This window comes from Streptomyces sp. ISL-43 (genome assembly GCF_018614195.1).
Taxonomy (GTDB): domain Bacteria; phylum Actinomycetota; class Actinomycetes; order Streptomycetales; family Streptomycetaceae; genus Streptomyces.
Map to the genome: position 1 here is coordinate 1 of NZ_JAGGOT010000037.1, position 113438 is coordinate 113438.

Genomic DNA, 113438 nt, shown 5'->3' on the forward strand with positions numbered 1-113438 from the left:
GGCGCGGGGGTGTGCGTGGGGGTGGTCATGGCTCTTCTCTCCTCCTTCAGCCCGCGAACCAGCGCACAGGGCGCGGGGCGAGGTTCTGGTACACGTGCTTGGTCTCGCGGTACTCGGCCAGGCCCGACGGGCCGAGCTCGCGCCCGATGCCGGACTTGCCGAAACCGCCCCACTCCGCCTGCGGGAGGTACGGGTGGAAGTCGTTGATCCAGACGGTGCCGTGGCGCAGCCGGCCCGCCACGCGGCGGCCGCGACCCGGGTCGGAGGTCCACACCGCGCCGGCGAGGCCGTATTCGGTGTCGTTGGCGAGCGCGACGGCCTCGGCCTCGGTACGGAAGGTCTCGACGGTCAGGACCGGCCCGAAGACCTCCTCCCGTACGACGCGCATCCCGCGGTGGCAGCGGTCGAGCACGGTCGGCCGGTAGAAGTAGCCGGGCCCGTCGGGCCGCTCGCCCCCGGAGCGGAGCACGGCTCCCTCGGTGAGGGCGGAGGCCACGTACTCCTCGGTTCGTTCGCGCTGGGCGGCGGACACCAGCGGTCCGCACTCCACGGCCGGGTCGGTGCCGCGGCCTAGGCGGATCCGGTCGGCCCGGCGGGCGAGTTCGGCGACGAAGCGCTCGGCGACGCTTTCCTCGACGATGAGCCGGGAGCCGGCCGAGCAGACCTGGCCGCTGTGCATGAAGGCGGCGTTGAGGGCCTGGTCGACGGCGGTGTCGAAGCCTTCCTCGGTGGCGCAGGCGTCGGCGAAGACGACGTTGGGGTTCTTGCCGCCGAGTTCGAGGGCGACCTTCTTGACGGAGTCGGCGGCCGCGCGCATCACCTTCGTACCGCTGGTGAGACCGCCGGTGAAGGAGACGAGGTCGACATCGGGGTGGGCGGCGAGGCGCGCGCCGACGGGGTCTCCGGGGCCGGTGACCAGGTTCGCGACGCCGGCCGGCAGTCCGGCCTCCGCCAGCAGGCCGATGAGGGCCACCGTGGACAGCGGGGTGATCTCACTGGGCTTGAGCACGAAGGTGTTGCCCGCGGCGAGGGCAGGGGCGATCTTCCAGGAGGCCTGGAGGAGCGGGTAGTTCCACGGGGTGATCAGGGCGCAGACCCCGACGGGCTCGTGGACGACGACGCTGTGGACGTCGGGGGTGCCGGCGTCGACCACGCGGCCCGCGCTCTCACCGGCGACGAGGTCGGCGAAGTAGCGGAAGGCGTCTGCGACGCAGTCCACGTCCACGCGGCCCTCTTCCATGGTCTTGCCCGCGTCGCTGCTCTCCAGCAGCCCGAGGCGTTCGCGGTCGCGCTGGAGCAGGTCGGCGGTGCGGCGCAGCAGTGCGGCCCGCTCCAGGACGGGGGTCTGGGGCCACTCCCCACCGTCGAAGGCCGCGCGGGCGGCGCTGACGGCCGCGTCGGTGTCCGCGATGCCGCCCTCGGCGACGACGGCGAGGACCGTGGCGTCCGCCGGGTCGAGGACCTCTCGGGTGGCTCCTGATACCGCGGAACGCCAGGTTCCGGCGATGTGGATGGTCGTCTGCTCGGACACGACTCGCTGTACCTCCGATTCCGGCACCACGGCTTACCCGCGGTGGTGTTGCTCGTGCCCGCTTGCCCCGGTTCATGCAAGCCATGCCCCATCCGTCACCAGAAGTGACGGGAGTCACTCCCCGTCACCTTGGGGAGATATGGCATTAATCGGGGCATATTCGATGCCTCTGGAGGGCGCCGGGACGGCCCGTCACGGGTGGGCGGCGCACCGCGTCCCGGCCGGGGGACGATCGAGGCCAGGGCAGCGAGCGGGGAGCGCCGGCCCGGGCCGGCCTGGCGGTACCGCCCGCCCGGTCCGCCTCGGAACGCACCAGCGGCGCCGGGGCGACGTCCCCGGCCGAGCAGAGCGGGAGCAAGCGGCTTGGCACCAACCGGCTTCAGGGCACATAGGTCGGCCATCGACATATGCCGGTGACCGAGCTATGGTTCACTCGTGAACGATCAAGCTCTGCGCGAGCCGACTCTCCTCATCCTCACCGCGATCGCCGACGCCCCACGGCACGGATACGCGATCGCGCAAGAGGTCGAGAAGATCTCGGAAGGCCGCATGAAGTTGCGTACCGGAACGCTGTACGGAGCCCTGGAGCGGCTCCTCGAACAGCAACTCATCGCCGTCCACGAGGAACAGGTGGTCGACGGCCGCAGGCGGCGCAGCTACGCGCTGGCGCCGCACGGGCGCGAGGTGCTGGCCGCCGAGGCGGCCCGTATCGCCCGCACCGCCCAGGAGGCCACCCGGCGTCTGGGGCTCGGCGCGACGGCCGTGCCCGGCGTGCCCGGCGTGCCCGGCGTGCTCGGCTTCTCCGACGGGACGGTGACGGCGTGACCGCGCTGCTGAAGCTCTACCCGGCCGCCTTCCGCCGGGAGTTCGGCGACGAGATCGCCGAGGCCTACCGCGAGGCCACCCACGACGCGGGCCGGGCGGCCCGGGTACGGGAGGCCCTGGATGTCACGGGGCACGCGCTGCGCATGCGCCTCGGGCTCAGCTCGGCACGGCGCGCCGGGCAACTCATGGCGGTGCTGGCCCCGTTCGCCGCTGTCGCGGTCGGCGCGAGCGCGGTCTGGTGGATGGGACTGATGGTCCCGGCCGCCCAATCACCCGCGATGCCCGAGCAGCTCGCCGTCCCCTACGCCTTGCTGGCAGCGACCCACTTCGTCATGGTGCTGGGCGCCGCGATCGCCCTGAGCGGCCGCTGGGCCGCGGGCACCTGGACCGTGCTGACGGGCTTCATGGCGACGGCCGTGGTCGACCTGTTCCGGTTGGGCGGTGGCCTCGAGGTCACGGCCTTCTTCAGAACGCCCCTGCTCCTCTTCGCACTTGTGGCCCTGCTTTGCCCGGCAGACCTGCGCCCGCAGCCGCGCGTCCGTACGGCGACCGGGCTGGGCGCCGTCGCGCTGTGGACGACGCTCCTGACCGCCGTGCTCACGCTGGGCCCCCTGCCCGACACGGTCGGCGGACTCCGGTTCGCCGTACCGGCAGCAGCCGGACTGGCCCTGGCCGGGCGGCAGGCGTTCGCGCGACTGTGTACGGCGCCCGCCGTCCTCCTCGCAGCCCTGCCCTTCGCCGTCCTCGGCATGGCCGTCTGGAGCTGGGACGTCTTCACCGGCCCCGTCCTGCTCGGCCTCCTCCTCGCCGCCGCGGCCTCGGTGAGCATCCGCCGGCGCCGCAGCGGCCGGCACCCGGTCACCGAGGCCTGACAGCGGGCGGGAGCCGCCCCGCGATCAGCCGTGGGCGGGCGAAGCGGGGTGGCCGTGCTGCTCGTACAGGCGGATTGCGAGCAGGGCGTGCGGGAGCATGCCGCCCGGCCGTACGTGCTGCCGGGCGCGGACGGGGCCGTCGTGGATCCGGTTGGCGCGTTCTTCAACGCGCGCTCCCCGCTGGGGACCTCAGCGGGGAGCCGGTGCGGCCGGTCCCCGCCGTCCTGACCACGCTCGCTGCGGCGGCCGGCCTCCTGCTCCTCCCCGGCCGTGCCCTGCGCCTGCTCAGCCCGCTCCGCCGGCAGTCGCACGTGAACCGCACACCCCACGGCACCGCGCGCGCCCGCCCGAGGGCCGACCCGGTGGAACTGCTCGTGCTGCGGGGCTGGTTGCGCACGGCGAAAGCGGACAAGAGGCCGACCTCCGAGGCCCTCGCCCGCCCGGCGGGCAGGACTACACGGTCTCCCCGTGCACCCCGCGCCGGGCCCTGCACGGCCTACTGCCCACCGGGCGCACCATCCGCGACCCTGATCAGCCCCCGCGCACCCCTTCCAGACGCGCCACCCGCCCCTTCTCCCCCGCCGCCCAGCAGCCACCATCCGCCGTGCAGGCGACCGTGTCGAACGACCCCGGATCCAGCGCCCGCCAGGTGCGGCCACCATCCCGGGTCACGTCCGTGCCCGTCGGGCCCACCGCCAGGGCCGTGCCGGCGCCGTACGGGAACCAGGCCGCGCCCGAGCGGTAGGCCGGCGGCGGGGTCGACGCCTGGCGCCAGGTACGCCCCGCGTCCGAGGACACCGCCGCGGCTTGCGGGGAGGCCTGCCCGGTGCGGTAGTCACCGCCGACCGCGAGGCCCCTCGTTCGGTCCCGGAAGGCGAGGGCGAAGACCCCGCGAGCCGGGTCGCCCGCCGGGACAGTGGAGTCGGCGACCTGCCAGCTCAGGCCGCGGTCCGCCGAGTGCAGCACCCGCGCGACCGCGCCCCCGCCGGTGGCCAGCCAGACGTCGCGCGGCCCGGCGGCCACCAGGCACTGGCCGCTCGCCGCGAAGCCCGCCTCACCCGGCAGCGCGTCCGGCATCCCGGCACTCGGCAGCACCCGCCAGCTCCGCCCGCCGTCGTCCGTGGACAGGATGCGGAACTTCCCGTCCACCGGGTCGCTCATCGCGAGCCCGTGCCGGGCGTCGAAGAAGGTGAGGCAGTCGTAGAAGGCCCGCGGGTCGGGGTTTCGGAAGGCCTCGGTCCACGTAGCGCCGCCGTCCTCGGTGCGCAGCACCCGGGAGGCCTCGCCCTCCCCGATGGACAGGGCCACGGCGCGCCGCCCGTCGAAGGCCTCGATGTCCCTCAGCTCCAGCCCCTCCGCGACGGCCCCCGGCGGCGAGACGTCCCGCCAGCTCCGCCCTCCGTCCGAGGTGCGCAGCACGGTCCCCTTCGAGCCGGCCACCCAGGCCGTGGACCGGCTGACCGCCGCCAGCCCCCGGAAGCGGGCGTCCTTGCCGGTCTCCTTCAGCGCCCAACCCGCGCCCCGCAGGTCCCGTAACTCACCTGCGGCCTGCGCCGGGGAGGCCACCACCCCCAGCAGCAGAGCCGCCGCGCACATGCCAACTCCCATTAGTCTCATGGCGTCGGAAGCTAACGCACCCCGGATTCACCGTCCAGGGTGCGTCGCGGCCGCCGGCTTCCAAGGGTGGGCCCATGCCTCCAAGAAACCCAAGGCCTACGACGGCAAACACGTCGTCGCCCGGGAGGACCTCGACGAGAAGGCCGCCCTCCGCGTGACCGGGCCACAGGGAGGCCCCCAACCCCTGGCTCCTGATCCGCCTGTGCCGCAGCCGTCGGTGTCGCCACGAGGCCGGCGAATTCACCGGCCAGCACCTGCGCCAGACCTGCATCGCCGTGAACCGGTGCTCCGGCGTCGTACAGGCCCGCAGGGGCAAGCCCCGCGCCCCGGGGGAAATCTTTCTCTTTCGGCCGTCATCCCGCCGGGTGCGCAGCGGATGCCTTCCGGCGCGCGGCACGCCAGGCTGCGGTCAAGGGCAGCCATCACTGGACAGACGAGGACCGAAACCATGTCCCACCTCCGGCATATCGGCGTCATCACCGGGGCAGCACTGCTGCTGCTCACGGCCACGGCCTGCTCGGCCGGCAAGACCACCGTGGGCACACTCAGCTTCCGCGCCCACGACTCCCCGATCGAGGTCACGTATTCGAACACCCCCGTGCAGGGCTGCCACAAGGTCGGCCTCGCGCACGGCGCGGCCCACGTGGAGAACAACACCCTGGTCGACGTCGTCCTGTACCGGACGCCGGGGTGCCAGAAGGCCGACAAGGCTGACGGAATCTACGTCCCGACCTCCACATCGAACGTGACCGCCCCCGGCAGCCTGCCGTGGCGCAGCTTCACCGTCGTCCACTGACCGGTTTCAAGGCCGGGTGCCGTTGGGGGGCGGACGCCCGTTGATGCCGTGCATCCTCGGCGGCTTCGGCGGGCGCGTGACGCGGTCGGAACGGACCCGCCCGACCAGCTCGACGGGTGGGTCTCGCAGAGCCCAGGCGAGACGGGTGACGTCGTAGCCGGCATCGCTGAAGATCACGATGTCCGGGTCCCCCGTCCTGCCGCTGCCCCGTGGCGATGAGTCTTTCGACGACTCCTCGTAGCTGGGGCGCGGTGACAGCGGTCGCGTCGTCCACCGGTCCGAGCCGCACCGCGCCGCACCGCACCGCACCGCACCGCACCGCACCGCACCGCACCGCACCGCACCGCACCGCACCGCACCGCGTCCAGGATCACGGTCCAGGAGGTGGCGCACGGTTCCCCACGTCCGGTGAATCCTCAGGTGAGCGACTCAGTCCGCAGGCGCCGTCGTGGATGCCGATGACGTTGACGCCTGACAGCTCAGCGAACAAAAAATCGGTTGCCCATTGGCGATGGTGATGGATCCAATGACCGGCATGATCACCCGGGCGCACCCGCCGCGGCGAGACGCGGTGAACGCGAACCGCCGGCCCCGGCCGGCACGCGATCCGGGCGGCGCGCGACCGCATCGCCCCAGGAGAGACGCCACCCCATGAACACGCCACCATCGCCGTCCGGAGCAGAGCACACAGACGGGTCCTCCGTCCGCCTGGGCGCTCTCGTCCCGCTGACGCGGCCCGGCTGGGTCGAGGCGGGCCGACACCTGCTCGCAGGACTCGACCTGGCCGTTCGTGAGGTCAACGACGCCGGCGGGATCGATGGCAGACCACTGGAGCTGTTGGTCCGGGACACCGCGGCCGATCCGGAGCGGGCCGCGGCGGCCGTGGACGAACTGGCCCGCTTGGGCGTGGCCGCCGTGGCGGGCGAGTACCACAGCGTCGTCGCCCGCGCCGCCGCTGCCCGGGCCGACGCCCTCGGCGTCCCGTTCCTCTGCTCGTCCGCGGTGCTCGACGCGCTCACCGAGGAGCCGACGCAGTGGGTCGCGCGCCTGGCCCCGGCCCAGTCCCAGGGCTGGCGGATCTACGCGGACTTCCTCCTCGGCGCGGGCCGGCGCCGGATCGCCGTGGCGACCCAGCCGAGCGTCTACTGGGCCTCCGGGACCCGCGTCCTGCGGGACTACCTCACTCCCCGCGGCGGCAGCGTCGTCGAACTCGACACGAACGCGCTCACCCCCGAGGCCCTGTGCGACGCGCTCGTCGACCACGGCGTGACGGCGCTCCTCCTGCTGGTCGGCCAGCCGGAACCGGCGGTGCCGATCGTCAAGGCCGTCCGGGGGGACCGGCGGCTCACGGAGATCCTGATCGGCGCTCCGGCCGGACAACCGGAGTTCGCCGAATGGGCCGAGACGCTGGGCGCGGACGGAGCCGGGATCCCGTTCCTGCGCTACCTGCCCGAGCTCCTCGGTCCGCTCGGCGAACGCGTCGGGAAGGAGCTCCGCGAACGGCTGGGCGAAGCGCCCTCCTTCGTCGCCTTCGAAGGCTGGGACACCGTCGCCGTCCTCGCCGAGGTGCTGCGTTCCCACGGCACGGACCGCGCGGCCATCGCCGGGTCATGGCCGCGCGTGGCGGTCGAGGGCACCCGCGGGCCGATCCAGTTCTCCCGCACGCCGGGCATCAGCGTTTGGCAATGGGCTTGGACACCGATCCAGGTCGTCGATCGGGACCCGGCGGACCCCGATCACTTTCGGATCCTCCACGCCGGCTGACAGAGCAGGGAATTCCGACTGCCCCAGCCCCCGCGCGGGCAGCCCTGGTCAAGCAGGTGCTCCACCGCGCCGGCCACGAGGTCGAGCCCGCTCTCACCACCGGTCTGCATCATCGCGGCTGGAATCGGCATCGGGGGGCGCGCAGCCTGGCCGTCGGGGGGGCGCTGCCGACCCTCGCCACGCCCGTACGGCCGGCACCTGTGAGCCGTCGGGTGCGCGTGGTCCGTTGGAGCGGCGATGCGGCCGGCTCTTCCGTCTGCTAGCGGCTGGTATCAGCAGCTAGCTATGGTGGTGGGTATGGGGAAGCAGACGAACATCCGGCTGGACGATGACATCAAGGCCGCCGCCGAGGACCGGGCCAGGCGCCGCGGCTTGAGCCTGCAGGGGTACGTGGCCGATCTGATCGAGCAGGACGTGAACGAGTCACGCGCCGCCTTCATGGCCGGCGCCGCCGCGTTCCTGGCCTCGTACGCCGACCGGTTCGAGGCTGAGTTCGGTGAGGACCGGTACCCCGGCCTCCCGGCGGGGCCGGCAGAGACCGCGCCGAGGGACGCAGCGTGAACCTCAAGGGCGACCTTCTTGGCCGTGGCCCAGCAGATCCCTGGGGACCCCCAGGTCGTCGACTACGGGGTGCCAGTGGCAGGGGAGGCACGCCACCGTGCGGAGGTCCTGGACCGCGAGGTGTACCCCGAGCCGCATCACAAAGCGGCGGCGCTGCTGTGCGAGCTGGCGAGGAACCCGAGCCTGGAGGTGAGGAACCTGCTGTTCGCGGCCACGGTGACCGCGGCCTACCTGTCGGCGTGCGGCCTCCCGGTGAGCGCCGGCCTGGACACCGTTCTCCCCCTGGCCCGCGCGGCCCGGGACGGGCTCCCGGTGCGGGAAGTCGCCACTCGGCTCAAAACCTGGACGAGCTGATCCACCTGCCCCGAACACCCACCCGCCCACCGCGGCCCGGCGTAAACGTGCTGGTCGAGAACGCGGCGTAGGGCGCCGGTGTCCGGGTGCTGCCGCGGGCCGGGGCGTCGGCCCACAGCTGCCGGACGACTGACGGGCGGCTGTCAGGTGGTGCAGAATTCGGCCGCCAACATGCCGTTCAGGGCTGTACATCTCCCAGAGCGGCCAGTCGCCGTTCATGTTGAGCACGATGGCGTGGCTGCCGTCCGCCGTGGAGTAGAGGTAGCTCAGCGAGCCGAATCCCCCGCCGTTGTGCCCGTACAGGACGACGGTGGAGCCGTTCGCACAGGTGATCGCGCGGCGGGTGAGACCAAGTCCGTAGTCGGCCTGAACGGCCTTCCAGGGGCGGCTCGCGTACCAGTAGCCGGGCGTGGCCTTGTCGCCTGAACTGGCCGTAATGATGGCCGGATTGACGATGCACTCGGGCCAGGACCGGACCGGGTCGCAGGGGACGCCGGGGAGTTGGGGGCCGGGGGTTCCAGCCCCGGTGGGGTTCAGGTCGGTCATCCTCTGCGCGAGCTGTGCCGGGGGCAGGAGTTGGCCCGCGAGCAGGGCGCGGATGAAGGTGATCAGGTCGCCGCTGGTGGACACGACGGCTCCGGCCGCGCCGCCGACGGGGCCCGGGCGCGTTCTCGACCGGCGTATCACCCAACTCGGCGCCCAAGACCAGTGGAGCGCCCGGATGCTCGGTCTGCCCGGTGAGCTTGTGCTCCGGGTCCTGGCCTCCTGCCAGTTCATCCTCGCGGTGTCGGGTCTCATCAGCCCGCGACAGCTGTGGATCTTCGCCGCGCTGTTCGTCATCGAGCTACTGATCCGGCCGCTGATCTCCCCCGGCCTCGACGGGGCCGACGAAATCCTCCGCCTCGTCATCGCCACCTGTGCCCTGCGCAATCTCAGTGACGCGCCGCTCGTCCAGCTCGCGGCAGCCGGATTCCTCGCCTCCCAGACCGCATTGGCCTACCTGACCTCAGGACTGTCCAAGACCCAGTCGATCACGTGGTGGAACGCCTCGGGACTGCGCGGCATCATCGCCACCGAGTACTTCGGTTCCCCAGCGGTAGCCCGGTTCCTCGATCGCCATAGGCCCGCAGCCTTCCTCCTCTCCTGGTCCGTCGTCGCGTGGGAGTCAACTTGCCCCTGGCGCTACTGGCACCCCAAGAGGTCACCCTTTTCGTCCTGGCGGCCGGCCTCGCCTTCCACCTCGGCTGCGCGTTCACCATGGGCCTGGACGCCTTCCTCCTTCCCTTCGCCGCCACCTACCCCTGCGTCCTGGTTGCCCAAGGCCGGCTTGCCGACCATCTCACCCACGTCGAGCGCGCGACCATCGCCGGCGCGGCGGCCTGCGCCATCACCGGCTTCGCGTTCTTCCACCTCGGCAAGGAGCGCCGACTGGCATGAGACGGACGCGACATCGGTAGGGCGGGCGGCGGTGCGGAGTGTGGCCGGCGGCTTCCGGGAGCTCGAGGCGAGTCCTCGCCCCCACTCGGCACCGAAAGGGGCTCCTCCAGGCCGTCGCGACGCTCAGCCCTTACTCAAGACCGAGGGCCGGCCCTCCCACTGGGGGAGAGCCGGCCCGGTGCCTTACCTGCCGCTGGATCAGCGGTTTTCGTACAGGCCGAACATGTCGATCACCAGGTCGGTGGGCTGCCAGCTGCGGTTCCACCAGTCGATGACACCGTTCTTGCCGGTGCTCGCCTGGACCAGGTTCGGGACGGTCGTGCCCTTCGTCCAGTTCAGGTTCGAGGAGTTCGGCGGGGTCGGCCGGACCTGGGCGAGCGCGAGGTACTGGTCGCGCGTGTTCGGGTCCGGGGCCACGGAGAGGTGGCCTTCGCCCTGCGTGTTGGTGACCGTCGTGTTGAGGACGTAAGCCGTGACCGCGGGCCTGTCGTAGGACAGCCACAGGTAGCGGTAGTCCTGTGCGGCGAGCGGCCAGGACCAGTCCCGCGAGTCGTGCAGCCGCGTCGGCGTCACGGGCAGGTAGGACGCCTTGCTGTCGGCGCTGTAGTAGCCGACGACGTCCACGATCACGTCGGCCGTGTTCCAGGAGCCGTTGCGGAAGCTGAGCCAGCCGTCCTGGCCGACCGGCACGATCACCGAGTTGGCCACCGTCTGGCCGGCGGTGAAGTTCACGTTCGACGTGGACGGAGCCTGCTGTCCGCCCGGGAAGACGGTCAGGTGGCCGGCGGCCTTGGGGTTGGTGACGGTGACGTTGAGCGCCACGGCCGTGACGCCCGTGGCCGGGACACCGGCCTGGCCGGCGACCCGGAGGCCGGACGTGCTCCCGCCGGGGAGCCCGCCCCACTGATCGCCCCACCCGTTCCGGCTGTCCACGAGGCGGGCCGGGTCCAGCGAGGTGTAGCCGTTGGCGGCGGAACGGGTGAAGTACCCCGTCACGTCCGCGATCAGGTCCACGTTGCCCCAGCTGCGGTTGGCCAGCTCGACGTATCCGTCCGCGCCGACCGGCACGATCGTCAGGTTCGGGACGGTCTGACCCGCGACGAAGTTGACGTTCGACGCCTTGGGCTGCTCCGTGCCCGACGCGTAGGCCGTGATGTGCCCGTCGGCGGCGGCGTTGGTGACGGTGACGTTGAGAGCCACGGCGGTCACGTCGGCCGGAATGCCGCTGTTGCCTCCGACCTTCACCCGGGTCGTGCCGTACGGGGCGACGGCCTGGGCGCTCGCCGCGCCGGTGCCGTCGCGGGTGTCCAGCAGCCTGGTCGGGTCGTGCGGGACGAACTCCGAACCGGCCGAGGTGACGCCCATGCTGTTGGTGACGCTCACCTCGTTGTTCAGGTCGGTCACCGTGACCGTGATCGGGTGCGCGCCGACCTCGGCATAGGTGTGCTTCGAGGACAGCGTCTTGCTCTCGACGGTGTACTCGGTCTCGACCTCGCTGCCGTCACCCCAGTTGATCTCGATCCGGATCGCGGAGGCGACACCGGTGGAGACGTGGGACGTCAGCTCGATGCCGCGCGCGCTGGTACCCCTTGCGCCCAGCGAGAGGTCGAGGCCCGGATTCTCCTTCGCGAGCGGAGCCGCGTCCGCGGCAGCGGCCGCCTTGCCCAGCCCCGCCGCCTTGTTCAGCTGGGCCGCCTTGCTCCGCTCGGCCGGCGAAAGGGCAACGGACTTGCGTACGGAACGCTCCGCGGAGCTCTGGAAGGTGTTGGCCTTGGCCGCCGCTTCCTTCGCGGCATCGACCTTGGCGGACACGTCCTTCGCGGACACGTCCGTCGCGGCCGGGTCGGCGGCATGCGCCACACCCGGAACGAGAGAAATGGTGGCTGCGACGACGGCAGCGGAAATGATCAGAATACACAACCCCGAGGGCAAGCCCCTGGAAATAACCTGGTCAGGGCCTGCTCACTCACAAAAAACCCCGGTCCGGTGGGCATCCGATACCCCGTGTTGGCGAGCTGTTCCGTCAGCCGCCACAACCGCTGGGCCGTAACGGAGTCGTGGAGGGCACGCTCCCGGCTGCGCAGGGCGGACTCGCCGCGGAGCCGGATGGTCCGTCGGGCACGACATTGACCGCCGGACGACTCCCCCGGGCAGGCCGCGTCTCGACTTCGCCATCAGCCCGCCCGGTGGCGGATCAGGGGAAGGGGAAGGGGACGAGGAAGGGGACGGTGTGGGCGAAATGCTGCGGTCCGTGCGCGAGTTGCTTCGCCGGAAGTGGTGGAAACACTCCAAGATCGGCTCTTGATCATTGTCCCTGGAGGGGCCACTGCCCATGTCCGTGCTGTCGCAGACTTGCAGGACGTGGTGGCCCGGCTGGTCGCCGCGTCTTCGTCCCAGCCGAACCAAGGACTGCAATCGTGAGCGAGCGTGTTCTCACCCCCCGCAACCGGGGCTTCCTCTTCCTCGACTCCCACCCGGCGGGCTGCGAGCAGCTGGTGGCCGACATGTGGCAGGCATGCCCGGCACCCTCCGGCATGCCGGAGGGTGCCGGGCCGGTGGCTCTGATCATCGGATCCTCGGCCGGATACGGCCTGGCGGCCACTCTCGCGGGGCTCAAGCGCGCAGGCATCCGCGGCATCATGATCTCCTTCGAGAAGGCCCCCACCGAGCGGCGTACCGCTACGGCCGGCTGGTACCGCACCGCCGCCACCGCCGACATCGCCCGCACCGCCGGGCGGGATCTGGTCTTCCTCAACGGCGACGCGTTCTCCGACACGATGAAGAACCAGGTCGCCGACCTCATCGAGCAGCGCTTCGGCGGCAGGCTGGACTACCTGGTCTACTCGGTGGCCGCGCCCCGGCGCACCGACCCCGGAACCGGCACCACGTACGCCTCCGTCCTCAAGCCGATCGGCCAGGCGAACCGCACCAAGACCCTCCTTTTCGACGACCAAGGCGTTCCCGAGGTCCGCGAGGTCGAGACCGGGCCGGCCGAGGGCGATGATGTCGAGCAGACCGTGGCCGTGATGGGCGGCGCGGACTGGGAACGCTGGATCGACCACCTCGCCGGTCGGGGGCTGCTCGCCGACGGCTTCGCGACCGCCGCGCTGTCGTACATCGGCTCGCCGCTGACAGCGGCGATCTACCGGCAGGGCACCATCGGTGCGGCCAAGGCGCACTTGGAGGCCACCGCCCGCACCCTGAACGAGCGGCTCGACAAAACCGTGGGCGGGCGGGCCGTGACCTCCGTCAACGGCGCTGCCGTCACGCAGTCCTCCACCGCCATCCCCGGCATCGCCCTGTACACCGGCCTGCTGCGCGGCGTCCTCGGGGAGGACCTGGTCCCGCCGGTACACCAGCTCGCCGCCCTGTGGGACCAGCTCACCGGCACCGCTCCGCCCACATTGGACGACGAAGACCGAATCCGCCTGGACGACTGGGAACTCACCGACGACGTCCAAGCGGCCGTCGCCGAACGCTGGCAGGCCGCCACCACCGACACCATCGCCGACCTCGCCGACCTCGCCTGGTTCCGCGCCGAAGTCCAACGCCTGTACGGATTCTCCGTGCCGGGCATCGACTACACCGCCGCGGTCGCCACCGACGTCCCCTGGCCCGACCACACCCCCTGACCCCGGCCCGGAGAACCCCCATGCGAGCCGCCGGGGCCGCGCCTCGGTTTCGCGCCCCGGCCCGTCGTGTCCGTCGCCGGCGGTCAGCCGCGCACGTGCAGCCCGAAGCCCGTCCGGCCGGCGGGCTCCAGTCCCTCCTTCAGGTGCAGGGAGGGGATCTCGTAGTCACCGAAGTTCTGCCGCCTGAACGCGATCGGCTCGGTCGACTCCAGGGTGAGCAGGCGCTGTTCCCAGGCCTTGGCTACGTCCCCGTAGTCCTCGCCGGTCATCCGGTCGGTGCCGTACAGCACGAACGGCGGCAGTGCCTCGATGCCCGGGTAGTAGAGGATGCCGTGGTGGATCGGGAACAGCAGGTCGTCGATGGGGCCGTTGATCCCGCGAGCGGCGTAATGGGACTCCGGGCCGCCGGCGGTCACCGACAGCAGGGCCTTCCTGCCCGCGAGGGTGCCTTCGCCGAAGCGCTCGCCGTATTTGGTGTCGCTGTGCTCGCCGACGCCGTACGCGAAGCGGTAGGTGAACACCCGGTCCACCCAGCCCTTGAGGATCGCGGGCATCGAGTACCACCACAGCGGGAACTGGAAGATGATCGTGTCGGCCCACAGCAGCTTCTCCTGCTCGGCCAGGACGTCCGGGGTGAGCGTCCCGGCGTCGAAGGCCCGGCCCGAGTCCAGGGCGACCTTCAGCGGACTCGAGGCGTCGGGGCCGTAGTCCGCGGCGTCCACGACCGCCTTCCAGTTCATCGCGTACAGATCGCTCACCCGCACCTGGTGCCCGGCGCCCTCCAAGGTGGACACCGCGAGGTCCTTCAGCGAGCTGTTGAGCGACTTCGGCTCGGGGTGGGCGTAGACGATGAGCGTCTTCACGGGAACTCCTTCAGATCGGATGCCTTCGATCCTGGGCGCTATGGCGCCCGGTGTTCAGGGGCGCCGCATCCATCGGACGGGACTTCCTGGTATCGGCAGGACCACCCTCGCGGGGCACCGCCGAGGCCATACTGGGGGGCATGAACGATCTTGCGGGCTTCCTGCGGACCCGGCGTTCCCGGGTCGACCCGGCGGCCGTCGGCATCCCCACCGACAGCCGCCGCCGCGTCGAAGGGCTGCGCCGCGAAGAGGTCGCGCACCTGTCCGGAGTCAGCGTCGACTACTACGTACGCCTGGAGCAGGGCCGCGCGACCCAGCCCTCCGAGCAGGTCCTCGACGCGCTCGCCCGCGTCCTCGGCCTCGACGGGACCGAACGCGAGCACCTCTACCGGCTCGCCCGCCAGCGCCGCCGCCCCGCGAAGGCGCCGGGCGGGCGGGTCCGGCCGGAGCTGCTGCGCGTCCTCGACCTGGTCGCCGACGCACCCGCGCTGATCATGGACCACCGCCTGGACGTGCTCGCCGGGAACCACCTCGGCAGGCTCCTCTTCGGCCGGCCGATGCCGGGCCTGAACATCGCCCGGCACATCTTCCTCGAGGAGGCCGAGCGCGGCCTCTACGCGGACTGGGAGAAATGCACCCTCGACGTCGTCGGGCACTTGCGTCTGGCCGCCGGCCAATACCCCGACGACCCACGCCTGGCCTCGCTCATCGGCGAACTGGCCATGGGCAGCGAGCGCTTCCGCCGCCTTTGGGCCCGCGCGGACGTACGCGCCCGCACCCATGGACTCAAGGCGTACCGGCACCCGCTCGTCGGACTGCTGGAACTGCACCAGGAGAACTTCGCGCTACCGGACGCATCGGGCATGGAGCTGCTGGTGCTGTCCGCGGCCCCCGGCAGCCCCGCCGAGGACGGACTGCGCCTGCTCGCGGGCCTGGGCACGGACAGCGCTGACGCGCATCCCACAGTGAACGCTCAGGTCCGCGAGTAACGCGACGACGCCCATCCAGCGCCGGGAACCGGAGGACGGACCGTCGTGTCCGTGGGTTCGGGGTTCGGGCTTCGGGCTTCGGGTTCGGGCTTCGGGTTCGGGCGAACACGCGGGGTGGGTTCCGAGCGCCGCGCCTGGCGCGGCGCCACGCTCTGCGCCGGCTGGCGGCGAGGTTCGTCGATGGAGAAATCGCTCCCGCCGAACTGGCATCAGATGCCTGGTGGGAGACGGAGGTCGAAACCGCGGAGGAGCGATCGTTCGTGTCGCTGATCCCGCAATACGGGGTGCAGGGAACGCGGCTCGGCAACGACTACACCCGCCCTACCTTCCCCTGGTTGTTCGCCGACGCGCCCGAACCGCACGCCCCTGCGCCCCTTCGAGGAGGCGGGCCGACCGGGCCGCGCGCCGTCGTTTCCGGGCGCTGCTGGCCACCTGCCGCGGCTGCGGGAGCGGAGCCATGCACGGTTCGACGAAGACTTCGGCCGGAGGTGAATCCTTTCCGGATCTCCCCGCCTCTTGTCTGTGTACCGGCCGAACGGGCCGGCAGAACCGGGAGGAAACACCAATGATGATCACTGGCCTCGTCGTGATCGGAGTCCTGCTCGTGGGCGCGTGCAGCTGGCACCTGATGCGGCGCTACAAGAGCCGAAGCTGACCAGTGCCTACACGCGGGACGCCTCCCGGATATGAGGAGCAGATGAAACAACGATTCTCCTGGCCCGACGAGCGGCTGATCAAGGCCGCTCAGGACGGCGACGTCACTTCGCTCACCACCGTCGTCATGGAATCACAGCCTCATGTGCGCAAGTTCGCCCTATCTCTGTGCGCCTCGCCGCAGGACGCGGAGGACGCGGCACAGGAGGCGCTGATCATCCTCTACCGGAAGATCGGCACCTTGCGGGCCACTGGCGCGCTTGCCTCATGGATGTACCGGATCGTGCGCAACGAATGCCTGCGGCAGGTACGGCTGCTCGTCTCGCGGAGCGACGAGTCGTCGGCTGAACCGGAGGCGTCCGCGGAATCGTCCGCCGAGGACGCGGTGCTGCACAGGCTGGAGGTGGAGCGGATCGCGGCTGCGGTCGGTGCCCTTCCCCGTGACCAGCGGCAGGTCCTGATCATGCGGGACGTACAGGGCCTGCCCGGCAAGACCGTCGCCCATTCGCTCGGTCTGAGCAGCACCGCGATGAATCGCGGCTGCACAGAGCACGTGCGGCACTGCGCCATTCGCTGGCAGTGACCGGCCAAGCGCCCGATCAAGCCATAGACCGACACGTCGGAGGAGACTCACCACCGTGACCACAGTGACCACCGTGAAGCCCGCGCAGGGTGTTAAGGCCCGGGCCACCGCACAGTCCGCGGCGCCCGAGATGGGCTTCGCCAGCAAGTCCGTCCCGCGCCACCTGGCGCGCGGCGCCATCGGCTTCGGGCTGATCATCGGCTCGATCGGCCTGGTGCCCGTCGCCGGCCCGGCCACCCTGCTGGCGGCCCCGTTGGCCCTGATCGCCTTCCGCGGCTGCCCCACCTGCTGGATGGTCGGCCTGGCGCAGACAATCTCCCGCGGCCGTCTGGAGCGCCAGTGTGCGGACGGCGTCTGCACCCTCACCAAGGCGCACCCGTCAGCGAAGGCCACGGACGGGCCGACGGCCGACAGGAACGTCCCCGCCTCTGGCAGGGCCTCTGCCCCCGCTGCCTTCGGCACCATCGTCCGCACGGGCGACGCCCCGTCGACGCCCTCGATGCCGCCGCCGTAGCCCGCCGGGCACCCGGGCTGGAACCACTCACCCGCCTGGGCCCGCATCGATGGCCGCCGCGAAGGCATCTCCGCGTTCAAGATCACCCTGACGGTCACCGCCCCACGACCCCGCCGCCGGCGTCCGCGACAGTTCGGCCGCGCCAAGGCCGCGTCGAGGAGGTCGCCGGTGTCACGACACCCCCACTGGACGCGGCCTGCTCGGCTCAGGCCTGGGTCGGGTCCTCGGGGATCGGGTGCACTTCGACCGGGTCGCTGCCGGGCTTCCCGCCCGGGCCGGGGCACGCCGATGCCCGTGCGGCGATCTCCAGGGCCCGGTCCTCGCTCTTGACGTCGACCACCCAGTACCCGGCCAGGATGTGTCCCGCCTGGGCCGGCCCGTCGGTGACCTGCGGTTGTCCGTCGCTGCCAGCCCGCACCGTCTTGACCAGCGAAGGGCCGCCGAGACCCTGCCCGTCCACCCATTCCCCCGCGGCGGTGAGGTCGTTGTTGAGGGCATTCATGTGGGCGAACATCGCCTCCATGTCGTCCTTGGAGTACGACGACATGATGGCGTCCCACTCGGCGGCCGGCACGTTCATCTGGATCATGTACTTCATGTTCCTCACCCTTCCGGGGTGGCTGCTGGGCTTCTCGAGCTTACGAGAAGGTAGACAGCCTGGCGCCACGAAACTCATCGGCGCCGCGGCATCGAATCGATGGAAACAGCTGAGGGGCACCCCGAAGCCGGGGCGCCCCTCAGCGACGCCGGGGCTCGGCCATCCCGTCCCAGGAACGTGTGGCCCAACCAATGGGCATCCTCGGCCCTGCGACAACACGGTGCGGTGCCAGGCAGCGCGGGCCATCCGGGCGGGACGCCCCGACCCCTGCGGCATGGCACCCGGGGCCGCCGCGCCCCGCAGGGGATGCTGGTGTCCCCCCTGCAGGAGAGGTCCGTGAGTGATTCCAGCCCCCGAGTGACCCCGAGGCCGGCATCCGCCGTAGCAGGCGATGACATTCCCGCTCCCGGTGTCATCGGCATCGGACTCGCCGCGGTGCTGACGTTCGCGCTCGCCCAGGGCTCGTGGCAGTGGTTCGCCACGTTCATCGGGGTGACGCTCCTCTCGGTGATGCTCGCCTTCCAGCGACGGGCTCGGTGGACGCCGCGCATCCGCTCGGCGTACCTGCGCGGCTTGGTCGCGTACGCGCTGGTCATCGGCCTGTGCGTGGCGATCGCGATCGCCCCCCTGCTGCAGCGCCGGGCCTGGCTGTTCCCGATGCCGGGGACGCGCAGCGACTGCGAGCTGCTGGGCAGGTACCAGGCCATCCAGACGGAGGCCTCACTGGGAAGCCTGGCCGGCAGTGATGCCACTGCCCTGGCGTTCGTGCAGGAGGAACAGGCCCGCAAGGCCGTTGCCGAGTGCCTCGCGGCCACGACGACCCTGTGGCTGCCGCTGTACGGGGTGGGGGTGGCCGTGCTGGTGGGGACGTACGTCTGGTTCCGCGACCGGGCCCGAGCCCGCCACCGGCCCGACGCCGTCGCGGAACCCGCGATGTCCGGTCGAGCCGAAGAATGAGGCCGACGGCCAACCGCGGGGCCGTCGGTGAGAGCGAGGGCACGACGCTCCCGCTCTGCCCCTTCCCCGTCGCCGAAGGCCTCGTCGACCGCCTTCATCAGCCGCATCGACCGTTCCCGGTCTCGGCGAGCTCCGCGTCGGTCACCGTTTCGGGTGTGTCCATCAGGCTGCCGGCTCCGGTCGTGCCCGGTAGGTCGCCGACTCCAGCACCGCCATCGTGAGGTGGCCCGCGCCGGCCGCAGCGCTCAACGACTGGCTGCGACCAGCACTCGCGAACCGACCCTAGATGAGTTCCGCGGCCAGCAATGCGGCGGTGTTGGCCACCAGCGGGTGGTCGGCAGCCGCGTCTTCCTCGCGCTGGGTCGTCAGGACGGCCATGACGATCGGTGCGCCATCCGGCGGCCAGGTGATGCCCGCGTCGTTGTTGCCCCCGTACCTCCCGCCACCGGTCTTGTCGGCGAGAATCCAGTCGGCGGGCAGGCCGGCGCGGAATCTGTCGCCGCTGGTCGTGTTGGCGAGCAGCCAGCCGGTGAGCCGTTCCCGGTCCTGGGGTGTGAGCGCGTCACCGAGCGTGAGGCGCGCGTAGGTCCGGCCGATGGCCCGGGGGGTGGTCGTGTCGGTCACGCGCCATGGTTCTGCCGAGTTGAGTTCCGGCTCCCATCGATCGAGCTGGGTCCTGCCGTCCCCGATCGAGCGGCAGAAGCGGGTGATGGCGGTCGGTCCCCCCAGCTCGCGGAGCAGCAGGTTTCCCGCGGTGTTGTCGCTGTAGCAGATGGCTGCGTCGCACAGTTGGGCGACGGTCATACCGCTTTCTAGGTTCTCGGCTTTGCCGGTGCGGGGGGAGTAGCCCGACTTCGCGACGTACTCTGCGGTGTACCGGATGCGCTTGGCCAGGAACTCGCCGTCGTGGTCGAGGTCGCGCAGCACGGCCGCGGCGGCGATCGTCTTGAACAGTGAGCACATCGGGAAGCGTTCGTCCGCGCGGTACGCCACCGTCCTGCCTGTGCGCATGTTGCGGGCGAATACGCCAAGGCGGGCAGAGTGCTGCTGCTCGAGCTCCCTCAGCGGCGAGGTGATGCCGTCCCCGGCGGGTAAGGCGTGTGCCGTTCCGCCGAGGGGCAGCGCGGTGGAGAGTGCCGCACCGGCGCCGAGAGCGAGTGCGGTGCGGCGGGATGGGCGTGGTCCTGTGGTGCGCAAGGCGTTCCCCTTCTGAGGCGGTCATGAGGTGCGTCGACAGACGTGGCTGCCGGGCTGGATCCGCTGCGGATGCGACACCTGGTGCGAGGCGCCCGTCTGCATGGCCCCTGCCACCCTCGCGCGCCTCGTACGCGAATGCATGAGTACCCATACTCATGGGCCGGCCGTCAACCGTGGTCATGCGTGGCCCGGGCCTGCACCCCTCGACGTTCCGCGCGCACCGCTCGCTCATGCGCGTCGGGAGATCAATTCGTGTCGGGAGCTGGTGGTTGTTTCGGCTTCGCCGGCGTCAACCAAGGACAATGGGACCGATATTCGTACGCTATAACCCTTTACGCGCGTACGTCCGGAAGAATTGCGGAAGTAGCCGTTACAGGGCCTTGAACCCGTTCGGCGCAGTGGCGGCGGGTGGCAAAGAAGCCGGGCGGCGTGGAGGGGGACGCTGCGGCCCGTGGGCCTCCTGGGCATCAAGTGGAACTACCGCCTCCGAGAGTCAATGCGCCGTGACGCATGCCCCCTACAAGGGAGGGTTACGGACATATCCGGATTGGGCAACACGGGTCGTTTTCGTTGCTTTCGGGCATGTTTGGGGGCCAGAGTATGGCTCCTCGGCAGGACGCCGGGAACCGTTCGGAGTCCGCCCGGCTTGCACGAGGCCGGGCCGGGCTGTCTGTTGAAGGGGTCTTCCGCATGTCTGCTTCTCTCGCCACCCGCCGCACCCTCGCCGGCCTCCTGGCCGCCGGCGCCCTGATCGGCGCCGCGGCGGTGCCGGCCGCCGCCGACGACCACCGGCGCGACCACCGCGGCCCCCACTCCTCCATCGTCATCGGTGACGTGGAGAACGCCGGCCGCGGGCGCGACAACCGCGCCCTGAACGGCGAATGGGTCGAGGTGAAGAACACCGGGCGCCACAGCGTGGACCTGCGCGGCTTCACCCTCACCGACAAGCAGGGCAACCGCTACCGCTTCAACCACCTCCGCCTGGACGGCCGCTCCAGCGTCAAGGTCCACACCGGCAAGGGCCGCGACTCCCACCGCGACGTCTACCAGGACCGCCGCCAGCAGATCTGGGACGAGCGCGACACCGCCACCCTCCGCGACAACCGCGGCAACGTCATCGACACCGAGTCCTGGGGCCGTCGCGGACACCACCACGGCCGCTAGCCCGCTCCGGCAGCCATACCCACAGGGCCTGTGAGCTGCTACCAACCGAACCGAACGGCGTGCCACGGCAAACCAGCCGCGGCACGCCACACCCACGCAGACCGGCACCCGACAGCCTGGGCGACGGCCCCCCGCCGCAAGCGCCGTTGAGGTCCAGCGACTGCCCGCCCTCGGGGGCCGGCCACCTCCCGTAGCTCGTCGTGTGCCTTCCACCCGTCGACCCGCACTGCACGCCGCCCGGCGGAACGGTCAGGCTGCGCGGCAGAGCTCCGCGAGGCCGGCCGGGGCCGAGGCGCGGACCACGGTCGCGTGCACGGGATGCGCGGCGCGGACGGTGGCCTGCGAACGGTTCCGCGCGAACACGACGAGACGCAGCACCGCGAACCGTGCGACACCGGCGAGTGCGGAGGCCGCCAGGTAGACGACCTGGTCGAGCACCGCCCCGGGCGCCGCCACCAGCTGATGCAGGACGAGCATTGCTCCGCAGGTCAGCGCATACGAAGCCGTCGCGGACCCGGCCGACTGCACATGTTGGCGCCAGGTCGCGCGCCCGCCCGCACCGAAGGTGAAGCGGGCGTGCAGCTCGGTGGCGAGCAGCGTGGAGACCACGGTGATCAAGGCGTTGGCCAGGATCCAGGGAATCCAGGACGCGAGGGCCGTCACGGCGAAGCTGGAGGCGACCCCCATCCCTCCGCCGCAGAGCACGAAGCGGGCGAAGGCGGTGAGCGCGCCGGGCGCCGCCCGCTCCTGGCTCTGCGCTGTCTCCATGATCCGACCCCCCATTGGCTCGCTCCGCGACGCGACGCCCCTCTGCCTACTTCACCAAGGGGGGCGCGCCGCCCATGGCGTCATAATGACAGAGGCGTGGCGCCATCGCGAGCCACATTAGGCGCCACTTGCGCCACCAATGGCAGCGCGGGGCGCATGGAGGGGCGAACGTCCAGGTCAGCGCCTCAGCGCAGCTCGGTGCGGGCCAGTCGCGTGGTATCTGCTTGCGCACACAGCCGAGGTGCTCCTGTCTCCCCGACGTCGGCTGATGCCGGCCTGGGTCGGTCGAGAGGGTTCCTTCCGACCCAAACCAATGCCCCTGCGATGCCGTTGAGCCCGCAGGTGTGCGGCATCCTTGCCGCCTGGCCGGCTGCCGCTTGACCACGCGCTCGAGGGAAGCAATGTATGCAGTGGCCACTCGGCCCCGCCTGCGGCACCTGCTACACCCGGGTCCGCCGCACGCCAAGCGCCTGCCACGACTGCGGACAGATAGGGCCGCTCGTCGGGCATCGTCCCTACTCCCCACAGTCCTATCGACGACTCAAGTGATCGCCAGGGCACTGCCTGGCCGCTCCACGAACCCGTCCATCACAGCGGGCGCCGACAGGCGGACAGCAGCGACGGCTCGGTGTGCCGCCGGTGGCGAGGAAAAGGGCAGCGAGAGCGGACGTTGAGCCTCTCCTGAGCGGTGCACAGATGAGCCCTACGGGACAGACACTACTCACGCTTGTCGCGGCATGCAATACAGCGATGAAAGTTTTCTGAAACTGCGTCAATCTTCCGTTGCAAGCTGACAGTTGGTCCCAGATTTGTTCGCGCTGCTCCAGGCGTGGTCACCCCGCCCCGGCCGCCTTGGCAGAGCAGGTGCCATCCGGCCGTATCGAGCCGCTGACCTGCCGATACGCGGCGTCGCCCAGGCCGATGCCGTCGGGTCCAGGCGCGCCGAGGCAGCGCACCTGGACCGCGACACCCGGCCCGCACTCGAGCGAAGCCGGCACGGTCGAACCGATCACAACCATTGACAGCACTTCTCAATAGGCAACACAGTTCAACTTCTTCCAACATGGCGTTCGATGAAAGGAGTTACCCCTGCCCGCCGCCGCGTCCGGTGCGGCGCACGCTCTTCCCTCTCCCGCGCTCCCTCGCTTCGGCATCGCGAGGGCCGTGCGGAACCGCTTCGATGCCCGGGCGCCCGTCGTCTCGATCCTTCCGGCCCCGCCCTGCCGGATGCGAAGCAGCGGCGGCAAGCAAACTCGAGCGACCGCGAGTACGGCTCAGGTGACCTCGCCCGGCCAGAGGCACCCCGGCCGCGCTTCGGCATCGACGCGATCACAGGCGGTCGCACCGCAGTCACGATGACAGGGCTCCGGAGTCGCCCTGTACCGCCCGGTCGGTCGACTTCTTCGGGACAACGTGATCGGCGGCGTGCGAAGGCGGGTGGTCCGGACCGCCGGCAGCCGCTCGGACCGCTCTGTCCCGGCATGTTCCACACCGTCAGAGATGGGCGGTCGAGGTTGACCGTCCTCGAACAAGGAACACCCCCACTCGAAAGGATCAATCACACATGCGTCGTCTCGCCTGTGTTCTGTCTGCCGTGCTCGCAACAGCCGGCACCGCAATTGCCATTCCCGGCACGCCCGCGGTGGCGGGGGCAATGACAGGGCCCTACGTGATCGAAGTCGAGAACATGTCGCTGACCAATTTCGCGACGGACACCGTGAACCACACCTGGAACGACACGCCAGTCGACAACGTCACCTATGCCCGGGGCGCGTCAGGACAGACGAGCACCGCCCGAACGACCTTCAGCGGCTCTGACGGAACCTACGACCTCATCACGCGCTACAACGGCAAGACCGCAAACGGAGTGACGTACAAGATCTCCGTGAACTCCACCCCCGTGGATTCATGGGCCACGTCCCAGCGGTACGGCCGTGACTACACCGACCCGATGAGCATCGACACCCGTACGTCGAGCAAAGTAGCGCTCAAGGCCGGTGACATCATCGAGCTGGTCGCCACGTCCGCCGGCGAGGTGCCGCGCGTCGACAGGATCACGATCCAAAGACACGTGGGGGCGCCAACCAGCACCCTGACCATAAATTCTCCGAACGCGACACTGAACGACGGCTTCAAATGGGGCAAGGACCGGGCCCTGGCCATGACGTTCTACCCGGGGAACCCGATGATGGGGCACGAACCCGAGTGGTGGCGCCTCAAGAATTCCACGCACACGACGGTGGAACCGGGCTACTGGGGTGCCTACACCAACCGGGAGTCCTACTACAACCGGGACATCGCCCACCAGTCGGACGGCGCGCACGCGCTCGGCCTGGACGCCGAGACGTTCCACATGGTGAAGACGTTCGCGGCCGATGCCGACGATCCGGGTCAGAACGGCTGGCCACTGTGGGCTCACAGTTCGTCCGGGGCCATATACTACATCGACGGCACCGGCTTCCGGGAACTGCCGTCGCCGTTCAACCTGATGACCAAGGCGTACAAGCAGTACCAGTGGACCGGCAACTCGGACTGGATCAACGATCCGGCCCTTTCCGCGTACTACGATTCGACGATGGGCTCGTTCCTGACCAACCACGGGGTGACGTGGAACGACGCGAACCCGTCCAGCGAGCAGCCGGTTTCGAAGAAGCAGCCCGGAGAGTACACGGCGACGTTCTTCGAGTTCCCGAACGAGAATCTCGTCTCCGCAGGCGATTCGCTCGGGTACCAGTACCAGTCGATGCTGGCCTATTCGGAAATCCTGAAGGCGAAGGGTGACAACGCCAACGGCGCCAAGTGGGCCGATCGCGCGAAGCGGGTGCGCGACCACTTCGAGACGAACTGGTGGGACGCGTCGAACAACCGGTACGTCCGGGGCAAGGACGCCGCCGGCACGGGTTACAGCAGTTGGGGGCACGAGGCCAGCTTCCTGACGATGCTGACCGGGCTCGGCGACCACGGCGCCAGGACCAGCAGCAACCTGGACTACATCGCGGCCAACGATGACGCTCTGAATGTCGAGGCGACCTCCTACTTGCCGGAGATGTACTACCAGTACAACCGGTCCTCGGAGGGCTGGGCGTGGCTCAAGAAGCTCATGACCGGCAAGGACACCTATCCGGAGATCTCGTTCCTGGCGGTCAGCAGTGTCATCGACGGCATGATGGGAGTACAGCCGGACGCCCCGAAGGACAAGGTGGCCACCGTCTCCCGGCTGACGTCCGAGACGCCCTGGGTGGAGATCGACCACCTCAAAGTCGGTGACAACGACCTGAAGCTCAAGCACACCGGTACGACGGGTTCCACGTTGACCAACAACTCTGGTGGCACCGTCAACTGGGAAGCCCAGTTCTACGGAACCCCCGCCGCGATCACCGTGAACGGCACGGCGTACACACCGCAGACCAAGTCGCTGTACGGCAAGACCGTGTCCTACGTGACCGTACCGGTGGCCGGCGGTGCAACCGTGACCGCGAGCGCCGGGACCGCAGGAGGCGACACCGCGGCCCCCACCGCGCCGACCAACCTCGCATCGAGCAATGCGACGTCGAACAGCGTGGACCTGAAGTGGACGGCGTCGACCGACAACGTCGGCGTGACCGGCTACAACATCTACCGAGGTACCACGCTCGTCGGCTCGTCAACGGGTACGAGCTTCACCGCGACGGGGCTGTCGGCCTCGACGCCGTACACGTTCACGGTGAAGGCGGTTGACGCCGCCGAGAACGTCTCCGGGGCCAGCAACGCCGTCGACGTCACCACCGCCACCAGCGGAAACGGACAGACGGTCGATCTGAGCGATCTCACCTGGAGCAACGCCAGAAGCGACTCGGGCACCGTTCAGAAGAACAAGAGCGTCGATTCGAACCCGATCAAGCTGAACGGCACCGCGTACGCCAAGGGCATCGGTACGCACGCCAACAGCACGATCACTTACTCCCTGAACGGTGGCTACGCACGGTTCCAGTCGGACGTCGGTGTCGATGACGAGGTCGGGGCGAACGCGACGGTCAAGTTCGAGGTCTGGGGCGACGGCGTCAAGCTGTACGAGAGCCCGGCGGCGATGACGCCGTCGAGCGCGACCCAGTCCATCGACGTCAGCATCGCCGGCGTGAACTCGCTGGTACTGAAGGTGACGGACGCGGGCGACGGCATCAACAGCGACCACGCCGACTGGGCCGGGGCCAAACTGGTGCGGTAACACCGATCCCCAAGCCGGCGGGAGCCCTCCCGGCGACCCGCCGGCTTGTGGCCCGGGCACCCGCACCCTGCCCACCCGTGGCGGGGCCGCGTCCTGACGGGCGCGGCCCCGTCGTTCTCTCCTCGACCTTTCGTGAGTCGTCGATTTCTTCGGCGGGCCGTTTCGGGTCTTCGGGCCGGCAGTCCGACTGGCGGGGCTTCCGTCGGATTCGTCTGCGCCGCGGGACCGTACAAGGAACTGCTGGTGGGCCGGAACGGCCGCTCCGGGGCACCGCCGTGCGCGGAGCCCCGGGGTCGCATCGTCACCTGGCGCGAAGATCGACGCCGCCGCCGGCCCTTGCCCACGCCGCGGTGCCGTTCGCGCTCGCCCGGATCGCCTCGGCGTTCGACGTCGGCCGGCCGGTGCTCGTGGACCGGAAGCTCAGCGCCATCGGCCCCACCCCGAGGAACCGCGTGCCGGCGGACGCGCCTTCGCGTGGACGGAGCAACCTTCGGCGCGAGCGCTTGGAATGCGCCGGCTGTGCGGACTGCGCTCAACGCACCTGCCGCTGCCTGGAATTCCCCCCTCGTCTTCAGCCCTTGAAGCGCTGGCACAGGTTGAGGAACAGGTCCAAGTTCGCGATGTTATGCATTCCCACACTGTCCACGGTCGTACGCTTGAGGGACCCGTTGAAGATCAGGGTGCCGCTGTACGAGGAGATGTCAGTGATCTCCGACCAGGCAGCCGCGTGCTTCCTGCCCGCCAGGCCGCGCCGGTCGACCTTGTCGGGGCCGAAGTCCACCGTCTCGCCGCGTTCGATACGCGCGAGGACCTTCGGCAACTGCACGCGGGTGACGGCGTTTTGAATGTGCTCCCCCCAGGCATTGGGCCAGAGGAACAGCGCGCCCTGCACCACCGAAGTGATACCGAGGGCCTGCCTGTCCTCCTTCAGGAAGACCCGAGTGCCAGGGCCGATGTTCACGGCGGCGCCGCTCGGGTCGAGGAGGGTGTACCGGGCGTCCCACGGGGCGCCGTTGCGGGTGCTCAAGTACCGCAGGACCCGCATCGTCTCCCAGTCGTGCGCGGCCTCGAAGCCCTCGGGGCCCGTCACGACCGCACCTCCGGCGTATATGTAGAGCCGCGAGGCGTTGTGCTTGCCGAACATCCGGCTCTGTTTCATCCGGAACGTGCGGAGCCAGTCCCCGAGACCGCGCCCAGCGGCGAGTTCGGCGGCAGACGCGGTCGGCTGTTCGTAGGTGTCCTTCTCGTCCATGTGGCCCCCTGAAGTCCGAAGTTGACGATAAGTCAGGGTAGTCATGTTGCCATGGAGACGGGCGTGGACCCCGAGATGGATCCCGGATCACGTGGGCGTTGCCTCAGCATGCGAAGGGGCCGGGCCGCACCTCTCGGGGTGCGGCCCGGCCCCTCGCCCTCCTCGCCTTCGGATGGTCCAACCGGGCAGCTCGCGCCGTCCGTTACCCGTCCAGGTGGGTCGCGATCCGCGCGGCCTCGTCAACGTCCAGCGGGTAAGGGGTTCCGTGCAACATTCCGCCGGTGACGACGGCGGGACCGGTGACGGTGACTGGTGACGAGCCGTGCTCGGCGGCGAGCCGGCTCGCCGCAGGGTTGGGCGTGCCGGGGCGCGCCCGACCGGGTTCGTCCTCGGCGTACCAGAGAGTCAGATCGTCGCTGAGCTTGGTCGACCGTATGTGCTCGGATCCGAGCAGGCGGCTCACCTCCTGCACCAGGTCCATCCCGAAGGAGGATGTCGGCACGTGCTTTACGCGGCTGTCCTTCACAAGCAGCATTCTGTGTGTCCCCTTGCTGCTTGCCTTGCGGCGGCTGAAGAGTCCCATCCGGCGATGCTAAAGGCGCGACCCAGCCGTTCGTAAGAAGCCGTGTCAGTCCTCTCCCAGCCGGCCACCTCCATTCGCCGGTTCATCTGGCGGGACGCTTCGTGCCGTCGGCAGACGTTCGCCGAGCAGGTTGGGGGCTGCGCCGCCACGCGTGGCTTCGCCAGGGCGGGGCGTCCAGGGGGATGTCGTTGCGCACGTAGCAGTCGTCGCAACCGGCCTCCTGCACCCAGACGTACCCACGGTTTTCGAGGAAGGCCCTGATCTCGGACCGGACCGGCAGCCAGTTGTGCTCGACGGTCAGTACGCGGAAGGAGTACACGTCGAAGGGAAAGCTCCGCAGGAGGGCCAGTTCCGACCCTTCGGTGTCCAGACTCCAGTAGTCGATCACGGCGGGCGCCCGGTACTGGTCGAGGACCGAGCGGATCGTGCGCGCGGTCTTGGGGACCGTGGGGAGCCCTGCGCCGTCCGCGACTCGGAGGCGGCGCCTGGCGAGGCGGAGGAGGGACGGGTCGTATTCCTGGACGATGCCCCCGATCGTGTCGGCCTCCAGGAAGTCGATGCTTCCCTCCCGGTCGTACAGGCAGCAGTCCAGGCAGGCGCACCGGCGGTTCCTCACGAGCCGGTCGTACAGTTCCGCGTTCGGTTCGACGCAGATTCCGGACCAGCCGAAGGACGTCTCCAGGAGGCGGGTGTTGCTCGCCTGCACACCGTCCGATGCGCCGGAGTCGAGGAAGAATCCGTTCCGCATGCCCCGGAGGCGTTCAACGACGAATCGGTCCTGCCCGTACTGGGAGGTCACGGCCGGATGCCGCGGTGGCGGGTGAAGACCGGGGAGCGCCAGGCGGCGGACGGCCTTCCCGCACCCGGAGAAGCATGTGCGACGTCCCGATGGAGGTCGTCGTCGGCCCGCTCGCCGTAGAGCATGGTGATGTTGACGCGCCGGTTCGTGAACCCCGGACGGAAATGCAGGCCGTCCGTGCCGTGGAAGAGGTCGGAGTTGAACAGGATCGCCCGGTTCTGGCGGTAGGGGATCCTGAACGGCTTGGCGTGCTGCTGCCGCAGGTAGGGCTCGATCACCTCCCGGCGACTGTTGTAGGTGGCGAAGTCCCAGTCGGGCGGGGCGTCGACCCCGTACACGACGAGGCCACCGCTCTCGGTGTCGAGGTTGGCGTCGGTCGGGGTGATCCAGAAGTTGAGGTTGACGGCGGCGAAGTCCGCGTGCGTGTTGGAGTCGGCCGGGAAGTCGTTCTCGTTCTTGAACGCCCACAGCTGACGCAGCGGGTGGCGCTTGCCGATCACACGGGGCAGGGCGTCCCTGACTTCTTCGGCGATCTGGAGGAGGAGCGGGCAGGTGAACCCGTCGCGGAAGAAGGCGCCGAGGCGCCCGTGCGCGTAGCGGTTCCCCGTCCAGACCGTGGACTCGAGGCAGAACGACCGGAGGCTCTCGAGCGCCTCGGGCGACAGGAAGTCGTCGATGACGACCACGCCCGGCGGCTGGTCGATGTACCGGCTCTCCACCTCGACGGGGTCCCAGGCGTCCGACAGCGCCCGCGGGAGGCGCGGGGTGTCCCGTACGTGGACGATACGGCCGTAGACATGGCCGATGGTGCGCTGCGCGATGGCGTCCATCGGCACCGGTCCGTGCTCCCCCGCCGACTCGAGACGGGAGATCGTCTCCTGGTACGCCGTGATGACGGAGGTGAACTCCTCACCGAGGAGAGCCCGCTGCTGCAGGTGCCGGAACTGCTCGATGTCATGGCGCAGTTTGGGAATCGTGAGACGGATCTCCGGGGCGGCGGTCCGGGGCGGCGGCGAGGACCGCGGGTACCACTCGCTGCCGAGGCGGACCGCGGCGTGGATGCGCGCGTACTCGCCGGCGTCCGGGAGGTTGTGGGCCAGCAGCGCGAGCCATGACTGGCGGTCCAGCCAAGCGACGTCTTCGGCGTCGGGCGAGTGGTCGGTGCACCAGAGGCCGATGCACTCGTCGCTCCGGCCGAGCCGGACAAGGCACGTGGTGAGGTTGTGGCGGGCGGCCCGCAGCCGGGGGTCGAGGCGCAGCGCTTCCCGGTAGCACGTGACCGCGCCCTCGGGATCGCCCTGCTCCTGGCGCACGCAGCCGAGGTTGTTGTGCGCGGACGGATCGTCGGGGGCGATCCCGACGATCTTGAGGTAGCCGAGGTACGCCTCGTCCAGCCTGCCAGACCGGAAGAGTTCGTTCGCCCGCGCGAGCAAGTCGGCGGAGAGGTGGGGGCGGCTCGTGTCAGCGACGACCGACAGGGGCTCCATTCACTGGCCCCCGACGCTGTCCAGCAGCCCGCGGTCGCGTAGCCGGCCCGCGTACTCCACGAGCGCCTCCACGGCGGGAACGAACTGGTCGGAGAAGAGCCGCGGCCCGGTGCTCACCTGCGTGCCGCTCACTTCCGTACCGAACTGCGTACCCGTACTCACCTCCGTACCGGAGATCACCGCGGCACCCGTGCTCATGTGCGTACCGCTCACTTCCGTACCGAACTGCGTACCCGTACTCACCTCCGTACCGGAGATCGGTCCGCCGTCGAACAGCCCGCTCTCGTTGAGGATCTGCAGCAGAGACCCGTCGGCAACGGGCATGGCCTCCTCTTCCAAGGAGAGCCTCAGGAGGGCGAAGACGACATGGGCCGCCTGCTTCTCGGTCACGGCCCGCCCGAAGTCCGTCATGAACTGTGCACGGGAGACCGGGGTCTCACGGTACGTCAGCGCATAGCTCCGCACCCAGAGGAGCACGTCCGTGGTGGCCGCCACCGCATAGACGAGCTGGTTGAGCGCGGAGGCCCGCTGCGGCGAGAGCCTGCTGCCGTCGACGTACTCGGACAGGATCTGCGCCGGATCGGTGACGAACTGCTCCCGCAGCAGAAGGTCCGTCGACATCGCCCTGAACAGGGCATTCACTCGCCGGCCGACGGCAGCCGTGCGGAGCGGGTCCATTCTGTCGAGATCTGCACCGACGCCCATGTGACACCCCTCAGGTCCGGGAAACCGTGGCCGTCGTCCACGGAAGCGCACGGGAGTGCGGAGATCCGGGACCGCCTCCGGTGACACGCCCTGCCCCACCCGATTGCCGGACGACCGGAATCTGCCCGCTCACCTCCTTCTGGTCCGGCGCCCCCCGTCCGGGCGGATTCCAGAGGCCGGGCCGCCGGGATGTCCGGTGGGGTGTCAGGCGCGGCAGCGCAGCATCTCCAGCGGGGGGTTGGCGTGGAAGTCCGCCCAGAAGTCCGCACCGAACGCGCGCACGCCGGCCTCCGACACTTCCACCGGGACCCAGGTGATCTCGCTGAATCCGGCCGCCTTCAGGCAATCCTCGTAGACCTCGCGGCGCGGGCGGTTGGCGATGAACGAGACCGGCGGGTCGAGCAGCGCCGTGATCCGGACTCGCGGTCCGGTCTCGACCTCCTCGCCGGTGAGCTCGCTGCGGAAGCCGTACTTGTCCGGGGACGGCCCGTCGAAGCGGAAGTCGGGCGACTGGTTGAGCACGAAGAACTCGCCGCCGGGATTCAGGCTCCGGTGCGCGTTGCCGCACATCCGCTCCGTGGTGGCGATGTCCTGCGCGTAGCTGAGCAGCTGGACCGCCAGGCCGACGTCGAAGCGATGCTCGAGGGGCCGCAGTTCGGACACGTCGCCCACCTCGTAGCGCACGCCCAGCGGATTGCGCTCCTCCAACTGCTGTGCCACGGCGACCATTTCACCGGAGATGTCGATTCCGAGCACGTCCCCCGCGCCGCGTCGCTTGAACTCCCTGCTGTAGAAGCCGGTGCCGGAGGCCAGGTCGAGGACCGACCTGCCGCGGACGTCCCCGACCATGGCCAGGAAGCCGGGCACCACCGCGTACTGCTCCAGCGGCAGGGCCTTGAACCCCTCGTATGCCTCACCGATCTCGTCGCTCGGCACCGACGGCCGGCACCGGATCGCGCGCCGGCCGTTCGCCGTGTGCCCCCGGTGCGCACCGGAGGGTACGGGCATCTTGACGCAGCCGTACCCTGCACCTTGAATCAAGTACTGAACAAAGGTGCCCGGACGGCCCGCTTCCGCGTTCATTCGCTGACAGCTGGTTGTCATGGGCACGTCTCCACATGTCCCCCCACAGCCGAAACGATGTGATGACCGTGCACCCCACCTGGCACCGGCGCGCGCTCTTATGTGCCCTCGCCCTCGTCTGCTGGGGCGGTCTGGCCGCCCCCGCCACCGGCGCCCCCGAGCCCGCCCCCACGCCGCTCGCCGGCGCGGCCGCGGCCGTGACCTTCTCCGACGACTTCGACGGACCCGCCGGAGCTGCCGTCGACACCGGGAAATGGCAGATCGAGACCGGTGACAACGTCAACAACCATGAGCGGCAGTACTACACGGCGGGCAACCGCAACGCCGCCCTCGACGGGCAGGGCCACCTGGTCATCACCGCCCGCCGGGAGAACCCGGCCAACTACACGTGCTGGTACGGCCGCTGCGAGTACACGTCGGCCCGCCTGAACACCGCGGGCCGTTTCACGCAGACGTACGGACACGTCGAGGCGAGGCTCAAGGTGCCACGGGGCCAGGGCATGTGGCCCGCCTTCTGGATGCTCGGCAACGACATCGGCCAAGTCGGCTGGCCGAACTCCGGCGAGATCGACGTGATGGAGAACGTCGGCTTCGAACCGTCGACCGTGCACGGCACCCTCCACGGGCCGGGCTACTCCGGCGCCGGCGGCATCGGGGCCGCGTACTCCCTCCCCGGCGGCCAGGCCTTCGCCGACGCCTTCCACACCTTCGCCGTCGACTGGGCCCCCGACTCCGTCACCTGGTCCGTCGACGGCGTCGTCTACCAGCGGCGGACCCCCGCCGACCTGGGCGGACGCAGCTGGGCCTTCAACAAGCCGTTCTTCCTGATCCTCAACCTCGCGGTCGGCGGCTACTGGCCGGGCGACCCCGACGGCAGCACGGCCTTCCCCCAGCAGCTGGTGGTCGACCACGTCCGCGTCACCTCGTCCGACGGCGGTCCCGGTGGTCAGCCCGGCCAGATCAGCGGGCTCGCCGGCAAGTGCGTCGACGTGGCCGGGGCGAATCCGGCCAACGGCACCCCGGTCCAGCTCTACGACTGCAACGGCACCGGTGCCCAGCGGTGGACCCTCGGCTCCGACGGCACCGTACGGGCACTCGGCAAGTGCCTCGACGTCGCGAGCGGCGGCACTGCCGACGGGTCCCCGGTCCAGCTCTACGACTGCAACGGGACCGGCGCCCAGCGCTGGGCGGTGTCCGGGGCCCGAGACATCGTGAACCCGCAGGCGAACAAGTGCCTCGACGTCGCCGGCGGCAACTCCGCCAACGGGACGCGGCTGCAGCTGTGGACCTGCACCGGGGCCGCCCAGCAGAAGTGGACGGTCCCGGCCGGCTGATCCGGCCCGAGCGCCGGGCCGGCCGGGGCCCGGCGCCGCAGAGCAGGATGGTCTACCGGCCCCGCCCCAAGTAGGTCGTTCGAGCGCGCAATCGCCCGGCTCGGCGTCGCCTTCCGACACCATGAAAGCCAGTCGGCTGGTTCCTTGTCTTCTTCACGGAAGGGGTCGACAAGGGCTCGTTCGCTCGGGTCACGGACCGATTCGCTCGACTTCGGTCGGATCGATGCGTAGTGCTGATCCACTTTCGAAGGGCGTATCGGATGCCAGAAGGCCGACGACGACCTCCGCCACCCTGTCGGCGGAGGTGACCTGTCGGCTCGGACAGACCATCTCGGCGATGGCCGTCTTGGGGGCGCCTGCCATCTGCGAGATACGGTCGATCATCGGGGTGTCGACAACTGCCGGACAGATGGCGAAGACCGAGATCCCCTGCTCGGCAAGCTCGGCGGCCGCCGAACGGGTCAGGCTCACCAGGGCGGCCTTGCTGGCCGCGTAAGGTGCGGCGATAGGCATGGGAATCATCCCGAGCCAGGAGCTGCTGTTCACGATCACCGACCCGGATGCCATGCGCGGCGCGGCGTGTTTCATACACAGGAACGCGCCTTTGACGTTCACGTCCAGCACCGCATCGACAACGTCAGCAGACCACGCGGCCATAGGCCCCGCAGTGCCTTCGATCCCGGCGTTGTTGAAGAGGCAGTCCAGACGCCCGAAGCGTTGGACCGTGGCCTCGACAGACGACGCGACCGATGACTCGTCGGTCACGTCCAGTTGGTGGAACGCGGCTCGCGCGCTGCCGAACTCGGCAACGACGCCCTCGCCCCGCTCTCGGTTCCTGGACGCCATCATGACGCTGCAGCCCTCGGCCAGAAGCCGACGAACCGTGGCGAGCCCGATACCGGAGGCACCCCCCGTCACCAGGGCGACCTTCGACTGGAGCCTGTTGTCCATCTCAGCCCTCACTGTCCGGTGCCGGCAGGAATGATGCTCAGCCGCGCCGTCCGCTCGTCGGCTCAGGTCCGTGGGCGCGCCATCCGACCTCGGATCTGCGGAGCGCATGCCGCGGCCTGCTCACGACTCACTATTGAGCCGCGCCACTCCTCTCGCGACCCGGGAGCCCGCGTCCGGCAGCCATCCGGAGTAGGCGCGGAGACTGTGCGGCAGGCCCTGGCGTCTGTGCCTGCTTCTCGGCACACCGTGGTGATCTCGGCTAGGGAACGCGGCGATGGTACGCAGGCTGTCATCCAGTGCAGTGAGAAGCTCGGTCGGTCCCTCCGCGATGGCATGCTCCGCGAAGAACGCTGCGACCTGGAACCTGTGCGGTCGTCACACCCGACAACAAGACGAAAACCTCAGTGACGGGGGTGGCGGACGATGAGGAGCGCTTCGACGTCTCCCGAGGGGGACTCGTACAAGTGGGGGACGTCGGCGTCCCAACTACCGTGTTCGCCCGGGCCGAGGGCGAGCACGGGACCGGCGACCGCGCCGACGCGTGCCGTGCCGGACAGGATGAAGATGTGCTCTGTCGTTCCAGGGCTGTGAGCGGCGGACTCCTGTGCCGTTTCGGCGCGAATGCGCACCCGGTAGGTTTCCGTGACGGCGGTGGCGTCTTCGAATCGCTCAGTGAGGACCGCGTCCACCGCGGTACCGGAGATCGTGGCGGCCAAGCCCGTGGTGTGCAGGGCTGTGCTGAGCGGTACTTCCAGCGCGGTCGTGAGCGCGTAGAGCGTTTCCAGTGTGGGGTTGCGCCTCCCGCTCTCGAGCTCCGAGAGCGTCCCCTTGCCGACCTGGGACCGGCGCGCCAGTTCCGACAGCGACATCCCGCGTTCGACGCGCAGTGCGCGCAGTCGCCCGCCCACCTGACCTGCCAGATCCATGGTCTCCCCCGTCCCGCCCCGTAACCACTTGATCCACCGTCTCGCGCACTCTATCGTTCCACAACCAGAACGTTCTGTTTACAGAACGCCGGATGTGAAGGAGCCCCATGGAGTCCCGAAGCGGCACGCCGTCGTCCCTGCCTGACCGCAGTGCGCAAGTGGCTCGCGCCCTCGCATCGGCCGGCATCGCCGGCCAGGTCCGCGAACTGACCGCTTCCACGCGCACGGCCGCCGAGGCCGCCGCCGCACTGGGCTGCGACATCGGCGCCATCGCCAACAGCCTGGTGTTCCTCGCGGGCGACGTACCCGTGCTGGTACTGACCAGCGGCAGGCACAAGGTGGACACCGAAGCACTCGCGGCCCGATGGGGCCGCCCCGCGCTTCGCCGCGCCACCCCCGAGCAGGTACGCGAAGCCACCGGCCAGGCGATCGGCGGCGTGGCCCCAGTCGGCCACCCGCGCCGACTGCCGACGGTCGTCGACGAAGCCCTCGGCGACTACCCCACGGTCTGGGCCGCCGCCGGAACCCCCCGCACGGTGTTCCCCACCACCGCCGGCGAACTCCTCCGCGTGTCCGGGGGCCTCATGCTCCCCGTCGGCCCGTGAAGAGCCGATCGGCCGGCACCGGTACGGACCTGACCGGTCAAGTCGCCGTCGTCACCGGTGGCACGAGCGGCCTCGGACGCGCCATCGCCGAGCGCCTCTCATACGCCGGTTGCGCCGTGGTGGTCTGCGGCAGGCACGTGCGGGCATGCCGACGCACCGCTTCGGAGATCGCGGACCTGACGGGCGGGCCAGTGCTCGGGTCGGCCTGCGAGGCGACCGACGAAACAGCGGTGCAGGACCTGGTTCGATCGGTGCAGGCCGAGTACGGCCGCCTCGACATCCTCGTGACCAGTGCCGGCATCCAGGCACGCGGCAGCCTTGCAGCACTCGACGCGGCCACGCTGCGACACTGCCTGGAGGTCAACGTCGTCGGTACGTTCCTCGCCTGCCAGGCCGTGGTCCCGTTGATGCGTCAGGCCGGCTACGGCCGCATCGTCACCATGGCCAGCGCTCTCGGGCTCGTCGGCGCCGCGGACCGGACGGCCTACGCCGCCGCCAAGGGAGCCGTGGTCCAGCTCACCCGAAGCCTGGCCGTCGAGCTCGCGGGGACCGGCATCTGCGTCAACGCCCTGGCGCCCGGACCGTTCCGCACGCCGATGAACGACGGCGCTGAGGACGACCCACGCGTCCGGGAGTTCCTCGACCACCAGGTGCCGATGGGCCGCTGGGCCGATCCGGGCGAACTCACCGACGCGGCGCTCCTGCTGGCCAGCCCGGCCGCCTCCTTCCTCACGGGCGCGGTACTCCCGGTCGACGGCGGTTGGACCGCCCGGTGACCGCCGCGTCCCCAGCGGCAGCGTGACGGGCCGCGGCTCGCGGACGCGACCGCCTGCCTGCCTGCCTGCCTGCCAGGCTCCACGTCGCCGCCCATCTCATCTGGTCAGCAAGGTGATCCCGGAGCAGCGTCCTGCACGCCTTCCGCTTGAGCGGTGAGCGAGCTGGTCACGGTACGGGCCATGGCATGGGCCATGCGCTCGTAGAAGCGCCACAGGAACGGGTCGCGGGGGCTGGGTGCGCCGAAGTAGCCCTGCGGCGTCACCCTGCGGGCGTGTTCGCCGCCTTTTCGCCATTCCGCCAGGTCGGCCGGCCCGAGGCCCGTCGGCTGGAGTTGGGTCATGACGTCGTAATCTACGAGCTCAGGGAACCAGCGCATCATCAGGGCGCTCTCGATCTCCTCGGCGTGGACACCGAGTTCACCGGTCAGTTCCAGGCCCTCGAACAGCGGCCGCATGGCGAACGCGGCCAGCGCGGGCGCCTTCGCCGCCTCGCCCAGGCGGTCAGCGATGAAGTCGGGCTCGATGAGGACGACTCCCGTACTGCCCTGCTCGTGTCGGGCTGTCACGACGTCAAGGAGCATCCGATTGTGAGCGATGTCGCCCTGATGGTTGATCACGAAGATGTTCCGGAACCCGTCCGTGGCGAGCGATTCCATGATGTCGAAGTGCAGTGCGGCCGCAGTCTCCGGACGTGTGCGGAAGGTCCCGGCAAACGCACCGGAAACCTGGTTGACCCCCCAGAACACCGGTGGGGCGATCAGCGCCGGTACCTTCTGCCGGTCGAGCTCGTCCCTCACCATCCGGCACAGCTGGTAGGCGCCGTAGGCGTCGGTGCCCAGCGGCAGATGAGGGCCGTGCTGCTCTATGACGCCTGTTGGCAGCAGGACGCATGCGCCCGCGGCAGCCGCCGCCTCCACCTGCGGGTATGTGAGGTCGGCCATCGTCCCGGCGAAGACAGAGTATCCAGTGTGCATGCAATTCCCCCGTGCTCGATGTCCTGACCGGCCTGACCGCCGATCATGATCATTTTCACCAGGCCGCGCTGCCTCTCACGAGCGGCACCTACGCCGGAAATCACGCCTGCACCTTGTAGGGAGATCACAAATGGCCTCCGCAGGCTTACTCTCCGGACTCCGCCGCCCCGCCGCCGGCCGGCCGTCCCCAGGAGCAGCACTGAGAAGCCACCGGTGGTGCCGCTCAGGGGCGGTCGGCCTCGTCCCGCTCGGCCCAGGTGAGGGCAGCGGCGAGGGAGCGGAAAGCGTTGCGGTAGATGCCGGGGGTGGTGCCGGTGCAGCGGTGGAAGTGGTGCCGCAGGTTCGCGGGGGTGCCGAGACCACTGCGGGCGGCGATGCGCTCGATGGGGTCGTCGGTGCGTTCCAGGAGCCGCTGAGCGAGCTGGATACGGGCGCGAAGCACGTACTGGAGCGGGCTGAGTCCCGTCTCGGTGCGGAAGCGCCGGGTCAGAGTGCGGATGCCGAGCCCCGTGCGGTCGGCGATTTCCGCGAGGGTCAGCGGACGTTGGAGGTTGGCCTCCATCCACCGGATCGCCTCATCGAGGCTGCCGTCCGAGGCGGCGAGGACTGTGGCCGCGACGTCGCCGCCGGCGTCGTCGGCCGGGGCGTGGAGCTGGAGGAACGCCTGCCTCTCGGTTTCGATGACCACGGATTCGCCGTGGTCGAGAGTGATCAGGCGGAGACAGAGGTCGAGGCCTCCCAGGACCCCGGCCGCGCTGTGGAAGAGGCCGTGCGACACGACCGCGCCGTCGGGGTCGACCTCGACGCGGGGGTGCAGGCGCGCCAGCTCCTCGGTGTGCCGGCGGCTGGTGGCGGCGCGCCATCCGTCGAGCAGACCGGTGGCGGCGAGGACGAACGTGCCGGTACCGACCGCGCCGATGCGGCAGCCGCGCGCGGCAGCGGCACGCAGGGCATCGGCCACGGCGGGCGCGGGTTCGTCTTGGAAGCCCGCGCAGCCGGGCAGCAGCACGGTGTCGGCGTCGTCCAGTCCCTCCAGACCCCACGGTGTCTCGATACGGAAGGGAGCGGGGCCGCCCGTGCTCTCGAAGCCCGGCGCGGCGCAGATCCGCAGGTCGTAGTCGACCCATGGGTGGTGCCTGGCGGCGGCGGTGAACGTCAGTCCGGGGGTGGTGAGCTGGTGCCCCGGAACTCCGTCGAGCGCCAGGACAGCGATCAGTGACATGTCCCGAATTTAGCCCAGAGTGACATTCGAACGACTGTTTCGCGGCGGGGCCCGGCCCGGAGGATGGGGCTCAGCACGGAGCCGGACGCGAGGGACCGCCCGGCCCGTGCCCATCCCTTTGCCCCTTCCGAGAGGACCGACATGCGCCTTCCCCCTGCCCACCGCCCCACCCCCGATCCCCGTTCCGCACGCCGCCGCGGCCGCGGCCTGACGGTGCGAGCCGCGGCCGCGGCCGGCGCGGCCGCCGTGCTCGGCGTAACACTCATGGCCGGCAGCGCGGAAGCCATCGTCAACGGCGAGGATTCCAGGGAGCGTTACACCTTCATGGCGTCGATCCCCCTGTCGGCCACCCTGGAGGACGGGGTGGTACTGAAGGCCCCGTGCGGGGCGACGCTGATCGACCGGCAATGGGTGCTCACGGCCGGTCACTGTGTGGACCCGGATCTCGGGGTGACCCCGGACGGGCTGGTCCGCGTCGGCAGCGAGCACCGCACGTCCGGCGGTAGTGTCCGCAGGATCGACAAGATCGTCATGCACCCGGGCTACGCCCAGGGCAAGGCCGGCGCTCCCAACCAGGACGACCTCGCCCTGGTACGACTGGACCGCCCGGTCGCCCAGAAGCCCATCCGGATCGCGAAGCAGGCGGGACCGGTGGGCACGCCCACGCGGATTCTCGGCTTCGGTACCGTCGTCGGCGCCGATTCCCCGGAGGACTGGGTGTTCCCTGAGCGGCTCCAGCAGTTGGACACCCGCAGGGGATCCGAGGACGAGTGCTTCGATCGTGCCGGGGAGACCCGGCTGTGCACGGTGAGCCCCAAGCCGGATGCCATGGCCTGCAACGGGGACTCCGGCGGCCCGCAGCTGCAGCGTGCCAGGAACGGCCGCTGGGAACTCATCGGTACGACTTCGGGCGACGGTGACAACGACCCGACCTGTTCCACGGGGCCGGGCCTCTACACCAATGTGCCGGTGTACGCGGACTGGATCCGGGAGACGATCCGCCAGTCCGGCTGACCTGGTAGGCAGGCCCTGGGTAACCGGGCGCGAACCTGACGGCGGCACCCGCGCCGACCTGGCTATATTCCGGATGTGTCAGTCATCGCTGTCCTCGCGCCCGACGGGGTCCCCGGCCCTCACCTCACCACCCCCGGAATGGTCTTCGGAGCTGCGTCCCGTGACCATCCGGGGGTGGAGTACGAGGTGCGGCTCTGCGCCGCCCCCGGATTTCGGGTGGTCCCTTCGCCCGATCCGGTACGGGTCAGCCCGCCCTGGGGTCCGGAAGGCCTCGCGGGCGCGGACGTCGTACTGATCACCGGGCACCCCGACCACCATGGCGAGCCGTCGGCGTCCCTTCAGTCCGCGCTGCGGGCGGCGGCAGGCCGAGGAACCCGTGTCGCGGCTGTCGGCACCGGTGTACTCACCCTCGCGGCGACCGGACTGTTGGACGGGCGCCGCGCCACGACCGGCTGGCGGCACACCGCGGAACTCGCGGCGCGCCATCCTCGGATCCAGGTCGACCCGCTCGGCACCGTGGTCGAGGACGGCTCCTTCCTCACGGCTGCGGGGATGTTCGGCGGACTGGACGTCTGTCTCCACATCCTCCGTAGTGACCACGGTGCGCGAATGGCGGGAGAGACCGCCCGGGAGCTGATCACACCACTGCAGCGCGATGCGGACAGGGTCCAGGACACCATCGAACGGGAGATCACGGACAGCGCGGGGCTCGAACCGACTCTGCGGTGGCTGGAGACCCGGCTCGACCGCGCCGTGGCGCTCCCGGACATTGCCGCGCACGCGCGGACCAGCACGAGCAGCCTCACCCGTCGCTTCCGCACCCATACCGGTCACACCCCCCTCCAGTACCTGCTCCATGCGCGCATCTCCGAGGCCCAGCGGCTGCTCAGGGAGACCGGGATCCCCGTCGAACAGATCGCCGCCCGCACCGGCTTCACCTCACCGGCCGTCCTACGCCGTCACTTCCGCGCCCTGACCGGCACTACACCCCGCGCCTACCGCCAGGCCCATCGCGGCGAGCGCGCTCAGGGCGAACGGGAATGACCGGGGCGGCCGGCAGCCGCTTGCAACTCCTGTGCCGAAACCTGCCCCGATCGCCGAGCGGGCCTGTGAGCGGCTGATCGTCGAGTTCGTCCGCCGGCTCGACCTCGGGGACCCGAGCTCGGTGGCGGACCTGTTCACGCCGCACGGGATCTGGGAATGGCCAGTCGGCGATCGGCACATAGCCGGCCGCGATGCTCTTCGGGAGTACTTCGGCGGCCGACCCGCGGACCGGCTGTCGCGTCGCATCTGCACCAACATCCTGGTCACCGTGACCTCTCCGGAGACGGCCGCCGCCACCACCTACTTCACCACGTACCGGGTCGACGGCTACTCCGAGGGCATGGTGTCGCCCCGGCCCCCGGCCCAAGTGGGGCACTACGAAGACACGTTCCGCAAGGTGGACGGCACCTGGCTGCTCGCCACCCGGACGACGTTCCTGTCCTTCGCCGGTCCCACGGAACGCCTCGACGACCCTGGCGCGTCCCCGCTCGACCCACCGAACTCGTCGTGCCGGTAGTCGATGCCGGCGTCCGGCTCCGGCCTACGCCGCCGCCCGGGAGCGGCCCTCAGCGCGGCCGGTACACCCGTAGCTGCGCGACCTCGTAGGACAACTCCGTGACCCCGGGCTCCGGCGCCGGGTGGAACCTGCCCGCGCAGACCGAGAGGTTGACGATGAGGTAGGCGGACCAGCCGCGGCCCACTCCCCTGCCGTCGCCGAAGACCCGGGCGCCGTTGACCCACCAGACGACCGAACCCTTCCCGAACTCGACCTTCAGGTCGATCCATGCTCCGGGCCGGATCGCCGGGTCGCGGTGGTAGCGGTGCGCCTCCCGGACATGGTTGGAGAGTTCCAGCAGGTCCGGGTTGTCGGGGTGGTACTCGAAGACGTCGATCTCCTGGCCGCCGTCGCGCCAGGTCCAGATGGCAGGCCAGGCGCCCCGCTGCACCGGCAGTTTCACCCGGGCCTCCAGCACGTCGCCGGTGCGCACCGCGAAGCCCTCGTCGCTGCCCTCGGTGGTGAGCAGCCCGCTGTCCCAGTAGCCGTCGGGGCGCAGCGTCGCCCGGAAGATCCCGCCGCGGCTGTAGGCGGGGTCGGCGACGAGGTGGTCCAGCTTGTTGTCGCCCGGGTTGACCGGGCCGCCGTCGGGATACGCCCACGAGCGGCCGGCGATCCACTGGGCGGGCGAGGTGAAGTCGGCGGTGAAGACGGGAGCGCGGCGCGGGCGGACCAGGTGCCGCAGTCGTTCGAGCATGTCCGAGACCATGACTGTGATGTGCCCGCCAGGAGTCCCCGCACACTCGAATCTTCACTTACGGCAATCGCACGGCAACTCTCGGTTTCCACGGCTGCGCCAACTTCAGCGGCCCCCACCCCTGTCGGCGCCGTGCCGTGCGGGTCCGGTGGTGCCGCAGCCGGTTCCGCACGGATGGGTGGTGCGGATGGTCAGAGTTTGGTGGCCGCGTGGACCTGGTCGAGGTGGATGAGGATGTCGTAGGCCTGGCCGATCGCGAGGGTGGGAAGTGGGTCGTTCTTGAAGGACGAGCCCGCTTCGTAGACGGGGCGAGGGGTGTTCAGCCAGGCCCGGCCCGCAGCCGGCAGCGTCCGCAGGTCGAGGTAGTAGTCGCGGTAGCGGACCCGGTCGAGGGTGTACTCCTGCATGTCGGGCGTGGCCGCGGGGACGGTGACCTTGTCCCAGGCCCCGCCGAAGGTGGCCGCGGTGAGGAATGATCCCCGGTCGAAGGTGAAGCCGATGGCGACGTAGTCCCGGCCCAGGGCGTTGCGCAGGAAGACGCCTTGCGTCGTGGGGTACATCACGGGGTCGGTGGCCAGATAGCCCACGTGGCCGTTGTGCGCCGACAGCAGCATCTTGTCGCCGGTGCGGCGGTGCCACCAGGCGGTGTTGTCGGCCATGACCCGGTCGCGAAGGTGCTCCGCGGCGGACACTGACTCCGGATCGGACAGGTCGAGGGAGGCGAAGGCGAAGGTCCGGGCGATGTTGCGGGCGTGTTGTTCGGCCCATTCATAGGCGTCACCGCCGGTGCCCTTGTTCGCGGTGACCAGGTCGAGTGCCTGCTGCGCGATGGTGGCGTTGTGGCGTCGTTCGGTGAGGGGCTCGCGCAGATAGGCGAAGACGTCGTCGAGGGGGCGCAGGCCCGCATACAGGCCTTCGAGGCGCGCGAGGTCCTGGGGTGGGTCGCCCGGACGTGGGAGGCGACCCGGTCGAAGGCGGCGTCACCGAGCTTCGGCGCTCCGACGTCGTTGCCCATGAAGTGGACCTTCCGGCCGGGGTGCCGGTCGTTGTACCGGCGCATCCAGGCGATGAGGCTGACGAACTCCTCGCGCTCCCACGGGGATCCGGTCAGTGTCTCTACGGCGATCTGCCGGGCGTCGCCGGCGCCGCCCTGGAGGTACTCGTCGATCCGCAGGCCGGCGGTCCAGCTCATCTCCAGTGCGAAGGTGGTGAAACCTTTCTCCTCGACGAGATGTCGGAATACGCGTTCCTTCATGGCGAAGAACTCGTGCGAGCCGTGGGTGGCCTCTCCCAGTCCGACCACCTTGGCGTCGCCCATCATGGCTGCCAGCGCCCGCAGGTCGGTAGTGCGGCCGCCGGGTTCCGTCGACCGCAGCGGGTGGGCGGCGCGCTCCAGCGCGCGGAGCGCGGCGGCCGGCCGGCCGTTCGTCTCCGTGGTGGTGGGTGCGGCGGAGGCTGCCGGGGCCAACAGGGCGGTGGCCGCGAGCCCGGCCGTCGCGGCGAGCAGTCTCCGTCGGCCGATGGCCTGCTTGTGCGCGTTCATGCCGGTCGCTCCTCGGTCCGTGTTCCACTGGGGTGAAACGATCACGACCCGGGGCGAAGCGTGCCGCGCTGGGGTACTCCGCCGACTTGCCCCGGGGGAAACCCCCAGCTCAATACGGTGGCCAGCCACCGGGAGCAGTCCGGGGCGGGAGCCGGCGCGGGCAGATGGCCCGGACGGCCGCCGGGCCCGCGGCCCTCGTCATGCAGGTGCGGGCGCGTGACCAGAGCGCAGCAGCAGCCACTCCCCCGGTCGCAGCACTAGGGGATGCGGTTGACCGTCTCGCACCGTACGGCGGTGTCACCGTTGCCTGCCTCGCCGTCGCAGTCGTCGGTTTGCGGGCCGCCGTCGAGGTGGTCGTTGGCCGGGCCTGCCCGGAGCGTGTCGTTGCCGCGGCCGCCTTTGAGCCGGTCCTGCCCACCCGCGGCGCCGACGGTCTCGGTGGCATCGAAGTCGGTGTTGTCGCCGAAGAGCGTGTCGTTGCCCCCATGGCCTTCGATCCGATCGTGGCCGGCGGCCGTGGCGGCGGCATCGACGACGGCGCTGTCACCGATGAGGACTTCGTCCGCGCTACCGCCGATGATCCTGTCGTTACCGGCTCCGGTGGCGCTCCCCCCTGCAGGGTCGATGATGTTGTGGTCCCCGACTGCGCCGAAACCGCCGTCGGGACCCAGGCCGATCAGGTCGTTCCCACCGCTTCCCTCCGCGTGGTGGGCGGCCTCGCTGTCGCCGACGATGAATTCGATTCCCGGGCCCCCGAGGAGGACATCGTCACCGGCGCCCGTAGCGGATCCTTCGATTGCCATCGAATCACCGGTGAGATGGTCGTCGCCGCCTCCGCCTTCCATGCGGTCGTCGCCACCGCCGCCGGCGTCGCCGCCCGCAAAGCTGACGCTGTCGCCGTACAGGCCGTCGTTGCCGTTGCCGCCGAAGACCTCGTCCTTCCCTCCGCCCGTGGCACTCCCCCCATCAGTGCTCGAGTCACCCACGAGGTTGTCGTCGTCATCACCCCCGAACAAACGATCACTGCCACCGCCCACGACGTTGCCGCTGTCGGCCCTGAGATCACCACGGATGATGTCGTTGCCCGGCCCGCCGTCGATCTGGTCGTCGCCGAGTCCACCGAGCAGGCGATCCTCACCGGCGCGCCCGCAGATGCGGTCGTTGCCGCCCCTGCCATCGACCCTGTCGGCGCCCGAGGAGCCGACGATGACGTCATCCCCCGGTGTCCCATTGATCGTCCCCGAACCCGTGACGGTCGCCGGACGGCCGAAGCACGTGGCCTTCACCGGGCCGGCGGCGGCCGCGGGGAACCCCAACGTGAGCAATGCCGCCGCAGTGAGGCCCACCGTGAGGACCCTCCGAAATGCCGGGCGGCCGGACCAGCCCAGGCGTTGCGGCCGAGGCACGTGATGCACGGTCATACAGAACTCCCGCTGCCGGCTCCAGGCGATGCTGGAGCAGGTTGGCTCCGACTCGCACGGGACGAAGCGGAGGACGGCTCCTCATGAGACACATCGAACCGTATGAGCAGCTCTCCACGAGGAATACCGGGCTCCGCATCCGGGTGAGGCCGGTGGCAGCGGGCACCCGCCGGACTCGTCCGTCCTGAACTGGGCGAAGGACGCCACCGTCGCGAACCCGGTTCAGGCGAGCACCGGCAGCACCGATGTCGTCGACGTCTGGAACCGGGGCCGGCGGCCGACCGACCTGATCGTCGACCTGTTCGGCATGTACGACGAGAACCGACGCCCCGCCCGCACCGTACGGCGCCGCACACCGGCCGCTGCCACCACACCGCTAACGCACAAAGGCGGAAGGCCCGCCGCGGCCCCGGTTGGTGGACAGGAACTCCCGGAACACCCGTGCGGAGCGCGGGTTCTGGCTGCACTGCCACACGCCGTGCGGGCAGTAGTCGGTGATGCTGTGGTAGAGCGGCTTGTGCTCGGCGATCCATGCCAGCATGTCCCGCATGTACTCGGGGTTGTCGCCGTTGCGGAACAGCCCCCACTCGGGGTACGAGATCCGCTTGCCGTGCGCCTTCGCGAAGTCGACCTGCTGCTGGAGTCCGTGGGGCTGGTTGACCTGCTCGTCGAAGCTGGTGCCGGGCGGCTGGTCGTAGGAGTCCATGCCGATGATGTCGACCACGTCGTCGCCGGGGTAGCACCTGGTCCAGGCGATCGCGTCACCGCCGCGGTTGGGGGCGAAGTCGAATCGGAACCGCTGGCCCTCCACAGAGCGCATGGCGGCCACGATGCGCCGCCAGTACCTCTTCCAGTTCTCGGGGTCGGGCCGGCACCGGTGGGTGTAGTTGAAGCCGTTCATCTCCCAGCCGAGCACGATCACCGTGTCCGGCACCCCGAGGGTGACCAGACGCTCGGCCAGCCGCTGGAAGTGGTGGTCGTACTCACCCCGCGCGCCGGAGCGGATCAGTTCGGCGACCCGGCCGTCGGGGACCCCGGCCTCGTTGCGCTCCAGCATGGGCACGTTCAGGACGAACAGCCGATCGGCTCTCGCCTTGCGCCACCGTGCCCAGCTGCGCAAGGAATCGGGTTCCCCCTCGATGTTCGACCAGGTATCGCCAGGCAGGTAGGTGTGCCCGGCACGCAGCTCCGTACCCCCGAGCCAGCGCGAGAGTTCCCGCATCCGCTCGACGCCGGGCGAGCCGTAGTGGAGATAGGCGCCCACCGCGACCTCGGACCTGGTCCCGGCGCCACTGCCGGAAGCCTCTTGCGGCGACGTGGCGAGGGCGCCGCCGGTGGCGAGCAGGCCGACAGCGACCGTACTCAGGCAGGCGCCCGCCAGCCAGCGGACTCGATGGGACATGACGTCTCCACACGCTTCGGGAACCGATGTGTCTGACTGTGACGATAGGCATCTCATCCGACCAGCGGCCTGTCTGGTGCCCCGATGCTGGGCCATTCGCGGCAGCCGGCAGCCTTCGCTTGGCCCGACCGGGTGAAAGCCCCCGCTCTCGTCCGCATGTCGGTGGCCGGCAGGCCGGCCGGTCTGCTGGTCCACCCGACCGCGATCGCCTCGACTCCGAAGCCGGCTCGGCGCCCGACGTAGCGCGTCGGGCCTTTGACGGCGCCGTTCCGAGGCTGGATCAGGAGCTGGAACGAAGACCCTCGCCCCTTCGACTGGACCAGGGTGTCGAGAGCCTCGAACGACTCGTCTCAATTTCTTGAACGAATTCCTGACGAGGGGGCCAGTTCGCAGCCGTAGGTCCCTTTGAATTCGGGCTCCCACCAGGATTGGCCGAAATTCGTTCACCTCACGGAAACTGACGCGGCGCGAAATGCGTTCGATGTTCTGTCAGGGCAATCAGGGAGTTCCACCCAAGGAGTACACCGTGCGCATCCTGTTCACCGGCCCCGCTGCGGCAGGCCACCTGTTCCCGATGGTGCCGACCGCGCAGGCACTCCAGGCCGCCGGGCACCAGGTGCTGTTCGCCGGTTCGGCCCCGCTCGACCAGATGCGGCAGGCCGGCCTGCCCATCGTCGAGATCGGCGACGGCTCGACGCTGATGGAGGCCTTCCGGCGCGCCTCGGACGGCACCGATCCGCAGTTCATCACAGACGGAAACACCCTCGAGGACACTCAGCGGCTGGCCGCGGCCGGTTTCGCGGAACACAGCCGGGTCACGATCGACGACCTGCTCGCGGTCGCCACCGCCTGGCGGCCGGACCTCATCGTCCACGCCGCCTTCCAGGCCGCCGCACCACTGGTCTCGGCGGCACTCGGCATACCCGCCGTAGTGCACAACTTCGGCGTGATGTCCGGCTTCAGCATGGTCGGCATGCTCGCCGACCTCCTGGCGGACGACTACCGGGCCCGAGAGGTCGAGGGCCCGGCCACCCACACCGTCCTCGACGTCGTACCCGCCTCCCTCGGCGGGGACGGCACCGGCTGGCGGGTCCGCTACGTGCCGTACAACGGCGGCGGCACGGTCCCCCGCGATCTCATAGCCCGTGGTTCCCGGCCGCGGATCGCCGTCACCCTCGGCACGGTGGTGACCGCGTTCGCGGGCGTCGACCCGGTCAGCCGGGTGATCGCCGAGGCCGCGTCCGTCGATGCCGAGTTCCTGCTCGCCGTCGGCGACACCGACCTGAGCCCGCTCGGTACCCTTCCCGCCAATGTCCGCCCCCTGCCCTGGGTGCCGCTGGCCCAACTGCTGGACAACGCCGACGCGATCGTGCACCACGGCGGCGCCGGCACCATGCTCACCGCCGCCTCCCGGGGCGTCCCCCAGCTGATCCTTCCGCAGGGCGCCGACCACTTCATCAACGTCGATGCCGCCACGGGTCTGGGCTTCGCCCTCCGCGCGCGTGGCGACAGTGTGGACGCGGACCTGCTCAGCCGCCTCCTCACCGACGACGACCTCCACAAGGCCGCCGCCGCCACCCAGGCCGACATCACCGCACTCCCCTCCCCCACCGATCTCGTCGCCTCCTTCGAAGCCCTCAGGTAACACTGGCCCCAGGGGCGCGGGAAACCGTGCTGGTCGTCGGCGGCGGGGGCGATCGGGCTGTGGAGGGCCCCGGCCGAGGGGCCGGTCGGGTCCACCCAGGAAGGCCGGAGGGAGATCACCAAGGCCCGCCCGGTCGCGCTGGTCCGCTCCGGCGCGAGGTCCGAGAGCGGCGTTCTGATCGAACGCACGGAGGAGACCACCGCAGCCTGATCACACGTCAATCCGGTCCACACCTCATACAGTTGGTCATGTGCCTGACAGCAGGGGCACCGCACCACTCCCACGAACGGCAACACACCCCGAAGGGAGCCATCAGCGCATGACCAAGCCTGAGAGCGCGGGATACGACTACGACGTCGTCATCAGCGGAGCCGGCCTCGCCGGCAGCGCCGCGGCGATCTTGCTCGCTCGACGCGGCGTCCGCGTCGCACTGCTGGAACGCCGCTCGGACCCGGAAGCGTACAAGGTGCTTTGCACCCACTCCCTCACGGCCAACGCCTACCCGGTGCTGGACGAACTCGGCCTCATCCCCGCTCTCGAGAAGGCGGGAGCCGTCCGCAACCACGCCCGCTGGTACACCCGCTGGGGATGGATCGAGCCGAGGGCCGCGCCGACGGGCCCCGAGCTACCGTACGCGTACAACGTCCGGCGCAGCACCCTGGACCCGTTGATCAGGTCCCGTGCGGCGGAGACCCCTGGCGTCGATCTGCTCCTCGGTCACCAGGTGACCGGGCTGGTCCGGGAAGCCGGGCGAACCTTGGGGGTGCGGGCCTCGACACCACAGGGCGAGCGCGAGATCCGGGCCCGCCTGGTGGTCGGCGCCGATGGCAAGGACTCGGCCGTAGCGAAATTCGCCGGGATGCCTGCTCGGCTGTACGAGAACACGCGGTTCGGCTATCTCGCGCACTTCCGCAACCTTCCGCTGCCCGACGGGATCAGTCACGCCTGGTTCCTCGAACCCGACCTGGCGTACGCGTTTCCCAACGACGACGGGGTGACGGTCGTCGCCGTGCTCCCGGACAAGAAGCGGCTGCCGGCCTTCCGGGAAGACCTGGAGGGCAGCTTCCTCGCATTCGTCCGCGCCCTGCCCGAGGCACCGCCCATCGACTCCGCCGAGCGCGTCACGAAGATCACCGGAACTGTCGACTACCCGCTTCACAGCCGGAAGCCGACCGCACCGGGCGTCGCGCTCATCGGCGACGCCGCCCTGACCGGCGACCCCCTGTGGGGAGTGGGATGCGGGTGGGCCCTGCAGTCCGCGCAATGGTTGGCAGAGGCGGTCTCCTCGGCCGCAACCGGTCGCGGCGACCTCGATAGGTCGCTCGTGGTGTACGCGCGCAAACACCGGCGCCGGCTGCGCGGTCACCAGTACCTGGCCGCCGACTTCGCCAAGGCCCGTCCGTTCAATCCCATCGAGCGGCTGATGTTCTCGGCGGCAGCCCGCGATGAATCGGCGGCGCGGCACATGCATCTGTTCGCATCCCGCCTGATCGGTCCGCTGCGATTCCTGAACCCCGCGGCACTGGCCAAGGCTTCGGCCGTCAACATCAAGCACCGCCGGGCGGCTGCGCCACCCGCACACCTGTCACACACGGGGTCGTGACCGGCTCCCCTGATGGCCGCTGAAGGTGCGGCCCGAGTACGGCACCGAGTGACCGAGTGGGCCGCGATGAAGGCGGTCGTCGCGTTGGACCGCTCCGGCGCCGGGTGCGCGAACGGCGACCTGATCGAACCCGCGGAGGAGGCCACCGCAGCCTGATCGCGTGTCGCCCGTGCTCGCGACGGCTGTCTCCCTCGCAGTCCCCCGGGAACTCCTGCGGGGGGGGTGCGCCTTCGGTCAGCGGGGCCGCAGTCCGTCGAAGACGACCTGGAAGATCCGCTCCCGGGGCGCGGGATCCGCTCCGAGCTGCTCCATCGCCCTGCCGGTACCGGTCAGGAGGGCGATGAACTCCGGGAGGCCCAGCTCCGGGCGGACCGCCCCAGCCCGCTGCGCCCCGTCCAGCAGGTCGGCCAGCCGAGCCTGGATCTCCATGGTCGGCTCCCGCAGGGACGCATGCACGTCCACCCCTGCCGCAGCGAGAGCCTGAGCGAACTCGTTCTTCCCCTCGGACTGTTCCACCACCAGGCGGAAGCAGGCGAAAAAGGCTTCGGCAGGCCCGGCCTCGGCGGCCAGCCGCGCGGTCTGGGCTGCCATTTCCTCCAGTCTGCGCACCATCACCGCCTCCAGCAGGGCCTCCTTGGTCGGGAAGTGCCTGAAGAGCGTGCCGACTCCGACCCCTGCCGCCCGGGCGATCTCCTCCGTCGGCACGCTGACGCCGCGGGTGGTGAACACCTCCGTGGCGACATCCAGCAGCCTGGCCCGATTGCGGGCCGCGTCAGCCCGCAGCGGGCGCTCCTGAGCGTCACCCATCCCTCTTCCACCCTTCGCCGTCGACGGCAGAACCACTCTGGACAACCGGACTATCCAGTCCGTATCGTGAAAACGGAGTTTCCAGTCCGATTCTAGCCATGGATCCCACCGGAGGTTTGGCATGCCTGAATCGCTGTCACCACGCGAGGTCTTCCAGAAGTTGATCGACGGCATCAGCGCCGGACGGTTCACGGAGCTTGCCGAGCTCTATGCCGAGGACGCCGTGGTGGAGACCGTCTTCGAGCCGGTCGGTCCGCGCCGGGTCGAGGGGCGGGCCGCACTCAGGGATCGGTTCGCTCACGTCTCCGCGAGTTCGCCCGTGGAGCTGACCCCGGCGAACGTGGTCGTCCGGGAGACCGACGACGCAGAGGTGGTCGTCGCCGAGTTCGACTACCGGGTGCATCACCGGTTGACCGGGCGGACTTTCGAGGCCGCCAACATCCAGGTGCTGCGGGTCCGCGACGGCCTGATCGTCAGCAGCCGGGACTACCATGACCACCTTGCCCTCATCGTGGCCGGCGGCAACCTGCCGCAGCTGGTGGCGGCACTGGAAGGCGAGTAGCACCCACAGGACCGGCGCACCGGCCGCGGCGTCGTACCGGATCGCGGCGGCCGTGGGTGCCAGAAGACCCTGCGGTACGCGCACTGACACCCCGATGACCGTGCGACCCCCATGCCGTTCGAGATCGAGCCGTCGATGTCTTCGAGGAGCAGACGCTCCCCGTCCACGGCATTGCGCGAGCGCCGGGACAAGAACGGGTCCCGGCACGGCCTTTGTACGTGCCGGCCCGGTCGGGAACCGCCCACGTGGAGGTGCGCCTGTTCCGCACCCCGCTGGGAGCTGGTACCGCTGTCGGCTTCACCAGTGCGGAGCGGCCGGCGTGGACGCGGGCGGAGCAAAAGGGGCGGCTCCGGGTGGAATCCGGGGGCCGCCCCTTCGCCTGCTTGCCGCGCTGGGCTCAACGCATGACCTCACGGTTGAAGACGGCGCGCGACCACAGGTAGCCGAGCAGGGCGAGCACCGTGCACCAGGCCAGGGCGATCCAGCCGTCGTTGCCGATCGGGGTGCCGAGCAGCAGGCCGCGCAGGGTCTCGTTGATCGGGGTGAAGGGCTGGTACTCGGCGAACCAGCGCAGAACGGTCGGCATGGAGTCCGGGGTGACGACCGCGCTGCCGAGGAAGGGCAGGAGGGTCAGCGGCAACGGGCCGTTGGACGCGGCCTCGACGGTCTTGGCGCCCATGCCCATGGCGGCGGACAGCCAGCTCAGACCGAAGGCCAGGAAGAGCAGCAGGCCGAGGGCGGCGATCCACTCGATGGGCGAGGCGTTGGGCCTGAAGCCCACCGCGAAGGAGACTCCGGTGACCAGGGCGAGGATCGCCGCGACCTGGATGACGCTGCCGAGCACATGGCCGGTGAGGATGGATCCTCGCGAGATCGACATCGTACGGAAGCGGTTGACGATGCCTTCCGTCATGTCGGTGCAGACGGACACGGCCGTGGAGACGGCCCCGGACGTCGCGGTCATCAGGATGATGCCGGGCACCAGGTAGTTGGTGTAGTCGCCGCGGCCGGCGCCCGCCCCGATACCGGTGCCGAGCGCGCCGCCGAAGACGTACACGAAGAGCAGCAGCATCAGGAGCGGCATCACGACCATCGAGATCGTCATCGAGGGGTAGCGCTGCACGTGCTTGAGGTTGCGGCGCAGCATCGTCATCGAGTCGCGCAAGGCGTACGAGCGGGCCGGCGTGGCGGACTTGGCGGGGGTCGCGGTGACGGTGCTCATCGGTTCGACTCCTTCTGCGAAGCGGCGGAGGTGGTGGCGGGGGCGTTCTGCCGGCCGGTGAGGGTGAGGAAGACGTCGTCGAGGTCGGGGGTGTGCACGGTGAGCGACTCGGCCTGTACCCCGGTGCTGTCGAGGACGTCGAGGATGGCGCGGAGATTGGTGAGGGTGCCGTCGCTGGGGATCTGCAGGGTGAGCGACTCGTCGTCGCGGGTGGCGACTCCGAAGAGGTCGGCCGCCGTGGCGAGGTGGGTCTCGTCGGCGAACTGGAGGCGGACATGGCCGCCGGGGATCCTGCGCTTCAGCTCGTCGGCAGTACCCTCGGCGACCAGCTTGCCGTGGTCCAAGACCCCGATGCGATCGGCGAGTTGGTCGGCCTCTTCCAGGTACTGCGTGGTGAGGAAGATGGTCACGCCCTGGTCCTTGACCAGGCCCCGGATGAGCTCCCACATGACGCGGCGGCTGCGCGGGTCGAGGCCGGTGGTCGGCTCGTCGAGGAAGATGATCCGCGGGCTGCCGACCAGGGTCATGGCCAGGTCGAGCTTGCGGCGCATACCGCCGGAGAAGGTGGCGACGTTCTTGCGGGCCGCCTCGGCCAGTTCGAACCGTTCCAGGAGCTCGGCGGCACGGCGGCGGCCCTCGTGCTTGCCCAGGTGGTGCAGGTCGGCCATGAGGAGCAGGTTCTCCTCGGCGGTGAGCAGTCCGTCGACGGCCGCGAACTGTCCGGTGACGCCGATCTGGCGGCGTACCGAGTCGCCGTCGGCGGTCACGTCGTGACCCGCGATCCGCGCCTCGCCCTCGTCGGCGGTGATCAGCGTGGACAGGATTTCCACGGTGGTGGTCTTGCCGGCACCGTTGGGTCCGAGCAGGGCGAAGACCGTGCCCTCGGGGATCCGCAGATCGATGCCGTCGAGCACCACCTTGTCGCCGTACGACTTGCGCAGGCCGATCGCGGAGATCGCGGCCGAGCGCGGGGCGGTGGCCGCTGTCGTCGTTGCCGTGGTCGCGGGGTTCATGGTGGGCGGGCCCTTCTCTTCGGGAGTCCGGGGACGGCTGGGGCGGCCGGTGGGCCGGCCGTGGCGCAGGGATGGCGCATGCCTGGCGCAAGACACTCGTTCCGCATCGCGCCTGCATCACCATGATGGCACATCCATGGCGCCACAGCGAGCCGCTATGGCGCCATTCTTTCTGTCCGCAGTGGGGCGTCAGGCGGTGTCCCACCTGACCTCTATGGATTCCCCTCACGCAAAGGCGCCCCCGCGACAGCCAGAATCCGGCACAGGGGCGCCATCGTGGCGCCATCTCGCGGAGCCACTCAGCCGACGAGGGGGCGTTCCCGCCGCGAGTACGGTGCGGACTGCGCAGGCCGGCCGAGCTTCTCGCCCTCGACGTCCACCCGGGGCAGGATCCGGTCCAGCCACTTCGGCAGCCACCAGGCGGACTTGCCGAGCAGGGCGAAGAGCGCGGGCACGATCGCCATGCGGACGACGAAGGCGTCGAAGAAGACGGCGATCGCGAGGGCGAAGCCGATCACCTTGATGAAGTCGTTGTCCTCCACGATGAAGCCGGAGAAGACGCTCATCATGATCACCGCGGCCGCGGCGACGACCCGGCCGCCGTGGCGGAAGCCGTCGACGACCGCTTCGGCCGGGCGTGCTCCGTGGACGTACGACTCACGCATCCTGCTGACCAGGAAGACCTCGTAGTCCATCGCGAGGCCGAAGACCACTCCGATCATGAAGATCGGCATCGTGCTCATGATCGGGCCGGTCTGCTCGATGCCCAGGACGTCCGCGAGCCAGCCCCACTGGAAGACGGCCACCACGGCACCGAGGGCCGCCGCCACCGAGAGCAGGAATCCGAGGGCCGCCTTGAGCGGGACCAGGATGGAGCGGAAGACCACCATGAGGAGGAGGAAGGCGAGGCCGACGACCAGGCCCAGGTAGGGCAGGAGCGCGTCATTCAGGGTCCGCGAGAAGTCGATGAACATCGCCGTCTGGCCGGTGACGCGGATCGTGGACGCGGTGCTGCCCTCCAGACCGCCTGCCGTGGCGCGCAGGTCGCGGACGAGCTCCTCGGTCCTCTTCTCGGTCGGGCCGGTCTCCGGGATGACGTTGATGATCGCGGTGTCGCCGGCCTGGTTGGCGGTGGCCGGGGAGACCGAGGCCACGCCGGGGTTCCGGCCGAAGGCCACGCCCGCGGCGTCGGCCGCCTTCTTGGCGTCCGCGGCCTGCACGGTGATCATCAGGGGTCCGTTGAACCCGGGCCCGAAGGACTCCGAGAGCATGTCGTACGCCTTGCGCTGGGTAGTCTCCGTCGACATCGAGCCCTCGCCGGGCAGCCCCAGCTCGAGGCTCGCGGCCGGTACGGCGACCGTGCCGAGGCCGACCACGCCGATGAGCAGGACGGCCACGGGGTGACGGAGGACGTAACTCGCCCAGCGGGAGCCGAGGTTGGGCTTGGCCTTCTTGGCGAGCTTGGCCGCGCGCTTGGCGGCCTTGCGCTGCCCCCGCTCCGACAGCGGCTTGACGGCGTACCGCAGGCGCCCCTTGCGGGCCATCACCTTGACCGGCGCGAAGCCGAGCAGTGCGGGGACCAGGGTGATCGCGACGAGCACGGAGACCGCGACGGTGCCGGCCGCGGCGAGGCCCATCTTGGTGAGCATCGGGATGTTGACGACGGCCAGTCCGGCGAGGGCCACGATGACCGTCAGACCCGCGAAGACGACCGCCGAACCCGCGGTGCCGACGGCCCGGCCCGCGGCCTCGTCGGGGGTGCGCCCCTCGGCGCGCTCGGCGCGGAAGCGGGACACGATGAACAGGGCGTAGTCGATGCCGACCGCGAGGCCGATCATCATCGCGAGGGTCGAGGTCGTGCCGGACAGGCCGAGGGCGGAGCCGAGCGCCGTGATGCCCGAGATGCCGATGCCGACCCCGATCAGCGCGGTGATGAGCGGCATTCCGGCCGCGATCATCGAGCCGAAGGTCAGGACGAGGACGACCGCGGAGACCAGGATGCCGATCTGCTCGCCGGTACCGCCCATCGCCTGGTCGATCTTCACGGCGTCACCGCCGGCCTCGACGGTCAGACCCGCCTTGCCGGCCTTCGCGATGGCCGCGTCCAGGGCGTCGTGCGCCGGGTCGCTGACCTCCATCGCGGGGACGTTGTACGTCACCACCGTGTAGGCGGTCGTACCGTCCTTGCTGATGCTGACCTCGGGGGTCTTGTAGGGGTCGGTGGCGCCCACCACTTGCGGGGAGGACTTGCCCAACTCGGCGACGAGGCGTTCGACTTCGGCCCGCTGCTCAGGGGCGGTGATCTTCTGGCCCCCGGGGGCCCGGACGACGACCCGGGCGCCGGCGCCGTCGGCCCTCGCGTCCGGGAACTTCTCCGTGAGCAGGTCGAAGGCCTCCTGCGACTCGGTGCCCGGCATCGAGAACGTGTCGGCGGGCGGCGCCGGGGCGGAGGAGGCGGCGAAGCCCATGCCGCCGAATATCAGCAGCCAGAGCAGCAGCGTCACCCCCCGGCGCCTGAAGGCGAGGCGGCCCAGTTTGGAAAGGAACGTAGCCACGGTGGGACTCCCGTCGGGTCGGTCGTGCGGTCGCTTGAGTGGTTGGTGATTCGGCATCCGCGCAGCACGACATGGCGCCATGGCGGCGCGTGAGTGGTGCCTGACTGGGTGCACGAGCGGTGCGGGAAAGGGGGGCGCTGGACCGGCGGCGTCGTGCGGGCGGAAGCCTCCGCCGACTCCGGGCGGGACTTCTCCGCGGCCTCTCGCGCCTCGGCATGGCATCCCACGGCCGCGCCTCCGCATCGGCGACGGCGCGGCGCACCCGGAAGGTGGCGCGGCTGCGGGCCGAGTCGGAGATCCGGCCTCGCGAAGGGCAGCGCCGGATCCGTACGGCGCCGCTCGCGGCGGTCAGTTACGTCGACGCCCCACGCGGGGTGGGCATCGGTTCGGCTTGGCGGTGGCCCGCGGCTTCACGGAGTCGACGGGCGGGACGCCGAGCGCGCAGGACAGCCGGGGGCGGCCTCACCCTGGTGCTCACGCCGCGGACGGGGCAGATCCTTGGGGGGCGGTGAGCGGCTCGGGTCCTCTTGGGTCGGCGAGCAGCTGGGATCCTCTTGGGCCGGTGCGCGACTCAGGCCCTCTTGGGCCGGTGAGCGGCTCAGGCCCGGCGGATCACGATGTCGCCGGCGCTGGTCCGGCCCCGAACCTCGACCGTCTCCTCGGACTCCTGGGGCCCCTCAGCCGCCCCGAGCTCATTACGCACACGCCCCGCGGTGGACCGCACATCCAGCCAGGCAGCAGACCCCTCGGCGATCCCGATCTCCAGCCCCCCTGCCGCGGTGTCCAGGGTGATCCGCCCGCGCACCACCGAGGCGAGCCGAATGGAGCCGCTCGCGGACTTGGCCGTGACGGAGGAGTCCGCGTGCAGGACACTGATGGGCCCGTTGGACGACCTCACCTTCAGCTCCCCGCGGATCTCCCCGAGCACGGTCTCGCCGTTGAGGTTCTTGATGGTGGCCGCGCCGTCGGCCCGGCCGACCCGCACCCGCCCCGACCCGTGGATCTCGACCTCGCCCGTCACACGGTCCACGAGGACGTCCCCGTGCGTGGTCTTCAGCCGTACGGCCCCGGCCTCTTCCAGCTGGATGTCGCCGGCAGCCGTCGTCAGGCGGCAGTTCCCGAACCGCCCCTCGCCGATGAAGTCACCGAGCCCCGTGCTGCCGTTCAGGTCCGATCCCGCGGGCAGCTCGACGGTCACGTCGACCGAGCCGATCTTGCCGAAGGGGGAGCGCTTCTTCGGGCCCTTGACCACGAGCTCCCCGCCCGTGCAGGTGACCTTGGTGTCCTCGGCAGCCTGTACGTCCTGCTTGTTGCCGGGGTCGCTCGGTGTCACCTCGACCACGGTGTCGGTGCGCTTGCCCGCGATGATCCGGATCCGCCCGAAATCGAATTCAAGGGTGGCGGAGAGGGGCTCGGGGGTGTCGAAAGTAGGCATGACTGAGCCGTCCTTTGGCTGTTGGCTGTTGGCTGTTGGCTGCTTGGTGGGGAGTGTGTGAGTGGTGCCGGGTGGGCTAGCGCACCCAGCCCGTGAATCCTTGCCCGGCTGCGGGCGTTCGGCCGGTGAATCCCTGCCCGGCTGCGGGCGCCCGGCCCGAGCCGCCCGTACCGCGGTTCGCCGTCGGTTCCAGGGCGGCGGCGACGGCCCGCACCAGCCAGGCGTTGACCGAGAGCCCTTCGCGGTTCGCGGCCTCTTCGACCCGGACCTTGAGCTGGGCCGGCGGGCGGAAGTTGATGCGCGAGGTGGCGCCATCCTCGATGTCCAGCGGGGCCGACGACGCGGGCGCCGGCGGCGGTGCCGGGACGTAGCCATCTCCGAAGGCGTCCGGGGCGGGCGGGGGCGTGACCACGAACTCGGGGTCGAGCCCACGCAGTCGCACGTCGACCGAGCCTGGGGCCAGGTCGCGGGTGACTTCGTCCATCGCGTCGGACAGGGCGTTCAGCAGGGTGAGCCGGGCGGCCGACTCCAACTGGGCGGTGAGCCGCTCGGCCAGGGCGCGGGCTTCGTCTCCACCGGCTGCGGCGGCGACGCCGAGTTCGTGCCGGAGGTTGTCAACGTAGGGAGTGAGGTCCATAGCGCAATCATGGCACCATCGTGGCGCCATAGCAAGCATCATGGCGCCATGGACACGTCCACCCACGGCCGTGGGGCTCGTTGGGGGCATCGGCGGCGTGAGCGATACCGCTCCCCCGCTCTCGCGCCGATTCGGCGGCGCATGCTCCGATCGGGTGGAAGGTGAGTGGTCCTCCGGCGCGCCCCGGGTGCCGCCGCATCTAAAGAAACGTTGGGGGCTTGGTAGGACTGGCGCGTTCCACCGCGACCGAAAGGTGCTCGCCTCATGCCCACCACCACCCGCAGCGCGCCGGGACCCGAGATGCCTCCGCGTCCGAAGTCCCGTTGGGGACGCCGTCTGACGGCGCTCCTCGCCGGCACCCTGATGGCTGCCGCTCTGCCCCTGGCCGCCGGAGCCCCGGCGGCCCAGGCGGCCGTCGGCATCTTCGAATACCCCGTTCCCAACTTCCGCGAGCACGCCGGTCGGCATCACCACCGGGCCGGACGGCAACCTGTGGTTCACCGAGGCGGTCGGCAACAAGATCGGCCGGATGAGCCCGACGGGCACCCTCATCGCCGAGTACCCCCTGCCCGGCGAGTTCAGCACCCCGCACGACATCACCGCCGGCCCGGACGGGAACGTCTGGTTCACCATGCAGCACTTCGACTCCCGGGTCGGGAAGATCGACACGAACGGCACGGTCACCGAATACCCCCTCCCCGACCAGTTCGTCGAGCCCACCGGCATCACCGCCGGCCCGGATGGGGCCATGTGGTTCACCGAGCAGAACGGCAACCGGATCGCCCGCATCACCACCACCGGCACCCTCACCGAGTACCCTCTGCCCGCCGGCTCCGGCCAGCCGTCCTACATCACCACCGGGCCGGACGGGAACCTGTGGTTCACCGAAATCGGCGCCAACCTCATCGGCCGCATCACCCCGTCCGGCGTCGTCACCGAGTTCCCGGTCCCCGACGGCGGCGGCCCCACCGACATCACCACCGGCCCCGACGGGAACCTCTGGTTCACCGTGTTCGGCGGCAACCGGATCGGCCGGATCACCCCGTCCGGCGTGATCACCCAGTACGACGTACCGTCGAACGGCCCCGCGCCCCAGCCCCAGGACATCACCGCCGGGCCGGACGACAGCCTGTGGTTCACCGAACGCAACAGCGGGAAGATCGGGCGGATCAGCACGTCCGGTGTGATCGCCGAGTTCCCCCTGCCCTCCTCGGAGCGCGGCCCGTGGGGCATCACCAAGGGTCCGGACAACGACATCTGGTTCGCCGAGACCGCGAACTTCATCGGGCGTCTCGACCTGACCGATGCCGACCTCGGCGTCACGAAGTCCGACGCGGGTTCCGACCCCGTCGATGTGGGGCAGAGCGTGACGTACACGCTCACCGCGACCAACAACGGCCCGCAGACCGCCGAAGGGGTCGTCCTCAAGGACACCCTGCCCGCCGGACTCCAGTTCGTCTCGGCGTCCGCCGGATGCACCGCGGCCGGTTCCACTCCGGACGTCGTGACATGTGACATCGGTACGCTCACCGCCGGGAGCAGCGACGCGCGGACCATCACCACGACGGCCACGACCGAGGGGACCCTCACCGACAGTGCGGCGGTAGCCGGCGCCGTCTCGGACCCGGTCCCGGCGAACGACCTCGCGTCGGAGAGCACCACAGTCGTGGCGACCACGTGCTTCGGCGAGCAGCCGACGATCACCGGCACCCCCGGCGACGATCAGATCACCGGCACGCCCGCTCGCGACGTCATCCTGGCCCACGGCGGCGACGACACCGTCAGCGGCGCCGCCGGTAACGACCTCATCTGCGGCGGTCCCGGCGCGGATTCGATCACCGGCGGCCCCGGCAACGACCAGATCGCGGGCGACGTGGGCAACGACATCCTCCACGGCGACCCGGGCAACGACACCGTGACGGGCGGAGACGGCGACGACTCCCTGTTCGGCGAGGTCGGCAACGACTCCCTCGACGGAGGCCCGGGCACGAACACCAACAACGGCGGCCCCGGCACCGACATCTGCACCAACCCCGGCACGGGCCCCGGCTGCCCGTGACCCCGAGGGTGCTCCCGGACCCGGGAGCACCCCACAGGGACCGGACCAGGTGCCCGGCGAAGGGCCGGCCGTGGTCGGCCCTTCGCTGCATGCGGTCGGTTCACGCCTTCCCGGGCAGGCGGCGGAGGGTGGTGTGGCGCAGGTCGCCGTCCACGAGGGTGAGGGTCAGGAACGTGTGGTGGGGCTGCCGTCGGCGATCGGTCGGCGATCCGGGGTTGAGCAGGCGCAGCCCGCCCGGGGCCGTGGAGTCCCACGGGATGTGGCTGTGGCCGAACACCAGGACGTCCACATCGGGGAAGCGCGCGGCGCAGCGCCGTTCGCGCCCGGCGGCCGGGCCGGTCTCGTGGACGACCGCGAAGCGCAGGCCGCCGAGTTCGGCGCGGGCGACCTCGGGCAGCCTGCGGCGCATCGCGGGCCCGTCGATGTTGCCGTACACGCCGATCAGGAGGCGGGACCTCGACTCCAGGAGGTCGAGTGTGGCCTCGTCGGTCCAGTCGCCGGCGTGGATCACCGCGTCGGCCGCGTCGACGGCTGCCAGCAGAGCTTCCGGCAGGCGCTTGGCGCGGGCGGGTACCTGCGTGTCGGAGGTCAGCAGCAGCCTCATACGCCCCACCGTAGGCGGCGCGCGCCGCTCCCGACCCGCACGGCACGGTGTCTCGTCTCGTGCCGTGACTATCCGGGTGCGAGGCGAGGGGATCTTGTTCCGGTGTGCCCGTCGCCGGGCGGGTTCCCGGCCGGTGCGCGGGCGGTGACCAGGCCCGATTCGTAGGCCGCGATGACTGCCTGGGCGCGGTCGCGTACGGAGAGCTTGTCGAAGATGCTGGTGATGTAGTTCTTGACCGTCGAGAGGCTGATGTCCAGGGCGCGGGAGATCTCGGTGTTGTCGAGGCCCGTGGCCATCAGGTGCCACACCTCGACCTCGCGGGGGGTGAGTTCACCCGGGCCGGTGGCGGCCGGCCTCGGACCGTGGGGTGCCCGTACGTAGGTGGAGATCAGCCGGGTGAGCAGGCGCGGGGCGACGGCTGCCTCGCCCGCGTGGACGGTGCGGATCGCCGCGCTCAGGTCCTCCGGAGAGCTGTCCTTGGGCAGGAACCCGTAGGCTCCGGCGCGCAGGGCGCCCACGACGTACTCGTCGAGGTCGAAGGTACTGAGTGCAAGGACCCGGCAGTCGGGCACGGTGGCGGCGAGTTCCCCGGTCGCGGCGACCCCGTCCATGACGGGCATCCGAATGTCCATCACCACGACGTCCGGGCGCAGTTCGCGGGCGAGGGTGACGGCCTGCGCGCCGTTCTCCGCTTCTCCCACCACTTCCAAGGCCGGGTCCGGGGAGAGGATCAGCGACAGGCCGCGCCGTACCAGCGGCTGGTCGTCCACGATCAGCACCCTGATCCTCGGCCGCGTCGGCCCGGGCCCGGTCATCGGTGTGCTCCCTCGTGCTGGACGGCCGCCTCGGCCGCCTCGTCCGCGGTCAGCGGCAGGTCGGCCACCACGGCGAACCCCCCGTCGGCCTGCGGGCCGACGGTGAGGGTGCCGCCGTGCAGGGCGACGCGCTCGCGCATGCCGACGAGGCCGTAACCGCCCGAGCCCACCGCCGCCGGCCCCTCCTGCGGCGGTGTGCCCCCGCCGTCGTCCCGCACCTCGATGGTGATCCGCTCCCGGTGGTACGTCAGTTGTACGGAGGCGTGGGCGGGCCCCGCGTATTTGCGGGCGTTGGTGAGGGCCTCCTGGGCGATCCTGAATACCGTGAGGCCGACGGTCGGCGGCAGCGGACGCCGCGGCCCGCGGACGCTGAACTCGGTCGGCAGTCCGGCAAGGCGGGACTCGGCCACCAGGCGGTCGAGGTCGTCGGCGCCGGGCTGGGGCAGCGGCGGCGCGGCCTCCGGTTCGTCGCCGGCCCGCAGCACGTCGAGGAGCTGGCGCATCTCGCGCAGCGCGAGCCGCCCGGGGCCTCCAGGGTGACCAGGGCGTCCCGGACCACTTCCGGTCGGGTGATGTTGGCCCGGGCTCCGCCGGCCATCAGCTGCATGGTGGTGATGTGGTGGGCCACGATGTCGTGCAGCTCCCTCGCGATGCGGCGGCGTTCGTCGGCCACCGCACGGTCGGCAAGGAGTCTGCGGTTGGCCGCCACCTCCCGCTGCCAGCGGTTGACCGCCATGGCGCCGCCGACGACGATCAGGGTGGACAAGGGTGGTCCCATGGCCTCCTGCCAGGTCGGCATCCGGCCGATGCTCTGGCTCAGCAGCATCAGGAACACCGTCGCGACGGCGGCGACCGCCGTCACCCGGCCGGGGCGGGCCCTGGCGACCGAGTACAGGGAGACCACCAGGACGGCACCGAAGTGGCTGGGCAGCGGTACGGTCACGGCGGCCGTCACGTCGAGTACCAGTACGGCGGCGAACGCCGCCACCGGGTGGCTGCGCCGGGCGAGCAGCGGCATGGCCGCCAGCGCGACGAGGAGGAACCCGGCCACGCTCACGTCGTGTTGCCCAGCCGGGTCGTGGAAGAGCGCGTAGCTGAGCAGGTTCATCGCGCAGGCCCCGCCGGTCACGAGCGCGTCGTTACGGGTCCACGGCGGCTCGGCACCGGCCGTGTGCAGCGACTCCCGGCCATCACCGGGCCCGATGTGTCGGCTCCTCAGCATGTCTGTTCTCCCCTTCGTCCGGCCTCCCGGCCCCCGGGAAAGGGTTGCACAGCAGTCGGCACGGCAGCCGCAGCGGCAGCGGCAGCACCGGCGGCCTCGGTTCGCGGCCCTGTCCCGGGCGCGGGGCCCGGCGCGGGACCGGGAGCGGGCCCCGGACGAGCCAGGACCAGGCCCGCGACCAGGACCGGGACCAGGACCAGGCTCCTGGTCGCGGGCCGGGGAGGGACCCAGGGCCCCGGTGTGGATCATCCGCTGCCCCGACGACTGCCGACCCCTCGGAGTGATGGTCTGGAGACCGGCCGGGAGCCCCCGGCAGACGTCCGCATTCAAGTCCGTCCGCCGGAGGACATCGTGATCCGCGCCCTGACCAGATACTCCACCCGACACCCTTGGAAGGTCATCACCCTCTGGGTGCTGCTGGGTGTCGCGCTGAGCGCCCTGGCCCCCGTACTGATCTCCCGCGTCACCCAGCACCAGACCGGGGACTTCCTGCCCCGCAGCTACGACTCGGCCGCCGCGCTGCGGATCGCCCAGGAGCAGTTCGGGGTGAACCCCGACGCCGTCACCGTGACGGTGCTGGTCGCCCGCACCGACGGCAAGGCCCTGAGCGCCGCCGACCAGAAGCGGGTCGAGGCCGAGGCCGCGAAGCTCGGCGAGCGCAGGGTGGTCATGCCTCGCGAAGACGACATGCCGCAGTTCATGGTCCCGGACCGCTCCCAGACGCCCCGGATCGCCCCGGCGATGACGGCGCCCGACCGGAGCTTCGAACTGCTCTCCGTCCAGCTGACCGGCAATCCTTCGGACAGGGGGGTCCAGGGCGTCTACCGGACCTTCCGGGACGCCGCCACGACGCAGTTCTCGGAGGCGGGGATGCGCACCGGCTTCACCGGGGCACTCGCCGACACCGTCGACACCACCGATGCCAACGAGACCGCCGCGAAGGTCGGGGGCGCGCTCGTCATGGGGTTGATCGTCCTGCTCAACGTGCTGGTGTTCCGCAGCGTGGCCGCGGCCCTGCTGCCACTGTTCGCGGTCGCCATGATCGGCGGCGTGGCGGGGGGAGCCGTGGCGGGCGCCGCGCTGCTCACCGGGCGCAAGCTCGACGCGGGCACCCCGGCGCTGATCCAGGTGGTCCTGCTCGGCATCGGCATCGACTACCTGCTGTTCCTGCTGTTCCGCTTCCGCGAGCAGTTGCGCAGCCGGCCCGAGCAGCCCGCCCGCGAGGCGGCCGAGCAGGTCTCCGGCCGGGTGGGCGCGGCGATCACCTCGGCGGCGCTGACCATCGTCGCCGCGTTCGCCACGCTGGGCCTGGCGACCTTCGGGCAGTTCCGCTCACTGGGCCCCTCGATCGCCGTCGCGGTCCTCGTGATGCTGCTCGGCAGCCTCACCCTGATGCCGGCGCTGCTCGCGGCCGCCGGGCGCAAGATGTTCTGGCCTTCCCGGTCCTTGCGCCGCGAGCCGCGCGAAGGCCGTGCCGCCCGCTTCGGCGCGCTGGTCACACGACGACCGCTGACGATGCTGATGGCCTCCGTCGCCCTGCTCGCCGCGCTGGCCGCCGGGTTGACGGGCATGCGCATGGACTACGGCCGGGGCGACTCCGGTGACCCGACCCCCGCCGCGGCCACCGCGGCCGAGATCTCGCGCGCACTGCCGGCCGGAGTGTCGGACCCGACGAGCGTCTTCGTCACCGCTACGGACGGCGGCACCCTCACCGTCGACCGGCTGGGCGGCCTCTCCCATGCACTCACCCAGGTCGAAGGCGTGGGCCAGGTGGGGCAGACCATTCTGAACGAGGACCATCGTGCCGCCCGGATCGACCTGTTCCTGACCGCCGACCCGCAGAGCCAGCAGGCTCGCGACCTGGCCTCGGGGCCGGTCCGGGCCGCCGTCGCCCAGAACTCCCCCGCCGGGACGACGGCGCACGTGGGCGGGACGTCGGCGATCTTCGCCGACATCGCCACCGCTGTCGACCACGACCTGAAGATCGTGTTCCCGGTCGCGGCCGCGCTGATCGCGCTGATCCTTCTTCTGCTCCTGCGGAGCCTGCTCGCACCGGTGATCCTGTTGCTCTCCGTCGGGCTCGGTTTCGCCGCCACCCTCGGCGCCACCACGCTGCTCTTCCAGCACGCCCTCGGCAAGCCGGGCGTCAACTTCACCCTTCCCCTGGTGCTGTTCCTGTTCGTCGTGGCACTGGGCACCGACTACAACATCCTGATCGCCGACCGGATCCGCGAGGAGATGCAGCGACCGGGCCCTGCCCGCGCCGCCGTGGCCCGCGCGGTGCGGCACACGACACCGGCCATCGCGACCGCCGGGCTGGTGCTGGCCGGCTCCTTCGCCACGCTCGCCACGACCCCGGGAAGCGAGCAGGTCGCCTTCGCAATGACGCTCGGCATCATGCTCTCCGCGCTCGTCCTCTCGCTGGTGCTCGTCCCCGCCCTTGCCGCGCTCCTCGGCCGGGCCGTCTGGTGGCCGGTCCGCCCCGGGCCCCCCACGGGCGACCACCCACGGCACCGCCCGGCCGCACCTGCCCGGGAACCCGACCAGGTCACGGCGCACTGAGCGGCCGCGGTCGACCAATCGCCCGATTCGCGTGCGAAGCATCGGCCGGGCGGCCTACGCCGGGAGGCCGGGCGGCCTACACCCGGATCGCCACATCCCGTAGGCCGCCTTAGGTTCGCCGAGGGTGCGGATTCCGTCCGCTTTTCACCGAAAGGTCCGCCTGCATGATTCGCCGTTCGCTCTCATCCCTCCTGGGCGCGCTCCTGCTGCTGCTCGCGCCCGGGTCACTCGCCGCGGCCTCGGCCGCCGCCCAGCCCCCGGCCCCTTTGCGGGTCATGACCCGCAACCTCTACCTGGGAGCCGATCTCGCGCCCGTCCTCGCCGCCACCAGCCCCCAGGCGCTCGTCGCCGCGGTGACAGCCGTGTACGCGAACGTCCAGGCGACGAACTTCCCCGAGCGCGCCGAGGCGCTGGCCGATGAGATCGCCGACAGCGACCCCCATCTCGTGGGCCTGCAGGAAGCCGTGCTGTGGCGCAGCCAGACCCCTGCCGGCGCGGGCAGCGCCATCCACGTCGAGTACGACTTCCTGCAGATCCTTCTCGACGAGCTTTCCGCCCGGGGCAAGCACTACGAGGCCGTGGCCAGCGTCATCGTCGGCAGTGACTTCGAGGCCCCGCGGTCCACGCCCACCGGTCTCCAGGACATCCGCCTCACCGACCGCGACGTCCTCCTGGCCCGCACGGACCTGCCCGCGCGGGACTTCTCCGTGGCCAACGCGCGGGCGGCGACGTTCCAGAGCCACGTGCCCATCTGCCGCCCTTTGCTCGGCTGCCCGCCCAATGACCCGCTCCAGGTCCGACGCGGCTGGGTCGCGGCCGACGCCACCGTGCACGGCCGCACCGCCAGGGTGGTGACCACCCATCTGGAGCCCGCCTCCCCCACCGTTCAGGAAGCGCAGGCCGACGAACTTCTCGCCGGCCCGCTGAAAACCAAACTGCCCGCCGTGCTGCTCGGTGACCTCAACTCGGCCGCCGGCGGAGTCGGCGCCCAGCCTGGATCGACCGACACCCAGACCCACGACAATCTGCTGGCCGCCGGCTTCAAGGACGCCTGGACCGCCACCCGCCCCCACAAGCCGGGCTTCACCTGCTGCCAGGCCGCCGACCTGCGCAACGCCGCCTCCACCCTCGCCCAGCGCATCGACTACGTGCTCTTCCGTGGCAAGGTCAGCGCACTGACGACCGGCCGGGTGGGCCACGTGCAGGCGGACCGCACGCCCTCGGGCCTGTGGCCTTCCGACCACGCCGGTGTAGTGAGCGTGCTCCGGCCGCACTGAGGACCGGCCGCGCGGTCATCGCCGGTCACCGCCCGTCGCGGCGCGAGCCGGCTGGTCCAACGGCACCATGACACGGTCAAGGGCTCCACCGTCCGGCGGTGGAGCCCTTCGTTCGCCCCGGTGGTTCCGGCTTCCGGCTTCAGGGAGCCAGGCGGGAGGCGAGGTCGCGTACGGTCGCCATGTCGCTGAAGGGGAGCAGTTCCTCGCCCACGATCTGGTGGGGCTCGCTGCCCTTGCCTGCGATCAGGACGATGTCGTCGGGCCGCGCGGCGGCCAGCGCGCGTCCGATCGCCCGGCGCCGGTCGGCGGAGCGCTCGTACGGGGTGCCGGTGCCCTCGATGCCGGGGGTGATCTGGTCGAGGATCGCCTCGGGGTCCTCGGTGCGGGGATTGTCCGAGGTCAGGACGCACAGGTCGGAGTGGGTTCCGGCGATGCGGCCCATCTCGGCGCGCTTGGTCTTGTCCCGGTCCCCGCCGCAGCCGAAGACGGTGATGATCCGGCCCCGGGCGAAGCCCCGGATGGCGGTGAGGACCTTGTCGAGCGAGTCGGGCGAGTGCGCGTAGTCCACGATCACCGAGGTGCCGGCGGGGGTGACGAAGCGTTCGAACCGGCCCGGTACGGGCGGCATCTGCGCGAGCGCGGCGACCAGTGCGTCGAGGTCGTGCCCCAGGACCTGGCAGGCCGCCACGGCCGCCAGCGCGTTGGAGACCGAGAACCGGCCCGGGACCGGGATGGCCACCGCGTACTCCCGGCCGGCGTGCCGCAGCGTGAACCGGGTGCCCGAGGCGTCGGCGATCAGGTCCGTGGCCCGGAAGTCGGCCTCTTCGTCGAGGCCGTAGGTCGTCACCGCGCCCGGCATCATCGCCCGGATCCCGGCGCCCACCGTGTCGTCCACGTTGACCACGGCGTGCCGGCACAGTCCCTGGAACAGCCGCAGTTTGGCGTCCGTGTAGTGGGCCATCGTGCCGTGGTCGTCCAGGTGGTCCTGGGTCAGGTTGGTGAAGACGCCGACGTCGACGAACGTACGGTCCATCCGGTACGTCTGCAGGGCCATCGAGGTGGCCTCCAGGACCACGGCGGCGGCGCCCTGGTCCCGCATGCGGCCCAGGAGGTACTGCAGGTCGGGTGATTCCGGTGTGGTCAGCGCCGATGGCGGCATCGGGATCATCTCGTCGCCGATCCGGCTGCCCGCCGTCCCGATCACGCCCACCGAGGCGCCCTCGGAGATCCTCAGCAGCGACTCGACCATGTAGGAGATGGACGTCTTCCCGTTGGTCCCGGTGACGGCCACCATGTCCATGTGCCGGCCCGGCTCGCCGAAGTAGCGGGAGGAGGCGACCGCGGCCGCCTTGCGGGTGTCGGGCACCCGCACGACACACACCTCGGGCTCCAACTCCCGCCCGGCGGGCGCGGCCGCGGCGCCCGCCGCGTCGAGGAGGACCGCCACCGCCCCGCGCGCGAGCGCCGCACCAATGGAAGCCGGGCCGCCTCCGCGGTGACCGGGAACCGCGATGAAGAGCGAGCCCGGAACGACCCGGTCGACGTCGAAGGTGGGGCCCGCGGTGATCCCCGTCGATTCGGTGTCGCCCTGGATGACGTGGTGCTCATGGCCGGTCAGCAAACCGCTCAGTTTCACGGTGGTCCCTTCGAAAGGCGGCTACGGCCCGGCGTGCGGGCCTCGCCTGGCGGCAGCCCCGGAGTGAACGTCGGGACCGCGGTGATGGTGTGGGGGGAGCGATACGTCGCCCCCGCCAGGCGACGGGCCGGGCCGGGCCGGGCACGGTGATCAGACCGGGCCGCGGGGGCAGGGGCCGTCGCGGAAGGGGTGTGGGAGGTGGTGCGGGCACGGCTGGGCCCGGGCGGCGGTGGGGAAAGCGCTAGCCGTGGCCGTGCAGGACGCCTCGGCCCACCGTGGGGGCCTGGACGTCGGCGGCGGTCCGGGGGCTGACACCTGTCCGGACCACGGAAGCCGCAGGCGTGGCGGGAGCGGCCTGCGGCAGGCACTCCCCCGTGACGCGTGTGCGGTTCATGGGCCGAGTGTACGTGCGCTCACGCGACCGCCCCGCCGCCCGCCGCGGCGGCGCCACCACCCGAGGTGGGCGGGCCCGCCACCAGGCGGGCCGGCCCTCCGGCCGTTCCCGGGGCCGGCCCGGGGCGAGTTTCGTCAGTTCGGGCCGTGGAAGTACACCGAACGGACCTTGAGGTGCTCCGTGGCGGGCTTGCCGTGGGGGCGCAGCTTCCACGTGGGACCCTCGCAGTCGGCGCCCTCGTAGACGGTCACCCACGCATCCGTGGCGTTGTGCGGCGTGTGACCCGCATCGACCCACTCGCTGCCGAGGTAGGGCAGGTTGACACACTCGTCGCTCTGCGGGTCGTGCACGGTGACCGTCAGCGTCCGGTGCTCGTCGTCGGTGAAGGAGTAGCTGAAATCGCCGGTCGCGGCGAAGGCGGATCCGGGGACGGCGAAGGCGATCACCAGGCCGGCCAGGCCCGCGGTGACGGCACTGCGAAGCTTCATGAATGCTCTCCTCAAGATCGGTGAGGGGGTCAGAGCGGACCGTACGCCGACCCTGGAGCAGCGAATCGGTTCTTCCCACCCCGACCGCCCCCGGTTCCACCGGGACGAGTGAAACCACCCGTCGGACAGGGCTTCGGATCCGACATAGCCTCATGGAATGGTTCACAGTGACGCGGATGACGTAGCCGGCTATCTGGCTGAGGTGCCCGAGGAGCGCAGGGACGCCTTGGCCAGGTTGCGACGGCTGTGCCGAGAGGAGCTGGAAGGCTTCGACGAGGTCATGGCGTACGGGATGCCCGCGTACGCGCGGAACGGTGCCGCTGAGATCGCCTTCGCCAGCCAGAAGCAGTACATCTCCTTCTACCTGATGCGCGGCGACGTCCGCGAGGCTTTCGAGGACCGGCTCGCCGGGCAGGACATGGGCAAGGGCTGCCTGCGGTTCCGCAGACCGGAGAACATCGACTTCGACCTCTTGCGGGATCTCCTCAGAGCCACAGCGGCGCAACCCGGCAAGATCTGCTGACAACACCGGACCGCCAGGGCGCCTGAGGTCCCGGGTGGGCTTCAGCCGACCTGGATGCCGATGACGCAGGTGTCGTCGTCCGTGTCGGACCGGCTCGCGGCGAGGAGGCGGTCCAGTTGGCCGTCCAGATCGCCGGCTCCGGTGGCCGCCGTGTTCACGAGATGGCCGAGCGAGTCCTGGACCGAGGAGTCCCGGCGTTCCACCAGCCCGTCCGTGAACATCAGCAGGGTGTCGTCCGGTTCGAGCCGCACCTCCCGCTCGACGTACGTGACGTCGGGCAGGGCGCCGAGGAGCAGGCCCTCGATGAGCGGGAAGGCCTCGGCCTCGCCCCCGCGGACGAGTACGGGCGGCAGGTGGCCCGCGCGCGCCCACCGCATCACCCTCGTGCGCGGGTCGAACAGGCCGCAGACAGCGGTGGCCGTCACGTGTTTGGCCAGGTGATGGGTGACCGTGTTGAGCCAGGACAACAGCTGGGCGGGGCCCGCGCCCGTGACGGCCAGGCCGCGCAAGGCGTTGCGGAGCACGACCATGCCGGTGGCCGCCTCGATGCCGTGACCGGCGACGTCGCCCACGGACAGCATGATCAGCCCTGAGGGCAGGACCACGGTGTCGTACCAGTCGCCGCCGACGAGCGATTCCATCTCCGCCGGCCGGTAGCGGACGGCGACCCGCAGGCCCGGAGCCTCGATGGCCGGTGGTGTGGGGGGCATGATGGCGTGCTGGAGCTGGAGCGCCAGCCGGTTGCGTTCGGCGGACTCGGCCTCGGAGTGGGCGAGCTGGTCCCTGGTCGCGGCCAGCGCGACCTCGGTCCAGTGCTGGGCGGAGATGTCCTGGTAGGCGCCGCGTACGGCGTGCAGCCTCTGGTCGGCGTCGAGGACGGGCTCGGCGACGACCCGGATGTGGCGGGTGATTCCGTCAGGCCTCTGGAGGCGGAGGTTGACGGAAGCGGGACGGCGGTGGCGGAGCACCGCCCGCAGGAAGCGGCCGAGGGCGGCGGAGTCGTCCGGGTGGGCGTAGCCGGGCAGTTCCCGCAGCCGTACCGGGGGCGCGGTGGCCGGGAGTCCGTGCAGCGCGTAGAGCTGCGCGTTCCAAGTGGTCTCTCCGGTGGCGAGGTTCTCCTCGAAACCGCCGATCCGGCCCAGGCGCTGGGCATGCTGGAGGAGGTTGGCCAGCCGGGCCGTCTCGCCCTCGATCCGCCAGATCAGCAGGACGGCGGCACCGTGACGGCTGACGCTGAGGTCGGCGACCGAGGTGAGCGGGATCTGATCGACGAGCGCGGTGAGGCTCATGCGTTCGGCCCTGAACGGCTCGCCCGTCGCGTGCACGCGCTCGATGATGTCGAACAGCCCGTTCTCGCCGGCGGCCATCGGATAGGCCTCCAGCAGCAGCGCACCGTTGACATCACCGCGCGGACGTCCCGCCGGGTCGACGAACCGGCTGCCGGTGTGACGGATCCGGAAGTCGCCGAGCCGGCCCTCGGGGTCGAGGACCGGAGTGAGCACCACGGCGGGATCGTGCAGTCCCTCGGCGAGGTCGATGAGCTCCGCGACGTCCGGGAGCACGGCCTCGGTGGTGGTGAGGTCGCGCGGGGGCGAGGCGTCCATGGTGCGGGCGCACAGCTCGGCGAGGGCCTCGACTTGGCGCTCGATCTGCGGTGGCTGCGGCTCGAGGGGCTGCGGCCAGCAGATTTCGAGGACGCCGTGGATCCGTCCGCCCGTCCCCGTCGGTACGGCCATCCGTCCGCCGTCGGGCCACTGGAGGTGGCCGATCGAGGGCAGCCCTTCCCTTTTGAGCCGGGCGAGGGTGACCAGTCGGCGCTCGCGCAGCGCGAGGCGGGCGACGGTGGAGACGCCCGGGGGTACGTGGCGCCAGCGGGCGGCCTCCCCGGGCGGGAAACCGGCGTGGCCGGCGAGGGCCAGCGAGCCGTCGGGCACCGCGGTCCACACGGCGACGGCGACCGCTCCCAAGGGGCCCAGGGCGTTCGTCAGGAGGGACTCGGCCACTGCCTGGGTGTCGGCGGCGGCGGCCAGGATGCCGCTCTCGGCGGTGCGCATCCGGACCGACACCGTGCAGTGCTGCTCGGGCGGGTCGTCAGCCGTGCCGATGCGCTCGACGAAGGCGGCGGCGATCTCGCTGACGTGGTCGCGGGACGCCTGGTTGACGATGTCGGCGGCGACTTCGAGGGGTGACGTCCCCCTCTCGCGGCACAACACGTCGAGCCGCAGTGCGGCCGCGGCCGGAGTGCAGTTCAGCTGCCCGATCAGGATGCCCTTGGCCAGTTCGACCAGGGCCCGGCCGTCGGCGGCCGCCTGTGCCTCCAGCACCTCCCGGCGCAGCCGTTCGACGGTGGCGACGAGGCGTCCCAACGGGGTCGGGGCCTGGTGCGGGACGGCACCCGCGGCCTTGACGCCGGCCCGCGATCCCCGCGGGCACCACGCTTCGTCGTGCCGTCGCGTGTCCCCGGTCATCGCGTGAGCCAGCGCCGGACGCGGGCGATGAGGTCGTCGGCGTCCACCGGCTTGGTCACGTAGTCGCTGGCGCCCGCGGCGAGGCTCTTCTCCCGGTCCCCGGGCATCGCCTTGGCGGTGACCGCGATGATGGGCAGGCCCTCGTACGCCGGCATCCGCCGGATCTCGGCGGTGGCCGCGTATCCGTCCAGTTCGGGCATCATCACGTCCATCAGGATGAGGTCGACACCCGGGTTGTGGGTGAGGGCGTCGATGCCCTTGCGGCCGTCGTCGGCGTGGAGCACGCGCATTCCGTGCAGTTCCAGGACCCCGCTGAGGGCGAAGAGGTTGCGTGCGTCGTCGTCGACGACGAGGACGGTGCGTCCGGCCAGGTCGCCGTCCGGCACGTGGACGGTCTGCCGGGGCTGCGTGTCGCCGTGTACGAGGGGCGGCACGTCCCCCGGCTGCTCGGCGGACAGGTGGAGCGTGATGCGTTCGCGCAGCTCGTCCAGACTGGACAGCAGTTCCACATGGCGTGATGCGGACCGCTCCCGCAGCGCCTCCTCCTGACCGTTCCTGACCCGGGGGTTGTTGTGGGCCAGGACTGGGAGCGAGGAGAGGGCCGGATCTCCGTCGAGGGCGTCGAGGAAGCGCAGCGCTTCGCCGTCGGGCATGTCCAATTCCAGGACGACGCAGTGGAAGGATTCGGATGCCAGGGCGGCGGCGGCCTCCCGCGAGCTCGTGGCACTGGCCACCTGGATGCCGCCGCGCCCCTCCGACATCTGATGGCCGGGGGCGAAATCCCGGCCGGCGCTTTCGGCGACGAGGGAGAGCAGGCCGTTCGGCCGTTCCTCGATCACCAGCAGGCGGCGGGACCGCCGCTGCGCCGGGAGCACGGGCGCGTCCGCACGGCCGGGACCGGCCGCCGTGGACGCGCCGCCGGGCGAGGGCGTCCCAGGGGCGTCGGAGTGGGGGGCGTCCTCGTAGTCCGCGCGGCTGACCGGCAGGTAGAGGGTGAAGGTGCTTCCCCGGCCCGGTGTGCTTTCCGCGGTGACGGCCCCGCCGAGGAGCTGGGCGATCTCGCGGCTGATGGAGAGCCCGAGGCCGGTGCCGCCGTACTTTCGGCTGGTGGTGCCGTCGGCCTGCTGGAAGGCTCCGAAGACGGACTCCAACTGCTGCTCGGGGATGCCGATGCCGGTGTCCCGTACCCGGAAGGCCAGCATGGGCCCGCGCCGGGGAAGCCCTGCGGGGATCTCGAGGGCCGTCGCCCGTTCGATACGGAGCTCGACGCCGCCGCGCTCGGTGAACTTGACGGCGTTGGACAGCAGGTTGCGCAGGATCTGGCGCAGCCGCGAGTCGTCGGTGAGCAGGTCGTCGGGGGCGCCGGGGGCGGTGGTGACGGTGAAGTCGAGGCTCTTTTGGGTGGTCATCGGCCGGAAGGTGGCGTCGACGTACTCGAGCAGCTGAGGCAGGTCCACCCGCTCGGGATTGACGTCCATCTTCCCGGCCTCGACCTTCGACAGGTCGAGGATGTCGTTGATCAGCTGGAGCAGGTCCGAGCCGGCCGAGTGGATGATGCCCGCGTACTCCACCTGCTTGGGGGTGAGGTTGCGGGAGGGGTTCTGCGCGAGCAGCTGGGCGAGGATGAGAAGGCTGTTGAGCGGTGTGCGCAGCTCGTGGCTCATGTTGGCCAGGAAGTCCGACTTGTAGGTGGAGGCCAGCGACAACTGCTGGGCGCGGGTCTCCAGTTCCTGCCGGGCCTGCTCGATCTCCAGGTTCTTGGCCTCGATGTCGCTGTTCTGGCTGGCGAGGAGGGCGGCCTTCTCCTCCAGCTCGGCGTTGGAGCGCTGGAGTTCCTCCTGCTGGACCTGGAGTTCCTCCGAACGGGCCTGGAGCTCGCCGGTCAGCCGCTGGGACTCGCCGAGGAGCTCGTCGGTCCGTGCGTTGGCGACGATCGTGTTGACGTTGGCGCCGATGGTCTCCATCAACTGGGCGAGGAAGTCGCGGTGCACGGGGGTGAAGGCGGTGAAGGAGGCCAGTTCGATCACTCCGAGGACCTGGTCGTCCACCACGATCGGCAGGATGATCAGGCTGCCGGGGGTGGTGTGACCCAGCCCGGAGGAGATGACGTAGCCGGCGGGGACCTGGTCGGTGGCGATGATCCGGTGACTGCGGGCCGCCTGCCCGACGAGCGACTCGCCGAGGGTGAACCCGGTTCCCTCCTCGGCGTCCGCGGGACGGCCGTAGGCGCCGACGAGCGTGAGCACGGTGCCGCCGGGGCGGTCCTCGGCGAGGTAGAAGGCGCCGTACTGGGCGGCCACGAGCGGGGTCAGTTCGTCCATGACGAGTTCGGCGACGACGGCGAGATCCCGGTGGCCCTGCATCAGGCCGGAGATGCGGGCCAGGTTGGACTTGAGCCAGTCCTGCTCCTGGTTGGCCCGGGTGCTCTCCCGCAGCGAACCGACCATGGAGTTGATGTTGTCCTTGAGTTCGGCGACCTCGCCCGAGGCATCGACCGTGATCGAGCGGGTCAGGTCGCCCTCGGCGACCGCGCTGGTCACCTCGGCGATGGCGCGTACCTGCCGCGTGAGGTTGCCGGCCAGTTCGTTGACGTTCTCGGTCAGCCGCTTCCAGGTGCCCGAGACGCCCTCGACCTCGGCCTGGCCGCCGAGCCGGCCCTCGCTGCCGACCTCGCGGGCCACACGGGTGACCTCGGCGGCGAAGGAGGACAGCTGGTCGACCATCGTGTTGATGGTGGTCTTGAGCTCCAGGATCTCGCCACGGGCGTCCACGTCGATCTTCTTGGACAGATCGCCGTTGGCGACGGCCGTCGTGACGAGGGCGATGTTGCGGACCTGGCCCGTGAGGTTGTTCGCCATGGAGTTGACGTTGTCGGTGAGGTCCTTCCAGGTGCCCGCCACATTGGGAACCTGCGCCTGGCCGCCGAGCCGGCCCTCCGTGCCGACCTCGCGGGCCACCCGGGTCACCTCGCCGGCGAAGGCGGACAGTGTGTCGACCATCGTGTTGATGACCCCGGCCAGCGCGGCGACCTCGCCCTTCGCCTCCACCGTGATCTTCTGTGACAGGTCGCCGCGGGCGACGGCCGCGGCCACTTGGGCGATGGACCGCACCTGACCGGTCAGGTTGGACGCCATGACGTTGACGTTGTCGGTGAGGTCCTTCCAGGTGCCGGAGACCCCCCGGACCGTGGCCTGGCCGCCCAGGTTGCCCTCGGTCCCGACCTCACGGGCCACCCGGGTGACCTCGTCGGCGAATCCGGACAGCTGGTCGACCATCGTGTTGATGGTCTCCTTCAGCTCCAGGATCTCCCCCCGCGCGTCCACCCGGATCTTCTGCGTCAGATCGCCCTGGGCCACGGCGGTGGTGACCTCGGCGATCGAGCGCACCTGGGCGGTCAGGTTGTCGGCCATGACGTTGACCGATTCCGTCAGGTCCTTCCACGTACCGGAGACGCCCTTGACGTCCGCCTGGCCACCGAGCCGGCCCTCGGTGCCGACCTCACGGGCCACCCGGGTGACCTCCCCGGCGAATCCGGACAGCTGGTCGACCATCGTGTTGATGGTCTCCTTCAGCTCCAGGATCTCCCCCCGCGCGGTGACCGTGATCTTCTGCGAGAGGTCGCCCTTGGCCACGGCGGTCGCCACTTGGGCGATGGAGCGCACCTGGGCCGTGAGGTTTCCGGCCATGAAGTTGACCGAATCCGTGAGGTCCAGCCAGGCTCCCCCGACTCCCGGTACGTCGGCCTGGCCGCCCAACGTGCCCTCGGTGCCCACCTCGCGGGCCACCCGCGTCACCTCGGAGGTGAACAGCGACAGCTGGTTGACCATCCCGTTGAAGACGGTGGCGATCTCACCGAGCAGCCCGTCGGCCCCATCGGGCAGACGAGTGCGGAAATCCCCGTCTCGTACGGCGGTCAGCCCGGCCAGCAACCGGCGAAGCTCCGCCTCACCGATCCCGCCGTCACCCGGCAATGCCGCCCCGCTCGGTGAACCCGTGTCCGTCTGCCCGGCCATCCGCCAACCTCACTCTCGATACCAGCCGCTCCGCTGCGCGGAACAGGACGGATCCCTGGCACCAGGGGGGCGCCGAGTGCACTCCGATGCTCCGGGATCCGCCTTCACCGCGGCACCGGTCCGGTGAAGGCTAGCGCCGCCGAAGGGAGTACGCGGCACAGTCGATCACACCGGAGGCGGTGCATCCGGGCCCAGGGGAGGGGGACATGGCCTGGAGGCCGGCCTCGCTCGGTCCGAACCCGCGTTCCCGCACGGCGCTTTGGAAAGTCGGGGGTGCTCCCGCGGGCTCCGGGTAGACGCACTGGTGAGGCACGGCACAACGGCAGGAGCGAGGTGAGGACATTGGCGGTCAAGGCAGTGGGCTGGGCGCGTTCTTTTCCGGTGGCGCAGGGCGTCCGGGCAGCGCGGCAGTGGACCGCGGGACACTTGGCGTCACTGCCGTGGAACCGTTCGGCGGCCGACACCGTGCACTCCGTGCTGCTCTGCGTCAGCGAACTCGTCACCAACGCGCACCTGCACGCGGTCGGCACCGCACATCTGGTGCTGACCTGGGACGGCCTCTGCCTGCACGTGAGCGTCGCCGATGCCGATCCGCAGCTGCCCAGCCCCCGGGAGCCCGACGCCGACGAGGGTGCCACGTCCGGACGCGGGCTGGGGATCGTCGCCGCCCTGGCCGACTCCCTGGACGTTCACGCGTGCCACGGCGGCAAGGCGATCACCGCGTGCTTCCGGCCCGCGGGTGGACCGGACCCGCACGCGGCCGACGCCCGAACCGGCTGACCGGCGCGCGGGCGGCCCGTGCACCGGATGGCGGTGCACCCGTCCGCCCGCCCTGGCGGGAGTTCACGCCCCGAGGGCGTCTTCGACACTCGCGTGCAGGGAGAGGACGGTGTCGGCACCGGTCACCGCGAAGAGCCGTCGCAACTGCTCGCCGGGGGCGGCGATGCGAAGGGTGGTGAGGTGGTGCAGCCGCAGGAGCAGGTTCAGGAAGGAGGAGTCTCCGAAGGTGATGGAGCCGGCGTCCAGAACCACCACCGGGTACCGGCCGGAGGCGGAGGTGAGAACCTCCTCGAGAGGGGCCAGCGTGTCCTGGTCGAGCTCCCCGCGGGCCGCCACCACCCATCCGGACCCCGCCGGGTAGCCGTCCCCGACCACTCCTTGCTGGTACGCGTCCCCTGCTCCGGTCATGTCCGCCTCCCCGGATCGCCACTTGATGCGTTCCTCCTCCAGGGAGTATGCCTGCTCGTTCCGGCGACGAGGACGCCCCGGGGCACGGCGCGGCCCGTCGGGCAAGCCGATGCCCCGCAAGTGTGTAGAACCGCGGAGGCGGGGCAGGAGCGCCCGGGCAGCCGTCAGTCAATCGGGAGGGAGCGGCCACCATGTCTCGTTCGGCCACCGTCGTAGGCCCCATTCGTGCAACAGACGCGCAAGTATCCGCTTGTGACAGGGACATCGCTGGAACGCCGACGCAGGACGTGGAGCTGATCCGGGTGGAGGACGCCCGTGAGATGGCGCCCGCCGACGCACGCGAGCTGTCGCGGCTCTTCTTCGGGAGGCTGTGCACCCTGGAGGAGGGGACGCGCGAGTACCAGTACACGCGCAACACCCTGATCGAAATGAACGTCTCCCTCGTGCAGTTCGCCGCTCGGCGGTTCCGCGCCCGCGTGCTCGGCGGCGGTCTCGACATGGACGACATCATCCAGGTGGGAATCATCGGCCTCATCAAGGCCATCGACCGCTACGACCCCGAGCGCGAGGTCGAGTTCTCCACCCTCGCCCTCCCCTACATCACCGGCGAGATCAAGCGCCACTTCCGCGACACCACCTGGGCCGTACACGTCCCCCGACGCCTGCAGGAACTGCGTACGGAGCTCGCCAAGGCCCAGGAGGCCCTGACCGACGTCCTGGGCAGGGCGCCGACGGTCAAGGAGGTCGCACACCACCTGGAACTGTCCGAGGACGAGGTCATCGACGGGCTGGTGGCCGCGAACGGCTACACGAGCGGTTCGCTCGACACCGCCGTCGCGGACGGCGACGCGCCGTCCACGGCGAGCCGGGCGACCCGGCCGCTCGCGGAGCGCCTCGGCGAGGTCGACCCCGCCATGGAGCTCTTCGAGGAGTTCCACACCCTCGCGCCCCTGCTGGAGCGACTGGAGGAGCGCGACCTGCTCATCCTGCGGATGCGGTTCGGCCAGGAGAAGACCCAGGCCGAGATCGGCACCGAACTGGGCATCTCCCAGATGCAGGTCTCCCGCATCCTGTCCCGGACCCTGGCCCGGCTGCGCGCCGGGATGCTCGCGGTGTAGGCCCCGGCGATGGCGTCCCCTCACCGACCCGACCGCTCCGCCTCCCCCGTCGGCGCCCCAGCGGGCCATGACGACGCGACGGGGGCCGACGCGGTCGTGCGGTGCGCGCGGACGGGAACGGGCGCGACGACGACGCTGACGGCCCTGCCGCTGCAGGACCGCCCCGGCGCACGTCTGAGCGGCAGCTGCGACGTCGACACCCGGCAGGCCCTGTCCGCCGCGCTCGGCGTCGTGACCGCGATGCCCGGCCTCGTCGTCCATCTCGATCTTTCCGCCGTGTCCTTCCTGGACACGGCCGCGGTCGCCGCCCTGGTACGGGCGTCGGCCGCCCTCAACGGGCAAGGTCGGTGCCTGTTGCTCCACGACCCGCCATACTCGCTCCGCAAGGTAGTGGAGATGTTCCCGGACGAATGCGCCGCGCTGGAGGTCGCAGCATGATCACTGTTCCTGCGCCCACCGGGCACGGGGCCTTCGTCCATCCCGGCCTCTTCTACCAAGGCCTCGGCGAGTACGTGGCCGGGGTGGGCGATTTCGTACGTGCCGCCCTGTCGGCCGACGAACCGGTCCTCGTCGCCGTGCCGGGCCCGCACCTGGACGCCCTGCGCGAGGACCTCGGCGGGAGCGCGGCGGAGATCACCTGGACGGACATGAAGGAGCTGGGCCGCAATCCCGGCCGCATTCTGGCCGCCCTGCAGGATTTCGCCGACCGGCACGCCGGCCGGGCGGCCCGGATCGTCGGCGAGCCGATCTGGCCCGGCCGCTCCCAGGCCGAGGTCTTGGAGGCCACCCGTCACGAGGCCCTCATCAACACGGCCTTCGCCGGCCGGCCGGCCACCATCCTGTGCCCGTACGACGTACGTGGGCTGGCGCCCGAGGTGCTGGCCGACGCCCGGCGCACGCACCCCACGCTGATCGAGAAGGGCCGGGATCTGGCGAGCCCGGCGTACACCGACGCCTCGAGTGTCTCCGCGGACTGCGATCGGCCCCTGCCGGAACACGACGGCGAGGTGCTCCGGCTCGAGTACTCCCACGGGGGTCTGGCCGAGGTGCGCGAGTACGCCGAGGGCTGGGCCCGCGGAACCGCCCTGACGCCGGCGCGGCGCGGCGATCTCGTCCTGGCCGTCAGCGAGGCGGCGGCCAACTCCCTCGCCCACGGAGGCGGCGAAGGAACCCTCCGCCTGTGGAGCACCGCCGGCCCCGGGGCGGGAGTCGTCGCCGAGATCCACGACGGCGGCCGCCTGGCCGACCCCCTGGCGGGGCGCCGCCGCCCTTCCCTGGCATCGACCAATGGCGGCCGTGGTCTGTGGATGATCCACCAACTCTGCGATCTGGTCGAGGTCCGCGCCACGGACCGCGGCTTCACCCTGCGGCTTCACATGGCAACGCCCTGAGACCGGCGCTCCCCTAAACTGTCACGGGCGGCACGGGCCTCCCCGGGGCGCTGGGCGGCGTTCGCAGGGGCCGGGGCATCGACCGTGAGCTCGCCGGGCCGTTCCCGGGAGCGGAGACCTGTGTCAACGTCGGGGGGAGAGACCACAGTGGAGACCATCGGGCCTGAGACGGGTGATCCGGTGAGCGCCGGCCTTCCCATCCGAGGACAGCGCCGTCGGCTCGCCCTGACGGACGTCCGCGGCGCTGTGGCCAAAGGCCGCGACTTCACGCGCCAGGCCCTGCGGGACTGGGGCTGGGACGCGACCGAGACCGCCGAGGACGCCCTGCTCCTCGTGTCCGAGCTGCTGAGCAACGCGTCGCTGCACGCGGACGGTTGTCACGAACTCGTGCTCACGGCCGGAGAGGTGCTGCGCATCGACGTCTACGACGGTGCGACGACGCTGCCCTGCCGCCACCCGGCCCCGCAACGCGGCATTCCGGGCGGCCACGGTCTGTACATCGTGGAGCGTGTGGCCGATCGCTGGGGCGCGCACGCGCATGAACGCGGGAAGGCCGTCTGGGCCGAGATCGAGGCCGCCCGACTGGTATCGGGCAGGCCCCCGGGGCGATGAGCAGGTGCGGCGCGCGCCCGGGGCGACCGGATTCGACGAACCGCCGCCACTGGTCCGGGCCCGTCGCCGCCGCGTCACCCGCCGGCGCCGCGCGGGCCGAGGTCCTCCCGGACGGCCGCGAGGACGAACGAGTGCCCCGCCGGATCGGTGAACCGGCGCAGCGTCGTGCGGTTGTCCGGCCGGCTGCCGTCCTCCTGCGCCGCCACCGGGCGCGCCCCCAGGGCCACGGCCTCGCGCTCGGCTTCGTCGAGTGAGTCCGCCGCCACCAGGATCCGCAGATGGGCCTGCTGGGAGTCCTCCGGCACCGGCCAGCTCGGCGGCGCGTGGGTGGGATCGCGGTGGACCCCGAGCACGACGCCGGCGGGGCCGGTGACGAGGAACAGCTCGCCGTCGCCGGTGGCCGGACCCGCCGCGGCTCCGAGCAGTTCGGCGTAGAACCGGGCCAGGGGCTCGGGTTCGGCGCAGTCCAGTACGAGAACGCTTGTCTTGAGTACGGTCATGTCCCGCGTGTGCCCTGTGTCGTCGCCCGTACACGCACCGTACGGGCAGGCCCCGTACAGGTCGTCCTGTCGGGGAGTCCCGTCACCGGTGGCGTTCGTCCGCGGCGCCGTCCACTCCGGGTGCCGGGCCCAAGAGGACGCGCGGCAGGGCATCCGGGTGCTTCGCCGCGAGCCAGCCGATCAGCTGCTCCCGTACCGCGCAGCGCACCGTCCACAGGTCGTCGGCGTCCTTGGCCGTGACGATGGCCCGCACCACGATGGTGGAGGGCGTCGTCTCCGTGACGGCGAGGTCCCAGCCGCGGCCGTCCCACTCCCGGCAGGTGTGCAGGATCTCGTGGACCTTGTCCCGTATGAGGTCGACGGGCGCGCCGTGGTCGCAGTGGAGGAAGACGGTGCCGGTCATCTGGACGCCGCCGCGGGACCAGTTCTCGAAGGGGCGGGTGGTGAAGTACGAGACGGGCGTGACTCCTCCCCCTCCTAAAGAACAAGGCCGTGAAGTTAAGGGCTGATCGGCTCTGTCAAGTGGTCTTGGTGAGGGTTCTGGTGAAGCCGGGACGCGGGAAGCGGAGCCCCGGTAGAACTGGCAGTCGACCAAGACAGCCGTTCACGTCACCGGAGGCTCCGCTGTCGGACCAGTGTGTCATCAGCCGCGAAATGTCGGTAGCCGCAGGGGTGTTCGCGCCAGGGCACCTGGGTGAGCTGACCCAGATCGTGCCGTTCGAGATGGTCGACGCGGTGCTCACCGAGTGTGGGTCCGTCCAGGAACGGATACGCAAGCTCCCTGCTCGGGTAGTGGTCTATGTCCTCCTCGCGGCGGGATTGTTTGAGGAGTGCGGGTATCGGACGGTATGGCTCAAGCTGACAGGCGCCTTGTCCTGGCTGCCGGTGCCGCGGGTGACCGCCACGGCACTGTGGCAGGCCCGCTGCCGGCTCGGGGTGCGTCCGATGCGGGCCCTGTTCGACCTGTTGCGCGGGCCGGCCTCGGCGGTCCGCACGGCCGGGGCCCGGTGGGCGGGGCTGCTGGTCGTCGCGGTCGACGGGACACATCTGGATGTCGCCGATGACCGGGAGGTCCGTGCGAAGCTGGGCAAGGCGTCCAACCAGTACACCGATGCCTCGGGATATCCGCAGGTCCTGCTGGTCGCGTTGGTGGCCTGCGGAACACGGGCGGTGATCGACGCGGTGTTCGGTCCCGGGAAACCAGGCGAGTCGATCCTGGGCCGCCGCCTGGCGCGGTCCATGCACCCCGGAATGCTCGTCCTGCTCGACCGGGGCTTCGCCACCACGGGCTTCCTGAACACGACCGCTTCCAGCGGCGCCCACTTCCTGGCCCGCCTCTCCTCCCACTGGAAGCCTCCGATCCTGGCCCGCTACCCCGACGGCTCCGTCCTCTCCCGAATCTCCGGCATCGACGTCCGCATCGTGGCCTGCGAGATCACCATCGCCACCAACCAGGGACAGCGCACCGGGGCCTACCGGCTGGCCACCACCCTGCTCGATCCCCACCGCCACCCGGCGTTCGAGCTGGTCAGGCTCTACCACGAACGGTGGGAAGTGGAATCGGCCTACTTCGAAATCAAGAAGACGATGCTCGGACGCCGCGTCCTGCGCTCCCGCACCTGGCCCGGCATCGCCCAGGAGATCTACGCCCTCCTCAGCACCTACCAGCTGATCAGGACCGCGATCTCGGACGCAGCCCACACCGCCGGCACCGACCCGGACCGGTGCAGCTTCACCACCGCCCTGAACACCGCCCGCGACCAGGTCACCCAGGCCGCAAACGTGATCGCCGACACCACGATCGACCTCATCGGCGCCATCGGCCGCGCCGTCCTGGACCAACCCATGCCAGCCCGACGCCTCCGCCTCAGCCCCCGCGCCGTCAAACGCCCCATGTCCCGCTACCCGCACAAAAGTCTCCGCGTCGACCGCCACACCTACAAAGCCACCATCAACATCAACATCCTGTTGACAGAACCGATCAGCCCTTAACTTCACGGCCTTGAGCTAAAGCAGGGGATACCCACGCAAGATCAGTGATGGTGATCCGGCGTTCGTCCCAGGTGCGTACGGCGAGGAAGGTGAGGGTGATGTCCTCGACCACCCCCCACTCGCCCGCGACCACGACCGTGTCGCCGATGCGCACCATGTCGCCGAAGGCGATCTGGAAGCCGGCGAAGAGGTTTCCGAGGGTGGACTGGGCCGCTACGCCGGCCACGATCCCGATGATCCCGGCGGAGGCGAGCAGGGAGGTGCCGAGCGCGCGGAAGCTCGGGAAGGTGAGCAGCATCGCGGCGGCCGCGACGACGGCCACGACGACCGTCACGACCCGCGTGATCAGCGTCACCTGGGTGCGGACCCGGCGCACCCGGGCCGGGTCGCGGGTACCGGTGGCGTAGCGGGCGTACCCCGATTCCACGACGGCGGAGGCCACCGCCACGATCAGCCAGGCGCCCGCACCGATCAGGACGAGTGAGAGGATCCGGCCGGCGGCGGCCGCGTCGTCGTGCAGCGGCGGCCACGCGATCTGCCGGTAGGCGCCCCTGAGCAGCACGGCGAGCAGGACGATCTGCAAGGCCGGCCGGCAACGCCGCAGCTGGTTCCACAGGAGCGTTTCGGGGTGTCGCGCGTCGGCTCGGCGCAGCAGCAGGTCGACGGCCCATCCGGTCGCGACGGTCAGCAGGATCGAGCCCCCCAGGACGGTCGGCAAGAGAAGAGCGCTGTTCATATCTCCCCAGCGGATGTAGGCGGCATGGACTTCCACGCGCCTGCCCCACGGGAGGGGGCTGACACAGGGGCGCGGGCAACGCGGTCGGCCGGCCCGCGGCTCCGGGCCCGTGCATGGGGTTCTCGAGTGGGGGTAGCCGCGCCTCGAGACGTCCTGAAGGCGGCCCGCGTCTCAGGGTGCCGGGCTGCCGACGACACGGAAGGATGCACATGTCGCACGTCGAGGAGTACGTCGAGGTCAACGTCCCCGTACGCACGGCCTACAACCAGTGGACGCAGTTCGAGGAGTTCCCCGCCTTCATGGAGGGGGTCGAACGCATTGACCAGCGCACGGACACGCTCACCCACTGGGTGACGAACGTGAACGGTGTGCAGCGCGAGTTCGACGCACAGATCACCGAGCAGCTCCCGGACCGGCGCGTCGCGTGGATGACGGTCGACGGGGAAGCCCACCAGGCCGGGGTCGTCACCTTCCAGCCGATCGACGCGACCACCACCAAGGTCGTCCTGCACATGAACTGGGTGCCCGACGGTCTGGCCGAGACGGCCGCCGACAAGCTCGGCTTCGTCAAGCGCCAGGTCGCGGGTGATCTGAAGCGGTTCAAGCTGTTCATCGAATCGCGCGGGGTCGAGACCGGCGCCTGGCGGGGCGAGGTCTGACCGCGATGGAAACCGGGGCCGCGAGCAGGGGCGCCCGGGCCGCGTCCCCCGGGGGCGGGGTCCGGGAGGTCACGGCGCGCTGCGGGCTGGTGGCGCGCGGGGTGCTGTACGTACTGATCGGGCTGCTGGCCGTACGCGTCGCCTTCGGTGGCGGCGGCAAGGAGGCCGACCGCCAGGGCGCCCTCCAGGAGCTCGCGGGAAAGCCCTTCGGCGGTGTCCTCATCTGGGCCGTGGGCATCGGGCTCGTGTGCATGGCGCTGTGGCGTCTGTCGGAGGCGGTGTTCGGCGCGGCCGGACCGGAGGGAGACAAGCCCTTGAAACGGCTGGCGTCGGCGGGCCGGTTCGTCTTCTACGGTGTGGTGGCGTACTCCGTGTTCACGTTCTCCGCGGGCGGCGGACGTTCCGGGGACGAGCAGTCGCGCGATGTGACGGCGAAGGCGATGGATCTGCCCGCCGGCCAGTGGCTGGTGGGGGCCGTCGGGCTCGGGATCGGCGTCGCGGGCGTGGTCATCGCGGTGCAGGCGGCGCGGCGCAGCTTCCGCAAGCACCTCGCCATGGGCGGGGCCTCGGCACGGTGGCGCAAGGCCGTGGACTTCCTCGGGGTGACCGGCGGTTTGGCCCGGGGGGCCGTGTTCGCGGCGGCCGGCGGCTTCGCCGTGTACGCGGCGCTGCGCTACGACCCGGCACAGGCGAAGGGGCTCGACGACACTCTGAGGTCGTTCACCCACACCGCGGCGGGGCCGTGGCTGCTGGTCGCGGTCGCCGTCGGGCTGGCGCTCTTCGGACTGTTCTCCTGGGCTCTGGCCCGGTGGCGCGAGGTCTGACCCCGGCCGGAGCGACGGACGGGGCGGTCCGGTCCGGTCCGGTCCGATCTTCAAGGGGGTTACCCGCCGAAGGGAAGCGGAAATTCCCCGGTGTCTCGGCCAAGTTGTGCGTGCGCCCCTGAACGCCCCCCGCAGTGACGTTCCATCTCCCTCTTACGGGGGCAGCCGCGTGGTGCCGTTGGTTCGTCTACCGAGGAGAGCACACGATGACGAAGGTCCTCGTCCTGCACAGCGTCAGCCTCGTCCGGTCGGCACTGGCCGCCCTGCTGAGATCGGAAGGGCCCTTCGAGGTCACATCAGCGGGCTGGCGGGCCGCGGTACGCCAAGCCGAGTCCTTACGACCAGACGTGACGGTCGTCGACCTCGACTGTCCGGGGACGACGGCCGTCCTGGCCGACAACGGACGCGTGGACCGCCAGGTCCTCGCGTCCCCGTCCCCGGTGCTGGTCCTCGCGTCGACCGGCGCGCCCGGTTCGCTGCACCGGGCGTTCCGGGCCGAGGCGCTCGGCTACGTCGACAAGGACGGCTCACCGGGGCGGCTCGTACGGGCCGTGCGGAAGGTCGCCGCGGGGGAACGGTTCATCGACGCCTCACTGGCTTCCGCGTTCATGGAGGCGGAACCCGTACCGCTGAGCCCGCGGGAGCTCACCGTGCTGGCCAGGGCCGCGGAGGGCGATTCCATCGCCGAGATCGCCCGCACACTGCACCTGGCGAGCGGGACGGTACGCAACTACATGGCCGCGGCGACCCGCAAGACCGGCGCACGCAATCTCATCGACGCGATCCGGATATCCAGGCGGGCGGGCTGGGTCTGATCCGCGGCGGCCACGGACGGGCACGATGACCGCCTCATCCGTCCGTGCTCGTGTTCCACTTCCCCACCAGATCCCGGTACAGGGCCGACCGGCCCGGGAGTTCCGCATGCGTGCCGCACACGGCGCGGGTCCCGTCGAGGACGAGGACCCGGTCGGCGCGGGCCGCGGACGAGACGCGGTGGGCCACGACGACGAGGGTGCCGGGACGGGCCGCGAGGGCCCGCTCGGCACGTTCCTCCGTACGCGGGTCCAGGTGGCAGGTGGCCTCGTCGAGCAGCAGCAGCGGAGCCGGCGAGAGGTAGGCGGCGGCGAGCGCGAGGTGCTGGCTCTCGCCTCGGGACAGCAGTCGGGGGGACACCTCGCCGTCCAAGCCGCCCAGCCGCTCCACCAGGCCCTCCGCGCCCAGGGCGCTGACGGCGCGCAGCACCCGGGCGTCGCCTGGCCCCGCGGCGCCCGGGCCCGGGGACAGGTGGGTCAGGTTCTCCCGCACGGTGCCGGTGAACACATAGGCCTGCTGCGGCAGCAGGGTCCGTCGCCGGTCCGGCCCCGTGGCACCCGGATCCCGGCGGGCGGCCCTGCCGGCGACGAGGACCGTCCCCGCGTCCGGTGACAGCATCCCGGCGAGCAGTGCGGTGAGCGTGGACTTGCCGATTCCGCTCGGCCCGACCACGGCGAGGTGCTCCCCCGGCCGCACCACCAGGTCGAGGGTGTCGAGCACGGGAACCGCGCCCGGGCCGTAGGCAAAGGTGACGCCCCTGAGCTCGGCCGCGGCGTCGGCCGGCCGGCCGGCGTGGACGAGCGCCTGCGGCTCCGGCGCGCGGCGGCCGCCAGGGGCCGGCGGCAACGGTTCACAGAAGCGTTCGAGGACCACCAGCAGGCGGGTACCGGCGGAACCCAGTGCGGTCATCAGGGAGTCGACGGCGGGCAGCAACGCCTGCAGCACGTACGTGAGGCCGCCGGCCAGCGCACCGGCGGTGACCCCGTGCCCGAGCAGCCAGGGCGTCGCGGCGAGCAGTGCGATCACCGGCAGCCGGCCCGCCGTACCCAGGGCCAGGGTGCGCAGGGCCGCCCAGCGCGCGAGCGTGCGCGCCAACCGCTCCTGGGCGGCGATCAGGGGCTCCACCCGGGCCTCCGCCGCCGTCTGTCCCCCGCAGGCGACGATGTCGCGCAGGCCCTCCCCCACCGACCCCACCCGGTCCGACAGTGCCTCGTCGGTGTCCAGGGACCGGCGCTGTACGGACGCCATGGGGCGGAGCGTGGCCAGGAAGGCGGCCGTGCCCAGCATCAGCGTGGGCAGCACGATCAGCAGCAGCGCCGGGGCCAGGGCCGCCATGCCCGCGAAGGCCCCGACGGCGGTGAACACGAACGAGCGTGCCGTCAGCAGGAGTCCCGCGAAGGAGTCCCGGGCCATTTCCGTCTGCTGGGTCAGCCGGGACACCGCTCCCGTGTCGGGGGCGTGCGCCGGGTCGGCGACCGCGCGGTGCAATGCCTGCCGCACGGCCCGCCGGACCAGCCCGTCCCGCAGCGGCTCCACGAGGTCCGCCAGTCCGGCGAACACACCGCGCAGCGCGAACCCGCCGAGCAGCGCTCCGACCGCGGCCGCGGCCAGCCAGGAGAGGCCGGTGGAGGTGCGGCCGGCGAGGAAGCCGTCGTCGAGGGCGCGGGCCACGCCGTAGCCGCCGAGGAACGTGTGCGCGGACTCGAGGAGCGACCATGCCGCCAGCCGTCCCAGAGCGCCCTTGCGGCCACGCAGGAACCGCCGTGCCTCCGGGGCCACCCGGCGCCAGGTCTCGCCCTCGGTCACCGGGCCACCTCCTGTTCCCCCGGGGGCACCCGGTGATCGTCCGCTGCCGAGGACCCAGCCGTCTCTGTTGCCCCCTCTGCCGGCTCTGCCGGGGCTTCCTCCTCGACTCCCGTCCGCGCGTCGGAGGCGAACACCGCCCGGTAGTCGGGGTCTCGGCGCCACAGCTCGCCATGGGTGCCGGCCGCCCGCACCCGTCCGTCCTCGAGCCATACGACGAGGTCGGCGCGGGCCGCGGACGACAGGCGGTGTGCGACCACGATCCGGGTGCCGGGCCGGACCTCGTGGGCGAGCGCCCGCTCGACCTCGCGGGCCGTGACGGTGTCCAGGCTGGAGGTGGCGTCGTCCAGCACGAGGAGCCGGCCCGCGTGGCAGAACGCCCTGGCCAGCCCGAGGCGTTGGACTTCACCCCCGGACATCGGGGCGTCGGCGAGGCACGTTCCGTACCCGTGGGGCAGGTGCCGTACGAACACATCGGCGCCCGCGGCACGGGCGGCGGCGCGCACCGCTTCCGGGCCGGGTTCCGGACCCGCGCCGAACCCGATCGCGTCGCCGACCGTGTCCCCGAGCAGCACGGGCCGGTCGAAGGCGTACCCGACCTCCCGGCGCAGTGCCTCGGCGGTCACCTCCCGCAGGGGTACGCCGTCCAGCAGCACCTGGCCCGCGTCGGGGTCGGTGAGCCGGCCGGCCACGGCGGCGAACAGCGTCTTGCCGGCACCGGACCGCCCCACCACCGCCACCGTGGCGCCTCCGGGGATCACCAGGCTGATGTCGCGCAGCACCGTCGATCCGCCGCGCACCACCCGGACGTCGCGCAGTTCCAGGGTTCCGGGGCCGCCTTCCGGCAGCTCCGCCCGGCCGTGGTCGAGTACGGGCAGGGCCAGGAGGGCGGCGGTCCGCCGGGCGGCGGCCCGGCCGCGGACCACGGCCGCCAGTCCGCCGGTCACGGCGCCGACGCCGGCCGCGAGGCCCGCGTACCTCAGGGCGGCGAGGAGTTCGCCGACCCCGATGGCCCCGGCCGACAGGCGGATGCCGCCGACGGCGAGGACCGCGTAGAGGAGTACCGGCATGAGGACCGCGGACCGGGCCGTCGTGCCGCCGTACACCTGCCACATGCGCCTGCCCTCGGTGCCGAGCTCGGGCAACTGCTCGAGGATCCTCGCGCGTTCGCGATCCGCGGTACCGGCGGCGGCGATCGTGCGCGCCCCGGCCAGTGCCTCGACGAGGCGGCCCGCGGTCGCGAGCTGTACCTGCTGGTAGCGGGCGACCGTGGTGAGGGTGTCGCGGGCGAAGGCCCGCAGCAGGAGCAGCAGCAGCGGAACGCCCGTGAGGAAGGCGAGCGCCGTCCACAGGTCGATGAGGAAGAGTGCGGCCACCGCACCGAGCGGCGGCAACAGCGCGGCGACGGCGTGCGCGACGGCGGCCGGGACCTTCCCGGCCTCGGCGGCGTGCGCGGTCAGCCGTGCGGCGGTTTCGCCGGGCGCGTGACGGGCCGCGTGGTGCGGGGCCGTTCTCAGCAGCCGGGACAGCCCGAGCCTGCGCAGTCGGGCGGTGGAGCGGCCGTCCACCACGCCGGTCAGCCATGCGGCGGCGGCGTCGAGCGCCACTTCGGCCGTGATGACCGCGGCGCACAGCAGGGTCCAGGCGGGGCCGGACGGGTCTCGGCGGAGCAGCAGGTCCAGGGCGTGGCCGAGGACCGCGGGTTCGGCGAGCGCCGCCGCGGCGGCCGCCACCGCGCATCCGAGGACGGCGGCGGTTCGCCCGCCGCTGTGCCGGGCCGCGGCCACGAGCGTCCGGTCGGCGCCGCGCGCGACGGCCTGCGCCCGCTCCGCGTCGGCCGCCGCGTCAGGGGGGCTCATCGGCGGATGCCTCCAGAGATGTTGGTGCGGGCCCGGGCGGTGAACCGCCCGGGCCCGAGGTGACCTAGGTCAGTTACAGGTCGTGATGCTCAGGCTGCTGTCACCGCAGAGCAGCAGGCTGGCCCGGCTGCCGCCACCGCCGCCGCCCGTCAGAGCGGCCTCGGTGGTCTCTTCCTTCGGGGTCTCCATCGACTGCAGGTCAAGAAGCGTCATGTCAGATTCCTCTTCTTTTCTCGAGTGGTGCGATGGGTCACGGCCCCGGACGGGACCGGCTCGGGGGCCGCCGCGCGCTCGCGCAGCGGCGGGAGGAACGGCAGGTGCGCGCGCCCGCCGGGCGCGGCGCTGCCGAGGGCGAGGAGAGCGCCGGCCGTGCCCGTGGCGAGATCCATGGACAGCCGCATCATCTGCTCGCCGGGGAAGGCCAGATGCCCCTGGTACGGCACGGCGTGCCGGGCCAGTGCGTCGATCTGGCGGGCGATGTCGCCCGGCCCGGTGCCCGGGCCCGGTGTGGTGGTCCGGGCCAGGTGGAGGATCATTCCGGCGGCGCCGCGCAGCAGCCCGGGCTGGGCGTAGAAGGTCGCCTGCGCCGCCCGTACGATCTCGCGCCGGGCCTGTTCGAAGCGCTCGTCCGGACCGTGCTCCAGCCAGTCGTCGAGCACCATGCCGATGCCGACGCTGCCTTCGCCGAGGTAGGGCATCGTGCGCCAGCCCTCGTTCACCTGGAGGGTGCCGTAGGCGCTGGTGACGCAGCGGTCGAGGTCGCGGTGGAGCGCGTGGGCGGCCTGGACCAGCAGTTCCTTGTCGCCGGTGCGCTCGTACAGCCGCACGAAGAGCAGGGCGGGGCCGGAGTTGCCGTACAGCAGTCCCGCGCGGGCGGGCCGCTGCTCCGGCCGGGCGATCAGGTCGGCGCAGCGCAGGGCGGCGGCGTGCAGTTCGCTCTCGCCGCTCGCGGTGCCGAGCGCGTCCAGGGCCAGGCCGATGCCGGCGAGTCCGCTGTGCAGGTCGGGGCCCGCGCTCTCCCAGGGCTGGTGCAGCAGCTGGTCGGCGAGGGCGAGGGCGCGGCCGTGGTGTCCGAGCCGGTGCAGCGTCCAGGCGGTGCCGGCCAGGCCGTCGTAGAAGCCGAGCGGAGTGCCGGAGACCGGTTCCCCGGTCCGCTCGAGCAGCCATTCCTCGGCCTCGGGCCAGGGTCCGGCTCCGGTCTCGGCGAGGGCGTGGAGCACTCCGCAGATCCCGTAGCCGAAGCCGATGCCTCCCCCGGCGGTGGCGAACTGGGCGATGTCGCCCGGGACGAGGCGGTCCTCGCGGTCCGGGGTGGCGCTCGCGCGCAGCGCCGCGGTCATCGACGCACGGGCGGCCGGCCATTGCCGTGGCTCGACGGGCAGGTACGGCCCGGCCGGTGCGGGCAGGCGGTCGCCCGGTGCGCCCTGCGGGACGCCGGACAGGATCTCCTCGACGGCCTCGTCCAGGAACTCCCGTGGTACGGGGAACTGTTCGGCGGTGACGGCGGCCAGATGCACGGCCTTGGCCCGGTCCAGGACGAGCAGGCTGGTCAGCGGGAGGAACAGGGCGAGCCGCAGGCAGGCGAGGGCGTAGCGGTCGACGGAGAACCCGCGCCGCTCGGCCGGGGAGACGAAAGCGGGGTTGGCCACGGTCTGCCGCAGCCCCTCGTCGACGTGCGCGGCGGCTTCGAAGTCCAGCAGTGCGACGGAGGGTTCGCCCGTCTCGTCCTGCGCCACCATGATGTTGAAGAGGTGGAGGTCGTTGAAGACCACGCCGCGGGCGTGCACGGCGTGGACGGCCTCCGTGACCTTCCGGTGGATCGTGAGGGCCCACTCGGTGTACGAGGCGAGCTCCGCCGGGTCGGGATCCGCCTCGATCAAGGGGTGGCGGCGGGCGAAGTAGGTGTTGAGCGGTTTGCCGGCGAGGTGTTCCAGCACCAGGAAGTGGTGGTCGCCGACCGTGAACGCGCCACGGACCGACGGGACGCAGTCCAGGCCCGACAGGCGTTCCAGTGCGGCCTGTTCGCGGTGCAGCCGGGTCACGGCGTCGGCGCCGTCGGCCGCGAGGCCGGCGTACGGCCGGGCCTCCTTCAGGACCACGGTCTCGCCGGTGCGGCTGTCCTTGCCGACGTAGACGCCGCCGCCGTTGGAGAAGTGCAGTGCCCGCTCCACCGTGAAGGGGGCGTCGATCAGGTTGACCGCGGAGCGCGCCGCGAGGTGCGGCTCGAGGAATCCGGGCAGTTCGAGCCACTCGGGCGGCTGGAAGACGGGTCCGCGCCGGTCCGGTACGAGCCGCCCGTCGGGCGTCGCGATCGCCGGGACCAGTCCGCCGTGCTCGTCGTAGCAGTGCCGCAGGGTGAAGCTGCCGTAGCGCAGGTGGACCGGTCCGGCGCCCCAGCGCAGATCGCTGAGGATGTACGGGCCGGCCGCCCCCGCCAGCGCTGCGTCGAGGTCCTCCGCGATCCGGCGGCACTGCTGCTCGTCGGCCGGGTACACGGTGATGAACTTCCCGCTCGCGGCGCGGTCGGCGTACTTGGCGTTGCGCAGGTGCAGCAGGTACCGGCTCGGTATGAACTTGAAGGCGATGCCCCGGGCGGTGCAGTACTCGTACACCGTCGTCAGCAGTGACTCGGCGTTGTCGAGCGTGGCCGAGACGTGGATCTTCCAGCCCTGCGGGGGCAGTTCGGCGCCGACGGGACGCAGTGCGAGCCAGTCGCCGCTCCGGTGCGAGCGCCACCCCGACGGAACGGGGGCGAGGGCCGCCCGGTAGCTCTCACCGACCCGCCGGTACGGGGCGTCGTAGAACCAGCGGTCGGTGTCGCAGAAGGCTGCGTACCCCTTGTTCACACCTGCTCCCTCGTTCGGCGGCAGACCCGAAGGTGTCACGGCCGGCGGACGCGGCGACAGTCACCGCTGTCACCGATGGGGTGTGCAGTTCTCACGAGTCACGAGGCTCCGCTTCGCGGCGACGACCCGCAGCAGGCCTCGGGCCGGGGGCACAAGGACGGGCAGGAGCACACCGAACGGCAGGCCAAGGAGCAGGTTCCCGCCGAGCCGGCGCCCCGTACGGCGGCACTGGTCACACCGCTACCGGTACGCCCGTACGCGAGACCTCGCGGGCGCATGCGCACGGCCCTGTCGGGCACTCGCGCGGCATGACCGACATCCCCCGCAGCGCAGCATCAGGTCGAGGCCGTCCACGCACCGCGCCTCTCGCGACGCGCACCCGCGTCGAGCTGCGGCGTACGGCCGTACACGTCTGGACCGAGAATCTCGCCGACCAGGCGGCCGCCCTCACCTACTACGCCGTACTGGCGCTCCTGCCCGCGCTCGTCATCGCGGTCTCCCTCGTGGGGCTGCTCGGCGAGGCGACGAGGATCCGGCTGATCACCGAACTCACCTCGTACGCACCGCCCCAGTCGGCGCAGGCACTGCGCGACGCGCTCGACGGGCTCGCGGCAGAACAGTCGTCGATCTGGTCCCTGCTGATCAGCGGGGTGCTGAGCGCGCTGTGGTCGGCGTGCAGTTACCTCGCGGTGTTCCGGCGCGCCCTGCACACGATGCACCGGGTGCCCGATACGCGGCCTCCGCTGCGTGCGGCCCACGTGCTCGTCATCAACGCCGTGGTGCTGCTGGTCCTGCTCGTCGTCGGCGCCCTGGGACTGGTCGTTTCCGGGCCGCCGGCCCGCCGGCTCGCACAGGCCGTCGGCGGGGCCGGCGCGGACGGCATCGCGCTCCTGCGCTGGCCCGTGCTGCTGGCCGTCGTCACCCTTCTGGTGCTGATCCTCTTCCGCACCGGCCCGCCCCAGAGCCGGGGCACCCGCCGGGGCCTGCCCGGCGGCGTACTGGCGGCCCTGCTCTGGCTGGGCGCCTCGGGGCTCTTCACGCTGTACGCGGAGCTGGGCACGTACGGCCGGCTCTACGGCTCCCTGGCCGGCATCGTGGTCTTCGTCATCTGGCTCTGGTTCGCCAACCTGGCCCTGCTCACGGGGGCCCGGTTCAACGCCGAACGGGCAAGGGAGCCGGACGCCTGAGCCTCAGCGGCCGGCCACCGGGCCCCGGCGCCCGGTGGCGGGCCGGAAGGCCTCGATCTCCGCCCAGACGACCTTGCCGGCGCCATACGGGTAGGAGCCCCACCGGTCGCAGAGCCGCTGCACGATGTGCAGGCCGTGGCCGCCGGGTACTCCCGGCCGGCGCATGGTCCGGGGGCATGGCGGCACCGTCGCGCCGTCGACCACGTCGATGCGCAAGGCCTCCTCACCGGCGGTCAGTACGAGCTCGCGGCAGCCGTTCGCGTGCAAGGCCGCATTGGTCACCAGCTCGGACACGACGAGCAGGGCGTCCTCGGCGCTCTCGTGTCGGCCCCAACCCCAGTCCCGCAAGGTCTGGCGGGTGAAATCACGCCCCTTGCCGACCGCGCCCGGGACACTTCGCAGGGCGAGCCGGCGACGCTGGACCATGACCGGCACCCCCGCACGCAGAGGATCACCGGGGGCTCCTGCCGTCGTGTTCACCATGGCCTCACCCCGACCGTCGACGCTGCTGTGTGTTGGATGGAGGCGAGAGGCACCGCCTACGGGCGGACCACTCGGGGCGGCCGTCCTACGACCGTCGTCCCCGGTCTCGCGTATGCCCGCCCTGATCGCCCGGACACGTGAACACGTGGACAACGCCATCCGCGTCAGCCTCCCGAGGGATCGGCCGGTGCGCCGAGCGAGGTGCGAAGCGGTGGATTCCCGGAGGCGAGGGTCCTACCGTGGGAAGAGCAGCTGGAGCGGCCATGCGCGTCATCTCACCCTCGGCCTCACCCTCGGCCTACCCGCCCGGGCCACCGCACCCGCCGGCGACGACCCTTCGCGGACGCCTCGCCGGCCGCCGGTACGGCGGTCACGGCGGCGGACCCGAGCGTGCCCCGGCGACATGACCGGGGCGGGTGGGACGGGCCGGCTGTCGCCCTTCGGGCGCATGCGCAGCGCGGCCCGCCGTGCGCGGGCCGGACGCCGCTGGATACACGTACGGGGCCTGGACCTGTGGCAACGCTCCCTGGGGTTCGCCGCGCTCGGGTTCCTGACGCTCGTACCGCTGCTGATCGTCGTGTCCGCCGCGGATACCCGCGGTGGGCAGGGATTCGCGCAGTGGCTGGGAGACGGGCTCGGCGTTTCACCGGCCGCCCAGGTGGAGATCGAACGGCTCTTCGCCCTGCCCGGCCAGGCATGGCGGACCACGACGGCGTTCGGCCTCGCCCTGCTCGCCGTATTCGGCCTGTCCTTCGGCACCATGCTGCAGAGCGGCTACGAGAAGGTCTGGGACCTGCCTGCGTCCCGATGGTGGGCCAGATGGCGTCACGTGCTGTGGCTCGGCGTGCTGGTCGGCGTCCTCTACCTCGCCGCGATCGCGCCGCCGTGGCGCGACTCCCCGGGCCGCGGCTTCGTCACGGTGGCGATCGGAGTCCTCTTCTTCTGGTGGTCCCAGCGGCTGCTGCTCGGCGGCCGGGTCTCGTGGACCGCGCTCCTTCCCGGATCGGTGGCCACCATGCTCGGACTGCTCGGGCTGCGGGTCTTCTCCCGGCTCGTCTTCTCACCGCTGATCGCGTCCAGCGCCGTCACCTACGGCCCCTTCGGAACCGTCCTCGTCATCCAGACCTGGCTCGTCGGCATCGGAGTCGTCGTGTTCGGGGGCGCGCTCGTCGGGCGCCTGCTCCACGACGAGCTGCTGCTGCCCCGGACACCCCCGGTGGACCCCGGCAGGTGAGACGGCCGGCTGAGATCCAAGACGTGCAGGCCGTTCAGGACGTGCAGGCCGTTCAAGACGTGCAGGCCGTTCAAGACGTGCAGGCCATTCAGGACGTGCAAGGCGCGCGATATCGGGTAGGCGCGGCACATGACTGCCTCAGTTCCCCTTGCGGCTACCGGTTCCTCGTCCCTGTTCCTGATCATCGCCGGCGTGATCGTGGCCGCGCTCCTGATCGCCGCCTTCTGCTACGGAACCCGGCGCACCGCGCGGCGCAGCGACCCCGGGGCGCGGCCGGCCGACCAGAGTCCTCAGGCGCGGGCCCGACAGAACTCCTGGCACACGCCCGAAGACGACCCCGAACAGCAGCATCCCCGCCCGTGACCGCTCCGGCTCTGCGAACAGACGCCGAATAGGGCCCGGAAGTCCGGGTAGCCGGGGATCATGGACACCACTGGAACCACCCCGCTCCGCGCTGTCGCCCTCGTCTGCACGCTGTCCCCCTCCCCCGCTCCGTCCAGCTCCCACCTGCTGGCCGAGCAGACGATGGCCGCGCTCGCCGAGCACGGGGTGACGGGGAAGACCATCCGGATCGCCGACCACGACGTACGACCCGGGGTGAAGACCGACATGGGTGACGGTGACGCCTGGCCGGAGATCCGGGACACGATCCTGGGCGCCGACATCGTGATCCTGTCGACCCCTATCTGGCTGGGGCACGCCTCCAGCTTGGCCCAGCGAGTCCTGGAGCGGCTGGACGCGGAGATCTCCGAAACCGACGACGAGGGCCGCATGCTCACCTACGGGAAGGTCGCGGCGGTCTGCGTGGTCGGCAACGAGGACGGCGCCCACAAGGTCAGCGCCGATCTCTTCCAGGGCCTCAACGACATCGGGTTCTCCCTGGCCCCCAACGCCGTCACCTACTGGGTCGGCGAAGCCATGCACGGCACCGACTACCAGGACCTCCACAAGACCCCCGAAGCCACCGCCGGCACCACGGCCACCCTGGCCGCCAACTCCGCCCACCTCGCACGCCGCCTCAAGGCCGCCCCGTACCCCTCGAGCTGACCTACGGCTCCGTCTTCCGCGCAGCGCGTCCCGGAGTGCGCGCGCGCCCGCCCGCATGCGCGAGGCGGCCTTCCTTGCCACCCGACAGACCCCCACCCGGCCTCTGCCGGGGACTTCCCTAGGCGGGCACATGGTCAGCACATATCCCGAGCCGTCGAGCGCGGCGGCAGCCCCGGCGCGAGAGCCCGACAGCCCGGCCGCGGCTCCGTCGGCGCCGACAGCGGACTTGGAGCACGCGACCGGCACCCTGATGGCCTTGCTGCCGTCCAACGCCGAAACCGCGCAGCGGGTCCTGGCCCAGGCCACCCGATCCGCCGGCGTGAGCGTCGAGCAAGCCGTTCAGGCAGCCGCAGCCCTGCGCGGCAACGAACCACCCGCCTCGGCAGCCGCCGAGGCGGCCCTGCGGGCGGCGATCGACCGGGTCCTGGCCACGGACCGCCCGGCCAAGAGGGCGCTGCCGCCCGACCCCCACACCCTGCGCCACCACCTGGCCCGCTTCAGTGACCTGCGCCGGCGCACCTTCACCACCCCTCGCGACGCCACGCTGCGAGCCCGCTACGAAGACGCCGGCTACACCCTGTGCGTCCTGCTCGGACACCCCATGGTCCACCGCGCCCTGAACGCCGCCGGGCAACTCGCCGCCACCCAGCGCCTCGACGGCCCCGCACACTCGGCCCGTCCGAACAACTGAGGCCCGCCGGCCCGTACCCGCCCACGGGCGGGTCGATGCGGGACGCAGGGCCATTCGGCGCAACGAGGGCGTGTTCCCGCCGGCCCGTCGCCCGGGCGGTGGATAGTCGTTCGGTGGCGGGCGGCGTGGCCGCCGATCCCCGCCGAGGCGACGCAGGGAGAGTGGATCCGATGGTGAAGAAGGCATTGCTGGCGTACGCACTGGCGGCCGGTGTACTGATCGGGCCGCTGAGCACGGCCGGCTGGGCAGCCGACGGCCGCGCTGCAGGCGGGCACACGCAGGCCAAGGCCTACCCGGTGGGTGTGGTGGAGTCCCGTTCGGTGCTCAACGTCCGCGAGAAGCCGACCGTGTACTCGGACGTGGTGAAGAAGCTGCACCCGAACGGCCGGGTGCTCCTCTCCTGCCAGAAGCGCGGAGGGTGGGTGGACGGCAATCCGGTCTGGTACAGGCTTCACGGGTCCAAGGGCTGGGTCTCGGCCCGCTACGTTCACAACCTCCAGCCCGTCCGCCCCTGCTGAGACCCCGGACCCCGGGCGCGGCCCCGAACCTGCGGGACCGCGCCCAATTCCCCGAGCACTGCTCGGCGGTCGGCGAAACTCAGCCGGTGGACGGCAGCGCGGGACTCTCTGCCTGCGCGGCACGGAGCCGGCGCCTTTCGCGCTCGTCGAGACCGCCCCAGACCCCGAGCGGTTCTCCCGCCCGCAGCACGTGCCGCAGGCAATCGCGCTGCACCGGACACAGGGCACACACCTCCTTCGCCGCCTCGTCCCGCCGCTCGCGGTCCGGACCCTGCTCGGCCGTGGGCTGGAAGAACAAGCGCGGACCCAACTCCCGGCAGGCGGCGCCCTCCTGCCACAGCCGGCGGTGCTCGGCGCGACCGGGCAGACGCGACGCGTTTCCCACTTCGGAACCTCCATCGGATACGGACCGGCTTGCGGATGCGCGATCTCGGGCCCTTTGACGACAGGGCCGGGCCCGCTCAACCTCGTCGCGACGGCCCTCGTCGTGCCCGCCGGGTTCGCCGGACGAGCAGGGCGGCAGCCAGTACGCTGCCGGCCGCGACCCACGCGGTGCGGTCGGTCCCCCGTGCCGTGGCCGCGGCCCGGCGGGCCTTCGCCCGCACGGAGTCGGGGTTCTCGTCCTCTACGAGACGCCCGACGTACGTGGCCGTCTTCCGCAGCCGACCGGTGACCTGCGCGACCTGCTTCTTGACAGAGGCGGTCTTCTCCTGGGCCCGCACCGCGGCGTCGGCCTTGGAGGCGAGTGCTGCGACCGTCCGTCCGAGCTCCTCTCGGGTGCGGGCGACCTGCCGGCGGAACTCCTGTGTGGTGGGGATGGATTTGTTTCCGACTAACCCTGCCGTCGTCATCGGGGTGCCCTTTCCTTCGAGTCCTCCGCGTACGCGTCGGCGAGAACGCGGTTCGTCTCCGTCCGCATCGTCCTCGTCGCCGTCCCGCGGTGTCTGCCTCGCTCGTGTGCTGCGCGGATACCCGCAAACGGGCCGACGACGCGTGCGAGGCCGGGATACCGGCCGACGACGTCCTGGACGCGCGTCGTCGCCGCCGCTGACGTGCCCGGTCGGTCAGCCCTCTCGGCTCGGAAGGATCTCCTTGACCTTGGCGACGGCGAAGCCCCAGCCTTCGGCTGCCCGGCTCCGCGTCGGTCGATCCGTCCTCTCCCGCCCGTGGTCACAAGTCGAGGTCGAGGAGGGCTTTTTCCACGAGCTCGGTGGGCGCCGGGTGGATCCAGTACGCGGACTTGGCGAGAGCGGGCGCGTCGATGCCCAGGGCCATCGCCAGGACGAGGGGCTGGATGAGGGTGGCGGCCTGCGGGCCCATCAGGTGGGCGCCGAGCAGGCGGCCGGTGCCGCGTTCGGCGAGGACCTTGCAGAAGCCGGTGGTGTCCTCCATCGCCCAGCCGTAGGCGACGTCCGCGTATCGGGCTTCGCCCACCAGTGGGTCCAGCCCCCGGTCGCGGCAGTCCTGCTCGGTGGCCCCGATCGAGGCGATCTGGGGGCGGGTGAAGACCGCCGCGGGCACGAGCTCGTGGTCGGCCGCGATCAGGTCGTCCGGGTGGCGGAGGTTGTGGGCGACGACCAGCGCCTCGCGGTTGGCCACGTGCTTGAGCGGTACCGGTGTGCAGATGTCACCGAGCGCGAAGACGCCTTCCGCGGTGGTGCGTTGGTGCACGTCGACGACGATGCGGCCGTCGTCGCGGGTGGCGACGCCCGCGGCGCAGCTCCCGGGGGCCTGTGAAGCGGGCCCTTCCCTCGTACACGGTGACGAAGTCCGCCTCCCGGCGGCCCTCCTCGCGCTCGGCGTCCAAACGCTCGAACACCCGGTCCCGCATCGACCGCCAGCGCACGGCGAGCAGCTCCGCGTCCACGTCGTACGTGCCGGCTTCGCCCACGGTCCGGGCCACGTCCGCGGTGTAGGCGACATCTTGCTCGGGACGCAGCCCGCGTTCAGACAGGTACCGCCGAACCACCTCTCCTCGACGATGGCCACGTCGAGTCCGGCGAACGAATCGTCGATGACGGCGTTGCCGGATCCCGCACCGATGACTACAAGATCGTGCTGGCGCGTCGCGCCAGGCTACGAGGCCGGGTCCGCCGACGCGCATCGGGCGCGCCACCCGCCCGGCACGTGACGGCCCACGGGCTACCAGTAATGGCGTCGGCCGCCGACCGCGTGCCCGACCGAACCCAGAATCCACAGCACCGCCCCCACCACGAGCAAGATGACCCCGATGGTCCACAGGATGGAGATTCCGGTCAGAAATCCGATGAGCAGGAGGATGAGTCCGGCAAAAAGCATGATGTCCTCGTTCTCACGTCGGGAATGCGGCGGAACGGTTTGATCCGCCGCGGTGCCTCAGATCGCGTGTACCCGAGAATTCCGTCCGTATCTGCGACTCAGCCCCGATCCCCCGCGGCGGGAAACCCACTTGCCCGGTCGACCTCCACACGTGTCAGCGCACGGCCCACATGCGCACGCCCTGGATACCGACCGCACGCCCGCGCCGAAAATAGTAGCCATGGACATAGTAGCCATGTACTCTATTGGACATGAGCAAGGCTTCAACGGGCCCCACGCCCGGTTTCCTGGTGTGGCGGCTCGCCAACAAGTGGCGTGTCGCGGTCGATCGCGCGGTGGCTCCACTGGGTCTCACCCACGCGCAGTACTCGCTGGTCGCGTCGCTGCACGGCATGCAGCGCGCCGGCGAGCGGCCCAGTCAGCGCCGACTCGCCGACCACACCGGCCTGGAGGCGCTGTACGTATCGAAGCTGGCGCGCGCCCTGGAGTCGGCCGGCCTGATCGAGCGCACCCGCGATCCACGCGATCCGCGCGCCGTACAGCTCGCCCTCACCGAGCAGGGCCAGGCCGTCACGCGGCAGGCCATCGCGGTGGTCCAGGAACTGCTTCAGCGGTTGCTGGAGCCGCTCGGCGGCCTCGACGCCCCGCGGACGCGCGCGTTCACCGACGAACTGACGACCCTGCTCAACGCGCCTCTCGCTCCATCCGGAACCAACGACCAGAGCACCAAGGGGACAACACCATGACCACCACGACACCCTTCGCCGACGCCCGCGCCCTCGGCCTGGCCCACTACGCCGCCCGCGGCGTCCTGGAGCACGTGCTCGCCCGGCACGGCATCACGTTCCAGCAGCAGATCGCCCTGCGCGCCGCCGTCACCGCCGACGCCCCGCGGACGCCGGACGATCTCGTCACTCAGGTCCGGGGCTCCCTCAAGGCCGATCCGGCCGACATCCGCGCCACTCTCGACGAGCTGCTGGCGAAGCAGCTGCTCGTCGCTGACGGCGCGCACCTTCGCCCCACGGATGCAGGGCGCGAGCTGATGGCCGCCGTCGGCGCGGAGACCACCCCCATCACCGCCCGCGTCTGGGGCGGGATGCCCGCCGAGGACCTGGCCGCCGCCGGCCGCGTCCTCGCCCTGGTCACCGAGCGCGCCAACGCGGAGCTTGCGGCGCTGACCGCCTGACCACCCGGCCGGCCGATCGGATGCGCACTCGACCGCCGATCGCGGGGACTGCGTCGCCGCGGCACGGGTGCTCGGCGGGCTGGTCGAGGAGGTGCCCGACAGACGGGCCCGGCCAGGGTGTTCAGCCTGCGCGTTTGCCGGAGGCGTACAACCCTGGTTGTAGCCGGATGCTTCCCCTGGTGGGAGGAGGGGTCACCTCCTGGTGGTAAGGAGGGATCAACCCCTGGTGGGCCGATCTCGGCGGCGAACGGCGGCTACGTTGTCGTCCGGCGGTGACCGCATGTCCCGGATCACCGCATGGGGAACATGAGGCAACCCGTTCGGCGCACCGGACTCCGTATGGCCGCGCTGCCGGCCGGCCTGCGCCTTGTGCCGACCCCCCGGCCTCGCACGCTGCTCCTACCGACCTGTCGCAGAGGGAGTTCACCGCATGCAGACCCGTTTGTCTCGTGACCCGCGCGAGCGAGTGGTGTGGGGGATAGCCCTCGTCCTGATCACGGTCGCGGCACTCCTCGGCGTCACACCCGGCACCGCCACCGCGACGACCACCGCCGCCCCACCCGTGCCGGTCCTGTCGTGGGGCCCCTGCGACGACCCGGGGGACGGCTTCGAGTGCGCGACCGCCCAGGTACCGCTGGACCACCGCCGGCCCACCGGGCCTACGATCCCGCTCGCGGTCACCCGGCGGCTCGCGGCCGACCGGGCCCACCGCACCGGTGTCCTGCTGCTGCACCCCGGCGGACCCGGCAACTCCGGCGTGAACTTCGCCCGTAACAGCTACGACGCGCTCCCCGCCTCCCTTCGTGACGCCTTCGACGTCGTCGGGTACGACATGCGCGGAGTGGCGCGCAGCGGACAGCTGGAGTGCTGGAACGACAAGGAGTACTCCGCCGCCGTCGACGCCGCGCGCGGCGTACCCGGCCCGGGAGCCCTGAACGGCGCCATCCGGCAGGGCCTCGACTTCGCCACCGCCTGTCAGCAACGGTCCGGTGACCTGGTGCCGTTCATCGGCACCGGCTCGAACGCCAAGGACATCGACCTCCTGCGCCAGGCCCTCGGCGAGGAGACGCTCACCTTCTACGGCCGTTCCTTCGGCAGCTACGTCGGCACCGTATACGCCGCGCAGTTCCCCCGGCGCGTCCGCGCCATGGTCCTGGACGGCGCCTACGATCCGCGGCACTACGCCGACGTGCCGTACGCCTACGACGCCGGGCAGTTCCTCGCCCTGGACGCGGCGGTCGGCCGCTTCCTGGACTGGTGCGCGCGGAATGCCACCGCGTGCGGATTCGGCGAAGGCCGGCCGCGGCAGGCCTTCGAACAGCTCAAGCGGGCGCTGGACGCCGACCCCGTCATCACGGCGAGCGGACGCCCGGCCACCGGTTACACCCTCGCCTACCGCCTGATGTTCAACATCAACGCGGGCAAGGAGATCTGGCCGGCGTTGGGAGAGGCCCTGCGGGCGGCCCAGGCACACCAGGGTTCGTTCCTGCTGTCCCCGCCCTCCCCCGCGTCCTTCGACTTCCTCAACGTCAACATGGCCGTCGAGTGCGCCGACCGCGTCTATCCGACCAGCCCCCTGCTCCTGGGCTCGCTGGTCAGCGCCCAGGTCTCCGCCACTCCGCTGCTGGGACCCCCCATCGGCCTCGGGCCGCCCACCTACGACCACAACCACGCGCCCACCTGCGCCCAGTGGCCGGCGGAGCGCCCGAGCCGCTTCGAGGGCTCCTACCGGGCGGCCGGTTCCGCCCCGATCCTGGTCCTCGGCACGACCGGGGACCCGGACACCCCGTACCAGGACGCCGTGGCCCTCGCCGGGACGCTGGACAACGGACGGCTGCTGACCTTCGCCGGTGAAGGACACACCGCGTACAACCGGAGCGCGTGCGTCTCCGCGCTGGTCACGGAGTACCTCGCCACCCTGGCACTGCCCGCACGGGGCACCGTCTGTGCGGACGAGACGCCCCCGGGACCGCTCGGCCGCCGCACCGCGGGCATCGAGGTCGACGAGACGCGCGATGTGATCCCCGCCCTCCGCTGAGCACCTCGCGCCGAGCACCGGCCGCCGAGCGGGGCCGCAGCCGACCATCGGCTGCGGCCCCGCCCTCGTGTCGAGCAGCGATGGTCTACCCGGCCGTGGGATGCCGGGTCGGCTCTGGCAGGCTGTGGGTCGCGGCTCAAAAAGCACGAAGCGGGTCGCGTCGTGATTAGGGGAATCTCATGGCCACAGGGGCGATCGACACCGCACAGGTGCCCAAGGCGCTTCTCACCGGAGCCTATACCGCGGCCCGCCGTATCCAGATGCAGTCGTTCGCCATCGACGGCGCGGCAGAACAGATCTACGTCCTGCAGTGCATCCCGGCCGGCGTCCGGCTCGCGGACGAGCCGAAGGCCCTGCCCTTCGAAGAACGCCTCACCGCTGGTGACCTGGTCTGCACCCGGATGGACTTCCAGGGCAACGTACTGGACCGGATGTATCTGCGCGGATTCGGACACGGCACCGCTCTCAGCGTCGTGGCGAGGGCAGGCGGCGGGGTCGACCTCTGGCTGGACGGGCTGGCCAGGCAGGAGAGCTACGGCAGCGAGGGACAGGCCGTGGCCACCACCGCGTACGTTCCCTCCACCGACACCGCCGTGGACTGCGTGGACACCAGCAGGGTCCGCACCTGGGCCCCCTCCGGCCCCCAGCAGCACTACGTCCCCGCCGTCGACACCCTGAACCGGCGCATCGCCGTCGCCACCCGGACGGCCGCACCGGCCGACAGGAACAGCTACGTGTACAAGTACCGGCTGTACGACTTCGACGCCGCCGCCCGCGGCAAGTGGATCCCGCTGCACACCGTGACCCGCACTCAGGCCTACCCTCAGGGCGTGGCCACCTTCGGTGATCATCTCTACACATGGACCGGTCGGGGCGATGAGGACGACGCCTGGGTCACCACCGTCGACTGGCGCACCGGCGAGCCCGTCCAGGCCACCCTGATCCGGCGCGAACCGTCCGATGCCACCCGCGAGCCCGAGGGGATCGCCCTGTGGACCCCGGCCGACGGGGAAGCCGCCAAGACCCGGCTCTGCCTCGGCTTCGGGGTGTCGCACGTGCTACCCGACGGCACCCGCTCCGACCGCGCCCTCACCGTCAAGTACCTGGCCGGCCCCGCAGAGCCCGACCTGACCGTCCACGTCCTGGTCGACTGGACCGACATCACCCTCGCGACGGACGTCACGTCGGGGTTCGCTTCGCGCCCGCCCCGGGCGCGGCTCATCTCCCTTGCCGGCAACCGGCTCCTCCAGCTGTCCGGAATGGTCAAGTGCTCGTTCGCCGACTCGACCTCCGACGGGATCATCGGCACGCTCCCGGCCGCGCTGTGGCCCAGTTTCGACCTGGACGTCGCCTGTCCCCGCAACGCCCGCACCGGATTGGCGGTCTGCCGGGTCGCGGTCAACGTCAACGGGACGCTCTACGCCGAAGGCGGCACACCCGTGAACACGATCGACTGGATCCAGCTCGACAACTTCTCCACTGCTTGGGCCTGACGGCCGGCGTCCCCCTCCATCCCCTGAAAGGCCCCGCAATGACCACTGCCGCGCCCCCCGGCCGCAGCCGCCGCTACCTGCTCGCCGCCGCCGTCGCCCTGCCCGCCGCCGCGGCCGGCGCGACCTTCCTGGGTTCCTCGCCCGCCACCGCCGACACCGACATCGCGGTCGTCCAGCCGTGGACGCCCATCGTGCTCGCCGCGCACGTCCTCCCGGACGGCAATACGCCGCACGCCCGGATCGTACGGATCGCGGGCACCGAGTTCCTCCAGATGCGCGGCGGCATCACCTGCGAGAAGGGGTACGAGTTCAACGGCGGGAGCACGCCCGAGACGAACGACCTGCTCGGCACCCTCCCGGCGGCGCTGCGGCCCACGACGGACTACGTTCGCGGGGTCGCTCCCCGCAACAACGAGTCCGGTTCCAGCAGCTGCCAGGTCGAGGTCAACCTCGCCGGCGAGATCCACGTCTTCGGCGCCCTGAAGACCAACAAGATCGCCTGGGTCCGGCTGGACAGCTTCTCGGCGATCCGTCACTGAGGGCTCCGGCACCCCGGGGTCGTCCGGCCGCGACCGGCCGGACGACCCCGGAAGCAGCGCACCTCGCCCGCCGACCTGGCTTCGTACGTCGAAACGGCCGGCCGACGCGGGACGACCGGGGCCCGGGCCCCGGGGTCCCGCTGCCGGTTCAGACGATGCGGCCTCCGAAGGGGCCGCCGGTGCTGTAGTAGGTGCCCAGCTCCGCACGGTACTCGGGGTCACCGAGGTGCTTGTCCCGGTGGAACTCCGGGGCGTCCTTGATCTGTTCCTTGGTGCGGTCGACGTAGATCTTCTTCTCCGCCGCGTCCACCCGGATCACGGTGCTCGCCGGAAGGAGGACCTCCTTGCCGAAGATCCACACTCCGGTGTCCACGACCAAGTAGGCGTCACCAACCTCGTCGGAGTGCTTGTCCACCTTGCCGATACCGCCGTCGGTCGCCTCGACCTTGTAGCCCGTCAGATCGGTGCCGGCCAGGTGGCCGGCGGTCGACTTGTAACTCCACACATGCTCAGTCACGCGAAAACAACTCCTCCGGTAAGCGGAAGGCAGCCGGGTGTTCCCCTGCCGCCGGTCCTTTTCCGTATGTCGTGCGTGGCGGTTTCACACCCCGCTTGAACTCCGCCTGCCCCGTGCTCCGCGCTTCATTCACCGGGTTCGACGCGCTGCCGGCGTGTCCGTCGACCGATGGAGGCCGCTACCGAAATGACGGGCGGTCGGGACCAGCGCGGCCGCGGCGGGTACGAGGAAGCAGGACGCGGCGCATGCGGCGAGGACCGGAGTGACGCCGAAGGTGTCGATGGCCGGGGCGATCAGGGCCAGGCCGATCGGGGCCAGGCCGTAGGACACGAGGAAGTCGAGGGAGGAGACGCGGGCCAGCTTGTCCGGGGCGACCTCGCGCTGGGTGGCCGTGAACCAGGGCACGTTGAACAGTTCGATCCCGATTCCCGCCACGACGTAGGCGGCGATCACGACGGCCGGGTGGACGGGCAGCATCAGGCTCAACGGGGCGAACCCGTACGCGGCCAGCCCCGCGAAGGCGGCCCAGCCCGGGGAGCGGGGGCGCCGGCGTGCGGTGACCAGGGCGCCGCCGAGCGCGCCCACGGTGTAGGCGGTCATGGCCGCGGCCGGCACCCACTCGGTGCCGTAGCGGTCGCGGCTGATCAGGGGCAGGGCGACGCTCGTGGCTGAGTAGCCCAGCGCGATCACGGCGGTCAGGGCGCCGAGGCCCGCGACGAACCACGGGTGGCGGCGGGCCTCGCGTATGCCGTCGATGAATTCGGCACGGAGCGACGCGCGCGGAGCGGGCGCGGTGGGCTCGGTGGGCTCGGTGGGCTCGGCGTCGGGGTCCGGGACGGCACCCCGGCCCGGCGTGAACGCGGCGACGAGCCAGAGCAGTCCGATCCCCAGCAGCAGCGTCCCCACGTCGACGAAGGCCGCGAGCAACGCGGTCAGGGCGGGGCCGGCCAGGGTGGAGGTCCGTACCGCCAGGGTCATGGCGGCGTTGGCCTGCTGTCGGCGGTCGGCGTCGACGGTCTCGGCCGTGAGCGCCTGGAAGGCGGGTCGGCAGGCCCCGCTGACCTGGCGGGCCGCCCGGGACGGGGGCCCGGGCCCGGGGATCCACCGGTGGATCCGCCGGCCGATCCGCTGCATCCGGCGGCCCGTGGGGCGAGGGTGACGGCGCCGCTCACCGCGCCGTCGGCCCCGCCCCGGGCCGGCCGGTCCGCGCCGGCCCGGGCGGGGCTGTTCCTCGCGCTGGTGCTCGTACTGGCCGCGTCGGTGGCGGCCGGCACGCGCATCGGCACCGCCGACGTGGGATGGACCGGCCTCGCCCGGGTCTTCGCCTCCCGGCTCGGCCTGGGCGCCGAGCCGCTGCCGCCGTTGCTCGACTCGCTCATCTGGGATCTGCGCCTGCCCCGCGTCCTGATGGCCGCCCTGGTCGGCGCCTCGCTCGCGGTCTGCGGCACGGTTCTCCAGGCCGTCACCCGCAACGCCCTCGCCGACCCGTAACTGCTCGGCGTGTCCTCGGGCGCGTCGACCGGAGCCGTCACCGTGCTCGTACTGGGGGTGGGCGCCGGCACCCTCGGGATCACCGGCGGCGCTCTCCTCGGCGCCCTGCTCTCCTTCGGCCTGCTGCTGACGCTGCTGCGCAGGACCCGGCTGGAATCGGTCCGCATCGTCCTCACCGGCGTGGTCGTCGGACAGCTCTTCACCGCGCTGACCTCGCTCGTCCTGATGGCCTCCGCGGACGCCGACACCACGCGCGCCATCACCCACTGGCTGCTGGGCTCGATGGCCCCCGCCCGCTGGGACGCCGTCGCGGTCTGCGCGGTCGTCACACCGCTCGGGCTGGCGGCTGCCTCGCTGTGCGCGAACTCCCTGGACGCACTCGCGTTCGGCGCGGACACCGCCGCGTCCCTGGGGATCGACGTACGGCGCACCCGGATGCTGCTCCTCGTGGTGACGGCCGTGCTGACCTCCGTGGCGGTGGCCACGGTCGGAGCCATCGGGTTCGTCGGCCTGATCGTGCCGCACGGGGTGCGGTTCCTCGTCGGGCCGCGGCACCGGGTGCTGCTGCCGTACGCGGCGCTCGCGGGCGCGGTGTTCCTGGTGTGGACCGACGCCCTGGCGCGGGTCGCCTTCGCGCCCCGGGAACTTCCGGTCGGCGTCCTCACCGCGCTGCTCGGCGTACCGCTGTTCCTCCTCGTCCTGCGCAGGAGGGGTGACCTGTGAGGATCACCTCCGAAGGACTGAGCTGGTCGGCGTCGGGCATGCCCATCGTCCGCGGGGTGAGCCTGGACATCGCTCCGGGCGAGACGGTCGGACTGCTCGGCCCCAAGGGCTCGGGCAAGTCCTCCCTGCTGCGCTGCCTGGCCGGACTGCGCAAACCCGACGCGGGCGCGGTGCACTTCGACGGTCGGCCCGTGCGGGACTGGAGCGCCCGCCGGATCGCCCGTCGGATCGCCTTCGTCGAGCAGGACTCCGCTCTCGACACCGACCTGCGCGTCGCCGATGTCGTGGGGCTGGGGCGAACCCCGTTCCGCGACCGCTGGCGAGGGCCGCACGACACCGATCGGGCGGTCGTCGCCGCCGCACTGGACCGCGTAGGGCTCACCGCACTCGCCGGGCGCACCTGGAAGGCCTTGTCCGGCGGCGAGCGGCAGCGCGCCCACATCGCCCGCGCACTCGCCCAGCAGCCGTACGGCCTCCTGCTCGACGAGCCGACCAACCACCTCGACGTCAAGCACCAGTTGGAGCTCATGGAGCTGCTGGCCGGGGCCGATCAGACGGTCCTGGTCGCGCTGCACGACCTCTCGCTCGCCGCCCGCTACTGCGACCGGCCGCGGCTCATGCACCACGGACGCCTGGTCGCCTCCGCCACGCCTGCCGCCGTCCTCACGTCCCGGCACCTCGCCCAGATCTTCGAGGTGGACGCGGAACTCGCCACCGACGCCCGGGGCCACGCCGCGATCACCTACCGCGGCCCACTGCGTACCACCGTCCCTCAAACCGCTCTGTGACAAGGAACCTCATGACGACCCGTACAAGCACCACGCCCGCACCCACCGTCGACGCCCTCATCTCGGCCGTACTGGCCGGTGAACACGGCCCGCTGCCCGGCGACCTCGTGGCCGACCCCGAGATCATCATCGCCGGGATCGGCAGTTCCATCCCCTTCGAGAACGTCAGCCACGCGTCGTACGACACGCTCCACTGGATCTCCTTCGACGCCGCCCTGGCCGGCAGCGTCGACCTGCTGCGACGGCACGCGGTGTTCGCGGGGCTGTCCACCGGAGCGGGCTACCTCGCAGCCCGCTGGGAGCGGGACCAGTCCCCGGAGCGGACGGTCCTCTTCATCGCCGCCGACACCGGCCACCGCTACGTGGACACCGTGTACGCCCGCCACGCCGAGGCGGTCGCGCTCGACTCCCTCGCCCCGCGCCCCGTGACCACCCAAGCCGAACCCTCCCTCCCCTGGTCCCGCATGCGGTGGGACCGGGCACCAGCCGCATGCGGATTCGGGCCCGGGCTCCGGAACTGATCGGCGTATGGCTGGGATCACAGCCCGGTTCCGAGGCGCTCGCGCGAAGACACCCAGGGGCGTGGTAGCCGACAGGTACGTTTTGGCCATGGATGTTTCCACGAACGCTACCTTCGAGAACACTGGGCGGCCTGCGGTCATCAAGGCCACCGCGCGCCGACTGCTGGCGGAACTGGGGGCCGGAGGACTGTCCCTGGACGCCGTTGCCGGGGGCAGCGGACTTGCCGTCACCGACCTGGAAGCCGTCTTCCCGCATCGGGACGACCTGCTCACCGCACTGGTCATCGACGCCTACGACGGGTCCGCCACCGCGATGGAACAGGCCGATCAGGCGGCCAGGGCGGCCGGTGCGTCAGCGGGCGGGCGGCTCCTCGCGGTGACTCGCGCGCTGCGGACGTGGTCCTTCGACAACTCCGGTGAATTCACACTGATCTACGGCTCGCCCGTTCCGGGCTACCACGCCCCGCAGGACACCGTCCTGTCCGCCTCACGCACCCCCGCGGTGCTGGCCGGCATCGTGCGTTCGGCGCTGGAAAGTGGTGAACTCACCCCGCCCCGGCGGACGGTGCCCGGACCTCCCCTGCTCCGGCCGGAGGCCGTGGAGCTCTTCGGCGGTGTGCCACAGGCCCCGTTCTCGGACCTCATCGAGCGCGGCATCGTGCTGTGGAGCAATCTGATCGGGCTCCTGGTCTTCCAAGTCTTCAGCCGGACCCACGACAGCGTCCGGGACGAGTCCGCGTACTTCGACTTCGCCATCGCCGTGGCGGCCGAAAGCATCGGACTGGTGGTTCCTCCGGACGGGGACTCCCCCACCGAGTAGCCGGACGGCAGCGAGTCAGAGACCGGCGAGGAACTCCCGAACCGTGGCCGCGAAGGCTTCCGGGGCCGCCGGTTGGACGAAGTGGTCGGTGTCCAGGGGGCGGTACATCGTCCCGGGGCACCGATCGGCCACGTCCTGGGCCTGACGGGTTTCAGCCGCTTCGCGAGCGCGCGGAGCTTGCCGAGGTTCACACCGTGATCGTCACCCTGTTTCTCGTTCACCTTGCGCGTCTTCGGGTCCTCGAGGCCGGCCAGCTCGGCCATCACCTCGGCCAACGCCGTCTCGGCCACCTCAGCCTCCTGTCCGTCACGTGTGCAATTCAGCCTACGACGGAAGGCGGCCTCCTGTCGTACACGCCGGTTCGGCGGAATCGAAGCCTGAACGTCATCACCCGGCAGCCTTGCCGCCGCCCTGGAACAGCTGGCGGCCGACCTCGGCGCCGACCTCACGGTGGTGTCCGGTGACTGGGGGCCGCGCGTTTCGGCGGGCATCGCCTCGTCGGTCCCCGGGCGCAAGCCCCTGTCCGTGCACATCGGGGCGGACAGCCGTCGGTTCGGCGTCTCGGGCTGGAGCCAGGGGGTCGAGCTCATCACCGGATCCACTCCTGACCTGGCGGATGTCGTCAGGGCTGCTGGGGTGTGGGGAAAGGACAGGAGCCTGCGAGAACTGCGCGCGGAGGTGCCGTTCCTGCACTCCAGCGAGCGCGCCGAGGCCCACGAACGCGGGCCGGCCGCGGTGGTGGAGCTGCAGTGGCGCACGATGCGCGAGCAGGCGGCCGGGGCCCCGGAATTCCCTGAGTTCGGCGAACTCGTGGAAGCGGCTCATGCCGAGCCGAGGCTGCGACAGCTCTATGTGTTCTCCAGCCACTGGACACTCGGCTTCAGCTCCCGCACCGGATTCCCGTTCCGCGATGACGTGGCCATCGCCCCGTCATCCAACCGCAGCCCGTACCGCGTGATGACGCGTCCTCACTCCGACGTCCTCGGCGAGGCCGCCACGGCCCAGGAGGCCGTCGCCCTGGCGGTGTCCCACCTCCCCGCCGATCTCGGCCCGGCTGTCGCCGGAACCGCCGAATGAGATGAGTGACGAGCTACAAGCTGAACTCCGTCACCGAATGTCACTGAATGTCACTGAGGCTCCCCGTGCGACCGGGCCGGCCCGGTCGGCCTGGTCGAAGCCGGTCGAGATCCGCATGCTTTCGCTCCTGGCTCGGCGGTGCAGCGGTCGGCGATCCGCCGCGTCCCGCTCCGGCACGTGGGCGACGTACAGCCCCCGCATCGCGTGCCGCGATCAGCGGCAGGGCGCCGATCGGCCCCGGCGGGTCGTCGATCACCAGCATGAGCCCGGACCACCGGCTTCTGTCAAGTAACGAATAGCCGGGGCTACGGCCTCAGCCCTCCGCCGGGCACGGTGGAAGTCGACCCCCTGCGCGGAGCAGGAGGAACACCATCCGGAGCACAGGCATCCGTGTCCCCGCCGCCCCGGTTGCCGACCCCCGGGGCGCTACGCCAAGGAAGATCCCTCATGACTGACATCGCCATCATCGGACTCGGCTGCCGCTTTCCCGGTGCCCCCGACATCCATGGCTACTGGAAGCTCCTGATGAGCGGGGAGCGGCAGTTCTCCGCCGTCCCGAGGGAGCGGTGGAACCACGAGACCTTCTACGAACCCGGCAACCGGTCGGCCCCGAACGCGGCGTACACCGACCAGGTCGCCTTCCTGGACGGCGTGGACCGTTTCGACGCCCTGCACTACGGGGTGCCGCCCGCTCGGGCCCGGGCCATGGACCCGCAGCACCGGCTGATGCTCGACGTCACCCGCGAGGCCCTCGACGACGCGGGGCTGGGCCGCGGCGACTTCGACCGGGAGAACACCGGGGCCTTCTTCGGAATCTCGGTGTCCGACTACAAGGACCTCATGACGACCCCCATCCGGGCCCTCACCATGGCCGAGGAATCGCGTGCCCCGGACGGCCACGACGGCCTTGACGCCCTCAAGGAGCAGGCAGGACAGCTGGGCGCCATTCAGAGCTTCACCCTGCCCGGAAGCCTCCTCAACATGGCGGCCGGCACCGTCAGCCGCCACTTCGACCTCGGGGGCCCCAGCTTCGCCGTCGACGCCGCCTGCTCCGGCTCGCTGGTCGCCCTCGACCAGGCGATGGCCCACTTGCGCCAGGGAACCTGCCGGACCGCCCTCGTCGGCGGCGTGTACCTCAACCTCACCCCCGACAGCCTCGTCGGCTTCTCCAGGCTCCGCGCGCTGTCCGCCGCCGGTGTATGCCGCCCGTTCGACGAGGGGGCCGACGGCTTCGTCCTCGGCGAAGGCGCCGGTGTCGTCGTCATACGGCCGCTCGCCGACGCCCTCGCCGACGGCGACCGCGTCTACGCGGTGATCAAGGGCATCGGCTCGGCCAACGACGGCGCGTCTCCCGGACCGCTGGTCCCCACCGCCGAAGGCCAGCTGCGTGCCATGCGCCGGGCCTACGACGACGCGGGGGTCGCCCCCTCTTCCGTGGGCTTCCTCGAGGCCCACGGCACCGGCACCGCCGCCGGTGACCGTGCCGAGGCGGAGGCGCTGCGCCGGCTGCGCACCGAGTACCCCGACGACGACCCCGGTCTGTGCTACGTCGGCGCGGGCAAGGCCCTCATCGGGCACTCCCTGGCCGCGGCAGGCATCGCGGGACTGATCAAGACGGCTCTGGTCGTCCACCACCGCACGATCGTGCCGCAGCCGGAGACCACCCCCCATCCTGACCTGGGCATCTCCGACGCGGGTCTGCGCTTCGCCGCCACGGCACGGCCCTTTCTGGACACGGGCACCCCGCGACGTGCCGCCGTCAGCTCGTTCGGCTTCGGCGGCACGAACGTCCATGTGGTGCTGGAAGAGCAGCAGCCCGCCCCGGCCCCCGGCCGTCTCCCCGAACGCGCCGAAGACACCGGACCGCTTCTCGTCCTCCTCTCGGCCGGCAACGCCGAGCTCCTGGACCAGCACATCGGCGAAGTACTCGACGCACTCGACACGGCGGACTGTGCCCCGCTGGCCGCTGTGGCCCACACCCTCGGCGCGCGGGTACCGCTGACGGCCCGGCTCGCGATCGTGGCCACCGACACCGACGCGTTCCTCGAGCGGCTGCGCCACGCCCGTGAGCAGCTCCTCGCCGGCGCCCGGGGCGACCTCGGCGACGGCGCCTACGCCGCCGACGCCCCCCTGCCGGCCGCGCAGCGCCGCATCGCCTTCCTCTTCCCCGGCCAGGGCAGTCAGCGGCCGGGCATGATGCGGGACTTCTACGAGAGGTTCCCCGCCTTCCGGTCGGCCGTCGGCGTCCTCAGTGCCGTGGCCCGAGGGGACGTCGGCTTCGACCTCGGCGATCTGCTGTACGGCGAAGCCGCGACGTCCCGAGGCGACGCGGAGGAGCTCAGGCAGCGGCTCGCCGCCACGGACGTGTGCCAGCCCCTGCTCGGTACCGTGCAGATCGCCGCCACCCGTGTCCTCGCCGACTGCGGCGTCGCTCCCGACCTCGCCCTCGGTCACAGCCTCGGAGAGTTCGCCGCGGCCGCGGCGGCCGGAGCGCTCACCAACGTGGACACCGTCCGGCTGCTCGTCCACCGGGGCGCGGCCCTCCGGCAGGCCGAGTCCGGCTTCCGGGGCGGGATGCTCGCCGTGCAGAGCGACGAGGAGACCTGCCGCCGACTCATGGACGGCATCGACGACGTGTGGCTCGCCTGCTTC

Annotated in this window: 99 protein-coding genes and 8 pseudogenes (1 of these 107 running past the window's edge); 54 read left to right on the plus strand and 53 right to left on the minus strand. The window is 71.2% G+C overall.

Going from position 1 to position 113438, the window contains the following annotated elements; all coding sequences use genetic code 11:
- Positions 1-46: 46 nt before the first annotated feature.
- Positions 47-1531: an aldehyde dehydrogenase family protein gene (locus J7F03_RS21995; RefSeq protein WP_214952015.1), complete on the minus strand. Its 1485-nt coding sequence runs from the start codon at positions 1529-1531 to the stop codon at positions 47-49.
- 435 nt (positions 1532-1966) lie between these two features.
- Between J7F03_RS21995 and J7F03_RS22000 the strand changes: the two genes are divergently transcribed.
- Both J7F03_RS22000 and J7F03_RS22005 read left to right on the plus strand, forming a co-directional pair.
- Positions 1967-2356 carry a PadR family transcriptional regulator gene (locus tag J7F03_RS22000; RefSeq protein WP_214952017.1) on the plus strand — a complete coding sequence of 130 codons (390 nt, stop codon included), beginning with the start codon at positions 1967-1969 and terminating at the stop codon, positions 2354-2356.
- Positions 2353-3228 carry a hypothetical protein gene (locus J7F03_RS22005; protein WP_214952019.1) on the plus strand — a complete coding sequence of 292 codons (876 nt, stop codon included), beginning with the start codon at positions 2353-2355 and terminating at the stop codon, positions 3226-3228. The genes J7F03_RS22000 and J7F03_RS22005 overlap by 4 nt, the downstream gene beginning before the upstream one ends.
- A 531-nt stretch (positions 3229-3759) precedes the next feature.
- Here J7F03_RS22005 and J7F03_RS22010 read toward each other — a convergent pair.
- Positions 3760-4824, minus strand: a complete 1065-nt coding sequence (locus J7F03_RS22010) for an oxidoreductase (protein ID WP_251072290.1) — start codon at positions 4822-4824, stop codon at positions 3760-3762.
- Between the two features lie 469 nt (positions 4825-5293).
- Between J7F03_RS22010 and J7F03_RS22015 the strand changes: the two genes are divergently transcribed.
- The gene (locus J7F03_RS22015) at positions 5294-5641 is read left to right on the plus strand and encodes a hypothetical protein (RefSeq protein WP_214952023.1); all 348 of its coding nucleotides are present in this window, start codon (positions 5294-5296) and stop codon (positions 5639-5641) included.
- An 18-nt stretch (positions 5642-5659) separates the two neighbouring features.
- On the opposite strand, the pseudogene J7F03_RS22020 reads toward J7F03_RS22015, so the two are convergent.
- Positions 5660-5930, minus strand: a pseudogene (locus J7F03_RS22020) (transposase); the annotation flags it as partial.
- A 362-nt stretch (positions 5931-6292) separates the two neighbouring features.
- Between J7F03_RS22020 and J7F03_RS22025 the strand changes: the two are divergent.
- The 4 genes from J7F03_RS22025 (at position 6293) to J7F03_RS22040 (ending at position 9757) form a co-directional block, all read left to right on the plus strand.
- Complete coding sequence (locus tag J7F03_RS22025; protein ID WP_214952025.1) at positions 6293-7405, plus strand: ABC transporter substrate-binding protein; 1113 nt, start codon at positions 6293-6295, stop codon at positions 7403-7405.
- A 297-nt stretch (positions 7406-7702) separates the two neighbouring features.
- A complete protein-coding gene (locus tag J7F03_RS22030; RefSeq protein WP_251072291.1) occupies positions 7703-7966 on the plus strand; it encodes a hypothetical protein in 264 nt (87 codons plus the stop codon).
- A gap of 24 nt (positions 7967-7990) precedes the next feature.
- On the plus strand, positions 7991-8320 hold the full coding sequence (locus J7F03_RS22035; RefSeq protein ID WP_308379886.1) for a hypothetical protein: 330 nt from the start codon (positions 7991-7993) through the stop codon (positions 8318-8320).
- 1170 nt (positions 8321-9490) lie between these two features.
- The gene (locus J7F03_RS22040) at positions 9491-9757 is read left to right on the plus strand and encodes a hypothetical protein (RefSeq protein ID WP_214952028.1); all 267 of its coding nucleotides are present in this window, start codon (positions 9491-9493) and stop codon (positions 9755-9757) included.
- A 198-nt stretch (positions 9758-9955) separates the two neighbouring features.
- Here J7F03_RS22040 and J7F03_RS22045 read toward each other — a convergent pair whose 3' ends face one another.
- Entirely contained in the window at positions 9956-11617 is a 1662-nt protein-coding gene (locus J7F03_RS22045) for a hypothetical protein (RefSeq protein ID WP_214952030.1), read from the minus strand.
- A gap of 557 nt (positions 11618-12174) precedes the next feature.
- Here J7F03_RS22045 and fabV point away from each other — a divergent pair.
- Positions 12175-13389, plus strand: a complete 1215-nt coding sequence (gene fabV, locus J7F03_RS22050; RefSeq protein ID WP_214952032.1) for an enoyl-[acyl-carrier-protein] reductase FabV — start codon at positions 12175-12177, stop codon at positions 13387-13389.
- A gap of 83 nt (positions 13390-13472) precedes the next feature.
- On the opposite strand, the gene J7F03_RS22055 is transcribed toward fabV, so the two are convergent.
- A complete protein-coding gene (locus J7F03_RS22055) occupies positions 13473-14252 on the minus strand; it encodes an NAD(P)H-dependent oxidoreductase (RefSeq protein ID WP_214952034.1) in 780 nt (259 codons plus the stop codon).
- A 140-nt stretch (positions 14253-14392) separates the two neighbouring features.
- Between J7F03_RS22055 and J7F03_RS22060 the strand changes: the two genes are divergently transcribed.
- The 3 genes and pseudogenes from J7F03_RS22060 to J7F03_RS42705 all read left to right on the plus strand — a co-directional run bounded on the left by J7F03_RS22060 (position 14393) and on the right by J7F03_RS42705 (position 16992).
- Positions 14393-15241, plus strand: coding sequence for a helix-turn-helix transcriptional regulator (locus J7F03_RS22060; protein ID WP_214952036.1), 849 nt, complete (start codon positions 14393-14395; stop codon positions 15239-15241).
- A gap of 697 nt (positions 15242-15938) precedes the next feature.
- Positions 15939-16537, plus strand: a pseudogene (locus J7F03_RS22065) (RNA polymerase sigma factor).
- A complete protein-coding gene (locus J7F03_RS42705) occupies positions 16534-16992 on the plus strand; it encodes a hypothetical protein (RefSeq protein ID WP_374104379.1) in 459 nt (152 codons plus the stop codon). Before J7F03_RS22065 ends, J7F03_RS42705 begins: the two are co-directional and overlap by 4 nt.
- A 205-nt stretch (positions 16993-17197) precedes the next feature.
- Here the strand turns inward: J7F03_RS42705 and J7F03_RS22075 are convergent, their stop codons facing one another.
- Positions 17198-17590 (minus strand): YciI family protein, encoded by a 393-nt coding sequence (locus J7F03_RS22075; RefSeq protein ID WP_251072292.1) that lies wholly within the window; start codon positions 17588-17590, stop codon positions 17198-17200.
- Between the two features lie 336 nt (positions 17591-17926).
- On the opposite strand from J7F03_RS22075, the gene J7F03_RS22080 reads away from it, so the two are divergent.
- A complete protein-coding gene (locus tag J7F03_RS22080; RefSeq protein ID WP_251072293.1) occupies positions 17927-18547 on the plus strand; it encodes a hypothetical protein in 621 nt (206 codons plus the stop codon).
- A gap of 282 nt (positions 18548-18829) precedes the next feature.
- Here J7F03_RS22080 and bla read toward each other — a convergent pair whose 3' ends face one another.
- Entirely contained in the window at positions 18830-19744 is a 915-nt protein-coding gene (bla, locus tag J7F03_RS22085) for a class A beta-lactamase (RefSeq protein ID WP_214952037.1), read from the minus strand.
- A gap of 690 nt (positions 19745-20434) precedes the next feature.
- Here bla and J7F03_RS22090 point away from each other — a divergent pair.
- A complete protein-coding gene (locus J7F03_RS22090; RefSeq protein ID WP_214952039.1) occupies positions 20435-20908 on the plus strand; it encodes a lamin tail domain-containing protein in 474 nt (157 codons plus the stop codon).
- 249 nt (positions 20909-21157) lie between these two features.
- On the opposite strand, the gene J7F03_RS22095 is transcribed toward J7F03_RS22090, so the two are convergent.
- The gene (locus tag J7F03_RS22095) at positions 21158-21676 is read right to left on the minus strand and encodes a GtrA family protein (RefSeq protein ID WP_214952041.1); all 519 of its coding nucleotides are present in this window, start codon (positions 21674-21676) and stop codon (positions 21158-21160) included.
- A gap of 1654 nt (positions 21677-23330) precedes the next feature.
- Between J7F03_RS22095 and J7F03_RS42030 the strand changes: the two genes are divergently transcribed.
- Positions 23331-25880 carry an NPCBM/NEW2 domain-containing protein gene (locus tag J7F03_RS42030; RefSeq protein WP_285440479.1) on the plus strand — a complete coding sequence of 850 codons (2550 nt, stop codon included), beginning with the start codon at positions 23331-23333 and terminating at the stop codon, positions 25878-25880.
- 571 nt (positions 25881-26451) lie between these two features.
- Here J7F03_RS42030 and J7F03_RS22105 read toward each other — a convergent pair.
- The 6 genes from J7F03_RS22105 to J7F03_RS22130 all read right to left on the minus strand — a co-directional run bounded on the left by J7F03_RS22105 (position 26452) and on the right by J7F03_RS22130 (position 31714).
- Positions 26452-27132 carry a DUF6585 family protein gene (locus tag J7F03_RS22105; protein ID WP_214952043.1) on the minus strand — a complete coding sequence of 227 codons (681 nt, stop codon included), beginning with the start codon at positions 27130-27132 and terminating at the stop codon, positions 26452-26454.
- Between the two features lie 202 nt (positions 27133-27334).
- Entirely contained in the window at positions 27335-27715 is a 381-nt protein-coding gene (locus J7F03_RS22110; protein ID WP_214952045.1) for a hypothetical protein, read from the minus strand.
- A gap of 82 nt (positions 27716-27797) precedes the next feature.
- Positions 27798-28463, minus strand: a complete 666-nt coding sequence (locus J7F03_RS22115) for an FkbM family methyltransferase (protein WP_214952047.1) — start codon at positions 28461-28463, stop codon at positions 27798-27800.
- Positions 28464-28510: 47 nt separating this feature from the next.
- The gene (locus J7F03_RS22120; protein WP_214952049.1) at positions 28511-30001 is read right to left on the minus strand and encodes a tetratricopeptide repeat protein; all 1491 of its coding nucleotides are present in this window, start codon (positions 29999-30001) and stop codon (positions 28511-28513) included.
- Positions 30002-30622 (minus strand): hypothetical protein, encoded by a 621-nt coding sequence (locus J7F03_RS22125; RefSeq protein ID WP_214952051.1) that lies wholly within the window; start codon positions 30620-30622, stop codon positions 30002-30004. It lies immediately after the preceding gene.
- A 288-nt stretch (positions 30623-30910) separates the two neighbouring features.
- Complete coding sequence (locus J7F03_RS22130; RefSeq protein WP_214952053.1) at positions 30911-31714, minus strand: class I SAM-dependent methyltransferase; 804 nt, start codon at positions 31712-31714, stop codon at positions 30911-30913.
- Positions 31715-31851: 137 nt separating this feature from the next.
- Here J7F03_RS22130 and J7F03_RS22135 point away from each other — a divergent pair, with 137 nt between their 5' ends.
- On the plus strand, positions 31852-33123 hold the full coding sequence (locus J7F03_RS22135) for a glycoside hydrolase family 16 protein (protein WP_214952055.1): 1272 nt from the start codon (positions 31852-31854) through the stop codon (positions 33121-33123).
- Positions 33124-33312: 189 nt separating this feature from the next.
- Here the strand turns inward: J7F03_RS22135 and J7F03_RS22140 are convergent, their stop codons facing one another.
- Together J7F03_RS22140 and J7F03_RS22145 are read right to left on the minus strand one after the other, a co-directional pair.
- Positions 33313-34074 carry an SDR family NAD(P)-dependent oxidoreductase gene (locus J7F03_RS22140; RefSeq protein ID WP_214952057.1) on the minus strand — a complete coding sequence of 254 codons (762 nt, stop codon included), beginning with the start codon at positions 34072-34074 and terminating at the stop codon, positions 33313-33315.
- 401 nt (positions 34075-34475) lie between these two features.
- Positions 34476-35000, minus strand: coding sequence for a helix-turn-helix domain-containing protein (locus J7F03_RS22145; RefSeq protein ID WP_214952058.1), 525 nt, complete (start codon positions 34998-35000; stop codon positions 34476-34478).
- 107 nt (positions 35001-35107) lie between these two features.
- On the opposite strand from J7F03_RS22145, the gene J7F03_RS22150 reads away from it, so the two are divergent.
- Positions 35108-35605 carry a YbaK/EbsC family protein gene (locus J7F03_RS22150; protein WP_214952060.1) on the plus strand — a complete coding sequence of 166 codons (498 nt, stop codon included), beginning with the start codon at positions 35108-35110 and terminating at the stop codon, positions 35603-35605.
- Complete coding sequence (locus J7F03_RS22155; protein WP_214952062.1) at positions 35602-36381, plus strand: SDR family NAD(P)-dependent oxidoreductase; 780 nt, start codon at positions 35602-35604, stop codon at positions 36379-36381. Before J7F03_RS22150 ends, J7F03_RS22155 begins: the two co-directional genes overlap by 4 nt.
- A gap of 104 nt (positions 36382-36485) precedes the next feature.
- Here J7F03_RS22155 and J7F03_RS22160 read toward each other — a convergent pair whose 3' ends face one another.
- Entirely contained in the window at positions 36486-37322 is an 837-nt protein-coding gene (locus J7F03_RS22160; RefSeq protein WP_214952064.1) for a creatininase family protein, read from the minus strand.
- A 256-nt stretch (positions 37323-37578) separates the two neighbouring features.
- On the minus strand, positions 37579-38577 hold the full coding sequence (locus J7F03_RS22165) for a GlxA family transcriptional regulator (protein ID WP_251072294.1): 999 nt from the start codon (positions 38575-38577) through the stop codon (positions 37579-37581).
- Positions 38578-38718: 141 nt separating this feature from the next.
- Here J7F03_RS22165 and J7F03_RS22170 point away from each other — a divergent pair, with 141 nt between their 5' ends.
- The 3 genes from J7F03_RS22170 (at position 38719) to J7F03_RS22180 (ending at position 41152) form a co-directional block, all read left to right on the plus strand.
- Positions 38719-39591, plus strand: a complete 873-nt coding sequence (locus tag J7F03_RS22170) for a trypsin-like serine protease (RefSeq protein WP_214952066.1) — start codon at positions 38719-38721, stop codon at positions 39589-39591.
- A gap of 75 nt (positions 39592-39666) precedes the next feature.
- Complete coding sequence (locus J7F03_RS22175) at positions 39667-40635, plus strand: helix-turn-helix domain-containing protein (RefSeq protein ID WP_308379895.1); 969 nt, start codon at positions 39667-39669, stop codon at positions 40633-40635.
- A gap of 31 nt (positions 40636-40666) precedes the next feature.
- Complete coding sequence (locus J7F03_RS22180; RefSeq protein WP_214952068.1) at positions 40667-41152, plus strand: nuclear transport factor 2 family protein; 486 nt, start codon at positions 40667-40669, stop codon at positions 41150-41152.
- Positions 41153-41201: 49 nt separating this feature from the next.
- Here the strand turns inward: J7F03_RS22180 and J7F03_RS22185 are convergent, their stop codons facing one another.
- The 4 genes and pseudogenes from J7F03_RS22185 to J7F03_RS22200 form a co-directional block, all read right to left on the minus strand.
- Positions 41202-41888 carry a family 16 glycosylhydrolase gene (locus tag J7F03_RS22185; protein ID WP_214952070.1) on the minus strand — a complete coding sequence of 229 codons (687 nt, stop codon included), beginning with the start codon at positions 41886-41888 and terminating at the stop codon, positions 41202-41204.
- A 191-nt stretch (positions 41889-42079) separates the two neighbouring features.
- Positions 42080-43431: pseudogene (locus tag J7F03_RS42710) on the minus strand (erythromycin esterase family protein).
- Positions 43432-43688: 257 nt separating this feature from the next.
- Positions 43689-44852, minus strand: coding sequence for a calcium-binding protein (locus J7F03_RS22195; protein ID WP_214952072.1), 1164 nt, complete (start codon positions 44850-44852; stop codon positions 43689-43691).
- A 376-nt stretch (positions 44853-45228) separates the two neighbouring features.
- Complete coding sequence (locus J7F03_RS22200; RefSeq protein ID WP_214952074.1) at positions 45229-46254, minus strand: glycosyl hydrolase; 1026 nt, start codon at positions 46252-46254, stop codon at positions 45229-45231.
- Positions 46255-46780: 526 nt separating this feature from the next.
- Between J7F03_RS22200 and J7F03_RS22205 the strand changes: the two genes are divergently transcribed.
- The 3 genes from J7F03_RS22205 to J7F03_RS22215 all read left to right on the plus strand — a co-directional run bounded on the left by J7F03_RS22205 (position 46781) and on the right by J7F03_RS22215 (position 49658).
- Positions 46781-47899, plus strand: coding sequence for a glycosyltransferase (locus J7F03_RS22205; RefSeq protein WP_214952076.1), 1119 nt, complete (start codon positions 46781-46783; stop codon positions 47897-47899).
- A gap of 319 nt (positions 47900-48218) precedes the next feature.
- The gene (locus J7F03_RS22210; RefSeq protein WP_214952079.1) at positions 48219-49502 is read left to right on the plus strand and encodes an NAD(P)/FAD-dependent oxidoreductase; all 1284 of its coding nucleotides are present in this window, start codon (positions 48219-48221) and stop codon (positions 49500-49502) included.
- A gap of 12 nt (positions 49503-49514) precedes the next feature.
- On the plus strand, positions 49515-49658 hold the full coding sequence (locus tag J7F03_RS22215; protein WP_214952080.1) for a hypothetical protein: 144 nt from the start codon (positions 49515-49517) through the stop codon (positions 49656-49658).
- A 78-nt stretch (positions 49659-49736) separates the two neighbouring features.
- On the opposite strand, the gene J7F03_RS42035 is transcribed toward J7F03_RS22215, so the two are convergent.
- Positions 49737-50309: a TetR/AcrR family transcriptional regulator gene (locus J7F03_RS42035; RefSeq protein WP_285440480.1), complete on the minus strand. Its 573-nt coding sequence runs from the start codon at positions 50307-50309 to the stop codon at positions 49737-49739.
- Between the two features lie 121 nt (positions 50310-50430).
- Between J7F03_RS42035 and J7F03_RS22225 the strand changes: the two genes are divergently transcribed.
- A complete protein-coding gene (locus tag J7F03_RS22225; protein WP_214952082.1) occupies positions 50431-50871 on the plus strand; it encodes a nuclear transport factor 2 family protein in 441 nt (146 codons plus the stop codon).
- Between the two features lie 397 nt (positions 50872-51268).
- Here the strand turns inward: J7F03_RS22225 and J7F03_RS22230 are convergent, their stop codons facing one another.
- The 5 genes from J7F03_RS22230 to J7F03_RS22250 form a co-directional block, all read right to left on the minus strand.
- Positions 51269-52093, minus strand: coding sequence for an ABC transporter permease (locus J7F03_RS22230; protein ID WP_214952084.1), 825 nt, complete (start codon positions 52091-52093; stop codon positions 51269-51271).
- Positions 52090-53106, minus strand: a complete 1017-nt coding sequence (locus J7F03_RS22235) for an ATP-binding cassette domain-containing protein (RefSeq protein ID WP_214952085.1) — start codon at positions 53104-53106, stop codon at positions 52090-52092. Before J7F03_RS22235 ends, J7F03_RS22230 begins: the two co-directional genes overlap by 4 nt.
- A 299-nt stretch (positions 53107-53405) precedes the next feature.
- A complete protein-coding gene (locus J7F03_RS22240; protein ID WP_214952088.1) occupies positions 53406-55661 on the minus strand; it encodes an MMPL family transporter in 2256 nt (751 codons plus the stop codon).
- 598 nt (positions 55662-56259) lie between these two features.
- Positions 56260-57096, minus strand: a complete 837-nt coding sequence (locus tag J7F03_RS22245; protein WP_214952090.1) for a DUF4097 family beta strand repeat-containing protein — start codon at positions 57094-57096, stop codon at positions 56260-56262.
- 76 nt (positions 57097-57172) lie between these two features.
- Entirely contained in the window at positions 57173-57733 is a 561-nt protein-coding gene (locus J7F03_RS22250) for a hypothetical protein (protein ID WP_214952092.1), read from the minus strand.
- Between the two features lie 529 nt (positions 57734-58262).
- Here J7F03_RS22250 and J7F03_RS22255 point away from each other — a divergent pair.
- Positions 58263-59792 carry an isopeptide-forming domain-containing fimbrial protein gene (locus J7F03_RS22255; RefSeq protein ID WP_214952093.1) on the plus strand — a complete coding sequence of 510 codons (1530 nt, stop codon included), beginning with the start codon at positions 58263-58265 and terminating at the stop codon, positions 59790-59792.
- Between the two features lie 100 nt (positions 59793-59892).
- Here J7F03_RS22255 and J7F03_RS22260 read toward each other — a convergent pair whose 3' ends face one another.
- The 4 genes from J7F03_RS22260 to J7F03_RS22275 all read right to left on the minus strand — a co-directional run bounded on the left by J7F03_RS22260 (position 59893) and on the right by J7F03_RS22275 (position 62433).
- A complete protein-coding gene (locus J7F03_RS22260; protein WP_214952095.1) occupies positions 59893-60396 on the minus strand; it encodes a metallophosphoesterase in 504 nt (167 codons plus the stop codon).
- Between the two features lie 68 nt (positions 60397-60464).
- On the minus strand, positions 60465-61211 hold the full coding sequence (locus J7F03_RS22265; RefSeq protein WP_214952097.1) for a response regulator transcription factor: 747 nt from the start codon (positions 61209-61211) through the stop codon (positions 60465-60467).
- The gene (locus J7F03_RS41195) at positions 61208-61558 is read right to left on the minus strand and encodes a sensor histidine kinase (protein WP_251072307.1); all 351 of its coding nucleotides are present in this window, start codon (positions 61556-61558) and stop codon (positions 61208-61210) included. Before J7F03_RS41195 ends, J7F03_RS22265 begins: the two co-directional genes overlap by 4 nt.
- Entirely contained in the window at positions 61459-62433 is a 975-nt protein-coding gene (locus J7F03_RS22275; RefSeq protein WP_214952098.1) for a histidine kinase, read from the minus strand. Before J7F03_RS22275 ends, J7F03_RS41195 begins: the two co-directional genes overlap by 100 nt.
- 351 nt (positions 62434-62784) lie before the next feature.
- Here J7F03_RS22275 and J7F03_RS22280 point away from each other — a divergent pair, with 351 nt between their 5' ends.
- Both J7F03_RS22280 and J7F03_RS22285 read left to right on the plus strand, forming a co-directional pair.
- Entirely contained in the window at positions 62785-64995 is a 2211-nt protein-coding gene (locus tag J7F03_RS22280; RefSeq protein WP_214952099.1) for an MMPL family transporter, read from the plus strand.
- A gap of 164 nt (positions 64996-65159) precedes the next feature.
- On the plus strand, positions 65160-66272 hold the full coding sequence (locus J7F03_RS22285; protein ID WP_214952101.1) for an endonuclease/exonuclease/phosphatase family protein: 1113 nt from the start codon (positions 65160-65162) through the stop codon (positions 66270-66272).
- Positions 66273-66411: 139 nt separating this feature from the next.
- Here the strand turns inward: J7F03_RS22285 and J7F03_RS22290 are convergent, their stop codons facing one another.
- The 3 genes from J7F03_RS22290 to J7F03_RS22300 form a co-directional block, all read right to left on the minus strand.
- Positions 66412-67908, minus strand: a complete 1497-nt coding sequence (locus J7F03_RS22290; RefSeq protein WP_214952103.1) for a UDP-N-acetylmuramoyl-L-alanyl-D-glutamate--2,6-diaminopimelate ligase — start codon at positions 67906-67908, stop codon at positions 66412-66414.
- A 241-nt stretch (positions 67909-68149) separates the two neighbouring features.
- On the minus strand, positions 68150-68302 hold the full coding sequence (locus J7F03_RS22295; RefSeq protein ID WP_214952105.1) for a hypothetical protein: 153 nt from the start codon (positions 68300-68302) through the stop codon (positions 68150-68152).
- Between the two features lie 134 nt (positions 68303-68436).
- Complete coding sequence (locus J7F03_RS22300; protein ID WP_214952107.1) at positions 68437-68790, minus strand: hypothetical protein; 354 nt, start codon at positions 68788-68790, stop codon at positions 68437-68439.
- Between the two features lie 157 nt (positions 68791-68947).
- Here J7F03_RS22300 and J7F03_RS22305 point away from each other — a divergent pair, with 157 nt between their 5' ends.
- Positions 68948-69313 (plus strand): DUF1801 domain-containing protein, encoded by a 366-nt coding sequence (locus J7F03_RS22305; RefSeq protein ID WP_214952109.1) that lies wholly within the window; start codon positions 68948-68950, stop codon positions 69311-69313.
- Positions 69314-69354: 41 nt separating this feature from the next.
- Here the strand turns inward: J7F03_RS22305 and J7F03_RS22310 are convergent, their stop codons facing one another.
- Both J7F03_RS22310 and J7F03_RS22315 read right to left on the minus strand, forming a co-directional pair.
- Positions 69355-71781: a SpoIIE family protein phosphatase gene (locus J7F03_RS22310; RefSeq protein ID WP_214952111.1), complete on the minus strand. Its 2427-nt coding sequence runs from the start codon at positions 71779-71781 to the stop codon at positions 69355-69357.
- Positions 71778-75794, minus strand: a complete 4017-nt coding sequence (locus J7F03_RS22315; RefSeq protein ID WP_251072296.1) for a HAMP domain-containing protein — start codon at positions 75792-75794, stop codon at positions 71778-71780. The genes J7F03_RS22310 and J7F03_RS22315 overlap by 4 nt, the downstream gene beginning before the upstream one ends.
- 426 nt (positions 75795-76220) lie before the next feature.
- On the opposite strand from J7F03_RS22315, the gene J7F03_RS22320 reads away from it, so the two are divergent.
- Positions 76221-76574, plus strand: a complete 354-nt coding sequence (locus J7F03_RS22320) for an ATP-binding protein (protein WP_374104380.1) — start codon at positions 76221-76223, stop codon at positions 76572-76574.
- A gap of 63 nt (positions 76575-76637) precedes the next feature.
- Here the strand turns inward: J7F03_RS22320 and J7F03_RS22325 are convergent, their stop codons facing one another.
- Positions 76638-76982 carry an STAS domain-containing protein gene (locus J7F03_RS22325; RefSeq protein WP_214952115.1) on the minus strand — a complete coding sequence of 115 codons (345 nt, stop codon included), beginning with the start codon at positions 76980-76982 and terminating at the stop codon, positions 76638-76640.
- Positions 76983-77173: 191 nt separating this feature from the next.
- On the opposite strand from J7F03_RS22325, the gene J7F03_RS22330 reads away from it, so the two are divergent.
- The 4 genes from J7F03_RS22330 (at position 77174) to J7F03_RS22345 (ending at position 80103) form a co-directional block, all read left to right on the plus strand.
- A complete protein-coding gene (locus tag J7F03_RS22330; protein ID WP_214952117.1) occupies positions 77174-78100 on the plus strand; it encodes a SigB/SigF/SigG family RNA polymerase sigma factor in 927 nt (308 codons plus the stop codon).
- A gap of 9 nt (positions 78101-78109) precedes the next feature.
- A complete protein-coding gene (locus J7F03_RS22335) occupies positions 78110-78538 on the plus strand; it encodes a lipid asymmetry maintenance protein MlaB (protein ID WP_214952119.1) in 429 nt (142 codons plus the stop codon).
- Positions 78535-79491 (plus strand): sensor histidine kinase, encoded by a 957-nt coding sequence (locus tag J7F03_RS22340; protein WP_214952121.1) that lies wholly within the window; start codon positions 78535-78537, stop codon positions 79489-79491. The genes J7F03_RS22335 and J7F03_RS22340 overlap by 4 nt, the downstream gene beginning before the upstream one ends.
- A gap of 147 nt (positions 79492-79638) precedes the next feature.
- A complete protein-coding gene (locus tag J7F03_RS22345) occupies positions 79639-80103 on the plus strand; it encodes an ATP-binding protein (RefSeq protein WP_214952123.1) in 465 nt (154 codons plus the stop codon).
- Positions 80104-80177: 74 nt separating this feature from the next.
- Here the strand turns inward: J7F03_RS22345 and J7F03_RS22350 are convergent, their stop codons facing one another.
- Together J7F03_RS22350 and J7F03_RS22355 are read right to left on the minus strand one after the other, a co-directional pair.
- On the minus strand, positions 80178-80603 hold the full coding sequence (locus J7F03_RS22350) for a VOC family protein (protein ID WP_214952125.1): 426 nt from the start codon (positions 80601-80603) through the stop codon (positions 80178-80180).
- An 82-nt stretch (positions 80604-80685) separates the two neighbouring features.
- Positions 80686-81063 (minus strand): annotated as a pseudogene (locus J7F03_RS22355) (mechanosensitive ion channel family protein); the annotation flags it as partial.
- Positions 81064-81257: 194 nt separating this feature from the next.
- On the opposite strand from J7F03_RS22355, the gene J7F03_RS22360 reads away from it, so the two are divergent.
- Positions 81258-82595, plus strand: a complete 1338-nt coding sequence (locus tag J7F03_RS22360; protein ID WP_214952127.1) for an IS4 family transposase — start codon at positions 81258-81260, stop codon at positions 82593-82595.
- A 46-nt stretch (positions 82596-82641) separates the two neighbouring features.
- Here J7F03_RS22360 and J7F03_RS22365 read toward each other — a convergent pair.
- Positions 82642-83331 (minus strand): annotated as a pseudogene (locus J7F03_RS22365) (mechanosensitive ion channel family protein); the annotation flags it as partial.
- A 209-nt stretch (positions 83332-83540) separates the two neighbouring features.
- Here J7F03_RS22365 and J7F03_RS22370 point away from each other — a divergent pair.
- The 3 genes from J7F03_RS22370 (at position 83541) to J7F03_RS22380 (ending at position 85629) form a co-directional block, all read left to right on the plus strand.
- Entirely contained in the window at positions 83541-83990 is a 450-nt protein-coding gene (locus J7F03_RS22370) for an SRPBCC family protein (protein ID WP_214952129.1), read from the plus strand.
- Positions 83991-83995: 5 nt separating this feature from the next.
- Positions 83996-84814, plus strand: coding sequence for a DUF1206 domain-containing protein (locus J7F03_RS22375; protein WP_214952132.1), 819 nt, complete (start codon positions 83996-83998; stop codon positions 84812-84814).
- A 206-nt stretch (positions 84815-85020) separates the two neighbouring features.
- Positions 85021-85629, plus strand: a complete 609-nt coding sequence (locus J7F03_RS22380; RefSeq protein WP_214952134.1) for a response regulator transcription factor — start codon at positions 85021-85023, stop codon at positions 85627-85629.
- A 34-nt stretch (positions 85630-85663) separates the two neighbouring features.
- Here J7F03_RS22380 and J7F03_RS22385 read toward each other — a convergent pair whose 3' ends face one another.
- From J7F03_RS22385 to lanKC, 4 genes are all read right to left on the minus strand, one after another.
- Entirely contained in the window at positions 85664-87433 is a 1770-nt protein-coding gene (locus J7F03_RS22385) for an ABC transporter ATP-binding protein (RefSeq protein ID WP_308379905.1), read from the minus strand.
- A complete protein-coding gene (locus J7F03_RS22390) occupies positions 87430-89289 on the minus strand; it encodes an ABC transporter ATP-binding protein (RefSeq protein WP_251072297.1) in 1860 nt (619 codons plus the stop codon). The genes J7F03_RS22385 and J7F03_RS22390 overlap by 4 nt, the downstream gene beginning before the upstream one ends.
- Positions 89290-89358: 69 nt before the next feature.
- Positions 89359-89502 (minus strand): SapB/AmfS family lanthipeptide, encoded by a 144-nt coding sequence (locus tag J7F03_RS22395; RefSeq protein WP_214952138.1) that lies wholly within the window; start codon positions 89500-89502, stop codon positions 89359-89361.
- Positions 89499-92135: a class III lanthionine synthetase LanKC gene (gene lanKC / locus J7F03_RS22400; RefSeq protein ID WP_214952140.1), complete on the minus strand. Its 2637-nt coding sequence runs from the start codon at positions 92133-92135 to the stop codon at positions 89499-89501. Before lanKC ends, J7F03_RS22395 begins: the two co-directional genes overlap by 4 nt.
- A 308-nt stretch (positions 92136-92443) precedes the next feature.
- On the opposite strand from lanKC, the gene J7F03_RS22405 reads away from it, so the two are divergent.
- Positions 92444-93322: a YihY/virulence factor BrkB family protein gene (locus J7F03_RS22405; RefSeq protein ID WP_214952142.1), complete on the plus strand. Its 879-nt coding sequence runs from the start codon at positions 92444-92446 to the stop codon at positions 93320-93322.
- A 3-nt stretch (positions 93323-93325) separates the two neighbouring features.
- Here J7F03_RS22405 and J7F03_RS22410 read toward each other — a convergent pair whose 3' ends face one another.
- Positions 93326-93748 carry an ATP-binding protein gene (locus J7F03_RS22410; protein ID WP_251072298.1) on the minus strand — a complete coding sequence of 141 codons (423 nt, stop codon included), beginning with the start codon at positions 93746-93748 and terminating at the stop codon, positions 93326-93328.
- 460 nt (positions 93749-94208) lie between these two features.
- On the opposite strand from J7F03_RS22410, the gene J7F03_RS22415 reads away from it, so the two are divergent.
- From J7F03_RS22415 to J7F03_RS22435, 5 genes are all read left to right on the plus strand, one after another.
- A complete protein-coding gene (locus J7F03_RS22415) occupies positions 94209-95039 on the plus strand; it encodes a ribonuclease BN (RefSeq protein WP_374104381.1) in 831 nt (276 codons plus the stop codon).
- 129 nt (positions 95040-95168) lie between these two features.
- Positions 95169-95402: a DUF6479 family protein gene (locus J7F03_RS22420; RefSeq protein WP_214952146.1), complete on the plus strand. Its 234-nt coding sequence runs from the start codon at positions 95169-95171 to the stop codon at positions 95400-95402.
- A 60-nt stretch (positions 95403-95462) separates the two neighbouring features.
- Positions 95463-96086, plus strand: coding sequence for a flavodoxin family protein (locus tag J7F03_RS22425; protein WP_214952148.1), 624 nt, complete (start codon positions 95463-95465; stop codon positions 96084-96086).
- Positions 96087-96216: 130 nt separating this feature from the next.
- Entirely contained in the window at positions 96217-96777 is a 561-nt protein-coding gene (locus J7F03_RS22430; protein WP_214952151.1) for a DUF5133 domain-containing protein, read from the plus strand.
- A gap of 170 nt (positions 96778-96947) precedes the next feature.
- The gene (locus J7F03_RS22435; protein WP_214952153.1) at positions 96948-97295 is read left to right on the plus strand and encodes an SH3 domain-containing protein; all 348 of its coding nucleotides are present in this window, start codon (positions 96948-96950) and stop codon (positions 97293-97295) included.
- Positions 97296-97374: 79 nt separating this feature from the next.
- Here the strand turns inward: J7F03_RS22435 and J7F03_RS22440 are convergent, their stop codons facing one another.
- From J7F03_RS22440 to J7F03_RS22455, 4 genes are all read right to left on the minus strand, one after another.
- A complete protein-coding gene (locus J7F03_RS22440) occupies positions 97375-97680 on the minus strand; it encodes a WhiB family transcriptional regulator (protein WP_214952155.1) in 306 nt (101 codons plus the stop codon).
- Between the two features lie 76 nt (positions 97681-97756).
- Entirely contained in the window at positions 97757-98146 is a 390-nt protein-coding gene (locus J7F03_RS22445; protein WP_214952157.1) for a DUF3618 domain-containing protein, read from the minus strand.
- A gap of 319 nt (positions 98147-98465) precedes the next feature.
- The gene (locus J7F03_RS22450) at positions 98466-99218 is read right to left on the minus strand and encodes an FAD-dependent oxidoreductase (RefSeq protein WP_251072313.1); all 753 of its coding nucleotides are present in this window, start codon (positions 99216-99218) and stop codon (positions 98466-98468) included.
- A gap of 219 nt (positions 99219-99437) precedes the next feature.
- The gene (locus J7F03_RS22455; RefSeq protein WP_214952159.1) at positions 99438-99593 is read right to left on the minus strand and encodes a DUF6131 family protein; all 156 of its coding nucleotides are present in this window, start codon (positions 99591-99593) and stop codon (positions 99438-99440) included.
- A 251-nt stretch (positions 99594-99844) separates the two neighbouring features.
- Between J7F03_RS22455 and J7F03_RS22460 the strand changes: the two genes are divergently transcribed.
- The 5 genes from J7F03_RS22460 (at position 99845) to J7F03_RS22480 (ending at position 104849) form a co-directional block, all read left to right on the plus strand.
- Entirely contained in the window at positions 99845-100339 is a 495-nt protein-coding gene (locus J7F03_RS22460) for a MarR family winged helix-turn-helix transcriptional regulator (protein ID WP_214952161.1), read from the plus strand.
- On the plus strand, positions 100336-100779 hold the full coding sequence (locus tag J7F03_RS22465; protein ID WP_214952163.1) for a MarR family transcriptional regulator: 444 nt from the start codon (positions 100336-100338) through the stop codon (positions 100777-100779). The genes J7F03_RS22460 and J7F03_RS22465 overlap by 4 nt, the downstream gene beginning before the upstream one ends.
- A gap of 430 nt (positions 100780-101209) precedes the next feature.
- Complete coding sequence (locus J7F03_RS22470; protein ID WP_214952165.1) at positions 101210-102817, plus strand: alpha/beta hydrolase; 1608 nt, start codon at positions 101210-101212, stop codon at positions 102815-102817.
- A gap of 179 nt (positions 102818-102996) precedes the next feature.
- The gene (locus J7F03_RS22475; RefSeq protein ID WP_214952167.1) at positions 102997-104310 is read left to right on the plus strand and encodes a hypothetical protein; all 1314 of its coding nucleotides are present in this window, start codon (positions 102997-102999) and stop codon (positions 104308-104310) included.
- A gap of 38 nt (positions 104311-104348) precedes the next feature.
- Positions 104349-104849 carry a hypothetical protein gene (locus tag J7F03_RS22480; protein ID WP_214952169.1) on the plus strand — a complete coding sequence of 167 codons (501 nt, stop codon included), beginning with the start codon at positions 104349-104351 and terminating at the stop codon, positions 104847-104849.
- Positions 104850-104997: 148 nt separating this feature from the next.
- On the opposite strand, the gene J7F03_RS22485 is transcribed toward J7F03_RS22480, so the two are convergent.
- Positions 104998-105366: a PRC-barrel domain-containing protein gene (locus tag J7F03_RS22485; RefSeq protein WP_214952171.1), complete on the minus strand. Its 369-nt coding sequence runs from the start codon at positions 105364-105366 to the stop codon at positions 104998-105000.
- A gap of 129 nt (positions 105367-105495) precedes the next feature.
- Positions 105496-106500, minus strand: coding sequence for an MFS transporter (locus tag J7F03_RS22490; protein WP_251072299.1), 1005 nt, complete (start codon positions 106498-106500; stop codon positions 105496-105498).
- 159 nt (positions 106501-106659) lie between these two features.
- Here J7F03_RS22490 and J7F03_RS22495 point away from each other — a divergent pair.
- The 4 genes and pseudogenes from J7F03_RS22495 to J7F03_RS22510 all read left to right on the plus strand — a co-directional run bounded on the left by J7F03_RS22495 (position 106660) and on the right by J7F03_RS22510 (position 109709).
- Positions 106660-107580 (plus strand): annotated as a pseudogene (locus tag J7F03_RS22495) (FecCD family ABC transporter permease).
- Positions 107577-108368, plus strand: coding sequence for an ABC transporter ATP-binding protein (locus J7F03_RS22500; RefSeq protein ID WP_308379910.1), 792 nt, complete (start codon positions 107577-107579; stop codon positions 108366-108368). The pseudogene J7F03_RS22495 and the gene J7F03_RS22500 overlap by 4 nt, the downstream one beginning before the upstream one ends.
- A 107-nt stretch (positions 108369-108475) precedes the next feature.
- Positions 108476-108889 (plus strand): annotated as a pseudogene (locus J7F03_RS22505) (cysteine synthase); the annotation flags it as partial.
- An 88-nt stretch (positions 108890-108977) separates the two neighbouring features.
- Positions 108978-109709, plus strand: coding sequence for a TetR-like C-terminal domain-containing protein (locus J7F03_RS22510; RefSeq protein WP_214952173.1), 732 nt, complete (start codon positions 108978-108980; stop codon positions 109707-109709).
- Positions 109710-109858: 149 nt separating this feature from the next.
- Here J7F03_RS22510 and J7F03_RS41200 read toward each other — a convergent pair.
- Positions 109859-109999, minus strand: a pseudogene (locus tag J7F03_RS41200) (DNA alkylation repair protein); the annotation flags it as partial.
- 163 nt (positions 110000-110162) lie between these two features.
- Here J7F03_RS41200 and J7F03_RS42385 point away from each other — a divergent pair.
- Both J7F03_RS42385 and J7F03_RS22520 read left to right on the plus strand, forming a co-directional pair.
- A complete protein-coding gene (locus tag J7F03_RS42385; RefSeq protein WP_214952175.1) occupies positions 110163-110786 on the plus strand; it encodes a DUF6193 family natural product biosynthesis protein in 624 nt (207 codons plus the stop codon).
- A 447-nt stretch (positions 110787-111233) separates the two neighbouring features.
- Positions 111234-113438, plus strand: partial view of a type I polyketide synthase gene (locus J7F03_RS22520; RefSeq protein WP_214952177.1) — the beginning only. 2553 nt of this gene lie beyond the right edge of the window; only the first 2205 of its 4758 coding nucleotides appear in the window; it begins with the start codon at positions 111234-111236; its stop codon lies off the right edge, out of view.

Excerpts from the sequence above, each read along its gene's own strand:
- J7F03_RS22255 (WP_214952093.1), top strand. The coding sequence starts at position 58,263 with ATGAGCCCGACGGGCACCCTCATCGCCGAGTACCCCCTGCCCGGCGAG.
- J7F03_RS22435 (WP_214952153.1), top strand. The coding sequence starts at position 96,948 with ATGGTGAAGAAGGCATTGCTGGCGTACGCACTGGCGGCCGGTGTACTG.
- J7F03_RS22245 (WP_214952090.1), bottom strand. The coding sequence starts at position 57,096 with ATGCCTACTTTCGACACCCCCGAGCCCCTCTCCGCCACCCTTGAATTC.
- J7F03_RS22465 (WP_214952163.1), top strand. The coding sequence starts at position 100,336 with ATGACCACCACGACACCCTTCGCCGACGCCCGCGCCCTCGGCCTGGCC.
- J7F03_RS22090 (WP_214952039.1), top strand. The coding sequence starts at position 20,435 with ATGTCTGCTTCTCTCGCCACCCGCCGCACCCTCGCCGGCCTCCTGGCC.
- J7F03_RS22375 (WP_214952132.1), top strand. The coding sequence starts at position 83,996 with ATGGAAACCGGGGCCGCGAGCAGGGGCGCCCGGGCCGCGTCCCCCGGG.
- J7F03_RS22060 (WP_214952036.1), top strand. The coding sequence starts at position 14,393 with ATGAACGATCTTGCGGGCTTCCTGCGGACCCGGCGTTCCCGGGTCGAC.
- J7F03_RS22230 (WP_214952084.1), bottom strand. The coding sequence starts at position 52,093 with ATGAGCACCGTCACCGCGACCCCCGCCAAGTCCGCCACGCCGGCCCGC.
- J7F03_RS22160 (WP_214952064.1), bottom strand. The coding sequence starts at position 37,322 with ATGGCCGACCTCACATACCCGCAGGTGGAGGCGGCGGCTGCCGCGGGC.
- J7F03_RS22145 (WP_214952058.1), bottom strand. The coding sequence starts at position 35,000 with ATGGATCTGGCAGGTCAGGTGGGCGGGCGACTGCGCGCACTGCGCGTC.
- J7F03_RS22380 (WP_214952134.1), top strand. The coding sequence starts at position 85,021 with ATGACGAAGGTCCTCGTCCTGCACAGCGTCAGCCTCGTCCGGTCGGCA.
- J7F03_RS22305 (WP_214952109.1), top strand. The coding sequence starts at position 68,948 with ATGGTTCACAGTGACGCGGATGACGTAGCCGGCTATCTGGCTGAGGTG.
- J7F03_RS22185 (WP_214952070.1), bottom strand. The coding sequence starts at position 41,888 with ATGCTCGAACGACTGCGGCACCTGGTCCGCCCGCGCCGCGCTCCCGTC.
- J7F03_RS22250 (WP_214952092.1), bottom strand. The coding sequence starts at position 57,733 with ATGGACCTCACTCCCTACGTTGACAACCTCCGGCACGAACTCGGCGTC.
- J7F03_RS22310 (WP_214952111.1), bottom strand. The coding sequence starts at position 71,781 with ATGACCGGGGACACGCGACGGCACGACGAAGCGTGGTGCCCGCGGGGA.
- J7F03_RS22130 (WP_214952053.1), bottom strand. The coding sequence starts at position 31,714 with ATGCCCGTACCCTCCGGTGCGCACCGGGGGCACACGGCGAACGGCCGG.
- J7F03_RS22460 (WP_214952161.1), top strand. The coding sequence starts at position 99,845 with ATGAGCAAGGCTTCAACGGGCCCCACGCCCGGTTTCCTGGTGTGGCGG.
- J7F03_RS22285 (WP_214952101.1), top strand. The coding sequence starts at position 65,160 with ATGATTCGCCGTTCGCTCTCATCCCTCCTGGGCGCGCTCCTGCTGCTG.
- J7F03_RS22350 (WP_214952125.1), bottom strand. The coding sequence starts at position 80,603 with ATGACCGTACTCAAGACAAGCGTTCTCGTACTGGACTGCGCCGAACCC.
- J7F03_RS22225 (WP_214952082.1), top strand. The coding sequence starts at position 50,431 with ATGCCTGAATCGCTGTCACCACGCGAGGTCTTCCAGAAGTTGATCGAC.
- J7F03_RS22215 (WP_214952080.1), top strand. The coding sequence starts at position 49,515 with ATGGCCGCTGAAGGTGCGGCCCGAGTACGGCACCGAGTGACCGAGTGG.
- J7F03_RS22335 (WP_214952119.1), top strand. The coding sequence starts at position 78,110 with ATGGCGTCCCCTCACCGACCCGACCGCTCCGCCTCCCCCGTCGGCGCC.
- J7F03_RS22095 (WP_214952041.1), bottom strand. The coding sequence starts at position 21,676 with ATGGAGACAGCGCAGAGCCAGGAGCGGGCGGCGCCCGGCGCGCTCACC.
- J7F03_RS22330 (WP_214952117.1), top strand. The coding sequence starts at position 77,174 with ATGTCTCGTTCGGCCACCGTCGTAGGCCCCATTCGTGCAACAGACGCG.
- J7F03_RS22430 (WP_214952151.1), top strand. The coding sequence starts at position 96,217 with ATGGTCAGCACATATCCCGAGCCGTCGAGCGCGGCGGCAGCCCCGGCG.
- J7F03_RS22425 (WP_214952148.1), top strand. The coding sequence starts at position 95,463 with ATGGACACCACTGGAACCACCCCGCTCCGCGCTGTCGCCCTCGTCTGC.
- J7F03_RS22390 (WP_251072297.1), bottom strand. The coding sequence starts at position 89,289 with ATGAGCCCCCCTGACGCGGCGGCCGACGCGGAGCGGGCGCAGGCCGTC.
- J7F03_RS22510 (WP_214952173.1), top strand. The coding sequence starts at position 108,978 with ATGGATGTTTCCACGAACGCTACCTTCGAGAACACTGGGCGGCCTGCG.
- J7F03_RS22165 (WP_251072294.1), bottom strand. The coding sequence starts at position 38,577 with ATGTCACTGATCGCTGTCCTGGCGCTCGACGGAGTTCCGGGGCACCAG.
- J7F03_RS22075 (WP_251072292.1), bottom strand. The coding sequence starts at position 17,590 with ATGAAGTACATGATCCAGATGAACGTGCCGGCCGCCGAGTGGGACGCC.
- J7F03_RS22200 (WP_214952074.1), bottom strand. The coding sequence starts at position 46,254 with ATGTCCCATCGAGTCCGCTGGCTGGCGGGCGCCTGCCTGAGTACGGTC.
- J7F03_RS22340 (WP_214952121.1), top strand. The coding sequence starts at position 78,535 with ATGATCACTGTTCCTGCGCCCACCGGGCACGGGGCCTTCGTCCATCCC.
- J7F03_RS22120 (WP_214952049.1), bottom strand. The coding sequence starts at position 30,001 with ATGGAGCCCCTGTCGGTCGTCGCTGACACGAGCCGCCCCCACCTCTCC.
- J7F03_RS22010 (WP_251072290.1), bottom strand. The coding sequence starts at position 4,824 with ATGTGCGCGGCGGCTCTGCTGCTGGGGGTGGTGGCCTCCCCGGCGCAG.
- J7F03_RS22265 (WP_214952097.1), bottom strand. The coding sequence starts at position 61,211 with ATGACCGGGCCCGGGCCGACGCGGCCGAGGATCAGGGTGCTGATCGTG.
- J7F03_RS22315 (WP_251072296.1), bottom strand. The coding sequence starts at position 75,794 with ATGGCCGGGCAGACGGACACGGGTTCACCGAGCGGGGCGGCATTGCCG.
- J7F03_RS22135 (WP_214952055.1), top strand. The coding sequence starts at position 31,852 with ATGACCGTGCACCCCACCTGGCACCGGCGCGCGCTCTTATGTGCCCTC.
- J7F03_RS22140 (WP_214952057.1), bottom strand. The coding sequence starts at position 34,074 with ATGGACAACAGGCTCCAGTCGAAGGTCGCCCTGGTGACGGGGGGTGCC.
- J7F03_RS22275 (WP_214952098.1), bottom strand. The coding sequence starts at position 62,433 with ATGCTGAGGAGCCGACACATCGGGCCCGGTGATGGCCGGGAGTCGCTG.
- J7F03_RS22370 (WP_214952129.1), top strand. The coding sequence starts at position 83,541 with ATGTCGCACGTCGAGGAGTACGTCGAGGTCAACGTCCCCGTACGCACG.
- J7F03_RS42035 (WP_285440480.1), bottom strand. The coding sequence starts at position 50,309 with ATGGGTGACGCTCAGGAGCGCCCGCTGCGGGCTGACGCGGCCCGCAAT.
- J7F03_RS42030 (WP_285440479.1), top strand. The coding sequence starts at position 23,331 with ATGACAGGGCCCTACGTGATCGAAGTCGAGAACATGTCGCTGACCAAT.
- J7F03_RS22110 (WP_214952045.1), bottom strand. The coding sequence starts at position 27,715 with ATGGGACTCTTCAGCCGCCGCAAGGCAAGCAGCAAGGGGACACACAGA.
- J7F03_RS22415 (WP_374104381.1), top strand. The coding sequence starts at position 94,209 with ATGACCGGGGCGGGTGGGACGGGCCGGCTGTCGCCCTTCGGGCGCATG.
- J7F03_RS22360 (WP_214952127.1), top strand. The coding sequence starts at position 81,258 with ATGTCGGTAGCCGCAGGGGTGTTCGCGCCAGGGCACCTGGGTGAGCTG.
- J7F03_RS22170 (WP_214952066.1), top strand. The coding sequence starts at position 38,719 with ATGCGCCTTCCCCCTGCCCACCGCCCCACCCCCGATCCCCGTTCCGCA.
- J7F03_RS22295 (WP_214952105.1), bottom strand. The coding sequence starts at position 68,302 with ATGAACCGCACACGCGTCACGGGGGAGTGCCTGCCGCAGGCCGCTCCC.
- J7F03_RS22445 (WP_214952157.1), bottom strand. The coding sequence starts at position 98,146 with ATGACGACGGCAGGGTTAGTCGGAAACAAATCCATCCCCACCACACAG.
- J7F03_RS22030 (WP_251072291.1), top strand. The coding sequence starts at position 7,703 with ATGGGGAAGCAGACGAACATCCGGCTGGACGATGACATCAAGGCCGCC.
- J7F03_RS22480 (WP_214952169.1), top strand. The coding sequence starts at position 104,349 with ATGACCACTGCCGCGCCCCCCGGCCGCAGCCGCCGCTACCTGCTCGCC.
- J7F03_RS22235 (WP_214952085.1), bottom strand. The coding sequence starts at position 53,106 with ATGAACCCCGCGACCACGGCAACGACGACAGCGGCCACCGCCCCGCGC.
- J7F03_RS22420 (WP_214952146.1), top strand. The coding sequence starts at position 95,169 with ATGACTGCCTCAGTTCCCCTTGCGGCTACCGGTTCCTCGTCCCTGTTC.
- J7F03_RS22450 (WP_251072313.1), bottom strand. The coding sequence starts at position 99,218 with ATGTCGCCTACACCGCGGACGTGGCCCGGACCGTGGGCGAAGCCGGCA.
- J7F03_RS22490 (WP_251072299.1), bottom strand. The coding sequence starts at position 106,500 with ATGCAGCGGATCGGCCGGCGGATCCACCGGTGGATCCCCGGGCCCGGG.
- J7F03_RS22025 (WP_214952025.1), top strand. The coding sequence starts at position 6,293 with ATGAACACGCCACCATCGCCGTCCGGAGCAGAGCACACAGACGGGTCC.
- J7F03_RS22455 (WP_214952159.1), bottom strand. The coding sequence starts at position 99,593 with ATGCTTTTTGCCGGACTCATCCTCCTGCTCATCGGATTTCTGACCGGA.
- J7F03_RS22015 (WP_214952023.1), top strand. The coding sequence starts at position 5,294 with ATGTCCCACCTCCGGCATATCGGCGTCATCACCGGGGCAGCACTGCTG.
- J7F03_RS22195 (WP_214952072.1), bottom strand. The coding sequence starts at position 44,852 with ATGACCGTGCATCACGTGCCTCGGCCGCAACGCCTGGGCTGGTCCGGC.
- J7F03_RS22260 (WP_214952095.1), bottom strand. The coding sequence starts at position 60,396 with ATGAGGCTGCTGCTGACCTCCGACACGCAGGTACCCGCCCGCGCCAAG.
- J7F03_RS22470 (WP_214952165.1), top strand. The coding sequence starts at position 101,210 with ATGCAGACCCGTTTGTCTCGTGACCCGCGCGAGCGAGTGGTGTGGGGG.
- J7F03_RS22125 (WP_214952051.1), bottom strand. The coding sequence starts at position 30,622 with ATGTCGACGGACCTTCTGCTGCGGGAGCAGTTCGTCACCGATCCGGCG.
- J7F03_RS22405 (WP_214952142.1), top strand. The coding sequence starts at position 92,444 with ATGACCGACATCCCCCGCAGCGCAGCATCAGGTCGAGGCCGTCCACGC.
- J7F03_RS22210 (WP_214952079.1), top strand. The coding sequence starts at position 48,219 with ATGACCAAGCCTGAGAGCGCGGGATACGACTACGACGTCGTCATCAGC.
- J7F03_RS22325 (WP_214952115.1), bottom strand. The coding sequence starts at position 76,982 with ATGACCGGAGCAGGGGACGCGTACCAGCAAGGAGTGGTCGGGGACGGC.
- J7F03_RS22115 (WP_214952047.1), bottom strand. The coding sequence starts at position 28,463 with ATGCGGAACGGATTCTTCCTCGACTCCGGCGCATCGGACGGTGTGCAG.
- J7F03_RS22410 (WP_251072298.1), bottom strand. The coding sequence starts at position 93,748 with ATGGTCCAGCGTCGCCGGCTCGCCCTGCGAAGTGTCCCGGGCGCGGTC.
- J7F03_RS22395 (WP_214952138.1), bottom strand. The coding sequence starts at position 89,502 with ATGACGCTTCTTGACCTGCAGTCGATGGAGACCCCGAAGGAAGAGACC.
- J7F03_RS22300 (WP_214952107.1), bottom strand. The coding sequence starts at position 68,790 with ATGAAGCTTCGCAGTGCCGTCACCGCGGGCCTGGCCGGCCTGGTGATC.
- J7F03_RS22105 (WP_214952043.1), bottom strand. The coding sequence starts at position 27,132 with ATGGACGAGAAGGACACCTACGAACAGCCGACCGCGTCTGCCGCCGAA.
- J7F03_RS22475 (WP_214952167.1), top strand. The coding sequence starts at position 102,997 with ATGGCCACAGGGGCGATCGACACCGCACAGGTGCCCAAGGCGCTTCTC.
- J7F03_RS22150 (WP_214952060.1), top strand. The coding sequence starts at position 35,108 with ATGGAGTCCCGAAGCGGCACGCCGTCGTCCCTGCCTGACCGCAGTGCG.